Raw genomic sequence first — 111641 nt, 5'->3', positions numbered from 1 at the left:
ATGCGCGAGGTGCTCTGGAAGAAACTCGCCAGCAACGACGGCAGAGCGAAAATGTGGAGGACGTTGTTGCGGTAGTAAGTCATCAGGACCGCGTTCTGCTCGTCCAGATACAGAATCTTGCCCAGCGCATCGTTCTGCTCGGCGAGCAGATCCATGTCTTTCACATGCTCGATCAGCGCCCGGCCATCGCCTTCCGGCAAGGTGGTGTGCGGCGAATACGGGACTTTGCGCAGCAGCGCCAGATACAGGTCCAGCACCCGCGCCATGGCGCGATCATCCAGGGCCAGACGCGTGGTCGACAGCAGAGCCAACGCCACCAGATTCACCGGATTGATCGCCGCCGCTTCGTTCAGATGCCGGGCGACTTTCTCGCCGAGGCGGTTGGTGGTTTCGTTGAGCCACGCCGGTTTGAACTGCGGGCCGAGCTCCTGCCGGCGCCAGTCCGGTTGCTCGGCGTCGAGGAATTCCGCCAGTTTGATCGGCTCGCCGAAGTTCACCGCGACCTGGCCAAAGCGCTGCTTGAGCGCGCCGATCACTTTGAAAATGTCGAAGATCGATTCTTTTTTCTTGCTCGCCCCACGTAGTTCGCCGAGGTAGGTGCGGCCTTCGAGCACGCGCTCGTATCCGATGTACACCGGCACGAAGACGATCGGCATCCGCGACGAACGCAGGAAACTGCGCAGGGTGATCGCGAGCATGCCGGTTTTCGGTTGCAGCATGCGCCCGGTGCGCGAGCGACCGCCCTCGACGAAATACTCCACCGGAAAACCTTTGGTGAACAGGGTGTGCAGGTATTCGTTGAACACCGAGGTGTACAACGGATTGCCCTTGAAGGTGCGGCGCATGAAGAACGCACCGCCGCGACGCAGCAGGCTGCCGATCACCGGCATGTTCAGGTTGATCCCGGCGGCAATGTGCGGCGGGGTCAGGCCGTTGCGGAACAGCAGATACGAGAGCAGCAAGTAATCGATGTGGCTGCGGTGGCACGGCACGTAGATCACTTCGTGACCTTGCGCGACGTTCTGCACGCCCTCGATGTGGTTGACCTTGATGCCGTCGTAGATCTTGTTCCAGAACCAGCTCAGCACCACTTCGAGAAAGCGGATCGCGGTGTAGGTGTAGTCCGAGGCGATTTCGTTGCCATAGCGCAGGGCCTGGGCCTTGGCTTTCTCCGGGGAGATTTTCTCGCGCTCGGCTTCGTCGAGGATCGCCTGTTTGACCAGCGGCTGGTTGAGCAGGCCTTTGACCAGATTGCGCCGGTGGGAAATGTCCGGGCCGATCACCGCAGCTTTGAGATTGCGGAAGTGCACGCGCAGGATGCGCTGGGCCATGCGCACGGTGCGCTCGTGGCCCTTATTGTGATCGATCAGTTCGCGCAGGTGGATCGGCGCGGAAAACTGCACGCGGGTTTTACGCCCGAGGACGATGATGCTCAGCAGCCGGCGCAGGCGTCCGGTGACTGCCCAGCTGTCGGCGAACAACAGTTTCCACGGACTGTTTTCGCTGTCCGGGGACTGGCCCCAGAACACGCTGACCGGAATGATCTGCGCGTCTTCGGCAGCATTCTGAGTCAGCGCGCTGACCAGACGGGTGAGAGTCGGCGGCGCGCCGCGTTTGTCCTGGCGACCGAGCCAGTCCGGGTCCGGCGTCAAATAGAAAAACGCCGCTGGTTCGATGAGTGAACCCACCGACACCGCCAGCACCGGGCGTGGCAAACCGGCCTTGGTGCACTCTGTGTCAACCACCGCCAGATCGGTCAGCGAAGGGTTTTGCAGGACGTAGAACACCGGACGACTGCGGTCGAGGTTAAGAGTGAACGACGACTGATTGATGGTCTCGGAGCGAACCCAGAGATACAACAGGCGGCGCAGGGTGCCAAACACAAGACGGCGGAACGGGGAACGGGTCATACGGCTTCTGCGTGAGTGAATAAAACCGAGCAGGCGCTCGGGGCGGACAGTTTGCCGTATTAGGCGAAAATCGGCAAAAAAGCACCGAAGTAATCTCCTGTTGAGAGTTTTCGCACCTGTCATATACTCGGCGCTCTGTTGCCGGTGCCCTGTCATGGACGTCGGACGCAGGCTGACGTTCCTCGAAGGCTTTCCTGCGAAAAGCCCGTTCAATAATAAAAAAGGAGTATGAACAGATGGCAACACGCGAAACCGGCAACGTGAAGTGGTTCAACGACGCCAAAGGCTATGGCTTTATCCAGCGCGACGACGGCGTGGACGTGTTCGTGCACTACCGCGCGATTCGCGGTGAAGGGCACCGCTCGCTGACCGAAGGTCAACAGGTTGAGTACGCGGTGATCACCGGCGAGAAGGGATTGCAGGCTGAGGATGTTGTAGGTCTGTAACACAAACCTCCAGAACGCCAAAAACCACTGTGGGAGCGAGCCTGCTCGCGAATGCGGTGTATCAGTCACCATTCATATCGACTGACACTGCGCATTCGCGAGCAGGCTCGCTCCCACGTGGGCTCTACGTTGCCCTGGTTACGCGGTCTTCCAGGTGATTTCTTCTTCCCCGTCTTCGCTGATGCGAATCCAGCGATCAGCGGTTTCTTCACCTTCTTCTTCGACCCACGTTCCCGGTGCGCAGCGCACCTCGACGTTCAGTGCCGCGAAGGCTGCGCGGGCGCAGGCGATGTCGTCGTCCCATGGGGTCTGGTCGCTTTCCAGGAACAGGCTATTCCACTTGCCCACGGCTTTCGGCAGCCAGGTCACCGGCACGTTGCCGGCCTTGCACTTGTACGTCTGGCCCTTCTGTACCCAGTCGCTGCACGGGCCCAGCGCGGCGCCGAGCCAGGCGGCGATGGCCTTGTGGTCGACGTCGGCGTCTTTCAGGTAAATCTCGATGTCCGGTTGGCGCATGGATGTCCTCACTGCGGGTCTGAAAAATCCATTCGCGGATTTAGCCGGCCCCGGGCCTGTGCCCGAGACCAAAAGTTATTGAAGAACGAAATAATCGTAGCGCATCGACACGGTGGTCTCGAACGGCTCGGCCTGCTCGATCACCGCCGCGCGACGCTCGGCACTGGCGCGCCAGCCGTGGGGCGTCATTGCCAACAGGTTGGCGCGATCCTCGGGCTTGTCCAGCGTCAGCTTGAATTCCAGGGTTTCACTGTGCGCCAAGGCCATGCCTGCCGGCACCAGGGCCAGGTGCTTGTCGTCGGTGTACTCGCGCACTTCGTCGTACAGGCGTTCGCGCAATTCCATCAGATGGCCACGGGTCGGGCCGACTTTCATCAGCCCGCCGCCGGCGCTGAGCAGACGCTTGGCTTCCTCCCAATCCAACGGACTGAAGACGCTGGCGAGAAATTGGCAACTGCCTGAGGCCAATGGCACACGGGCCATGCTGGCGATCAACCAGGTAATCGCCGGGTTGCGCTTGCAGGCGCGTTTGACGGCTTCGCGGGAAATGTCCAGCGCGTAGCCGTCAGCATTGGGCAAAGCCTCTGCGATTTGCGCGGTGTAGTAACCCTCGCCACAACCGATGTCGACCCAGCGCTCTGGCGCATAACTCGCCGCCAACTCAGCCAGACGTTTGGCCACTGGCGCGTAATGCCCGGCGTTGAGGAAATCACGCCGCGCCTCGACCATCGCTTGATTGTCGCCGGGGTCGCGGCTGTTCTTGTGCTGCACCGGCAACAGGTTCAGATAACCCTGACGCGCACGGTCAAACCGATGCCCGGCGGGGCAGACCACGCCGTTCTCTACCGCATTGAGCGGTTCATTGCAGATCGGGCACGCGAGCATCAGGCGAGCAACTTGATCAGAGTCTGGTAATAGATTTCCGTCAGCACGTCGAGATCGGCTGCCAGCACGCGCTCGTTGACCTGGTGGATGGTCGCGTTGACCGGGCCCAGTTCAACCACTTGCGTGCCCATGGTCGCGATGAAACGGCCATCGGAGGTGCCGCCGCTGGTCGACGCCTTGGTCTCGCGACCGGTGATGTCCTTGATGCTCGACGATACCGCGTCGAGCAGCGCGCCCGGTTCGGTGAGGAACGGCAGGCCGGACAGTGCCCAGTCGATGTGCCAGTCCAGACCATGCTTGTCGAGGATGTCGGCAACGCGTTTCTGCAGGCCTTCGACGGTCGATTCGGTGGAGAAACGGAAGTTGAACACCGCCACCAGATCACCCGGGATCACGTTGGTCGCGCCGGTGCCGGAATTGAGGTTGGAAATCTGGAAACTGGTCGGCGGGAAGAAGTCGTTACCGTGGTCCCAGTGCTCGGCGGCCAGCTCTGCCAGCGCCGGAGCGGCGAGGTGGATCGGGTTCTTCGCCAAATGCGGGTAGGCCACGTGGCCCTGCACGCCTTTGACCGTGAGCTTGGCGCCGAGGGAGCCGCGACGGCCGTTTTTCACCACATCGCCGACCAGGGTGGTGCTCGACGGTTCGCCAACGATGCACCAGTCCAGGCGCTCGTTGCGCGCGACCAGACGTTCGACGACAGCCTTGGTGCCGTGATGCGCCGGGCCTTCTTCGTCGCTGGTGATGAGGAACGCGACCTTGCCTTTATGGTTCGGGTAATCGGCGACAAAGCGTTCAGCGGCGACTGTCATCGATGCCAGGCTGCCTTTCATGTCTGCCGCGCCACGGCCGCAGAGCATGCCATGTTCGTCGATCACGGCATTGAACGGATCGATCTGCCATGCGGTAACCGGACCGGTCGGCACCACGTCGGTGTGGCCTGCGAAGCACAGCACCGGGCCGTCGTTGTTGCCATGAGTGGCCCAGAAGTTATCCACATCTTCGATGCGCATCGGCTCCAGGGTGAAACCGGCATCGCCCAGGCGCTGCATCATCTGCTTCTGGCAGTCGGCATCGACCGGGGTTACGGAGGGACGGCGGATCAGGTCGATGGCCAGTTGAAGGGTCGGCGATAGGTCGGCGTGGGCCGTCATGGAAAACTCCGGATCATGAATTTGAGCGAGGCCAATGTGGGAGCGAGCTTGCTCGCGAAAGCGGTGTAACAGGCAACATAAGGGTTGAATGTTACAAAGCCTTCGCGAGCAAGCTCGCTCCCACAGGGATAGGAGCGCGCCCGCAAAATGGCGGTTATCTTAAAGCAAAACGGCGACCATTGGCCGCCGTTTAGTGCTGCGTTGCGGATTTAGACGACCGGTGCCGGCTCAGCCTTGGCCACAGGTTTGGGCAGCGACGACAGGAACGCCATGATCAGCGCCGCCAGATACGGCAGCGACTGCACCAGCAGCATGGTTACCCAGAAGCGCATGTCATTGCTCGGAATGCCCTGCACGAGGAAGATCCCCAGCGCCGCGCCCCACAGCAACAGCATGATGAACAGCTCCTCGCGAGCCTCGCTGATCGCCACCCAGAAACCGTGGTTGTCGGCGTTTTTCGGCGTGCGGAAAAACGGAATGCTGCTGGTGAAGAAACCGTACAGCACCGCTTTGGCGATGGTGTGCGACAACGCCAGCCCCGCCAGTGCCGCGCAGAACGCATCCTTCAGATTCACACCGACGGCGCGGCGATAAAGGAAGATGATCTTGCCGACCTTGAACACGAACAGCGCCAGCGGCGGGATCGCGAAAATCAGCAACGGCGGATCGACCCGCTGCGGCACGATGATCATCGCCGCCGACCACAGCAACGCGCCGACGGTGAAGAAGATGTTCATGCCATCGGCGACCCACGGCAGCCAGCCAGCGAGGAAGTGATAGCGCTGACCACGGGTCAGTTCGGTGTCCTTGCCGCGCAGCAGGCTGCGGGTGTGGCGCTTGATGATCTGGATCGCGCCATAGGCCCAGCGGAAACGCTGTTTCTTGAAGTCGATAAACGTATCCGGCATCAGACCCTTGCCATAGCTGTCGTGGTAATACGCCGCCGACAGGCCTTTCTCGAATACGCGCAGGCCGAGTTCGGCGTCTTCACAGATGCACCAGTCAGCCCAGCCCAATTCCTCCAGCACGGAACGGCGGGTCATGGTCATGGTGCCGTGCTGAATGATCGCGTCACGGTCGTTGCGGGTGACCATGCCGATGTGGAAGAAGCCCTTGTATTCGGCGTAGCACAGCTTCTTGAAGGTGCTTTCGTTCTGGTCGCGATAATCCTGCGGCGACTGCACCACGGCGATTTTCGGGTCGGCGAAGTGCGGCACCATGTGCTTGAGCCAGTTCGGGTGCACGCAGTAATCGGAGTCGATCACCGCAATGACCTCGGCATCCTTGGCGGTGTGCGGAATCAGGTAATTCAGCGCGCCGCCCTTGAAACCGGCCAGCGGCGAAACGTGGAAGAACTTGAAGCGCGGGCCGAGGGTTGCGCAGTAATCGCGCACCGGTTCCCACACCGCCGGGTCCTTGGTGTTGTTGTCGATGATCAGGACTTCGAAGTCCGGATAATCGAGTGCGGCCAGTGCGTCGAGGGTCTGTTTGACCATCTCTGGCGGCTCGTTGTAGCACGGCACATGGATCGACACTTTCGGCCGGTAATCAGAATCGCCCAGCACCGGCAGGAATTCCCGACGGCGCTTGTGAATCCACACCGCTTCGGCCAGTTCATGGGCCTCGGTGAGCAGGACGATGAATACCCCGAGCGCACCGAGCGCCAAGAGAAATCCGACCGTGAGGCTGAACCACGTGCTGTATTGCTGGCTGTAGTCGTAACCGATGTACACCAGCACCGAACCGCAGAGGAACGCGATAAACGTCAGGAACGTGCGACCGCGCTGGCGCAGGGCTGAGCCGTCGATCATCAGCAGGGTCAGCGACAGGAGCGCCAGCACCACCGAGCCGATGGCCAGCACGCGCCATTGCGGAATCGCCACCACCGGGCCTTCGAAATTGAATTTCTGCTGGCGCGCGGCGTTGAACACGCCCCAGTAGGCGCCGACCGAACCTTCATCGCTGGCCTTCCACGGCTGATCGAACGCTTCGATCACGAAGTAGTTGAAGCCTTGGCGATTGAGCTTGTTGACCAGTGTGCGCAGATAAATTGCCTGATCTGCCGGCGAGGCATCGGCGCCACCGCGCATGCGACCGTTGCTCGGCCAGCCGACCTCGGAGAGCAGCAGCGGTTTTTTCGGAAACAGTTTTTTCAGATCGCGGGCGCGGTCGAAGACGAACTGGCCGGCCTTGTCCACCGGAATGAATTCCCAGTAGGGCAGGACGTGGGCGGCGATCAGGTCAACGTGCTTGGCCAGTTGCGGGTATTTCTCCCAGATGTGCCATTGCTCGGAGGTGGTCACCGGTACTTTGACCGCAGCGCGCACCCGATCCAGCAGAACGATCAGCGCTTCCGGGGTGATTTCCTCGCGAAACAGCGCCTCGTTGCCGACCACCACGCGCACGACGCTGCGCGAGGTGTTGGCCAGTTCGATGGCTTTGGTGATTTCCCGTTCGTTGCGTTCCTGGTCCGGGCTGATCCAGATGCCGAGGGTGACGCGCAGGCCGAATTCTTCAGCCAGTTTCGGGATGTCTCCCAGCGAGCCGTCGACCGAATAGATACGAATGTTGTCGGTCAGCTTGCTCATGATTTCCAGGTCACGGCGCATTTCGTCGTCAGACGGATACTGATCCTTCTGTGGGAATTGCCCCTGCTGGAATGGCGAATACGAGAAGCCGGAGATTTGCTGCGGCCAGTTCGGCGCCGTGACCGGGCGATTGACCAGCGCCCAGAAACCGGTGAACAAGGCAGCGATGGCCAGCACCACCACCAGGTTGAGTCCAAATTTACGCGATGACATATCTGTTTCGGGTTCCAAAGGCTGTGGAACGAAGGATCGGTCGGATAGACGCCCGAGGGGCGCGCATCCTACACCGGCGGTTAACCAGCCGTACAACTGACGGGAAAATGCCTGACATTGGGCAGCCGCCTCTGACTTAAGTTCTTACACTTGTCGCTTGCAGCTTAAAACTTGTCGCTGCGTAGCCCTATAATGCGCGCCGGTTTTTGGGGTAATGGTCATGAGTACAGAAGATCCGCGGTTTGCAGGCATCGCCCGTTTGTATGGCATCGAAGGCCTGGAACGCTTGCGCGCCGCCCATGTGGCGATCGTCGGCGTCGGTGGCGTCGGTTCCTGGGCGGCGGAAGCCATGGCCCGGTGTGGGGTGGGCGAGATTTCGCTGTTTGACCTCGACGATGTCTGCGTCAGCAATGCCAACCGCCAGCTGCATGCGCTGGACAGCACCGTCGGCAAACCCAAGGTCGAGGTGATGGCCGAGCGGCTGCGCGGGATCAACCCCGATTGCACGGTGCACGCCGTGGCCGATTTCGTTACCCGTGACACCATGGCCGAATACATCACGCCGAACATCGACTGCGTGATCGACTGCATTGATGCGGTCAATGCCAAAGCAGCGCTGATCGCTTGGTGCAAACGCCGCAAGATCCAGATCATCACCACCGGCGGCGCGGGCGGGCAGATCGATCCGACGCTGATTCAGGTCTGCGATCTGAACCGCACCTTCAACGATCCGCTGGCTTCGAAAGTGCGCTCGACCTTGCGTCGTGACTACGGCTTCTCCCGCACCGTGACCCGCCACTACAGCGTGCCGTGCGTATTTTCCACCGAACAGCTGCGCTACCCGAAACCGGATGGCAGCATTTGTCTGCAGAAGAGTTTTGTCGGCGATGGCGTGAAGCTCGACTGCGCCGGCGGGTTTGGCGCGGTGATGATGGTTACCGCGACATTTGGCATGGTCGCGGCGACCAAGGCTGTGGACAAGATTGTCGCTGGTGTTCGGCGCCCGGCGGACCGGGTCAAGCCTCAAGCCTGAAGGTATTTGATCGTTCCCACGCTCCGCGTGGTAATGCAGCCCGGGACGCTCCGCGTCCCATCCAGAGCCGAACGCGGAGCGTCCGTTGAGGCATTCCCACGCAGAGCGTGGGAACGATCAGTCAGCGAGCCAACTCATTCATCCGCTGAAGCACGGCATTGAGGCCATTGCTGCGCGATGGCGATAGCTGGCGGGACAGGCCGAGCTGATTAAACCAATCCGGCAAATCGATTTGCTTTATATCAGCCGCCGACAAGCCGTTGACCCGCAACAGCAGCAACGCCACCAACCCGCGAATCATCCGCGCATCGCTGCTTGCCTTGAACTGCCAGTGTCCGTCGCGCAAATCCCCGACCAGCCACACCTGACTCTCACAGCCATGCACCCGGTTGGCCTCGCACTTTTGCGCGTCATCCAGCGCCGGCAAGCGATCGCCGAACTGCATCAGCAACCGCGCCCGCTGTTCCCAGCCAGCCGCATTCTGAAAGATCTGCAGCGCCTCAGCCGCTTCAACCGGCAGGCTCATCGCAACATCTCCAGCGCCTGATTCAGCGCCTCGAAAAAGCGCTCCAGATCTTCCGAGTCGTTATACAGCGCCAGCGACACGCGAATCGCGCCGGCCAGTTCGAAGCTTTTCATCAATGGCATGGCGCAGTGATGCCCCGCGCGCACGGCAATGCCTTGTTCGGTGAGCAGGTGCGCCAGATCAGCGTTGTGCACGCCTTCGACGACAAAACTGGCCAGCGCCAGTTGCGGCTTGCCGAGCAGGCGAATGCCGTTGCGTGCGGCGAGGCCGCGCAGCAGATAGTCGTGCAGTGCCGCTTCATGGGCAGATACGGCGTCCTGATCCAAACCGGCCAAGTAGTCGAGGGTCGCTCCGAGGCCGATGACACTGGCGATCGGCGGTGTGCCTGCCTCGAACCCCAACGGCGCCGGGCGGAAGCGCGAATCCTGGTAGTTGGCGTCGAGCACCATCTCGCCGCCGAACTGCCAATGCTGCAATTGCTCCAGCGCAGCGTTGCGCCCGAACAGCACGCCGAGGCCATCGGGGCCGTAGAGTTTGTGGCTGGAAAATACATAGAAGTCGCAACCCAGCGCCTGTACATCATGCCGACCGTGCACCACACCTTGCGCACCATCGACCACGGTCAGCGCGTTCTGCGCCTTGGCCATGCCCAGCAAAGCGGTCAGTGGCTGCCAGGCGCCGAGCACATTGGACAACTGGCTGACCGCCAACAAACGCGTGCGCGGGCCGATCAGGTGTACGGCAGCGCCGAGGTCGATCAGGCCGTCGGCATCCAGCGGCAGGATCACCAGTTTCAGGTTGCGACGTTGCGCCAGTTGCTGCCACGGCAGCAGGTTGGCGTGATGCTCCAGGGCGCTGATGACAATCTCATCGCCCGGCTGAAACAGAGGCTCCAGACCATAAGCCAGCAGATTCAGCGCGCTGGTGGCGCCGTGGGTGAAGATGATTTGCCCGCTGTCACCGGCATTCAGCCATTGGCCAACCTTGCGCCGACTGTCTTCGAACGCTTGCGTCGCGTGGGCACCGGGCAGGTGTTGCGCACGATGCACATTGGCCGCGCCGTTGGCGTAGTAATGCGTCAGTGCGTCGAGCAGGGCCTGGGGTTTTTGCGTGGTGGCGGCGCTGTCCAGATAGGTCTGGTCTTGCCGTTGCAGCGCGGCGATGGCCGGGAAATCGGCGCGCCAGGGGGAGGGGATCATCATGGGTTCAGCCCTGTGAAATTGGGCGGGGTGTACGCCAAACCTTGTGGGAGCGAACCTGCACGCGAAAGCGTCCTTGAGGACGCCAAAAGCTTCGCGAGCAGACTCGCTCCCACAGGCCTACAGCGCTTAGTTGTGAGCGTGCAGCGCTTCGTTCAGTTCGATCGCCGATTTGTGGGTCTTGCATTCCACAGCACCGGTTTCCGAATTGCGACGGAACAGCAGATCAGTCTGACCGGCCAGCTCACGTGCTTTCACAACCTTGACCAGATTGTTGTTTTCGTCGAGCAGCGCAACCTTGGTGCCAGCGGTCACGTACAGGCCCGATTCCACAGTGTTGCGGTCGCCCAACGGAATACCGATACCGGCGTTGGCGCCGATCAGGCAGCCTTCGCCGACCTTGATCACGATGTTGCCACCGCCCGACAGGGTGCCCATGGTCGAGCAACCGCCGCCCAGGTCCGAACCCTTGCCGACGAAGACGCCAGCGGAAACGCGGCCTTCGATCATGCCCGGGCCTTCGGTGCCAGCGTTGAAGTTGATGAAACCTTCGTGCATCACGGTGGTGCCTTCGCCGACATAGGCGCCCAGACGCAGACGTGCAGCATCAGCGATACGCACGCCGGCCGGTACCACGTAGTCGGTCATTTTCGGGAACTTGTCCACCGAGAACACTTCCAGCAGCTCGCCGCGCAGGCGTGCTTCGAGTTGCATTTCCGCCAGTTCGCTCAGGTCGATCGCGCCCTGGCTGGTCCACGCCACGTTCGGCAGCAGCGGGAAGATACCGGCCAGGCTCACGCCGTGCGGCTTGACCAGACGGTGCGAGAGCAGATGCAGCTTGAGGTAGGCCTCAGGCGTGGAGGTCAGTTGCGCGTCTTCGGCCAGCAGCGTGGCGACCAGCGGCTTGTGGCTTTCGGCCAGGCGGGTCAGCAGCTTGCCTTGCACGGCGTCGATGCCTTTGACGGCTTCAGCCAGTTGCGCAGCCTGGGCGGTGGTGAAGGTGATGGCCTGGTTGCCTTCGGTGTAACCGAGGATCGGCGCAACAGCCGCGACCAGTTCGGCCGAAGGGTTGAGCAGTGGCTGGGCGTAGAACACTTCCAGCCATGCGCCTTGACGGTTCTGGGTGCCGACACCAAAGGCGATGCTGAACAGGGAATTGGACATGTGAATACCTCTACAAAGAGTGACGGGCTGCTTACTTCAGAGCGGCCGCGTAGATATCTGGCTTGAAGCCAATCAGGGTTCGGTCACCGAGATCGAGCACCGGGCGCTTGATCATCGAGGGTTGTGCGAGCATCAGTTCGATGGCTTTCGCTTGGTCGAGATCGGCTTTGCGTTCGTCGTCGAGTTTGCGAAAGGTCGTGCCGGCGCGGTTCAACACGGTTTGCCAGCCGTGCTCGTCGCACCATTGGGTCAGGTGCTCACGGTCAATGCCGGCGGTCTTGTAATCGTGAAAGTCATAGCTGACAGCGTGTTCATCGAGCCAGGTGCGCGCCTTTTTCATGGTGTCGCAGGCTTTGATGCCGAAAAGGTGCAACGTTTTACTTGAAACGGCCAAGGAATCGCCCCCTTTACAGGTGCTGGAAAAAAATGGTGACGGATTATGCCATGACCGGACGGTTTCGTCGGCCACGGTTGTCGTAACGCTGTGAAACCTGTGGGAGCGAGCTTGCTCGCGAAGGGGGCCTGTCAGTCAATTTCTGTGCTGAATGACACACCGCATTCGCGAGCAGGCTCGCTCCCACAAGGGTGTCGCTTGCGGCCCTGCGACATAGGTGCAACGGTCAGCCACAGCCTAAGGCGCTAATATGGCAGTTCAACGCTGTCGATCGCCTGAGATTCTGGTTTTATGCAAACTGCTTACACCGTCCTCATCCTGCTGATGCTGGTCAGCGTCTCGCGACTGGTCGGGCGGGTCATCCCGCTGCCGTTGCCGCTGGTACAAATTGCTGCCGGTGCCTTGCTCGCCTGGCCGACGCTTGGCCTGCACGTCGCCCTCGATCCCGAATTGTTCCTGTTTCTGTTCCTGCCGCCGTTGTTGTTTTCCGATGGCTGGCGCATGCCCAAACGCGCCTTCTGGCAATTGCGTGGACCGATCCTGACCCTGGCGGTCGGCCTTGTTCTGTTCACCGTGGTCGGTGCCGGTTATTTCATTCATTGGCTGTTGCCAACGATTCCGCTGCCAGTGGCCTTTGCCCTGGCAGCGGTTTTATCGCCAACGGACGCCGTGGCGGTTTCAGCGATTTCGCAGAACCGTCTCCCCACGCCGCTGATGCACATCCTTCAGGGCGAGGCGCTGATGAATGACGCCTCAGGCCTGGTGACCTTCAAGTTCGCCCTCGCTGCAGCGGTCACGGGCGTGTTTTCGTTGACCAATGCCAGTCTGACCTTCGTCGCGGTGGCGCTCGGTGGCCTGGCTGTGGGTGTAGCGTTGAGCTGGCTGGTCGGGCGCCTGCGCGCGTGGATGATCGCCCGCGGCTGGGACGATCCGGCCACTCACGTGGTGTTCATGTTGCTGCTGCCGTTCGCCGCTTACGTACTGGCTGAACGTCTGGGCGCTTCGGGCATTCTTTCGGCGGTGGCGGCGGGGATGATGCAAAGCTGGCTCGACCTGCTGCCGCGCCAGACCAGCACGCGATTGCTTAATCGCAGCGTCTGGGCGCTGCTCGAATTTGCGTTCAATGGCTTGATCTTCCTGCTGCTTGGCCTGCAATTGCCAGACATCATCAAGGCGGTGGTCAGCCATGAGCCGACGCTGTGGCCAACGCTGTTCTATCGCTGCCTCGATGTGCTGGCGATTTTCGTCGCGCTGGTGCTGCTGCGGTTCATCTGGGTGCAGAGCATCTGGCGCTTGTCGGTGTTGCTGCGCCGACTGCGCGGCAAGGGCGAGCTGACCCAAGTGCCGACGGCGCGTTCATGCTGGTTGCTGACGGTGGGCGGTGTGCGCGGGGCAGTGACGCTGGCAGGCGTGATGTCGGTGCCGATGCTGATCGGCGCCGAGGCTTTTCCTGAGCGCGACTTGCTGATCTTCATTGCTGCCGGGGTGATTCTGCTGTCGCTGGTCTCGGCCTGTATCGCGCTGCCCTTGCTGCTGCGCGGCATCGACAAAAGTCCTGACGACAAGCGTCGTCAGGAAGTGCGCGACGCTTGGCGCAAGACAGCCGAAGCGGCGATTCACTCGCTGGAAAGCGAAGAAGTGGTCCCGCAGGATGCCGCTCAAGCGGCGCTGGCAGCGGAGCTCAAGGCGCGGATCATGTCCGAATATCGCCATCAACTTGATGTGTTCAATGATTCCGCCGAGGCTCAGGCGCTGGCATTCCAGATGGATCTGCTTGAACGGCGTTTGCGCTTGAAAGCGCTGCGCGCGCAGCGTCTGGAACTCTACAGCCTCAGTCGTCAGCACCAGATCGGTGATGACGTGTTGCGAGAAGTGCTCGGGGAACTGGATTTGAGCGAGGCCAATCTGGGCCAGGTCAAGTCGTAGCACGAGATGATTCCTGATGGCGATTCAAGGGGATTCGCAAGAGCCGCCGTCAGGAATTTCGATCGGATAAAAATGTGCGCAGATGCGTTTGTCCTGCCAACTTATTTCCGTGTTCATCGGTATCTCAAACTTCCCATCGGTTAGTTCCTTCTCGACAGGATAATGCATGATTGAAGTCGGATCGTATGGGGTGACGGTGATCGCCTCGTCTATCGGTGTAAAAATGTTCAGGTCCACGCTTTGCTTATCCATTCCCCATTTTTCCGCATATTCCTGATAGACCTTCGGTCTGTTCCAGGGAATGTTCGCATCAGGGTGCAGATGCTCATGATGAAAACCGAGCGCATGACCGAACTCGTGTATTACTACCGTGCGAAAATCCGCATCTCCCGGTCGCGCGTATATGAACATCGTGGGTTTTCCTGCCGCGACTGTTAGTGCGTCGGTGCCAATTTGCGAAGCGTTTTGAGTAGTGTCGGTTGTAATTCGGATTACGCCGTCTTTACTATCGATGAAGCTAAAGGTGAGGCTGACATAGTCCGCCCATTCCCATATATGGCTCTTTATCGCTTCTTTCAGCGAGGCGGGTGGGTTGTCCATAAACGAAATGGTCAGATGGCGGCTCGGGTGCCAACACTTTGCATTGAGTGCCATGGTCCGGGAGGTCAGGCCTGAGTTGTTGGTGTACGAAATATTTTTTGAGTTTTCATTGATGGCCGCTCGAAAGCTGGCAACTGGATCTTCTATTTCAAGATTCAGACAGGGTCTGGTTTTGTACATGGTCAATTCCTTTGAGGTTTTTATCCAGGGTTGAATGCAAGTTAGTGGTTAAAAACTTGTAGTTTGTAAGTTGGTTATTGCGGGGGGTAGGTTATTAGTTAGTGTATTGAGGAGTAAAGGAGGGGGTTGTAAGGTAGCGTTTCTTTTTTTAGTCCGCATCAGGTGGCCTGATGCGGACTCTTGAAAGTTACTGTTGGCGAGTTACGAATGCGCGTATTCTTTCGGCGGCCTCGACACATTCAGCCAACGGCGCAACCAGCGCCATGCGCACGCGGCCCGCCCCCGGATTGACGCCATCGACATCGCGAGACAGGTACGAGCCCGGCACCACGGTCACATGCTCCTGCTCGAACAGATCGCGGCAGAACGCCGCATCATCGCCCTGCACATTCGGCCACAGATAGAAGCTGCCATCCGGGCGCTGTACGTCCATGACCGGGCTGAGAATGTTCAGCACCGCATCGAACTTCTCGCGATACAGCGCGCGGTTGGCGCGCACATGCACTTCGTCATTCCACGCGGCAACGCTGGCCAGTTGAGTCTGTACCGGCATCGCGCAGCCGTGGTAAGTGCGATAGAGCAGGAAACCCTTGAGTATGTCGGCATCGCCGGCAACGAAGCCTGAACGCAGGCCCGGCAGGTTGGAGCGCTTGGACAGACTGTGGAAGACCACGCAGCGCTTGAAGTCATTGCGGCCCAGTTCGACGCAGGCGCTGAGCAGGCCCGGCGGTGGAGTTTGCTCGTCGAAGTACAGTTCGCTGTAGCACTCATCGGCGGCAATGACGAAGTCGTACTGATCAGCCAGGGCGATCAGTTTCTTCAGGGTCTCGACCGGAATCAGCGCGCCGGTCGGATTGCCCGGCGAGCACAGGAACAGAATCTGGCAGCGCTGCCAGATCTCCGGCGCTACTGCGTCGAAGTCCGGGTTGAAGCCGTTTTCATCCAGGCATGGCAGGTAATGCGGCTTGGCCCCGGCGAGGAACGCGGCGCCTTCGTAGATCTGATAGAACGGGTTCGGGCTGACCACCAGCGCATCGTCGCCCCGATTGACCACGGTCTGGGTAAAGGCGAACAGCGCTTCACGGGTGCCGTTGACCGGTAGCACATTGCGCGCCGGATCGATCCAGCCGTTCGGCACACCAAAACGACGCTCGCACCAGCCGGCGATGGCTTCGCGCAGGGCCGGGATGCCGAGGGTGGTCGGGTACACCGCCATCTGATCCAGACTGTTCGCCAGCGCTTCGGCGACAAAGCTCGGCGAACGGTGTTTCGGCTCGCCGATCGACAGGGCGATCGGGCGTTTGTCCGGGTTCGGCGTAACGCTGCCGAGCAGGGCGCGGAGCTTTTCGAACGGGTACGGCTGGAGCTGGTTCAAAGCGTTGTTCATGGGGGCCTCTTTTAAATGCTCAAGAGCTTTCTGTGGCGAGGGGATTTATCCCCGTTGGGCTGCGCAGCGGCCCCAAAAACCATTCACTGCGGTTCAACTTACTGTCCGCATACACAGGTTTTACGACTGCTTCGCAGCCGAACGGGGATAAATCCCCTCGCCACAGGGGATTGTATGTACCGGAGGAAAGCATGGGCTGCATTCACGGGAATAAACGGGTGATTCAGATACTGATCCGCGAAAGTTTGATATCCGGTTCCTGATTGACGCTCAACTGTTCGACGATCGCATCCTGCAGACGGCTGCACAGCAGCGGATCGGACAGCGGCTGGTTGTGCGCGTCGGTGATGAAGAACACGTCTTCCACGCGCTCGCCCAGGGTCGCAATCTTGGCGTTCTGCAGCGACAGGTCGAACTCGAGGAAAATCCCCCCGACCCGCGCCAGCAGGCCCGGCCGGTCGGGCGCGGTCAGCTCCAGCACGGTCACTGGACGCTGGGCGTCGTTGTGAATGGTGACCTGCGGAGCGAAGGCGAAGTGTTTGAGCTGACGCGGCACCCGGCGCTGGATGATCGTCGGGTAGTCGTCCGGGTTGCGCAGCGCTTCGGTCAGGCCTTCGCGGATCTGCTTGATCCGCGCCGGATTGTCGCCGATCGATTCGCCTTCGTTGTCGAGCACGATGTAGGTGTCGAGGGTGAACTGGCTGCTCGAGGTGATGACCCGGGCATCGTGAATGTTCAGGTTGAGCTGGTCCATCGCCGCCACGGTCACGGCGAAGAAGTCATGCTGGTCCGGTGCATAAATGAAGATCTGCGTGCCGCCCTCGAACTCGCGCTGGGTGGTTTCCTTGATCAGCACCAGCGGCCCGCCATCAACCGGTTGCTGCAGGATCGCGTCGCTGTGCCAGGCTACATCGCCGGCGGTGTGACGCAGGAAATAGTCATCGCCCAATTGCGCCCACAGCTGCTCGACGTCGTCCGGATCGGTGCCGCCGCGCACCAGAATGTCCAGCGCCGCGCTTTGCGTCTGGCGGATCTGTTCTTCGCGATCCACCGGGTTTTCCAGACCCCGGCGCAGGGCGCGCTTGGTCTCGGTATAAAGCTGGCGCAGCAGGCTGGCGCGCCATGAGTTCCACAGCGTCGGGTTGGTAGCGTTGATGTCGGCCACGGTCAGCACGTAGAGGTAGTCGAGGCGGGTTTCGTCGCCGACCGCCTGGGCGAAATCGTGGATCACCTGCGGGTCGGACAGATCCTTGCGCTGCGCAGTGGTGGACATCACCAAATGGTTCTGCACCAGCCAGACGATCAGGCGGCTGTCCCATACCGGCAACTGGTGACGCTGGCAGAACGCCTCGGCATCGACCGCGCCGATCTCCGAGTGATCGCCATGCCGGCCCTTGCCGATGTCGTGATACAGACCGGCCATGTAGATCAGCTCAGGCTTGGGCAGCTTGGCCATGAGCTTGGCCGCCAGCGGAAATTTCTCCGAGACCTGGGTGTACTGCAGTTTGCGCAGGTGCTTGATCAAATTCAGCGTGTGCGCATCGACGGTATAGATGTGGAACAGGTCGTGCTGCATCTGCCCGACGATAAAACCGAACTCCGGCAGATAACGGCCGAGAATGCCGTAACGGTTCATCCGCCGCAGATTGCGGTGGATGCCGATCTTGCACTTGAACAGCTCGATGAACAGGCTGGTGTTGCGGATATCGTTGCGGAAGTTGTCATCGATCAGGTGCCGATGTTCACGCAGCAGACGAATGGTGTCGGCGCGCACGCCTTTGATTTCCGGCTGCTGGGCCATCAGCACGAAAATCTCCAGCATGGCGAACGGCGTGCGGCGGAACACGTTGTCATTGCGCGCTTCGATGTAACCGTCATGCAACTGGAAGCGCGAATTGATCGGTTGCGGCGGCGCTTCGTCTTCCGGAGCGAGGATGACTTCCTCGAAGTGCTGGATGATCAGATCGCTCAGTTGGGCGATGCTCATCACCGTGCGGAAATACTGCTGCATGAAGTTTTCGACCGCCTGTTTGGCGTCGTCTCCTTCAAAGCCGAGCAGGCCGGCAATGGTGCGTTGATGATCGAACAGCAAGCGGTCTTCGGAGCGGCCGGCGAGCATGTGCAGCGCGTAGCGCACTTTCCAGAGGAATTCCTGGGAGGAGGCGAGCAGGGCGTTTTCGCTTTCGACCAGAAAGCCTTCGCCAGCGAGGGCGCGCAGGTTCAGGGTGCCGTACTGACGGCGGGCGACCCAAAGGATCGTCTGAATATCGCGCAGGCCACCGGGCGAGCCTTTAACGTTCGGTTCGAGGTTGTACTCGGTGTCGTTGTATTTGTGGTGGCGAGCCTTCTGCTCGGCACGCTTGGCCAGGAAGAACTCCTTGGCCGGCCACATGTGCGCGGTGCTGGTGACGTCGAGCATGCGCTGGCGCAGACGCTCGGGGCCGCAGATGGTGCGGCTTTCCATCAGATTGGTGACCACAGTCAGGTCGGCGCGGGCCTCTTCTGCGCATTCGTCGACCGAGCGCACGCTCTGGCCGACCTCCAGACCGATGTCCCAAAGCAGCGTCAGAAAACGCTCGATGGAATCGCGGAAAACTTCGTGGTCGGCACTGTCGAGCAGAATCAGCAGATCGATATCAGAGTAGGGGTGCAGTTCGCCGCGACCGTAGCCGCCCACCGCCACCAGAGCGATGTCGGCGTCTTCGCTCCAGTTGAACTGCTCCCAGGCCTTTTGCAGGATATTGTCGACAAACCAGGCGCGGTCCTCAATCAGCCGGCGGATGTCGCGGCCATTGCGAAAACGCGTGTCGAGGACCTCGCGGGCCTGGCGGATCGCCTTCTTGAACGCCGCGATAGGACTCGCTTTGAGGGCCAGTTCAGCCTGGAACTGGCCGCGGTCGAAGAGTTCGGGATCCACCTGCGGCATCGATTGGCTTTCCTTCTATAGGCTGGGAGCGTTCTGGGTGTCAGGCCGAGACACGCGGGATGGTGTCATCGCTGCGCAAGGTGAAGATCTCGTAGCCGGTGTCGGTGACCAGCAGGGTGTGTTCCCACTGTGCCGAGAGCTTGCGGTCTTTGGTGATCGCGGTCCAGCCGTCGCCCAGAACCTTGGTGTCGGCCTTGCCCTGGTTGATCATCGGCTCGATGGTGAAGGTCATGCCAGCCTTCAGTTCCATGCCGGTGCCGGCGCGACCGTAGTGCAGAATCTGCGGTTCTTCGTGGAAGACCTTGCCGATGCCGTGACCGCAGAACTCGCGCACCACCGAGAAACCGTTCTTTTCCGCGTGCTTCTGGATGACTTCGCCGATGTCGCCGAGGCGGCAGCCGGGTTTGACGATCTCGATCGCCTTGTACATGCATTCCTGGGTGACCTGCGACAGGCGCTCGGCCCAGACCGGCACTTCGCCGACGTGGAACATGCGGCTGGTGTCGCCGTGGTAGCCGTCCTTGATCACCGTGACGTCGATGTTCAGGGTGTCGCCGTTTTTCAGCGGCTTGTCGTTAGGGATGCCGTGGCAGACCACATGGTTGATCGAAGTGCAGATCGACTTCGGGTAGCCCTTGTAGTTGAGCGGGGCAGGGATGGCCTGCTGCACATTGACGATGTAGTCGTGGCAGATCTGGTTGAGCTGATCGGTGGTCACGCCCGGTTTGACATGTTCGGCAATCATTTCCAGCACATCGGCGGCCAGTTTGCCGGCGACACGCATGCCAGCGATGTCCTCGGGGGTTTTGAGGTTGACGGTCATACAGGCTCTCTCTGCGCTCGGCGGCGCTTACGGATACGAATTGGGTGGCAAGCGTACATTTTGCGACCCTGAAAAACGCGATTCTACCAGACGGGAGGCGCAAATCCGCGCCTGCATGTCCAGCTTCTGTCTATACAATGGTGCCCATCGAGCCGATTCCAAGGGGGCTGCGCCCGTGTCCCTGGTGCGAATACAGATTCCGGGTTCCGTTTCTGCGCACCCTGTGGTATAAAATGCGCCGCTTTCCGGGGATGCCCCGAAAAGCTTAAATCCACACACGTGTCGACACGATGACCTGGGTGCCTTGGGCTTTATGCCTCTGGTTGGTCATTGGGATACGTGGAGGCCAAACCCGACTTATCAAGGAACTATCATGTCCCAAGTCAACATGCGCGATATGCTGAAGGCCGGTGTGCACTTCGGTCACCAAACCCGTTACTGGAATCCGAAAATGGGCAAGTACATTTTCGGCGCGCGTAACAAGATTCACATCATCAACCTTGAAAAAACCCTGCCAATGTTCAACGAAGCTCTGACTTTCGTAGAGCGTCTGGCCCAGGGCAAAAACAAGATTCTGTTCGTCGGCACCAAGCGTTCCGCTGGCAAGATCGTTGCTGAAGAAGCAGCACGTTGCGGCTCGCCGTACGTCGATCACCGCTGGTTGGGCGGCATGCTGACCAACTTCAAGACCATTCGTGCTTCCATCAAGCGTCTGCGTGACCTTGAAGTTCAAGCCGAAGACGGTACTTTCGCCAAGCTGACCAAGAAAGAAGCGCTGATGCGCTCCCGTGATCTTGAGAAGCTGGATCGTTCGCTGGGCGGCATCAAGGACATGGGCGGTCTGCCAGACGCACTGTTCGTGATCGACGTTGACCACGAGCGCATCGCGATCACCGAAGCCAACAAGCTGGGCATCCCGGTCATCGGCGTTGTCGATACCAACAGCAGCCCGGAAGGCGTTGACTACATCATCCCAGGCAACGATGACGCCATCCGCGCTATCCAGCTGTACATGGGTTCGATGGCTGACGCAGTTATCCGCGGCCGCAACAACGTTGCTGGCGGTACTGTAGAATTCGCAGCTGAAGAAACTCAGGCTGCAGCTGAGTAATCGACGCCCCTGGCGTTGACTCAGTAAGCAAAAAGGGGGCTTGGCCCCCTTTTTGCCACCTCGAAAACCATTTGTCGGCGCCCACGTCTGTATTTGTCATGTGCGGCAGCCAACATGGGTGGTTCGGGAAGAATTGAACGCCCGTTCGATCGGGTGGAATGGTTGAAAACCTATCCAAGAGGAATTTGAAAATGGCAGCAATTACTGCAGCGTTGGTCAAAGAACTGCGCGAGCGTACCGGCGAAGGCATGATGGATTGCAAGAAAGCCCTGGAAAAGGCTGACGGCGACATCGAAAAAGCCATTGATGACATGCGTGCTTCGGGCGCGATCAAGGCTGCGAAAAAAGCTGGCAACGTTGCCGCTGAAGGCGCAATCGCCATCAAATCGAATGACAAGGCAGCCGTGCTGCTGGAAGTCAACTCGCAGACCGACTTCCTGGCCCTGCAAGACGACTTCAAGAACTTCGTTGCTGCCAGCGTAGAAAAAGCTTTCGACGAAAAACTGACCGACGCAGCTCCGCTGATCGCCGCTCAGGAATCGGCTCGTGAAGCTCTGGTTGCCAAAGTCGGCGAGAACGTCAACATCCGTCGTCTGGTACGCGTAGAAGGTGACGTTGTCGGCACTTACCTGCACGGTAACAAGATCGGTGTTGCTGTTGTCCTGAAAGGCGGTGACGTCGAACTGGCCAAAGACATCGCTATGCACGTTGCTGCAAGCAACCCTGAGTTCCTCCTGCCTTCGCAAGTCTCCGACGAAGCGATCGAGCGTGAGAAAGCTGTGTTCCTGCAGCTGAACGAAGAAAAGATCAAAGGCAAGCCAGAAAACATTGTTGAGAACATGGTCAAGGGCCGTATCAGCAAGTTCCTGGCAGAAGCGAGCCTGGTCGAGCAGGCGTTCGTCAAGAACCCTGAAGTCAAGGTTGGCGAACTGGCCAAGAAAGCCGGTGCTGAAATCGTTTCCTTCACCTACTTCAAAGTAGGCGAAGGCATCGAGAAGCCGGTCGACAACTTCGCTGAAGAAGTTGCTGCCCAGCTGGCTGCCGCCAAGCAATAAGACGGTTTTTCAACTGTCGCCCGAAAGAGGCTGCCCGCTAACGCGCGCAGCCTCTTTTCAGATGGGGTACCAATTTTTTATTGGTTTCCACCCGGAACTGACTTACAAAGCCATGTTCCGATGGCGCTGCAGCAGCGCCAAGCTAGAGTGAACGCCAGCTGTAAACAGCTCGCAAAGAATTTTAAATACGCCGCAGGAGAGATTCGCAATGGCTCAGCAGGGCAGTGGTTATCAGGCTCGCTATAAACGCATTCTACTCAAGCTTAGCGGCGAGGCCCTGATGGGCTCGGAAGAGTTCGGGATCGATCCGAAGGTGCTGGATCGCATGGCGCTGGAAGTCGGCCAACTGGTCGGCATCGGCGTGCAGGTCGGTCTGGTGATCGGCGGTGGCAACCTGTTCCGTGGCGAAGCCCTGAGCAAAGCCGGTATGGATCGGGTCACGGGCGACCACATGGGCATGCTGGCCACTGTGATGAACGCCTTGGCCATGCGCGATGCGCTGGAACGTGCCAATATCTCGGCCATCGTCATGTCGGCCATTTCCATGGTCGGTGTGACCGATCACTACGATCGTCGCAAAGCCATGCGCCACCTGAACTCCAAGGACGTCGTGATCTTCGCGGCCGGTACCGGCAATCCGTTCTTCACCACGGATTCGGCAGCCTGCCTGCGTGCAATCGAAATCGACGCCGACGTTGTGCTCAAGGCCACCAAGGTTGATGGCGTGTACACCGCAGACCCGTTCAAAGACCCGCATGCCGAGAAGTTCGATCATCTGACTTATGATGAAGTACTGGATCGCAAGCTGGGCGTAATGGATCTGACTGCTATCTGCCTGTGCCGCGATCACAAGATGCCGCTGCGCGTATTCAACATGAACAAGCCCGGCGCCCTGCTGAACATCGTGCACGGCGGCGCTGAAGGGACTTTGATCGAGGAAGGCCAACAATGATCAACGAAATCAAGAAAGACGCCCAAGCGCGTATGCAGAAATCCCTGGAATCTCTGAACCACGCGTTCGGCCAGATTCGTACCGGCAAGGCTCACCCGAGCATCCTTGGCAGCGTCATGGTGCCTTACTACGGCACTGACACTCCGCTGAGCGGCGTTGCCAACGTCACCGTGAAAGATTCGCGCACCCTGCAGGTCGTGGCCTTCGAGCGCAACATGCTCGCTGCCGTCGACAAGGCAATCCAGAGCGCCGGTCTGAACCTCAACCCGACCAACCTGGGCGAGTTGCTGTTGATCCCGATGCCTGCCCTTACCGAAGAAACGCGCAAAGGCTTCACCAAGCAGGCCCGCAGTGCAGCCGAAGACGCGCGCGTAGCCGTGCGCAACATCCGTCGCGATGCCTTGGGTGAGCTGAAAAAACTGGTCAAGGACAAGGAAATCAGCGAAGACGAAGAGCGTCGTGCCATCGCCGATATCGATAAGCTGACCAAAGAATCCGAGGCCCAGATCACCAAGGCCACGGACGAGAAAGAAAAAGACCTGATGGCCGTATAAGGGTCGAGCTTTAAATGGACAAGACCAAGCAGACTGCGCCGTCCGCGGTGCCGCGCCATGTCGCGATCATCATGGATGGCAATAATCGCTGGGCGAAAAAACGCTTTATGCCGGGTGTCGCCGGGCATAAAGCGGGCGTGGATGCTGTGCGGGCGGTGATCGAGGTGTGCGCTGAGGCCAAGGTCGAAGTCCTGACCCTGTTCGCCTTCTCCAGTGAAAACTGGCAGCGCCCGGCCGATGAAGTCAGCGCTTTGATGGATCTATTCTTCAAGGCGCTGCGTCGTGAGGCCAAGCGTCTCAACGACAACAACATCAGCCTGCGCATCATTGGCGATCGCTCGCGCTTCCACCCTGAGCTTCAGGCGGCGATGCGCGAGGCCGAGGCCATGACGGTCGGTGCCAACCGCTTTGTCCTGCAGATCGCCGCCAACTATGGCGGTCAGTGGGATATCGCTCAGGCTGCGCAACGTCTGGCGCGTGAGGTTCAGGCCGGGCATTTGCGTCCGGAGGACATCACCCCGGATCTGCTGCAAACGTGTCTGGCGACCGGCGATCTGCCGTTGCCTGACCTGTGCATTCGCACCGGTGGCGAGCATCGCATCAGCAACTTCCTGCTGTGGCAGCTGGCCTACGCCGAGCTGTACTTTTCCGACCTGTTCTGGCCGGACTTCAAACACGACGCCATGCGCACCGCGCTGGCCGATTTCGCTTCACGCCAGCGTCGCTTCGGTAAAACGAGCGAACAGGTCGAAGCTGGAGCCCGGGTTTAATGCTTAAACAACGAATCATCACTGCACTGATCCTGCTGCCGATTGCCTTGTGCGGGTTTTTCCTGCTCAAAGGTGCCGGCTTCGCGCTGTTCATTGGCCTGGTGGTGAGCCTCGGTGCCTGGGAATGGGCGCGTCTGGCCGGCTTCACCGCACAGTCGTTCCGCGTCGGCTTTGCCGCTGTGGTCGCCTTGATGCTGTTTGTCATGTACGTGTTGCCGGGCCTTGCGCCTTGGGTGCTCGGTGCATCGGTGATCTGGTGGGCGATTGCGACTTATCTGGTGCTGACGTATCCACGCTCCAGCGCGCACTGGTCCACTGCGGCAACCAAACTGCTGATCGGCCTGCTTATCCTGCTGCCTGCGTGGCAGGGTCTGGTGCAGATCAAGCAGTACCCGCTGGGTAACTGGTTGATCATGGCGGTGATGGTGCTGGTCTGGGGCGCGGACATCGGCGCTTATTTCTCCGGACGCAAGTTCGGCAAGCGCAAGCTGGCGCCGCAGGTCAGTCCGGGCAAGAGCTGGGAGGGTGTTTACGGTGGTCTGGCGCTGAGTCTGGTGATTACCGCGATCGTCGGGCTGGTGCGCGACTGGACCGTGGCCGAACTGCTCAAAGGCCTGATCGGCGCGGCAGTGATCGTCTTCATTTCCGTGGTCGGTGACCTTACCGAAAGCATGTTCAAGCGCCAGTCCGGCATCAAGGACAGCAGTAATCTGCTGCCCGGGCATGGTGGCGTGCTGGATCGCATCGACAGCCTGACCGCAGCCATTCCGGTATTCGCCGTACTGCTCTGGATGGCCGCACCGTGAGTCGTCCCCAGCAGATTACGGTGTTGGGTGCGACCGGTTCGATCGGTCTGAGCACCCTGGATGTGATTGCGCGTCATCCTGAGCGTTATCAGGTTTTTGCATTGAGTGGTTTCACCCGTCTTAGCGAATTGCTCGCGCTGTGCGTTCGTCATGTACCGCAATTTGCCGTGGTGCCTGAAGGTGCTGCGGCGCGTGGGTTGCAGGATGACTTGCGTGCAGCCGGTTTGCCGACTCGTGTGCTGGTAGGCGAGGAGGGCCTGTGTCAGGTTGCCTCCGCGCCTGAAGTCGACGCGGTCATGGCGGCCATTGTCGGTGCGGCGGGTTTGCGTCCGACACTGGCGGCGGTCGAGGCGGGCAAGAAGATTCTGCTCGCCAACAAGGAAGCGCTGGTGATGTCCGGCGCGCTGTTCATGCAGGCCGTGCGCAAAAGTGGCTCGGTGCTGCTGCCGATCGACAGTGAACACAACGCGATTTTTCAGTGCATGCCTGCGGATTTCGCGCGCGGCTTGAGCTCGGTGGGGGTGCGGCGGATCTTGCTGACCGCCTCTGGCGGGCCTTTCCGGCAGACGCCGATGTCCGAGCTGGCGCATGTTTCGCCGGAGCAAGCGTGTGCGCATCCGAACTGGTCCATGGGGCGCAAGATCTCCGTGGATTCGGCAAGCATGATGAACAAGGGTCTGGAATTGATCGAAGCCTGCTGGTTGTTCGATGCCAAACCGTCTCAGGTCGAAGTTGTGATTCATCCGCAAAGCGTGATCCATTCTCTGGTCGATTACGTCGATGGCTCGGTCCTGGCGCAATTGGGCAACCCCGACATGCGCACACCGATCGCTAACGCATTGGCCTGGCCGGAGCGTATCGATTCCGGCGTACCGCCACTGGATCTGTTCGCCATTGCACGACTGGATTTTGAGGCGCCCGATGAAAGCCGCTTCCCCTGTCTGCGTTTGGCCCGTCAGGCCGCCGAAGCTGGCAACAGCGCGCCGGCGATGCTCAACGCGGCCAATGAAGTGGCCGTGGCAGCGTTTCTCGACGGACGGGTTCGCTACCTGGAAATCGCGAGTATCATCGAGGAAGTCTTGAATCTGGAGCCGGTGGTGGCGCTGCACGACCTCGACGCCGTATTTGCGGCGGACGCGAAAGCGCGACTGCTGGCCGAGCAATGGTTGAGTCGGCACGGCCGATAGTTTTTTGTAACGCAACGGCGACACGCGACACTGAACAGGATTGCGGAGAAAGTAGATGAGCGCGCTCTATATGATTGCCGGCACCCTGATCGCCTTGGGTGTGCTGGTCACCTTCCACGAATTCGGCCACTTCTGGGTCGCGCGTCGCTGTGGCGTCAAAGTTCTGCGGTTTTCCGTGGGCTTTGGCATGCCGTTGCTGCGCTGGCATGACAAGCAAGGCACTGAATTCGTGGTCGCCGCGATTCCCTTGGGCGGCTATGTCAAGATGCTCGACGAGCGCGAAGGCGAAGTGCCGGTCGATCAACTCGATCAGTCGTTCAATCGCAAATCGGTACGTCAGCGTATCGCCATTGTTGCCGCTGGCCCGATTGCTAACTTCCTGCTGGCGTTAGTCTTCTTTTGGGTCTTGGCGATGCTCGGCAGCGAGCAAGTGCGTCCGGTCATTGGCGCGGTCGAGTCTGGCAGCATTGCCGCCAAGGCTGGTCTGAATGCCGGTCAGGAGATCGTTTCGATCGATGGCGAGCCAACGTCAGGTTGGGCTGCGGTCAATCTGCAACTGGTGCGCCGTCTCGGTGAAAGCGGTGCCATTCAATTGCTGGTGCGCGAGCAGGGCTCGACCGCTGAGTCGCCCCGTACGCTGGCACTGGATAACTGGCTGAAAGGTGCCGACGAGCCGGATCCGATCCGCTCGCTGGGCATTCGTCCTTGGCGTCCGGCCTTGCCGCCGGTGCTTGCCGAGCTGGACCCGAAAGGTCCGGCTCAGGCGGCGGGGCTGAAAACCGGCGATCGATTGCTGGCGCTTGATGGCCAGCCGCTCGATGACTGGCAGCAAGTGGTCGATACCGTTCGTACGCGTCCTGATACCAAAATCATGCTGCGCATCGAGCGCGACAATGCTCAAATCGACGTCCCTGTGACCCTGGCGGCGCGCGGTGAAAGCAAAGCGCCAAGCGGTTATCTGGGCGCGGGCGTCAAAGCCATCGACTGGCCGCCGGAAATGATCCGCGAGGTCAGTTATGGCCCGCTGGCCGCGATTGGCGAGGGTGCCCGTCGCACTTGGACCATGAGCATTCTGACGCTGGATTCACTGAAGAAAATGCTGTTCGGCGAGCTCTCGGTAAAAAACTTGAGTGGACCGATAACCATTGCTAAAGTGGCGGGCGCTTCTGCCCAGTCGGGCGTCGCTGATTTCCTGAATTTCCTTGCTTATCTGAGTATTAGCCTGGGCGTTCTGAATTTGCTGCCCATTCCTGTACTGGATGGGGGGCATTTGTTGTTTTATCTGATCGAGTGGGTGCGTGGTCGCCCCTTGTCGGATCGGGTGCAAGGTTGGGGGATACAGATCGGTATCAGTTTGGTGGTCGGGGTGATGTTGCTTGCTCTGGTCAACGATCTGGGTCGACTGTAACGCTTCGCTGAATTGCGAATCTGCCGCATTTTGCGGCAGTTTGTTTATTGCCAGTTGGAATAAGAAAGGACTTCATGAAACGTCTGCTGCTAACTGCGGTTCTCACCGTATTGATGATCGCCGAAGTTCACGCCGAGTCCTTCACTATCTCTGATATTCGCGTCAATGGCCTCCAGCGGGTCTCCGCGGGTAGCGTCTTTGGTGCCTTGCCGTTGAACGTCGGCGAGCAGGCGGATGATCGTCGCCTGGTGGAATCCACTCGTGCGTTGTTCAAAACCGGTTTCTTTCAAGATATCCAGCTGGGCCGCGAAGGCAACGTTCTGGTCATCACCGTCGTCGAGCGTCCTTCGGTCGCCAGTATCGAAATCGAAGGCAACAAGGCGATTTCCACTGAAGACCTGATGAAGGGCCTCAAGCAATCCGGTCTGGCCGAAGGCGAAATCTTCCAGCGCGCCACCCTCGAGGGTGTGCGTAACGAACTGCAGCGTCAGTACGTTGCCCAGGGTCGTTACTCCGCTACCGTCGACACCGAAGTGGTTTCGCAGCCGCGTAACCGCGTGGGTCTGAAGGTGAAGATCAACGAAGGTACCGTTGCCGCCATCCAGCACATCAACGTGGTAGGCAATACGGTTTTCCCTGAGGAAGACCTGACTGACCTGTTCGAACTGAAAACCACCAACTGGCTGTCGTTCTTCAAGAACGATGACAAATATGCCCGTGAAAAACTCTCCGGTGACCTGGAGCGTCTGCGTTCCTACTACCTGGACCGCGGCTATATCAACATGGACATCGCTTCGACCCAGGTATCGATTACCCCGGACAAGAAGCACGTGTACATCACCGTCAACGTCACCGAAGGCGAGAAGTACACCGTTCGTGACGTCAAGCTCAGTGGCGACCTGAAAGTCCCTGAAGAGCAGATCAAGTCGCTGTTGCTTGTGCAAAAGGGCCAGGTGTTCTCGCGCAAGCTGATGACCACCACCTCCGAGCTGATCACCCGTCGTCTGGGTAACGAGGGTTACACCTTCGCCAACGTCAACGGCGTGCCTCAGCCGCACGATGATGACCACACTGTAGACATCCTCTTCGCTGTCGATCCGGGCAAGCGTGCCTACGTCAACCGCATCAACTTCCGTGGCAACACCAAGTCCGAAGACGAAGTGCTGCGTCGTGAAATGCGTCAGATGGAAGGCGGCTGGGCTTCGACCTACCTGATCGACCAGTCCAAGACCCGTCTGGAGCGTCTGGGCTTCTTCAAGGAAGTCAACGTTGAAACCCCGGCCGTGCCAGGTGTCGACGACCAGGTTGATGTGAACTACGCCGTTGAAGAACAGGCTTCCGGTTCGATCACCGCCAGCGTCGGTTTCGCCCAGAGCGCCGGTCTGATCCTCGGTGGCTCGATCACCCAGAACAACTTCCTCGGTACCGGTAACCGCGTCAGCATCGGTCTGACCCGCAGCGAATACCAGAGCCGCTACAACTTCGGCTATGTGGACCCGTACTGGACCGCTGATGGCGTGAGCCTGGGTTACAACGCGTTCTATCGCACCACTGACTACGATGAGCTCGATGCCGATATTTCCAGCTATGCGGTAGACAGCCTCGGTGCGGGCGTGAACGTTGGCTACCCGATCAGTGAGACTTCGCGTCTGACGTTCGGTCTGTCTGCCCAGCAGGACAAGATCAATACCGGTCGCTATACCGTTGACGAGATTTTCGACTTCGTCGAGAAAGAAGGCGATAACTACCTGAACTTCAAGGCCTCGGCCGGTTGGTCCGAGTCGACCCTGAACAAAGGCGTGTTGCCGACCCGTGGTCGTTCCCAGAGCCTGACCCTGGAAACCACCATTCCTGGCAGCGACCTGTCGTTCTTCAAACTTGACTACCGTGGTCAGCTCTTCCAGCCGATCACCGAAAACTACACCCTGCGCCTGCACTCCGAACTCGGTTATGGCGACGGTTACGGTTCGACCGATGGTTTGCCGTTCTATGAAAACTACTATGCCGGTGGTTTCAACTCGGTTCGTGGCTTCAAGGACAGCACCCTGGGCCCGCGCAGTACGCCGAGCCGTGGTAACAACCCGGGCACTATTGCAGACCCGGACCAGGATCCACTGCCGTTCGGTGGTAACGTCCTGATCCAGGGTGGCGTGGAAGTCCTGTTCCCGTTGCCATTCGTCAAGGATCAGCGTTCCCTGCGGACTTCGGTTTTCTGGGATGTCGGTAACGTCTTTGACTCGCAGTGCAAGGACACTACGAACGCCAATGGTTCGTCGTCCAACACCAAGTGCAACGACATCAGCCTGAGCAACATGGCCAGTTCCGTCGGTGTCGGCGTGACCTGGGTCACCGCACTGGGGCCATTGAGCTTCGCCCTGGCGATGCCGATCAAGAAACCGGATGACGCTGAAACTCAAGTGTTCCAATTCTCCCTCGGCCAGACGTTCTAAGCGTCTGACCCAAGATAACGACAATGGATTTTGTAGGAGTGCATCGTGCGTAAGTTGACTCAATTGGTTCTCTTGGCCTCCGTACTGGTGGCAGGCCCGGCGTTCGCCGACATGAAAATTGCCGTGCTGAACTATCAGATGGCACTGCTGGAATCCGACGCGGCGAAGAAGTACGCCGTGGATGCCGAGAAGAAGTTCGGTCCGCAACTGACCAAGCTTAAAACCCTGGAAAGCAGCGCCAAAGGCATTCAGGACCGTCTGATGGCCGGTGGCGACAAAATGCAGCAGGGCGAGCGTGAGCGTCTGGAGCTGGAATTCAAGCAAAAGGCCCGCGACTTCCAGTTCCAGTCCAAGGAGCTGAACGAAGCCAAAGCCGTTGCCGACCGTGAAATGCTCAAGCAGCTGAAGCCGAAACTGGACAGCGCTGTGGAAGAAGTCATCAAGAAGGGTGGTTTTGACCTGGTGTTCGAGCGTGGCGCAGTCATTGATGTCAAACCTCAGTACGACATCACGCGCCAGGTTATCGAGCGCATGAATCAGCTGAAGTAACCCATGACCGTGACTATCAGGCTCGGCCAGTTGGCCGAGCACCTCGGCGCCACCCTGCGTGGCGACCCCGAGAGGCAAATTACTGGGCTAGCCACTTTGCAAGAGGCTGGCCCAGCTCAGTTGAGCTTTCTGGCAAATCCCCAATACCGCAAATACCTGGCCGGTTCTCAAGCAGCTGCACTGCTGCTCAAGGAAGCCGACGCTGAGGGTTTTGCCGGTAATGCCCTGGTGGTGCCTGATCCTTACCTGGCCTATGCACGTATTTCGCATCTGTTCGATCCGAAGCCAAAAGCGGCTGGCGGGATTCATCCGACAGCGGTGATCGCGGCGGACGCTGTGGTTGACCCGAGTGCCAGCATCGGTCCGTTCGTGGTGATCGAAGCCGGTGCACGCATCGCTGCACAGGTCACGCTGGGCGCGCATTGCGTAGTCGGCGCGCGCAGCGAAATCGGTGAAGGCGGCTGGCTCGCTCCGCGCGTTACGCTGTATCACGATGTGCGCATCGGCAAGCGTGTGGTTATTCAGTCCGGCGCAGTGATCGGCGGTGAGGGCTTCGGCTTCGCCAACGAAAAAGGCGTCTGGCAGAAAATCGCCCAGATCGGTGGCGTGACCATCGGCGACGATGTCGAGATCGGCGTGAACACCGCCATCGACCGCGGCGCTCTGGCCGATACTGTGATCGGCAACGGTGTGAAGCTCGACAACCAGATCCAGATCGCGCACAACGTCCAGGTCGGTGATCACACCGCCATGGCCGCGTGCGTCGGCATTTCCGGCAGCACCAAGATCGGCAAGCACTGCATGCTCGCCGGCGGTGTTGGTCTGGTCGGCCATATTGATATTTGCGACAACGTTTTCCTGACCGGGATGACCATGGTGACTCACTCGATTACCGAGCCGGGCGCCTATTCTTCCGGCACAGCCATGCAACCGGCGGCCGAATGGCGCAAAAGCGCGGCCCGCATCCGTCAGCTCGATGACATCGCGCGACGGTTGAAACAGCTGGAAAAGCGCGTTGGGGAAGTGACCCCTGACGGCAATGCTTCATCTGATGGCTGATACCATTTCCATATCAAGTGTGCACAGCCTCTGGACTGCCTCCTTGATTTGCTAGAGGAGTGCGCGTCAGTCGCGCTCCCAATCTTTACATAGGCTTTCCCCTGAAATGATGGACATCAACGAGATTCGCGAATACCTGCCTCACCGTTACCCGTTCCTGCTGGTGGACCGGGTGGTGGAACTGGACACTGAAGGCAAGCGAATTCGCGCCTACAAGAATGTCAGCATCAATGAACCGTTCTTCAATGGTCACTTCCCTGCGCATCCAATCATGCCGGGCGTGCTGATCATCGAAGCGATGGCTCAGGCTGCCGGGATCCTCGGTTTCAAGATGCTCGACGTCAAACCGGCCGACGGCACCCTGTATTACTTCGTCGGTTCCGACAAGCTGCGCTTCCGCCAGCCAGTCAAGCCGGGCGATCAGTTGATCCTTGAAGCGACATTCATCAGCTGCAAGCGCAAGATCTGGAAGTTCGAATGCCAGGCTTCGGTGGACGGCAAGCCGGTCTGCTCGGCAGAAATCATCTGCGCGGAACAGAAAGTATGAGTTTGATTGACCCTCGCGCAATCATCGATCCGTCCGCCGTTCTGGCTGACGGCGTCGAGGTCGGCCCGTGGTCGATCATCGGCGCAGGTGTGGAAATCGGCGAGGGTACCGTGATCGGGCCGCACGTGATCCTCAAGGGGCCGACCCGCATTGGTAAGCACAATCGCATCTACCAGTTTTCTTCGGTAGGCGAAGACACCCCGGATCTGAAGTACAAAGGCGAGGAAACCCGCCTGGTGATCGGCGACCACAACGTCATTCGTGAAGGCGTGACCATTCACCGTGGCACCGTGCAGGACCGTTCGGAAACCACCCTGGGTGATCACAACCTGATCATGGCCTATGCCCACATCGGCCATGACAGCGTCATCGGCAATCACTGCATTCTGGTCAACAACACTGCGTTGGCCGGGCATGTACACGTTGACGACTGGGCGATCCTCTCCGGTTTCACCTTGGTGCATCAGTACTGCCACATCGGCGCCCACAGCTTTTCCGGCATGGGCACGGCGATCGGCAAGGATGTTCCGGCGTTCGTCACCGTATTCGGCAACCCGGCCGAAGCGCGCAGCATGAACTTCGAAGGCATGCGCCGTCGCGGTTTCAGCGAAGACGCAATTCATGCGCTGCGCCGCGCCTACAAGACGGTCTATCGGCAGGGCCTGACGGTCGAGCAGGCGTTGGCCGAACTGGCCGAGTCGTCTGCGCAGTTCCCTGAAGTCGCCGTGTTCCGTGATTCGATCCAGGCATCGACTCGCGGCATCACCCGCTGATCATGGCCAATCTGCTTATTGCGCTGGTGGCGGGTGAGGCTTCCGGTGACATTCTCGGCGCCGGCCTCATGCGTGCGCTCAAGACTCAGCACCCGGCAGTCGAATTCATCGGTGTCGGCGGTCCGCTGATGCAGGCCGAAGGCCTGACCTCGTACTTCCCCATGGAGCGCCTGTCGGTCATGGGCCTGGTCGAAGTCCTCGGTCGGCTGCGTGAATTGCTCAAGCGCCGCAAAGAGCTGATTGCCACACTGATTGCCGCAAAGCCAGACGTGTTCATCGGCATCGATGCGCCGGATTTCAACCTCAATATCGAACTCAAGCTGCGTCAGGCCGGGATCAAGACCGTGCATTACGTCAGCCCGTCGGTGTGGGCATGGCGGCAGAAACGGGTGCTGAAGATCCGCGAAGGCTGCGATCTGATGCTGACCCTGTTGCCGTTCGAAGCGAAATTCTACGAAGAGAAAGGCGTGCCGGTGCGTTTCGTCGGTCACACCTTGGCCGATACCATTCCGCTGCAAGCCGATCGCGCCGCTGCCCGCGCCGAGCTGGGTTTGCCCGACGGTCCGCTGGTGGCGCTGATGCCGGGCAGCCGTGGCGGGGAAGTCAGTCGCCTCGGTGCGCTGTTCCTCGACACTGCCGAACGTCTGCGCGCCATGCGTCCAGGCGTGCGCTTTGTCATGCCTTGTGCAAACCCGGAACGCCGGGTGCAACTCGAGGCCTTGCTTGCTGGCCGGGATTTGCCGGTAACCTTGCTCGACGGTAAATCCCACTTGGCCCTCGCCGCGTGCAACGCCGTGTTGATCGCTTCCGGCACTGCTACCCTTGAAGCACTGCTGTACAAGCGACCGATGGTGGTGGCCTATCGGTTGGCGCCGCTGACGTTCTGGATTCTCAAACGCATGGTCAAGAGCCCGTACGTATCGCTGCCCAACTTGCTCGCTCAGCGCTTGCTGGTGCCGGAGTTGTTGCAGGATGATGCGACTGTCGAAGCCTTGGCGCAGACGCTGTCGCCCTTGATCGATGGCGGCGAGGAACAGACCCGCGGCTTCGACGAGATCCACCGCACGCTGCGGCGCGATGCTTCCAATCAGGCGGCGCAAGCCGTCCTTGACCTGATCGGCAAACCACAATGAGCAAGACAAGCATGCAAATGGGCCTGGATTTCACTCTGGTGGCCGAAGTCGAAGAACTGGTCGCCGGTGTTGATGAAGTCGGTCGTGGTCCGTTGTGCGGTGCGGTGGTGACAGCTGCGGTAATTCTCGATCCGAACCGGCCGATCCTCGGCCTCGATGACTCGAAAAAACTCACCGAAGCCAAGCGCGAAAAGCTCTACGACGAGATCTGCGAAAAGGCGCTGAGCTGGTGCATTGCTCGCGCCGAAGTCGAAGAAATCGACGATCTGAATATCCTCCACGCAACCATGCTGGCCATGCAGCGCGCGGTTGCCGGTCTGCACATTCAGCCGAAATTGGCGATGATCGACGGTAACCGCTGCCCGCATTTGCCGATGCGCGCCGAGGCGGTGATTCAGGGCGACGGCAAGGTGCCGGCGATCGCGGCGGCGTCGATTCTGGCCAAGGTCAGTCGTGATCGCGAAATGGCGGCGTTCGAATTGATCTACCCGGGCTACGGCATCGGCGGCCATAAAGGCTACCCGACGCCCGTTCATCTGGAAGCACTGGCGCGGCTCGGCCCGACGCCGATTCACCGCCGCTCGTTCGCCCCGGTACGCCTGGCTTACGAGGCGCGGGAAAGCCTGACGCAGGTTTAGGCCCAAGGCTGATGTTTTAACCAAGGCCCGGTACAATCCGGGCCTCGTTGTCTCTATGTAACTGGACAGGATCACTATGCCGGCTTCATTCGTTCATCTACGCCTGCACACTGAATACTCCCTGGTCGACGGGCTGGTGCGGATCAAGCCGCTGGTCAAAGCGCTGACCGCCATGAACATGCCGGCGGTCGCGGTCACAGACCAGAACAACATGTGTTCCCTGGTCAAGTTCTATAAAAACGCTATGGGCGCCGGCATCAAGCCGATCTGCGGCGCCGACCTGTGGCTGGCGAACAAGGACCCGGATGCACCGCTGAGCCGCCTCAGCCTGCTGGTGATGAACGCTCAGGGTTATCGCAATCTCACCGAACTGATCTCGCGTGGCTTCATCGAAGGCCAGCGCAACGGCATGGTCATCGTCGAGCGCGAGTGGGTGGCCGAGGCTAACGAAGGTTTGATCATGCTGTCCGCCGCCAAAGAAGGCGAGATCGGCATGGCCATGATCGGCGGCAACCCGGCGGAAGCCGAAGCGCTGGCACGCGAGTGGATGGCGGTGTTCCCGGATCGTTTCTATCTGGAAATCCAGCGCACCAACCGCCCCAACGATGAAGAGCAACTGCACGGCGCCGTGGCGCTGGCCGACAAGCTTGGCGCGCCGCTGGTGGCGACCAACGATGTGCGCTTCATCAAGCAGGAAGACTTCGCCGCCCACGAAACCCGTGTGTGCATCGGTGAAGGCCGCGCCCTCGATGACCCGCGTCGTTCGAAGAATTACAGCGATCAGCAATACCTGAAGAGCGCCGAGGAAATGCTCGAGCTGTTCAGCGATATTCCCGACGCCATCGAAAACACCGTCGAGATCGCCAAGCGCTGTAACATCGAAGTGAAGCTGGGCACGCACTTCCTCCCCAACTTCCCGATCCCCGATGGCATGACCATCGACGAATATTTCCGCAAGGTCTCCTTCGAAGGGCTCGAAGAACGCCTGGCGGTGCTGCTGCCCAAGGACACCACCGAAGACTACGAAGCCAAGCGCCAGGTCTACGTCGACCGCTTGAATTTCGAGCTGGATATCATCATCCAGATGGGCTTCCCCGGTTACTTCCTGATCGTGATGGACTTTATCCAGTGGGCCAAGAATAACGGCGTACCGGTAGGTCCGGGCCGTGGGTCAGGTGCCGGATCGCTGGTGGCTTACGTACAGAAGATCACCGACCTCGACCCGCTGGAATATGACCTGCTGTTCGAACGTTTCCTTAACCCGGAACGGGTTTCCATGCCCGACTTCGACGTCGATTTCTGCATGGACGGCCGTGACCGGGTGATCGATTACGTGGCCGAGAAATACGGCCGCAACGCGGTGAGCCAGATCATCACCTTCGGTTCCATGGCCGCCAAGGCTGTGGTCCGTGACGTGGCGCGGGTGCAGGGCAAGTCCTATGGCCTGGCGGATCGTCTGTCGAAGATGATTCCGTTCGAAGTCGGCATGACCCTGGAAAAAGCCTACGAGCAGGAAGAGATCCTGCGCGACTTCATCAAGGTCGATGAAGAAGCGGCGGAAATCTGGGAGATGGCGCGCAAGCTCGAGGGCGTGGTGCGTAACGTCGGCAAACACGCCGGTGGTGTGGTGATCGCGCCGACCAAATTGACCGACTTCTCGCCGATCTATTGCGACGAGGCCGGCGACGGTCTGGTAACCCAGTTCGACAAGGACGACGTTGAGGCCGCCGGTCTGGTGAAGTTCGACTTCCTCGGCCTGCGGACCCTGACGATCATCGACTGGGCGCTGAAAACCATCAACCGCGATCGCGCCAAGGTCAACGAGCCGCCGCTGGATATCGCTTTTATTCCGCTGGACGACAAGCCGACCTACCAGTTGCTGCAAAAAGCCGAAACCACGGCGGTGTTCCAGCTTGAATCCCGGGGCATGAAAGAGCTGATCAAAAAGCTCAAGCCCGACTGCCTGGAAGACTTGATCGCACTGGTGGCACTGTTTCGTCCGGGTCCGCTGCAATCGGGCATGGTGGATGACTTCATCAACCGTAAGCACGGTCGCGCCGAACTGGCGTATCCGCACTCGGACTACCAGTACGACGGTCTGAAGCCGGTACTGGCGCCGACTTACGGCATCATCCTGTATCAGGAACAGGTGATGCAGATTGCCCAGGTCATGGCCGGTTACACCCTCGGCGGTGCGGACATGCTGCGTCGAGCGATGGGTAAGAAAAAGCCTGAAGAAATGGCCAAGCAGCGCGGCGGTTTCATTGAGGGTTGCGCGACCAACGGGATCGACGCGGATCTTGCCGGTAACATTTTCGACCTGGTGGAGAAATTCGCCGGTTACGGCTTCAACAAATCCCACTCCGCCGCTTACGGCCTGGTGTCCTACCAGACCGCTTGGCTGAAAGCCCACTACCCGGCGCCGTTCATGGCCGCGGTACTCTCGGCGGATATGCACAACACCGACAAGGTCGTGACCTTGATCGAAGAAGTGCGGACGATGAAGCTGCGCCTCGACGCGCCGGACGTGAACACTTCGGAGTTCAAGTTCACGGTGAACGACGACGGCCGTATCGTTTATGGCCTCGGCGCGATCAAGGGTGTCGGTGAAGGTCCGGTGGAAGCGATCACCGAAGCGCGTCAGGCCGGTCCGTTCAAGGATCTGTTCGATTTCTGCGCGCGGGTCGACCTCAAGCGCATCAACAAACGAACTCTTGATGGCTTGATTCGCAGCGGCGCGCTGGATCGCCTCGGCCCGTACTTCCACGACGAACAAAAGGCCTATCAAGCCAACATCGACCGTAACCGCGCGGTACTGCTGGCGGCGATGGAAGAGGCGATCAAGGCGGCCGAGCAGACTGCGCGGACTCACGACTCTGGCCACGCCGACCTGTTTGGCGGCTTGTTCGTCGAGGAAGATGCCGACGTCTACGCGTCCCATCGCAAGGCCAAGGAACTGACCCTCAAGGAACGCCTCAAGGGTGAAAAAGACACTCTGGGTCTGTACCTGACCGGTCACCCGATCGACGAGTACGAAGGCGAGATCCGCCGTTTCGCCCGCCAGCGCATCATCGACCTGAAGCCGGCGCGTGACACGCAAACCGTAGCGGGGATGATCATTGCCCTGCGGGTGATGAAGAACAAGAAGGGCGACAAGATGGGCTTCATCACCCTCGACGACCGCTCCGGGCGGATCGAAGCGTCGCTGTTTGCCGATGCGTTCCATTCGGCGCAATCACTGTTGCAGACCGACGCGATGGTGGTGGTTGAAGGCGAGGTCAGCAATGACGACTTCTCCGGCGGCCTGCGCCTGCGGGTCAAGCGGGTGATGAGCATGGAGGATGCGCGGACCAATCTGGCCGAAAGCCTGCGCTTGAAGCTGCACACCCAGGATCTCAAAGGCGATCAGCTACGCTGGTTGGGCGAACTGCTCAAGCGTCATCGCGGCGCGTGCCCGGTGACCATGGAGTACACCAGCCCGGATGCGAAGACCTTGCTGCAGTTCGGCGAGACCTGGCGGATCGACCCGGCGGATACCTTGATTCAAGCCCTGCGTGACCAGTTCGGGCGAGACAACGTCTTCCTCCAATACCGTTGACCGGCAAGTGCCATCATGGCGCTTGCCCGCAACCTGAATTTTTAATCTCGACCTCAGCGCGCCTCTCCCTTAAGGTAGGGCGCGAATAGACAACCGGCCGGCCCAAGCTCACTTGGGACACGACCCAAGACGGACGCCTATGAACCCGAATTTTCTAGATTTCGAACAGCCGATCGCCGACCTGCAAGCCAAGATCGAAGAGTTGCGCTTGGTCGGTAATGACAATTCGCTGAATATCGGCGATGAGATCTCCCGCCTGCAGGACAAGAGCAAGACGCTGACCGAAGACATCTTCGGCAAGCTGACCAGCTGGCAGATCGCACGCCTGGCGCGTCACCCGAAACGCCCTTACACCCTCGATTACATCGAGCACATCTTCACCGAGTTCGACGAACTGCACGGCGACCGTCACTTCTCCGACGACGCTGCCATCGTTGGCGGTATCGCCCGTCTGGAAGACCAGCCAGTGATGATCATTGGCCACCAGAAGGGCCGTGAAGTGCGTGAGAAAGTTCGCCGCAACTTCGGCATGCCGCGTCCGGAAGGCTACCGCAAGGCCTGCCGTCTGATGGAGATGGCCGAGCGCTTCAAGATGCCGATCCTGACCTTCATCGACACCCCGGGTGCTTACCCTGGCATCGACGCTGAAGAGCGCAACCAGAGCGAAGCGATTGCCTGGAACTTGCGTGTGATGGCGCGTTTGAAGACTCCGATCATCGCCACTGTAATTGGTGAAGGTGGTTCCGGCGGCGCACTGGCCATCGGCGTCTGCGACCAATTGAACATGCTGCAATATTCGACCTACGCGGTGATCTCGCCGGAAGGTTGCGCATCGATCCTGTGGAAGACCGCCGAGAAAGCACCGGATGCCGCTGAGGCAATGGGCATAACCGCTGAGCGTTTGAAAGGCCTGGGTATCGTCGACAAAGTGATCAGCGAGCCACTGGGCGGCGCCCATCGTGACCCGGCTGCTGCCGCCGCTTCGATCCGCGCCGAACTGAGCTCGCAACTGGCGATGCTCAAGCAGTTCGATAACGAAGCGCTGCTCAAGCGCCGTTACGATCGCCTGATGAGCTACGGTCTCTAAGTCGAAGCGCGATACCCATGTGGGAGCGAGCCTGCTCGCGAAAGCGGTATAGCACTCGACGAATGTGTTGAATGTTAAACCGCCTTCGCGAGCAGGCTCGCTCCCACATTTGTTTGGGGCAAAGAGAAAGTTATGGGCCAGTCCCCGATTGATTTGCCATCCCGTCTTCTGCTGAACCTTGAGCCCTGGCGCCACGTCGCTCACTGGCGCATCGCCTTCTCCGGTGGCCTCGATTCCACCGTCCTCCTGCATCTGCTCGCCACCCTGGCGAACACTGAATCCCTCCCTGCGCTCAGCGCCATTCATATCCACCACGGCCTTCAGGCTGCGGCCGATGCGTGGCCGCAACATTGCCAAGACGTTTGCGATGCGCTGGGCGTGCCGTTGCAAGTGAAGCGGGTCACCGTGAAGGGCGGGGCGAGCCTGGAGCGGGCGGCGCGGGATGCGCGTTACGCCGTGTTCAATTCGCTGACGCAAGCCGATGATGCACTGCTGACCGGTCAACACCGCGACGACCAAGCGGAAACGCTGCTGTTTCGGCTGTTGCGCGGTGCCGGTGTCCGCGGGCTCGGCGCGATGCCGCAGCAGCGTCCAGTGGGGCAGGGCACGCTGGTTCGACCGTTGCTGGATGTCAGTCGTGCTGAGCTGGAAGGTTATGCACAGGCGCATCAGTTGCGCTGGATCGAAGACCCGTCGAATCAGGATCACCAGTTTTCGCGCAATTACCTGCGCCATCAAGTCATGCCGCTGCTGGCCGAGCGCTGGCCGCAAGCGCAGGCCAGCATGGCGCGAACGGCTGCGCATCTGCGTGAGGCGCAGGGCTTGCTCGATGAGCTGGCGCAGATTGATCTCGCACAAGCCGAAACGCCCCATGAATTCGCTTGGCTGGGTGTGCCATCGCTGGAGCTGACACCATTGACGGCGTTGTCTGACGCGCGCCAGCGAAATGCCCTCAGCCACTGGCTCGAACCGTTGACCCGGCTGCCGGATGCTGACCATTGGTCGGGTTGGACAACGCTGTGCAATGCCGGCGCCGACGCTTCTCCGATCTGGCGTCTGGCCGACGGCGAGCTGCACCGCAGCGCCGGGCGCGTCTGGTGGCTGAGCGGCAATTGGTTGCGCACGCCAGTGATCGGCGCCGACTGGCAGACCCCGACTTCAGCGCTACGCTTGCCGGATAACGGACGCGTCATGCTCCACGGGCATGCTCCAGCCGGGCCTTTGCGTATTGCCTATCGGCAGGGCGGTGAGGTCATGCAACTGGCCGAGCGCGGTAGCCGGGATCTCAAGCGTCTGCTCAACGAGCGCGCGGTGCCGGCCTTCGTGCGTGGCAGATTGCCGCTGCTGTTTCGTGACGAAGAATTGCTCGCCGTGGCGAACCAGCCGGGTCTTGATGGTCAGATGGACGAAGGCTGGACATTGCACTGGCAGCCAACAGACGAAGATCAAGGTTTGAGCTGAAAGGAGCATTCCGGTAGACTACGCTCCCTTCTTGATACAACTTCTGTGGATTCGCCTGAATTGCAGGAGTTGCCGATTACCAAGCAGTCTTTGCTGGGCGATTCCAAAAAATGTGTAGCGAGCAACGTACCGGTGTTTCATCTGCCGGTCTGTCACAACGCGGCGGTTTTTTCGAAAGGTGCACTGTGATTAATGCAGGTGATCGGGGGCTTCGGCCTTCCTTCGCTTTCCCCGGCGGCTCGTTCCGCTTTAACGCAGACTTCTAGGGTTTTTCATGACGCGCTACATATTCGTCACGGGCGGTGTTGTTTCTTCATTGGGGAAAGGCATTGCCTCGGCTTCATTGGCGGCTATCCTGGAGGCGCGGGGGCTTAAGGTCACCATGCTGAAGCTGGATCCGTACATCAACGTCGATCCAGGCACCATGAGTCCGTTCCAGCACGGTGAAGTGTTCGTCACCCACGACGGCGCCGAGACCGATCTGGATCTGGGGCACTACGAGCGGTTCATCCGCACGACCATGACCCAGAACAACAACTTCACCACCGGCCGTGTCTACGAGCACGTGCTGCGCAAAGAGCGCCGTGGCGACTACCTGGGTGCAACCATCCAGGTGATCCCGCACATCACCGACGAAATCAAGCGCCGCATCATCAAGGGTGCCGGTGACGCTGACGTGGCGATGGTCGAAATCGGTGGCACCGTCGGTGACATCGAGTCGCAACCGTTCCTCGAAGCCATCCGCCAGTTGCGTTTCGAAGTCGGCGCCAAGCGCGCGATGCTGATGCACCTGACGCTGGTGCCGTACATCGCCACCGCTGGCGAAACCAAGACCAAACCGACCCAGCACTCCGTCAAGGAACTGCGCTCGATCGGTCTGCAGCCAGACGTGCTGGTGTGCCGTTCCGATCACCCGATCGATGTGTCCTCGCGTCGCAAGATCGCCCAGTTCACCAACGTTGAAGAGCGTGCGGTAATCGCGCTGGAAGACGCCGATACCATCTACAAGATCCCGGGCATCCTGCATTCGCAGGGTCTGGACGATTTCGTCGTTGAGCGTTTCGGCTTGCAGTGCGGCAGCGCCGATCTGTCCGAGTGGGACGCAGTGGTCGATGCCAAGCTGAACCCGGAACACGAAGTGACCATCGCCATGGTCGGCAAGTACATGGAACTGCTCGACGCGTACAAGTCGCTGATCGAAGCGATGAGCCATGCCGGTATCAGCAACCGCACCAAGGTCAACCTGCGCTACATCGATTCCGAAGACATCGAGAACCAGGGCACTGCGCTGCTCGAAGGTGTTGACGCGATTCTGGTCCCGGGCGGCTTCGGTCTGCGTGGCGTGGAAGGCAAGATCACTGCGGTTCAGTACGCTCGCGAAAACAAGGTTCCGTACCTCGGCATCTGCCTGGGCATGCAAGTGGCGGTCATCGAGTTCGCCCGTAACGTACTGGGCTGGAAAGACGCCAACTCCACCGAGTTCGATCGTGCCAGCGGCCATCCGGTGGTCGGTCTGATTACCGAATGGGAAGACGCCACCGGTGCTGTCGAAGTGCGTACCGAAGCGTCCGATCTGGGCGGCACCATGCGTCTCGGCGCACAGGATTGCCTGCTTGAACCGGGCTCCAAAGTCCACGATTGCTACGGCAAGGACGTGATTGTCGAGCGTCACCGTCACCGTTACGAAGTGAACAACAACCTGCTGCCGCAGATCATCGAAGCCGGCCTGAAAATCTCCGGTCGTTCCGCCGATGCTGCGCTGGTCGAAGTGGTTGAAGCGCCGGATCACCCATGGTTCGTCGCCTGCCAGTTCCACCCTGAGTTCACCTCGACCCCACGCGACGGTCATCCGCTGTTCAGCGGTTTTGTCAAAGCCGCGTTGGCTCAACACCAGAAGAAGGCGTAACCCGATGGCACAGAAGATCATCCGCGTCGGCGACATCGAGATTGCCAACGACAAACCCATGGTGCTGTTCGGCGGCATGAACGTGCTGGAAAGCCGTGACATGGCCATGCAGGTTTGCGAAGAGTACGTGAAGGTCACCGAGAAACTCGGTATCCCTTACGTGTTCAAGGCCAGCTTCGACAAGGCCAACCGTTCTTCTGTGACTTCGTATCGCGGTCCTGGCCTGGAAGAGGGCATGCGCATCTTCCAGGACATCAAGCAAGCGTTCGGCGTGCCGATCATCACCGACGTCCACGAGCCGGATCAGGCTGCGGTCGTCGCTGAAGTCTGCGACATCATTCAGCTGCCGGCCTTCCTGTCGCGCCAGACCGATCTGGTTGTCGCGATGGCCAAGACCAATGCCGTGATCAACATCAAAAAAGCCCAGTTCCTCGCGCCTCAGGAAATGAAACACATCCTGAACAAGTGCGTGGAAGCGGGTAACGATCAGTTGATCCTTTGCGAGCGCGGTTCGAGCTTCGGCTACAACAACCTCGTGGTCGACATGCTCGGCTTCGGCATCATGAAGCAGTTCGAATACCCGGTGTTCTTCGACGTGACCCACTCGCTGCAAATGCCTGGCGGTCGTTCCGACTCCGCCGGCGGTCGCCGCGCGCAGGTCACCGACCTGGCCAAGGCCGGCATGAGCCAGTCGCTGGCGGGTCTGTTCCTCGAAGCGCATCCGGATCCGGACAACGCCAAATGCGACGGCCCTTGCGCCTTGCGTCTGGACAAACTGGAGCCATTTCTGGCCCAGCTCAAGGCTCTGGACGAACTGGTGAAGAGTTTTCCGACGGTAGAAACCGCGTAACGCTCGATTCTCCGGTAAAGTACCGCACGATTTGTCGCTCATGCCCTCGGGCGTGAGCGTTGTCGTCTGCAAGTCTGCCCGCTGTACTTCGCTTGCCGACGATAAAGATTTCCTCTAGCTGCGTCGTTTTCGTCAACTTTGGAGTGTTTACAACAATGGCAAAAATCGTCGACATCAAAGGTCGTGAAGTTCTCGACTCCCGTGGCAATCCCACCGTGGAAGCGGACGTGCTTCTCGACAACGGCATCATCGGTAGCGCCTGCGCGCCGTCCGGTGCATCCACTGGCTCGCGTGAAGCGCTCGAGCTGCGTGATGGCGACAAGAGCCGTTACCTGGGCAAGGGCGTGCTCAAGGCGGTAGCCAACATCAACGGTCCGATCCGCGATCTGCTGCTGGGCACCGACCCGAGCGACCAGAAAGCCCTCGACCAAGCGATGATCAAGCTCGACGGTACCGAAAACAAGGCGACCCTGGGCGCCAACGCCATCCTCGCCGTGTCGCTGGCTGCGGCCAAGGCAGCTGCGCAGGATCAGGATCTGCCGCTGTACGCACACATCGCCAACCTCAACGGCACCCCGGGTGTGTACTCGATGCCGGTACCGATGATGAACATCATCAACGGTGGCGAGCACGCTGATAACAACGTCGACATCCAGGAGTTCATGGTCCAGCCAGTCGGCGCCAAGTCTTTCTCGGAAGGTCTGCGCATGGGCACCGAGATTTTCCATCACCTGAAAGCTGTGCTGAAGGCCCGTGGCCTGAGCACCGCCGTTGGTGACGAAGGCGGTTTCGCGCCGAACCTGGCGTCCAACGAAGACGCGCTGAAAGTGATCTCCGAAGCCGTGGCCAACGCCGGTTACAAGCTGGGCACCGACGTGACCCTGGCGCTGGACTGCGCCGCGAGCGAGTTCTACGAAGACGGCAAGTACAACCTGTCCGGTGAAGGCCAGGTGTTCACTGCTGAAGGTTTCGCCGACTACCTCAAAGGTCTGACCGAGCGTTACCCGATCATCTCCATCGAAGACGGTCTGGACGAAGCCGACTGGGCTGGCTGGAAAATCCTCACCGACAAGATCGGCGAGAAGACTCAGCTGGTGGGCGACGACCTGTTCGTGACCAATACCAAGATCCTCAAAGAAGGCATCGATAAAAAGATCGCCAACTCGATCCTGATCAAGTTCAACCAGATCGGCACCCTGACCGAAACCCTGGAAGCCATCCAGATGGCCAAGGCTGCCGGTTACACCGCAGTGATCTCGCACCGCTCCGGCGAAACCGAAGATTCGACCATTGCCGACCTGGCTGTGGGCACCTCGGCTGGCCAGATCAAGACCGGTTCGCTGTGCCGCTCCGACCGCGTTTCCAAGTACAACCAACTGCTGCGTATCGAGGAGCAGTTGAACGGCAAGGCCAAGTACAACGGCCGTGCCGAGTTCCGCGGTTAAGCGCAACCTGATCAAAGGACACCGGATTGTGTCGGAAAAGTCGTGACAGCGATGGATTTGCCACTAATCTGATGCCTTAAGCACAAGCCTGGATCTTTCCAGGCTTCGTGCTATCAGATGCTGCAACATTATGCGTGGCTGTCTTTTTTCACTGGATACCTGATATTCGATGCGCAGTCCTTACTGGTTGTTTCTTGTTTTGCTCTTGCTGCTGGCCGGTCTGCAGTACCGCCTGTGGGTGGGCAATGGCAGTCTGGCGCAGGTCGCCGAGCTGAAACAGCAGATCGCCGAGCAACATGCCGAAAACGAAGGCCTGCTGGAGCGCAACCGGGTGATGGACGCTGAAGTCAGCGAGCTGAAGAAAGGCATGGAGACCGTTGAAGAGCGGGCTCGTCACGAACTGGGCATGGTCAAGGATGGCGAAACCCTTTACCAGTTGGCCCAATGATCGATTCCCTGCCGGCCTTCTGGGCCGTGATTCCTGCCGCGGGCGTCGGTGCCCGAATGGCCGCGGACCGTCCCAAGCAATATCTGCAACTGGGCGGGCGCACAATTCTCGAACACAGCCTCGGCTGTTTCCTCGATCACCCGAGCCTCAAGGGCCTGGTGGTCAGTCTTGCTGTAGACGATCCTTACTGGCCGAATCTGGCATGCGTCAACGATCCGCGCATTCAGCGGGTTGATGGCGGGGCGGAGCGTTCCGCGTCGGTGCTCAATGCCTTGCTGCATCTGCATGCGCAAGGTGCCGACGATGACGATTGGGTGCTGGTGCATGATGCGGCCCGGCCGAATCTGAGTCGCGATGATCTGGACAAGTTGCTTGCCGAACTCGCGGATGACCCGGTCGGCGGTCTATTGGCAGTGCCCGCTCGCGACACGCTTAAACGCGTCGATTACAACGGGCGTGTGGTTGAAACCGTGGATCGCAGCGTGATCTGGCAGGCGTATACGCCACAGATGTTTCGCCTCGGGGCGTTGCATCGGGCGTTGGCCGACAGCCTGGTTGCTGATGCGGTGATCACCGATGAGTCTTCGGCGATGGAATGGGCCGGTCTGGCACCGCGTCTGATCGAAGGGCGGGCGGATAATCTCAAGGTGACCCGACCGGAAGATCTGGAGTGGTTGCGCCAGCGGTGGGCTAACCGCCGCTGATTGCTGTGGCGTCCATTGCGCCGCCTTCGCGAGCAAGCTCGCTCCCACATTTGATTTGCGCCTGACACCAGATTTGCAGTTACTGCACGTCTACTGTGGGAGCGAGCTTGCTCGCGAAGGCGGCCGCACGAACAACCCCTCACTCAGCTTCGATACTCCGGGCGCTCCGCCAGTCCCACCTTCAAATAATCCACCAACTTGCGCACCTTCGGCGACAGATGCCGCTGCTGCGGATACAGCGCCCACACCGCCGTATTCGGCGGCTGATGCGCCTCGAGCAAGGAAATCAGCGCGCCGCTGTGCAGGTGCTCGAGCACGTAATAGTCCGGCAACTGACACAACCCGACACCCTGAAGCGCCGCATCCAGCACCGCCTGCCCACTGTTGCAACGCCAGTTGCCCTGCACCCGCTGGGAAAATTCCCGCCCGTTCTGTTCCAGTTGCCAGATATCCGAACTGCCGATCAGGCAATTGTGTCGACTCAATTCCGACAAACTGTGTGGGCGCCCATACCGTTCCAGGTAGGAAGGCGACGCGCACAGGTACATTCTCCGTGGCGCCAGGCGTGTCGCGACCAAGCGAGAATCCTGTAACCGTCCCAGACGAATTGCCAGATCCAGCCCTTCATGCACCAGATCCAGCTGGCGATTGCTCAGCTCGATATCGATACGCAGCTGCGGGTACAGCCCCATGAAGCGAGTCACCAGCGGCACGATAAAGCGTTCGCCATAGGCCACCGCGCAGGTCATGCGCAGCATGCCTTTCGGTTCGCTGGTCAGATCGCCTACCGCGCGCAAGGCTTCTTCGCGACCGTCCTGCAGGCGCTGACAATGTTGCAGGAAAGTCTGCCCGGCTTCGGTCAACGTAACTCGCCGGGTGCTGCGGTAGAGCAGGCGCGTCTGCAAACGCTCTTCGAGCCGTACGATTTGTCGACTGATGTGCGAGGAAGAAACCCCAAGACGCTCGGCAGCGGCGGTGAATTGATTGCATTCGGCGACGGCAACGAACTCGTCGATGCCTTCCCAGCGGTTTTCCGACACTTGGATTATCCCTGTATGGCAATAATGTTTTGCTTTCGTCCGGATTATTCCTCAGGGCGCGCTGAACTACACTGTCTGTCTGCTTTTTTTTTTACTGGATTCATTGGAGAGTCAGCATGATCAAGTCGCGCGCCGCCGTTGCCTTCGAGGCCAAGAAGCCGCTGGAAATCGTAGAAGTCGATGTCGCCATGCCGAAGGCTGGTGAAGTGTTGCTGCGCGTTGTCGCTTCCGGGGTGTGCCACACCGATGCCTACACCTTGTCCGGCGCAGACCCGGAAGGCATCTTCCCGTCGATCCTCGGCCACGAAGGTGGCGCCATCGTTGAAGCGATCGGTGAGGGCGTGACCTCGGTTGCCGTCGGCGATCACGTCATTCCGCTCTACACCCCGGAATGCGGCCAATGCAAATTCTGCAAGTCGGGCAAGACCAACCTTTGTCAGGCGATTCGCGCCACCCAAGGCAAGGGCCTGATGCCGGACGGCACTTCGCGCTTTTCCTACAAGGGCGAAACGATTTTCCACTACATGGGCACATCGACGTTTTCGGAGTACACCGTACTGCCGGAAATTTCCGTAGCGAAGATCTCCAAAGACGCGCCGCTGGAAAAGGTTTGCCTGCTCGGTTGCGGCGTAACCACCGGTATCGGCGCCGTGCTCAACACCGCCAAGGTCAAACCGGGTGACACCGTGGCCATCTTCGGTCTCGGTGGTATTGGCTTGTCGGCCGTGATCGGCGCGGTGAAAGCCAAGGCTGCGCGCATCATCGCCATCGACATCAATCCGGCCAAGTTCGAAATCGCCAAACAACTCGGTGCCACCGACTGCGTGAACCCGAAAGATTACGATCGTCCGATCCAGGAAGTGATCGTCGACATGACCGATGGCGGCGTCGACTTCTCCTTCGAGTGCATCGGCAATGTGCAACTGATGCGCGCCGCGCTTGAGTGCTGCCACAAAGGCTGGGGCGAGTCGGTCATCATCGGTGTCGCCGGTGCCGGCCAGGAAATCGCTACCCGGCCGTTCCAGTTGGTCACCGGTCGCGTCTGGCGCGGTTCGGCGTTCGGCGGCGTGCGTGGCCGTACTGAATTGCCGAGCTACGTCGACATGGCCCAGAGCGGCGAGATCCCGCTGGATACCTTCATCACCCACACCATGGGCCTGGAAGATATCAACAAGGCGTTCGACCTGATGCACGAAGGCAAGAGCATCCGCACCGTCATTCATTTCTAAGGAGCAGCGGCAAGCTACAAGCCACAAGCTGCAAGCAGGCGCAACGCCCTCTTGCAGCTTGAAGCTCGCAGCTTGCGGCTGAAGTGCTATGAATCTGGAAAACATTTCCTGTCAGAAGAGTTTCGGTGGCTGGCACAAGCGCTATCGCCATCGCTCCGAAGTGCTTGATTGCGACATGGTCTTTGCCGTGTACCTGCCGCCGCAAGCGGAGCAGGGCGGCAAGCTGCCGGTGCTGTACTGGTTGTCCGGGCTGACCTGCACCGATGAGAATTTCATGCAGAAGGCCGGCGCGATGCGCATGGCTGCCGAACTTGGTTTGATTATCGTCGCCCCGGATACCAGCCCACGTGGCCCGGATGTCCCGGACGATGCCGAAAAAGCTTGGGATTTCGGTCTCGGCGCCGGGTTTTATCTGAACGCCACGCAGGAGCCATGGGCGCATCATTATCAGATGCATGACTATGTCGTGCAGGAATTGCCTGCACTGGTTGAAGCGCATTTCCCCGCTTCCGACAAGCGCAGCATCAGCGGCCACTCGATGGGCGGCCACGGTGCTTTGGTCTGTGCCTTGCGCAATCCTGGGCGGTATACATCGGTTTCGGCCTTTTCGCCGATCACCCATCCGATCGATTGCCCGTGGGGCCAGAAGGCCTTTTCCAACTATTTGGGCGAAGACCGTTCGAAGTGGAAAGAGTGGGACGCCTGTGTGCTGATCGCCGAGGCGACGGAGAAGTTGCCGTTGTTGGTCGATCAAGGTGATCGTGACGATTTCCTCGCCACGCAATTGAAACCCGAGGCCTTGCAACACGCAGCAAAACAAGCGGGGCATCCGCTGGAGCTGCGCCTGCAACCGGGCTACGACCACAGCTATTTCTTCATCTCAAGCTTCATTGACGACCACTTGCAGCATCACGCACGCGCTCTGCGCGGTTAATGCAGGTAGAATCACGCCCTGACAAAAATCGGGGCGTTTTTTTATGCGTATTGGCCACGGCTACGATGTGCACCGTTTCGCTGAAGGCGATTTCATTACTCTGGGCGGCGTGCGGATTGCACACGGCTTCGGGCTGCTCGCTCATTCCGACGGTGACGTCCTGCTGCACGCCTTGAGCGATGCCTTGCTCGGCGCGGCGGCGCTGGGTGATATCGGCAAACACTTCCCGGACACCGATCCGCAATTCAAGGGCGCCGACAGCCGTGTGCTGTTGCGTCATGTGGTCAGTCTGATCCACGCCAAGGGCTGGAAAGTCGGCAACGTCGACAACACCATCGTTGCCCAGGCGCCAAAAATGGCGCCACATATCGAATCGATGCGTGCGCTGATCGCGGCGGATCTTCAAGTTGAGTTGGATCAAGTGAACGTCAAAGCTACCACCACCGAAAAGCTTGGCTTTGTCGGTCGCGAAGAAGGCATCGCCGTGCACTCCGTTGCCTTGTTGCTGCGCGCATGAATGAACTGCAATTGCTCGGCCCGCGGGCCTATGGCGAACCCCTCGGCACAGCGGTACTGAAAGCCATCGCTGAGGATTTCCAGGTCGATGAAGTGCTGGATATTCCGTTCAGCGGTGACGGCGAACACCTGTGGATCTGGGTGGAAAAGCGCGGCCTCAATACCGAAGAAGCGGCACGGCGGATCGCCAAGGCAGCCGGCGTGCCGTTGCGCACCGTCAGCTATGCCGGCCTCAAAGATCGTCAGGCCCTGACTCGACAGTGGTTCAGCGTGCAATTGCCGGGCAAGGCCGATCCGGATCTGTCGGCGGCGGAAAACGACACGCTGAAGATCCTCAAGACCACCCGCCACAAGCGCAAGCTGCAACGCGGTGCGCATTCGGCCAACGGTTTCACGTTGCGCCTGACGCAATTCGATGGCGACAAAGACGCGCTTGAACAGCGTCTGCAACTGATCGCCAAACAAGGCATTCCCAATTATTTCGGCGCCCAGCGCTTTGGCCATGACGGCGGTAACGTTGTCGATGCGCGGGCGTGGGCGGCGCGCAAGGCTTTGCCGGAACAGCGAAATGTGCGTTCGCGGTTGCTGTCGACGGCGCGCAGCTTTCTGTTCAACCAGGTGCTGGCGGCGCGCGTCGCCGATGGCACCTGGAACACCGCGCTGGTTGGCGATCTGCTGGCCTTCACCGACAGCCGCAGTTTTTTCCCGGCCGGTGAAGCCGAATGCAGCGACCCGCGTCTGGCAATTCTCGACCTGCACCCGACCGGTCCGCAGTGGGGCGAAGGTGACTCGCCCGCGGCTGGCGCAGTCCATGAACTGGAGCAGGCGATCGCCGCCCGCGAAGCGGATCTGCGCGACTGGTTGATCCACGCCGGCATGAGCCATGAACGTCGCATCCTGCGGCTGCCCATTGGCGGGTTGACGTGGCATTATCCCCAACCTGACATTCTGCAACTGGAATTCGTCCTCCCGGCCGGATGCTTTGCCACCGTATTGGTGCGCGAGCTCGTTGATCTGGTGCCGGTGGGGCAGACGGACAGCCCATGCGTATTCTGATTTCTAACGACGATGGGGTAACCGCGCCCGGTCTCGCCGCGCTTTATGCTGCGCTGGCGGATTACACCGAATGCGTGGTTATCGCCCCGGAGCAGGACAAAAGCGGCGCCAGCAGTTCGCTGACGCTCGACCGTCCGCTGCACCCGCAATACCTGGCCAACGGCTTCATCAGCCTCAACGGCACACCGACCGATTGCATTCACCTGGGCCTCAACGGCTTGCTTGAGCGCGAGGCGGACATGGTGGTTTCCGGCATCAACCTGGGCGCCAACCTCGGTGACGATGTGCTGTATTCCGGGACAGTGGCAGCGGCGCTTGAAGGACGATTTCTTGAGCGTCCGTCGTTCGCGTTCTCACTGGTTTCGCGCCAGGTGGACAACCTGCCGACCGCGGCGTACTTCGCGCGCAAGCTGGTCGAGGCCCACGCTGGGCTCGATCTGCCACCGCGCACGGTACTTAATGTGAACATCCCCAATCTGCCTATCGATCACATCCGTGGCATTCAGTTGACCCGTCTCGGCCATCGCGCCCGCGCGGCGGCGCCGATGAAAGTGGTCGATCCGCGCGGCAAGGCCGGTTACTGGATTGCTGCTGCCGGCGACGCCGAAGATGGCGGCCCGGGCACCGATTTTCATGCCGTGATGCAGGGTTATGTGTCCATCACACCGTTGCAGCTCGATCGCACCTTCAATGATGCCTTCAGAAGTCTTGATGGCTGGCTGGGGGGGCTGAGCTGATGCGTGAACATGACGACCGCCTGCGCAGCGGCATTGGCATGACGTCCCAGCGTACGCGCGAGCGACTGATCCAGCGGCTGTATGAAGAAGGCGTGTCGAACGCCAAAGTCCTGGAAGTGATCCGCCGCACACCGCGTCATCTGTTTGTCGACGAAGCGCTGGCGCATCGCGCTTATGAAGACACCGCGCTGCCGATCGGCAACAACCAGACCATCTCCCAGCCTTACATGGTGGCGCGCATGAGCGAGCTGCTGCTGGAGGCCGGCCCGCTGGATAAAGTGTTGGAGATCGGCACCGGTTCCGGCTACCAGACGGCGGTGTTGTCGCAACTGGTCGAACGGGTGTTTTCGGTCGAACGCATCAAGGTGCTGCAGGACCGCGCCAAGGAGCGTCTGGTCGAGTTGAACCTGCGCAACGTGGTGTTTCGCTGGGGCGATGGCTGGGAAGGCTGGCCGGCGCTGGCGCCATACAACGGCATCATCGTCACCGCCGTCGCCACCGATGTACCGCAAGCTTTGCTGGATCAACTGGCCCCCGGTGGGCGCATGGTGATTCCGGTCGGCTCCGGTGAAGTGCAACAACTGATGCTGATCGTGCGCGAAGAACATGGCTTTTCCCGACACGTTTTGGGCGCTGTGCGTTTCGTGCCTTTGCTCAATGGGCCACTGGCCTGAGCATTTGCGAGCAGGCGCTGAATTCCTTTCAACGGCGCCGGTCTTACACCGGCAGCCAGAGTTTAAACGCAGCGTACTTGCCCCTGGCAAACGTGTGCGTCCGGTGATTTCGCTTCATTAAAGGTAAAGCCGTTTCGGCCCGTTATACTTGCGACACTTCATGCCGCAGTGCGGCATTCAGAATTTTCAGCCACCACAAAGGGAGCGGCGGGTGAGTCTCACAGTCATTGCGCAGCGTATGGGTAACACGAGCTTTCAGCGCCTGGTGACTGGCCTTGTCTTGAGCACCTTGCTGGTCGGTTGCTCCAGCACCAAATCGAGCAACGTACGGGTTGTCGATCGCAATAATTCGGTCGCACAACGTCCGACCGTTACTACCGGGCAATATGTAGTCCGCCCCGGCGATACCTTGTTTTCGATCGCCTTTCGTTACGGCTGGGACTACAAAACCCTCGCCGCCCGCAACAATATTCCTACGCCGTATACGATCCATCCGGGTCAGACAATTCGCTTCGACGGGCGCAGCGGTTCAACGCCGACAGCGGTGGTGAGCAACTCCAGTTCTTCAGCTTCTTCGTCGAGTAAGACCACGGTAATCCGGCGCCAGGCGAATGGCACCACAACCACTACAACCACCGGTTCCAAAGGGGTTGTACCGTCCGTCGCGAGCAAACCTGCACCCGCTCCACTGCCTCCGGCAGGCCCGGCCCCGACCGGCTGGGGATGGCCATCTAATGGCGTTCTGATTGGAAAATTCTCTTCAAACGGTAGTTTGAATAAAGGAATTGATATCGCCGGAGATTTGGGACAGCCTGTTTTAGCTGCGTCTGATGGGACGGTCGTATACGCCGGGAGTGGCTTAAGGGGCTACGGCGAATTGGTCATCATCAAACACAGCGAAACCTACGTCAGTGCTTACGGACATAACCGCAGGCTGTTGGTTCGGGAGGGGCAGCAGGTCAAGGTCGGACAGACAATTGCCGAAATGGGGTCAACGGGTACAGACCGGGTGAAACTGCATTTTGAGATTCGCCGCCAAGGTAAACCTGTGGATCCGCTGCAGTTCCTGCCAAGACGTTGATTTGTAGGCCAGCCTGTTCCGTCGCGTAGAGGGGACAGGCTCCAGCGTTGCCAAGGATAAAGGCGTCGCTTGAGCTTGGGGTCGAACTCACCAAAGGACTATAACAATGGCTCTCAGTAAAGAAGTGCCGGAGTTTGACATCGACGATGAGGTTCTCCTTATGGAGACCGGCATCGATTCGGATTCGATGTTGAATGATGAAGGGGCTGCTCCACCTTCCGTTCGTTCCAAATCCAGACACTCCGCCACACTCAAACAACATAAATACATCGACTACACTCGGGCACTTGATGCCACGCAGCTGTATCTCAACGAAATCGGCTTTTCCCCTCTGCTCTCCCCGGAAGAAGAAGTTCATTTTGCGCGCTTGTCGCAAAGTGGCGATCCGGCCGGGCGCAAGCGCATGATCGAAAGTAACCTGCGGCTGGTCGTCAAGATCGCCCGGCGTTACGTCAATCGGGGGCTGTCGCTGCTGGATCTGATCGAAGAGGGCAACCTCGGCCTGATCCGCGCGGTGGAAAAGTTCGATCCCGAGCGCGGCTTCCGCTTCTCGACCTACGCCACGTGGTGGATCCGTCAGACCATCGAACGCGCGATCATGAATCAGACCCGGACCATCCGGTTGCCGATTCACGTGGTCAAGGAGCTCAACGTGTACCTGCGGGCCGCACGGGAGCTGACGCAAAAACTCGACCACGAACCTTCACCCGAAGAAATCGCCAACCTGCTGGAGAAACCGGTGGGCGAGGTCAAGCGCATGCTGGGCCTCAACGAACGGGTTTCTTCGGTCGACGTCTCGCTGGGTCCGGATTCGGATAAAACCCTGCTGGACACCCTCACTGACGATCGTCCCACCGATCCGTGCGAACTGCTGCAGGACGATGACCTGTCGCAGAGCATCGATCAATGGCTGTCGGAACTGACCGACAAGCAGCGCGAGGTGGTGATTCGCCGCTTCGGCCTGCGCGGTCACGAAAGCAGCACGCTGGAAGATGTCGGCCTGGAGATCGGCCTGACCCGCGAGCGGGTACGGCAGATCCAGGTGGAAGGCCTCAAGCGCCTTCGCGAGATCCTGGAGAAGAATGGCCTGTCGAGCGAGTCGCTGTTCCAATAAGCGCCTGATCGACCGCGCGCAAAAAAAGCCCCGGCTGATTCAATCAGTCGGGGCTTGTTGTTTATGCCTGTCTCGTGCATCGCGTTTGTCGGGCGAGGTGCCAGACGAGCGGTCAGCATTTTCTGAGTTTGTAGTCTCGCGCTGTAAGCCTTTGCTTACTGTGTCGTAAGTGTTCGTTATTTTTACACTTCGGCAGAAGGCGATTGCGATCAATGCTAAGCGGTAACTTGCTGATTTAAATAAATATTTTTCAATTATTATGTCTTTATGTCAGCGTAGACCTGCGCCTGAGCCTGATTGCTCCGCTGCGGAAACTCTCTAATATCAGGGCTGTGTCGACGGACAGACACGCCCTTTACGGAAGAGGGGAACGGACATCGCAGGAGGCGATTCATCAGGACGATGAAAAGGACTACAGGGAATAGGGAAAAAATGTGGGCGGGTCATACCGCCCCTTTTTTCGTCTGCAGAAAAGTAAAACCTGCAAAAGCAAAAAGGCCCACAAGGGGCCTTTCAGTCGAGCGCGGGGTAGATCAGCGTTCGAGTTGTTCGATCTTGTTCGGCTTGCCATCCCAATCAGCAGAATCCGGAAGCGGATCCTTGCGCTCGGTGATGTTCGGCCAGATATCCGCCAGCTCGGCATTGAGCTCGATGAAGTTTTCCATGCCGCTTGGGATCTCGTCTTCCGAGAAGATCGCCACAGCCGGGCATTCTGGTTCACACAGCGCACAGTCGATGCACTCGTCCGGGTGAATCACCAGGAAGTTCGGGCCTTCGTAAAAGCAGTCCACCGGACAGACTTCTACGCAGTCGGTGTACTTGCACTTGATGCAGTTGTCGGTGACGACGAAGGTCATTTCTAATTTTCTCCTCAGGCGGCGGCAGCGTTGCCCCTTCACGGTTGGGGTCGCCAGGTTCGGGAGCGATACCTGCTGACCAGGCTATGAGCCAGCAGCATCCCGAACCGCGCGAGATTCTAACAGCTTGAAGCGATTTGCGTTATATCCGCTTCTTCAGTGCTTATATCCGGTTCTTCAGTGCATAGAGCATTTCCAGCGCACGCCGTGGTGTCATGTCGTCGAGATCCACCTTCGCCAATTCATCCAGCACCGGATGCGGCAGCGAGGCGAACATGTCGCTTTGCTGCGGTGTCGACGGCTTGCCCTTGGCTGCCGGTTTCGGCGCCTCGTGGGGCAGGGCTGTGTCTTCCAGACGACTCAGATGCTCACGCGCGCGCAGGATCACTTCACTCGGCACACCAGCCAGTTGCGCGACTGCCAAGCCGTAGCTCTGGCTGGCCGGCCCAGGCAGAACATGGTGCAGGAACACGATGCGTTCGTTGTGCTCGGTCGCGTTGAGGTGGACATTGGCCACCAACGGCTCGGCTTCCGGCAACACGGTCAGTTCGAAGTAGTGCGTAGCGAACAGCGTATAGGCACGCAGATGAGCCAAGCGCTCGGCCGCCGCCCACGCCAGCGACAGACCGTCAAAGGTGCTGGTACCGCGCCCGACTTCGTCCATCAGCACCAGACTGCGCTCGGTGGCGTTATGCAGGATGTTGGCGGTTTCGCTCATCTCGACCATGAAGGTCGAGCGACCGCCGGCCAGATCATCGCTCGAACCGATACGGGTGAAGATGCGGTCGACCAGCGACAACTCGCAACTGGCGGCCGGCACGAAACTGCCGATATGCGCGAGCAACACGATCAACGCGGTTTGCCGCATGTAAGTGGATTTACCACCCATGTTCGGGCCGGTGATGACCAGCATGCGCGTATTGTCGTCCAGGCTCAGGTCGTTGGCCACGAACGGCGTGGTCAGCACCTGCTCAACCACCGGGTGACGACCCTGGGTGATGCGCATGCACGGCTCGCTGACGAAACGCGGGCAGTTAAGGTCAAGGTTCAAGGCACGCTCGGCAAGGTTGCTCAGCACATCCAGCTCGGCCAATGCGCCGGCGGTGTCCTGCAACGGCGGCAACTGGCTGATCAAGTCTTCGAGCAGCGCCTCATAAAGCATTTTTTCCCGAGCCAGCGCGCGACTCTTGGCCGACAGCGCCTTGTCTTCGAATTCTTTCAGTTCGGGCGTGATGAAACGCTCGGCGCCTTTGAGGGTCTGTCGGCGGATGTAGTCGGCCGGCGCCGATTCAGCCTGCTTGCTCGGCAATTCGATGAAGTAGCCGTGGATGCGGTTGTAGCCAACTTTCAGATTGGCCAGACCAGTACGAGCCTTCTCCCGAGCTTCGAGATCGATGAGGAACTGGCCGGCGTTTTCGCTCAGCGATTGCAGTTCATCGAGTTCGCTGTCGTAACCGGTTTTCAGCACTCCCCCGTCACGGATCACCGCAGGCGGATTGTCGATAATGGCTTTGGCCAGCAGCGTCGCCAGTTCTGGATAGGTGCTGGTGGTGACCGCCAGATGCTGCAGGTGCGGCGCTTCCAGATCGGCCATCGCCACTTGCAGTTCGGGCAGTGCGCCGAGAGCGTCACGCAGACGCGCAAGGTCACGTGGTCGCGCATTGCGCAGACCGATTCGCGCCAGGATTCGCTCGATGTCACCGATTTCCTTGAGCTGCGGTTGCAGCTTTTCAAAACGGTAGCCGTCGAGCAGGCAGCGAATCGACGTCTGGCGTGCCAGCAACACGGTGAGGTCGCGCAACGGCCGGTTCAGCCAACGAGTCAGCAAACGGCTGCCCATGGCGGTCCGGCAACGATCGACCACCGATTGCAGCGTGTTGTCGCGGCCACCGGCCAGATTGGTGTCGAGTTCCAGATTGCGCCGGCTGGCGCCGTCGAGCACCACGGTGTCATCGAGACGTTCGTGACGCAGGCTGCGCAAGTGGGGCAGGGCGGTGCGCTGGGTCTCTTTGGCGTAGGCCAGCAGGCAGCCGGCAGCGCCGATGGCCAGGGTCAGGTTTTCGCAGCCGAAGCCTTTCAGGTCTTGGGTGGAAAACTGCTGGCAGAGACTTTTCAACGCCGAGTCACGCTCAAAGTCCCACGGCGCACGACGACGTACGCCACGGCGTTTCTCCGCCGGCAGGTCTTTTGGCCAGTCATCTGGAATCAACAGTTCCACCGGGTTGACCCGCTCCAGTTCCGCCAGCAGGTTTTCCCAGCCTTTGATCTCAAGCACGGTGAAGTTGCCGCTGGTGATATCCAGTACTGCCAGACCGAACAGACGCTCGTCACCCAATACCGCTGCGATCAGGTTATCGCGGCGTTCATCGAGTAACGCTTCGTCGCTGACCGTTCCCGGCGTGATGATCCGTACGACTTGACGCTCCACCGGGCCTTTGCTGGTGGCCGGGTCGCCGACCTGCTCGCAGATCACCACCGACTCGCCGAGCTTGACCAGTTTCGCCAGGTACCCTTCCGCCGCGTGGTAAGGAATCCCACACATCGGAATCGCCTGTCCCGCCGACTGCCCGCGCGCGGTCAGGGTGATGTCCAGCAACTTGGCGGCTTTCTTCGCATCTTCGTAGAAGATTTCGTAGAAATCGCCCATGCGATAGAACATCAGCTGGTCCGGATGCTGATTCTTCAGGCGCCAGTATTGCTGCATCATCGGAGTGTGGGAGGACAGGTCGGAGACGGCTTTATTCATCGGATGTCGGGCAACTCGTTAAAAGATGTAGGGCAAAGCGCGGGCAGTGGCCGGGCTTTTCCGCGATGGGCGCAAGGTTACCATGGGCAGTCAGCCCGACGCAGGCACTGCGGTCGGGTGAGCGTGGACTTGTAGAGAAAAGTTGATCTATGCACGATTTATGCAAATCAGCATTTGTCTTCGGGAAAAACTTCAAGCACTATGCGCGTTATGCAAAAACGCAACGTTTCCTCCGTCTTAAGAGCACTGCTCGACCAGCACGGGATCTCCCCCACGGAGCTCCACCGTCGCACCGGCGTGCCTCAATCAACGCTCTCGCGGATTCTCAGCGGGAAGATTGTCGATCCTTCGGATAAACACATCTCGAAGATCGCTGAATATTTCAACGTCAGCACCGATCAGTTGCGCGGGCGCGCGGACGTCGCGCCAACGACCGGCGGCACTCGCGCTGACGTGCATGCGGAACTCAAGGACATAAGCCTGTGGGACGACGACACGCCCGTCGATGACGACGAGGTGTCGGTGCCCTTTCTACGCGAGGTTGAATTGGCTGCTGGATCAGGAAGATTCGTCATCGAAGAGAGCGAGCGCTCTAGCCTGCGCTTCGGCAAGCGCAGCCTGCGCCACAACGGCGTGCAATTCGACCAGGCCAAATGCGTGACGGTGCGCGGCAACAGCATGTTGCCGGTTCTGCGTGATGGCGCCACCGTCGGCGTCAACGCCGGCAAGTGCGGCATCGGCGACATCATCGATGGCGATCTGTATGCGATCAATCACAACGGCCAGCTGCGCGTGAAACAACTCTATCGCCTGCCCACCGGCATCCGTCTGCGCAGCTTCAATCGCGACGAGCATCCGGACGAGGACTATAGCTTCCAGGAAATCCAGGAAGAGCAGATCGTCATCCTCGGTCACGTCTTCTGGTGGGGCATGTACGCCCGTTAACCCATTTCGATTTAACTGAAACCTGCCCCTCGGCAGGTTTTTTTTCGCCTGCAGAAATCTCCCCACCCCTTGGCCCGCTTGGTTTTCATGCATACGCGCAAATTTAATGCATAAATAAATGCATTTACGCATTGACTGTATATGCATTCATGCATATTCTTGCCACCAAGCCGCTCGACAAAGCGGCTGGCAAGACAAGCTCTTTAGTTCCACAAGAACAGGCAGCGATGAACCGGCCTCAACGGTTCAGAGGGTTGGCAACTGACCCGGGTGTGCAGCGTAAAACACCAGAAGCAGTTATCCGGCGGGCAGGGACCGCGGTCGGAAAAACAATTTGAATGGACTCGTACCGCGCCAGTAGCGCCGAAAAGTCAGCTCCCTTCATGACTACAGGATTTGAAGGGAGGCGAAGGAGCGCATTACTGAAAAGCCCGGTGTACAAGCGCCGGGCTTTTTGGAATGCCTACCGGGCAGGAACTGAAACGCCGGGATGCCGGCACTCAATAAGGATGATGAACATGAAGAAATACGCACGTGTCGTCGCTGGCAAAGTCGACAACATTTTTGAAACCGCAAACCCGATCACCGATGAGTTTCCGGCGGACCAAGTCTGGGTGGATGTCAGCGCATTGCCCAAGATCGATTATTCCTGGAACGCGGTGAACACCGACGGCGTCTGGACATTTACTGATAGCGATATGTGGGGGCAACCGTCCATGTTGGCTATGCAAATGCGTAACGAAAGAGTGACTCGTTTCGATAAAGTCAACTTCACCCTGACATCGTCCGCGCTGGTACAAAAAGTCGAGCTGGGGCTGGCTACACCTGCTGAAGAGGCCGCACTGCTGGCCTACAAGCAGTTCTTCATCGCGATGAGCCAAGTCAACAAACAGCCGGGCTATCCACTGAGCGTCATTTGGCCTGAAGTGCCATAAGCGACATTTGACGCATCCGCAATATTGAAATGCGCAGTGCATTACTGAAGAGCCTGGCCTTGTTGCCGGGCTTTTAAATACCTGCCAGTTGCACGGCGACATTCCTGCCAAAGAGTAAATGAGGAAGACCCAATGAGTCTTTATGCACTGGTTGAATACAACCGAGTTGTCCAGTTGGAAGAAAGTGAAGTGATTCTTGAACCACCTGCTTCGCCAACCTCGGTTTGGGTTGATGTAACCGGCAGTACGGATATTCGGGTGGGTTGGAGCGCAACCTTCAATGGGGTCTGGACCTTCTCTGCACCGACGAAGAAGAACTGCGAAACAAAGCCGAACAGCAGAAGTGGCAATTGCTGAATGGGGCCGCCAACTGGTTACTGATGAACTCGCTGCAGTTCAAAGCCGACGTCGGCGTCGCCACCAGCGACGACCAGGCTCGGCTGTTGGCCCACGAGCAATACTGCATCGCCCTCAGCGACATCGATCAGCAGTCGGGTTATCCGGCGAACATCGCGTGGCCAGTCGCACCTTACTGATTCCAACTCGAGTAATCGATCGGCGGGACCGCATTGCTGAAAAGCCTGGCGCAAGGCCGGACTTTTTGGAATGCCTGCCTGAAGAGACATTATTTGAACTCAATTCCCATCTATCACCCACTGCCCACGGAGGCGTGACATGACAAACGAGCAACAAGCGTTGGCGGACATGCCGATCTGGCTGGTCATCCTCCTCGCTGTCGTCGGCGGGGTGTCCGGCGAAATGTGGCGCGCCGACAAGGAGGGCGCTCGCGGCTGGTCACTGGTACGCCGACTGGCCCTACGCTCTGGTGCCTGCATGATCTGCGGCGTGTCGGCGATCATGCTGCTGTATGCCGCCGGCATGTCGATCTGGGCCGCTGGCGCTTTTGGCTGCCTGACGGCGATGGCCGGCGCTGATGTCGCCATAGGCCTTTACGAACGCTGGGCGGCCAAGCGTATCGGCGTCTGCGAAGTGCCGCCGCGCGACCAGCCATAACCCTGAATATTTTTCCATGCCGCCATGTTGGCGGCAGGGCTGCGCGTGGATGATTGAAAAGGAGGTGATGTATGCCCATACCGATCCAGCAGCCGTCGCAACTGTTTACATCCATCGCGACGGCACTGCGCAACACCGCCGGCCTCAACCTCACCGTCGGCAACCATGATGATTTCACTGCACCGGGCGATCAGGCCTGGGTGCTGATCGACTTCGACCGCAATGGACCTGGAGTGCGCGCCGCTGACGGGCGAATTGCTCATGTCATGACGGTCTCTCTGCAAGTCATCCCGGCCCTTGCCGCCAGTGCATTTGCAGCGTGCGATCTGATCGCCGTGCTGAAAAACCTGATCACCGACAACCGCTGGGGATTGCCCGGCGATCAATGCGATCTGCCCCTGAATATCGATGGCTTGCCGTCGTTGCTTATCAGTGCTGATCAACAATACAAAGCCTGGACCCTGACCTTCGAGCAGACGCTCTACCTCGGTCCGATCCTGCTCGACGATCCACTGGGCATGCCGAAATTCGCTCGCACCTGGGAAGTCAGCAACATCGACGATCCAGACCAGTACACCGCGCTGGAGGGCTGACCGATGTTCGATGCATTACTGCGTATGCAGCTTGGCCCGATCATTGAGCGTCTGGCGGAAATGGAAGCGGAAATCGAAGACTTGCACCGCCGCGCCGAGAGTTTCTGTCGCATTGGCATCTGTCAGTCAATTGATGCGGCGAGTAACACTTGCCAGGTCAGCCATGGTGGATTGCTCACCCCGGCGATCAAGTTCTTCAACCCTAGCGCCGGTGCGCAAAGCGAATCGCGCATCCCGACAGTGGGCGAGCAATGCCTGCTGTTCAACTATGGCAGCGGTGAAAGCGGTGCGCAGAGTGTCGCGTTGTTCGGCTTGAACAGTGACCGCTTTCCTCCCGCCTCGACTGTGCCGACGCTGACCCGTCGGGTGCATCAGGACGGCAGCGAAAGCGGTTACGACGACGCTAGCCACGCCTTGCACTGGCTCAACGGACCCGCGCAATTCAACGGGTCTCGCGAGTCGCTCGAACTGAGCATCGGCCCTGCACGTCTGGCCATGACGCCACAACTGATCACCCTGCAACTGGGCGCCGTCGGCCTGAGTATCGACGCCTCGGGCGTGCACTTCAGCGGCCCCTTGGTCGATCACCAGGGCCGCGTCATCAGCCCCTGATTCAAGAGCCTCCCATGATCGGAATCGATAGAGACAGCGGGGCCACGGTCGACGACTGGCTGCAATTCGTGCAGCGCGCGACCCGAGCCCTGACCACACCGCTGGGCACCCGGCAGAAACGACCTTTGTACGGTTCGCTGATTCCCACTCTCCTCGGGCAGAACCTCGGTGACGACATTCTGCTTCTGGCACAAAGCCACGCCGCGCAAGCGTTCTACAACTCGCAAAACGGCATCGACGATTTTCAGCCGCAAGTGATTGTCGCCAGCCGTCACGGCGACGGCCTGCTGCTGCGCTTTGCCGGTACCTGGAAAAACCGTCAACAAACCTTCGAGGTGGTGACATGAGCATGCTGATCCCTGGCCAGAACCAGCTGGCCGAACCCGCGCTGATCAAGGTCGAAGCGTTCGAAGACTTGCTCGCCGAGTTCAAGGCTTTCGTCATCGAGTACGTGGGGGCTCGCTCGCCGGCCAGCGCCGTGAAACTCAAGGCGAGTCTGGAAAGCGAAAGCGAATTGCTGACCCTGGCGCTGGAAGCGTTCTGCGTGCGTCTGCAAACCCATGAGCGTAAATACAATGCACGCATCAAGCAGATGCTGGCGTGGTGGGCGACCGGCAGCAATCTCGATGCGCGGCTGGCGGACATGGGTTTGGAGCGGCAATTGCTCGATCCCGGCGACCCGGCGGCATTCCCGCCGGTACCGGCGATTTATGAAAGTGATGACGACGCTCGGCTGCGTTATTACCTCGCGCCCCATGCACCGGCGGCGGGTTCGCGGATGCAGTATCGCCGCGAGGTGTTCACCCTCGGCGAGCGGCCCACGGTGCAGGTTGAGTCCACTGATTCCGGCGTGGTAAACGTCACCTACACCTTCGATCCCGACGGCCTCGCCGCGCAGGTCAAGGATGGCAATGGACGGCGCACTGCGCCGGGCGAAGTGCAGGTCACCGTGCTTTCGCGAGAAGGCGATGGCACACCTTCCGAGACATTGCTCGACGGCGTTCGTCAGCACTTTGCCCGCCCTGATGTGCGCCCGGAAACCGACCTCGTCACCGTCAAGGCTGCCGAGATCCAGCGCTACAAAATCCGCGTCATTGCCAAGATCAATTCCGGCCCTGATTCGGGCCTGACCAGGGTCGCCGCGCAAGCACAATTGCAGGCGTATGCCGACAGTTGTCATCGCCTCGAAGGTCGGGTCGATCCGAGCTGGATCGACTACACATTGCACAGCGCCGGCGCCGTGCAACTGCAGATTCTCGAACCGCTGACGCCGATCGTGACCACCGCGTTTCAGGCGCCGTATTGCACAGCGGTCGAAGTCGAGGTGCTGACGCTATGAGTGAAAAAACTCAGCGCCCGACCTTGCTGCCCGCCAACAGCTCGGCCCTCGAACGCGGACTGGATCTGGGCTTCGGCACCTTGCTTGATCGCATCGCACCGCCGTTCCCGGAACTGATGAACCCTAGCGAAACGCCGGTGGCCTTCCTGCCTTATCTGGCTGCCGATCGTGGCGTCGCCGAATGGAGCACTGATGCGCCGGTGGCGGAGAAGCGCCTCACCGTCGAACTGGCCTGGCCCACCGCGCGCCAGGCCGGCACTCGCAAGGCACTGGAAAACGCCGCCAAGGGTTTGCAATTAAGACCCGAGATCCGCGCCTGGTACGAGCAAACACCGTCCGGCGCGCCGTACAGCTTTTCCGTGCGTGCCTTCAGCGAACAACCCTATAGCGAAGAAATCGATGCACGTCTCGACCGACGTCTGGCCGATGCCAAAAGCGAGCGGGACATTCTTTCGGTGTCGGTGGGCTTGAGCGCGTTCGGCAATCACGTCATCGGCGCCGCTACGTTCTGCGGCGAACTGACCACCGTTTATCCGGTGTTCATCGAAGGGCTTGAAACCTCGGGAGAGGCGTTCATGGCTGCCGGCATGTACACCGTCGAAACATCCACTATCTATCCTCAGGGGGCCTGAATGGCTGACTATTACACCCTGCTCACCAACGCAGGGATTGCCTACGAAACGGCGTGCAAGGCCGCGGGTACGCCGATCAAGCTGACGCAGATTTCCGTCGGCGACGGCAACGGCGCGGTCTACAACCCGGCCGCCACCGCGACCGCACTGAAACGCGAAGTCTGGCGCGGGCCACTCAATGCACTGTTCCAGGATGAGAAAAACCCGAGCTGGCTGCTTGCGGAAGTGACCATTCCGCCGGATGTTGGCGGTTGGTATGTGCGGGAAGCAGGGCTGTGGACTGACACCGGGATTCTTTACGCCATCGTCAAATATCCGGAGTCGTTCAAACCGGTTCTCGCCACCTCGGGTTCGGGTAAAGAGTTCTACATTCGTTCGATTTTCGAGACGAGTAATGCGTCGCTGGTGACGTTGTTGATTGATGACACGGTGGTCAAGGCCACACGTGCCTGGGTCACGGATTATGTGGCGGCTGAGTTGGCGAAGCTTGATGCCAAGCAGTCGGTACGAGCGGCGACCACGGCAAATATTGTCTTATCGGGCGCTCAGACTATTGATGGTCGAGCATTAGTGGCCGGTGACCGATGCCTTGTTAAAAATCAGACACTTTCGACGGCGAATGGTCTATATGTTGTCGATAACGGGGCGTGGTCAAGAGCAGCGGATGCCAATAGCGATACCAAAGTAACGCCAAATATTGTGGTCGTTGTTGAAGAGGGACTATTGCAGGCTGACACAATGTGGCAGCTAATTACGGATGGACCTATTACATTGGGTGCAACCGCGCTGACCTTTCAGAATATAACGAATGGATTCGCGCGTTTACTCTCTCCGGGTTTCGCTGGGAATCCTACTGCGCCGACAGCCGTACAGTTTGATAGTTCCACCCGGTTAGCAACGACCGAATTTGTAAAGAATTCATTAGGTAATTACAGTAACGTCAGTATTTTTACATCTTCTACAAGTTTGACAGCAATACACTTCGGCAGAGTGTTACTTCTGAATGCTGCAGCCCCGGTGAGAATTACGCTTCCGCCCTCCCTAAGCGGAGTAACTGGTTCCACTATTATTTTACGAAATGTCGGGAGCGCTCCTGCAACGATAGTTACTTCTGGCAGCGATCAGATAGCGACCATCGCTACCAATCCTTTGCCAGCAATTGTTATCCAGCCAGGTTCATCTCTTGACTTGGTTCTCCAAGGGATAAGCTATTACGCTTCAGGTACTGCAGCATTGAAGTTTAGCTCTGAGCTCGCTTTCAATACGGCTGAAACTGGTTTCGCCAAGCAACCCTCAGGAATGATCGAACAGTGGGGGACGGGGGTAACGGATGCCGACGGTTACGTCTATATTACATTTCCAGTAGCTTTTCCAACCGCAATGCGAAATATATCGATATTGCATGTTGGCTCTCTCTCGGTTATGACCTGTTTAGTGGTTGGAACTTCAAAGACAACGGGCTGTACTGTTCGTCTACAGTTAGACGCTAGGGCTACTTCCGCATCGTGGATGATCCAGTGGCGGGCATTAGGAGTGTAATATGATCGAAGCTATTCTGTTTAGTCCAAGTACCTGTGGTGCATATTGGCCGAATGTTAATAGTCAGGATATTCCTTGTGACGTAATACCGTATCCATTGCGAGATTGGGAGTCGTTGCTTAAAACCCTCGCGCAAAGCCCTAAGAGACTAGTGGCAGGTATAGATGGTTTGCCAGTCTTGATTGATCCTCCTCAGCGTAATAACGAACAATTGATGGCTGCTGAGAGAGTCTGGCGAGATCACGAACTTTCTTCGACAGATGCAATGGTTGCAAGGCATCGGGATGAACTTGAAAGTGGGTTAAGTACGACGCTCACAGTAGATCAATACCTGGAACTGCAACTCTATCGCCGCCACTTGCGCGACTGGCCTCAGGGAGATGAGTTTCCCTTGATAGAACACCGTCCTGAGACGCCGGGCTGGCTTCTATTAGAGGTTCAATAAACACCCCGCACTTCTCGGGGCGTTTTCTTATCCGCTCAAAACACTCAACACCCGCCAAGCCCCTCCCTCAGAGGGGCTTTCCCGTTTATGGAGAAACGAAAAATGGCAACCCGCCAAACCTACACCGTGCTCGTCCCATTCCCCACCGGAGGTGGGCATTGGTCGAGCGTTGGTCAAGAACTTGATCTGCTCGACGTCGAGGCCAGTGCCTTGCACTTTGCCGGTCGACTTGAGCCGAAAACCCCTATCACCCAGGCCAAAAAGGCCGCTGCCAAGAAGGCTGACTGAACATGGCTGAGGTTCTGAACTTCGAGCACAACGGCATTACCGTCAATGCCACTGAATCCCCCGAGGCCATGGGTGGCCTGGGCGACAACGTCATCGGTCTGGTCGGCACCGCGCCGAAAGCCGATCCGCTGATTCCGCGAAACGCGCCGTTTCGCATCAACAGCTTCACCACCCATGCGCTGCTCGATCCGACTGGGTCGGAAGAGGGCACGCTGTATCACGCGGTTTACCAGATCCTCAAAGTGGTCAAGGTGCCGGTATACGTGGTCATCGTCGAGGCCGGCGCAACTCCGGCCGACACGGTCAACAATGTGATCGGCGGTGTCGAGCCGTCGACTGGTCGCAAGCTGGGTCTGGCGGCGCTGGGCAGTGTCCCGGAAGACCTGACCATCATCGGCGCGCCGGGCTTCACCGGCACTAAAGCGGTGGCCGGTGAGTTCGCCGCGTTCGGCAAGCGCATCAAGGCCCGTGTGGTGCTGGACGGCAAGGATGTGTCGGTGGCCGATCAGGTGTTGTACAGCCAGGAACTCGGCGGCGCCGAACTCGGTTTCGACCGTTGCCTGGTGGTGCACAACATGCCCGCCGTGTACTCGAAAGCAGCGAAGAAAAACGTCTTCCTGTCGCCGTCCAGTCTGGCGATTGCCGCGCTGGCCAAGGTCAAGCAATGGGAGAGCCCGGGCAACCAGGTGACCTTCGCCGAAGACGTTTCGCGGGTCGTCGAGTACAACATTCTCGACACGTCCACCGAAGGCGATCTGCTCAACCGTTACGGCGTCAGCTACTACGCTCGCACCGTGCTTGGCGGCTTCTCGCTACTGGGTAACCGCTCGATCACCGGCAAGTTCATCAGCTACGTCGGCCTCGAAGATGCGATCAGCCGCAAGCTGGTCAAGGCCGGCCAGAAAGCCATGGCCAAGAACCTCACCAAATCCTTCATGGATCAAGAGGTCAAGCGCATCAACGACTGGCTGCAGACCCTGGTCGCCGACGAAACCATTCCCGGCGGCAGCGTGTATCTGCACCCGGAACTCAACAGCGTCGAGAAGTACAAGAACGGCACTTGGTACGTGGTCATCGACTACGGCCGCTACGCGCCGAACGAACACATGGTTTATCAACTCAACGCCCGCGATGAAATCATCGAGCAGTTCCTGGAGGACGTTCTCTAATGTTTACCAACCGCGTAAGACAGGCCATCGCGGCCACCCTGCAAGGCCTGCCGTTGTCGGCGACCGTTGAGGAATTCACCCCGCCGAAAATCGAATTCGACATGGAAGAGATGCGCGGCGGACGCTTCATCGTCGAAGAAATGGCCAAGGGCGGCAAAGCGCTCAGCGCCAAGCTGACCCTGCAAGGCCTCGGCGCCGAGGTGCTGCTGGCGCTGGGCGTGAAGCTCGGCGACGACATCCTGCTCAACGTGCGTGAAGCCGGTCAGGATCAGGACGGCAATACCTGGTTCACCTACCACACCGTCGGCGGCCAGTTGAAATCCCTTGAGGAAACCGCAGTGAAAATGGGCGAGAAGCCCAAGACCAACCTGGAACTGTCCTGCCGCACCTACAACCGCCTGGAAAACGGCGTGCCGGTGATCGACATCGACGTGCGCACGCAGAAGTTCGTCCTCAACGGCGTCGACATCCTTGGTGATGCACGGCGCGCGGTGTTGATGCCGTAAACCCCGCTTTACCGGCAAATCACAAAACCCTGTGGGAGCGAGCCTGCTCGCGAAAGCGGTCGTTCAGGTACATCAATGTCGAATGTGCCAAAGCCTTCGCGAGCAGGCTCGCTCCCACAGTGGATCTAAACGAATCACCAAGGAATTCATACATGCCGTGGATGCCACCCCAACACGAATTGCTGTCGCCAATCACCGGCGACGACGGTTCGCAGATCGAAACGATCCAGCTCAAACCGCTGCTCTACGCCGCACAGAAAGAAGCGCTGGAACGCGCCGGCGATGACGAAGACGATCAGTTCTTCGAGCTGGCGCTGCTCGCCACCGGCCTGTCGGTCAAGGAACTCGATCAGCTCAAGCGCCCGGACTACGTGAGCATCGCTCAGTACGTCCATGAGATGTCGACCCGGCCGAGTTCGTACTTTCTCGACCAGATCGAGGACGCGGAGAAATCCAACGATCCCGACCAGGTGCAATTGCTGCAGCCGCTCGCCGTAACCGGCCGCACCGTCGACTCGCTGAGCCTGGAAATGCCCGTGCTGCGCGCAACCAAAGTGATGAAGAAACTGAAAACGGCCAAGGAACGCGCCGAATTCATCACTGCCCACTGCACGGGCCTGATGATCCCCGATCTGGCCCAGCTGACCGTCCCCGACTGGACGCAATTGCAGGTGCGCATCGACGATTTTTTAAACCAGCCGGCGGCCTACTTTCGGAACGCGACATCGAAGTAATCCTCGATATCGTCCCGCTCATTTACCCGGTAAGTGAAGCGGAGATTCTGGAATGGGACGCCGAAAAGGCGTTGCGCCGCTACGACATAGCGATCACTCGCCTTGGCGTGAAACAGGAGTAGAGCGGCATGGCAGAGAGCAAATATGCGCTCACGTACGCCGGTGAGAGCGGCAATGCAACGGACGGATTTTCGTTGCCCGACAACCTCGGCAAACCGCTGCAGGATTTGAATGTGACGCTCGCGTTGGCAAGCGTGGATATTCGTTTGCTGACCCAGGAACAGATCAGGCTTCGCGAGTTGTTGGCAAGCCAGCAATCGCTATTCAAGGCCGGCGCTGCACCGGTCGCGAAGAGCGAACCAAAGTCAAAACTCAACGCCGGGATCGAGCAGCGTCCGCCGCCGAAGCTGATGCAGCCGGCGATGGCCAACGAGACTGCGCTGGTTGAACTCAATCAGTTGCTCAAGATGAGCAACGACCAGCTGCAAACGCATTCACAAAGCACTCTGGAACTCGCCAGCGAGAAACAGGTGGCGGCCAGTGGTGCCACCAACGCTGACCTGTTGCAAGTTCAAGTCGCCGCAGCACGATCCGGTATTGCCGATGGCGCCAAGGGTGAGCAACGGGCGAACGAGCTGAAGTGGTTCTCCCGTGATGCCGCGATCAACGCAGCGGCGTTCAGGATGGACGTCAAAACGGCTGGCGAGATGTTGGCGGCCTGGCGTTCATCGCTGAAGCTGGATCGCTATCAGAGCCAGGATCTGGCCGACGCAACGAGCTATCTCGGCAACAGTGGCCTGGATGCCAAGGCCGCCGACATCGGTTCGGTCGTGCAACGTTCCGGCGAGGCTGCAATTACTGCCGGTATGACTCCGGAACAAGCGGCCGCGTTTGCGGCGGCACTGCTCAACAGTGGCGCAGACAAGGAGGGCGCCAGCGCCGCGTTGAAGGGTGTTACTTCGCTGCTGGCGAAGGGCGCAGATGTATCGACCGAGCAACGTACGGCTCTGAGCCAGTTAGGGTTGAATCCCGAATCGTTGGCAGGAGAGATGCGCAAGGACGCTCCCGCTGCCATCAACTCGGTGCTTGCTGCACTCAATAAACAACCGCTGCAAGAACGGGCAACACTGACGAAGACGCTGTTTGGCGAAAACGACGTCAGAGTTCTTGAACTGCTGAAGAAACCAGAGGATGTAAAAAACGCATTCTCCCAAGTGGCCGACAAGCGCCAATACGCGACATCGGAACTGGGCGCCGATTCGGGGGCAGCCGCGAAATCCGCCGAAGTATTTGGCAATACGTCGCAAGGGCGCTGGAATGCGCTCGATGCGAGTCTGACCCGGATGACCACCGCATTCGGCACGGCATTGGCGCCGTTGGCCGATGGTGCCGCAGTGGTGCTCACCGCGCTGGCCAATGGCGTGAGTACTGCGGCGCAGGCTTTCCCGGCCCTTACTGCAGGATTGGTTCTGCTTGGTGCCGCTGCTCTTCCTTTTGTTGGAGGGGCGCTGAAAACCGGCGTTGCGTCAGTCATCGACACCGTTTCCGCGAAGCTGTTGCGTCTGGCGACGACGCGATTGCCCCCCGATATTGCTGATGCCATCGTCGGTGACGATGTCTCTGATGGCGGGCGGAAAAACAAACGAGCGGGTCGTCGACCGGGTCGACGCACGCCGGCCAGAACATCGACGCGCACGACAGTTCCACGCGCCAGTGGGAGCAGTCGTTTGGGGGGGCTCACGGCCAAGGTCGCGCCTCTGTTTGATGACATCAAAATGGGCTTCAAACTGTTCACCGATGGCTTGGGCAACAGCGAGATGGTATCGCGACTCAAAGGCGCCGTTGCCAAGCTTATGCCCTTGGTCGAAAGCGTTGGCGCCAAGGTCATGCCAAAAATCGCCCAAGCGCTGCCGGCGGTAAAACTGGGAGCGCCGCTGGCCATTGCGCACGCGGCCTATACCGGACTGAAAGGTTGGCGCGAAGGCGATGACCAAGCGGTCAAAGGTGCCGCCGGCGAGCTGGCCGGCACTGCCATTGGCGCCACGATCGGTACTTTCATTGCGCCCGGTATTGGGACATTCCTCGGTGGGACTCTGGGCGGAATACTCGGTTCTTACGTCGGTGAACAATGGGGCAAGCCTGCCGAGGACAAACTCGCGCCTCCCGCGCAAGTGGCCAAGGACCTGAGCAACGCTCAGACGCAAAACCAGCAGATCACCTATGCGCCGTCGATTCAGATCAGCGGCAGCGAAATCGCCAGCTCGGAAAAAGTCGGCGCGGTGATCTCTCAAGTGATGCAAAACCATTTCAGTACTCAGTTCATGTCGACAATGAGTACCAACCCCCTCGCCACCCGCCGCGACGCAGCCCTGACCGATGGAGTCGCCTGATGAAACAACAAATGGCACTGGGCAATTTCATCTTCGGCCTGTCGCGCAACTTTGCGTACCACCAGTTGCTGCGCAAGTCTGACGGCGGCTGGACCGAGATACAGATCCTCACCAGCAAACCCAAGTCCAGCCAGACCGGACAGAAACCGGAAACCCTGACCATTACCGGCAAGTCGATGTACGCCGTGGCCATGGATCGACTCGATGAGTTGCGTGCGCTACAGGCGCTGCGTACCCCGCTGCCGTTGATTGATGGCGTCGGTCGCAACTGGGGGTTGTGGCGGATCAATTCGGTTCAGGAAACACAGGGGCAGATCATCGATGACGGCACGGCGATGGTAGTCGATTGGGTCATCGAACTGGCGGAGTTCAACAATGCGTAAAGCACGAAGCGTGGCCGGTGATTCGGTGAATCTGCTGCTCTACCGCGAAACCGGGCGCAGTGATGACGCTGCCGAAGAAGCGCTGTGGAAGCTCAACCCGACCCTGGCCGAACACGGGCCGATTCTGCCCGCTGGCGTGTGGATCGTGCTGCCGGAACTGGATGTGAAACCCGCCGTGGTCAAAGCAGTAACGGCCTGGGATTAAGGAGGTGACATGGCACTGGGATTTACGCCCGCGGTAAATATCTACGGGGCCAACGCGGCCTTGCTCAATCAACGCCTGATCAGTTGGGAGCACATCGATGCCGCTGGATTCGAGTCCGATCAACTGACGCTGACCATCGATCTCGAGGGCCTTGAAGGGCTGCCGAGTCTGGGTGGAAAAATTGGCCTGCAAGTCGGTTATCGAGAAAACGCAATGGTCGATAAAGGCCAGTTCAAAGTGACGCGTCTGACGCCGACGCTGTTTCCGTTTCGCCTCACCCTGGTGGCCACTGCGGCGCCATTCAGCAAGGATGATGAAACCGGCTTCAAGCAGCGCCGCACCGCCAGTCATGGGCCAACGACGCTGGGTGGATTATTTCGCAAGCTGGTGGAGTCGCACGGTTTTTCGCCACGGGTTGCGCCGGAGATTTCGTTGATCCGCATCGAGCACATCGACCAGTCCAACGAAACTGATATGGGTTTCGTCACGCGGCTGGCGAAAAAATACAACGTCGTCGCCAAGCCGTATGGCGATGTCTATGTGCTGGCGCGGCCCGGGCAGACCAAGTCTTTGTCGGGGCAGATTCTGCCGGACGTGACGCTGTCGGTTACCCACAACAATCGCCCCGGTGATCACGCATTCATCAGCGCCACGCTGGAAGAATCGGCCCGCGAGCAGGCCAAGGGCTGCAAGACCTGTTTCTGGGATGCGGCGGCCGGGGTGTTGCGTTGGGTCGAGACGGGCGTAGCGCCGTTCAAGACGCTGCGCCAGAAGCAGCCCAGCGAAGCGGATGCCATCGCAGTAGGCGAGGGCGAAGTACGAAAGATGTTGCGCCACAAGTACAAAGTGAAAATCACCTGCCCGGGCGATCCACGCCTGGCGGCCGAAGGTCTGCTGTTGCTCGATGAGAGCTGGCCGGACTTCATGCGCGGACGCTGGTCGATCGACAAGGTCACCGCCAGCGGCAGTCGCGAGAACAGCTATCGCTGCCTGATTGATGCGTCGTGCCTGGATCCGAAGGCGGAACAGTAATCCTGAACCGAGTGCTTATTCCTGTGGGAGCGAGCCTGCTCGCGAAAGGGGCGTCAGCTTCAGCATCGATGTGACTGATCGACCGCTTTCGCGAGCAGGCTCGCTCCCACAGGGACTGCGGCGTTCACTGTAATTTCTCTTACTTCGGAACACCCCCATGAAGATCACCCCGATCCTCACGCAATTGCGTGGGCAATGCCCTGGGCTTGCCAATCATATTTCGGTGGGTGTCGATCTGGCGTTGCTGCAAAGCAACACCGATCTGCCAACACCTTCGGCCCACGTGCTGCCAATCGCCGATCTGGCCAGCAACAGCACCACCCAAAACCTCACCACCCAACCAATCCGCGACCGCTTTGAAATCGTCCTGGCCCTTGACGCTACCGACGCGACAAAAGCGCTGGATGGGTTGCACGACCTGCGCGCTGAACTGTGGCGCGCGCTGGTGGGGTTCAAGCCCGATGCCGACTACAGCGCCATCGCCTACGACGGCGGCGAGATGGTCTCGATCAACAGCAGCCGTGCCTTCTATCGGCTGCGTTTTTATGCCGAGTTCCAGCTCGGCCGCAATCTGCCAAGTCAGCCTGCGGAGAGTTGGCACGAGCGCGAACTGGACGCTTTGTCGTCCTTTACCGGGATGACGGTGCGGGTCGATGCGATCGATCCGGCTGACCCCAACCTGCACCGCCCGGGTCCGGATGGCCGGGTGGAAATGACTTTCTCTGGAGACGTAAACCCATGAGCAACCGCATCACCGTAGTGCCGGCCGCTGGCCGTGTCGTACCTGACCCGGAGGCGGGCGACCTGTTGCCGGCTGCAGGCCGTGAAGTGCTGGACAGCGCCTGGTGGCGCCGGCGTCTGGCCGACGGCGATATCACACTCAAAACCGCAAAAGCGGCTAAACCACAGGGAGCCAAATAATGGCGATCGGATTCAGCAACATCCCGGCGGACATTCGTGTGCCGCTGTTCTATGCCGAAATGGACAACTCGGCCGCCAACAGCGCGACCTCGGCCATGCGCCGTTTGATCGTCGCCCAGGTCAACGACAATATTGCCCCGAGTGAAGTCGGCAAACTGGTGCTGGTTTCCAGCGTGGCGCTGGCGAAAAGCATCGGCGGCCAAGGCTCGATGCTCGCCTCGATGTACGAGACCTTCCGCAAGGCCGACCCGATCGGCGAGATCTGGTGCCTGCCGCTGCACAACACTGAAGGCGCAATCGCCAAGGGTGCGCTGACCCTGACCGGCACTGCGACTCAGGCGGGCATGCTCAACCTGTATGTCGGCGGCGTGCGCGTGCAGGCCACCGTGGTCAATGGCGCCACCGCCGCGCAAGCGGCCACCGCACTGGCGCAGAAAATCAACGCCACTGCCGACCTGCCAGTCAGCGCTGCCGCTGCGGAAGGTGTGGTCACCCTGAACGCCAAATGGACCGGCGACAGCGGCAACGACATCAGCCTGCAATTCAATCGCCTGGGCAAGAGCAACGGCGAAGAAACCCCGGCTGGCCTGACCAGCGCAATCACCGCCATCACCGGCGGCGCCGGTGTGCCGGATCAGATCGCCGCCGTCGCGGCTCTAGGCGATGAGCCATTCGAATTCATCGCCTTGCCGTGGTCCGATCTGGCGACCCTCAATACCTGGCAAGCGGTCATGGATGACAGCACCGGTCGCTGGTCGTGGGCCAAGCAACTGTTCGGTCACGTCTACAGCGCCAAGCGCGGCACCGTTGGCACTCTGGTCGCCGCAGGCCAGGCCCGCAACGATCAGCACATGACCATTCAGGCGCTGGAGCCGGGCGTACCGCAACCGTTCTGGGTGCAGGCCGCCGCGCTGGCTGCGCGCACGGCGGTGTTCATCTCCGCCGACGCCAGTCGTCCGACGCAAAGCGGCAGTCTGCCGGGCGTTGACCCGGCGCCGGCAAGCGAGCGCTTCACCCTGACCGAGCGTCAGTCGCTGCTCAACTACGGCATCGCCACCGCCTACTACGAGGGCGGTTACGTGCGCATCCAGCGCTCGATCACCACCTACCAGAAGAACGCCTACGGCCAGGCCGACAACTCCTATCTGGACAGCGAAACCATGCACCAGTCGGCGTTCATCGTGCGTCGTCTGCAAAGCGTGATCACCAGCAAATACGGCCGCCACAAACTGGCCTCCGACGGCACCCGTTTCGGCGCCGGCCAACCGATCGTCACGCCAGCGACCATTCGCGGCGAACTGATCGCGCAGTACGCCAAGCTCGAACTCGAAGGCCATGTGGAGAACGCCGAGCTGTTCGCCGAGCACCTGATCGTCGAGCGCGACGTGCAGGACCCGAGCCGCGTGAACGTGCTGTTCCCGCCGGATTACATCAACGGCCTGCGCGTGTTCGCACTGCTCAACCAGTTCCGTCTGCAGTACGACGACGCGGCCTGATCCGCGCAGTCGGCGTTAAGCATGCAGCCCACCTCGCGTGGGCTTTTTATTTGAAGGGAGAAACACCATGGGTCAACTGATTGCAGGCACCTGCTACGTCAAGGTCGACGGCGCACAACTGACCATCAATGGCGGCTGCGAAGCGCCGCTGATGGCCGTCAAACGTGAAACCGTCGTGCCCGGTTTCTACAAGGAAACCGACATCGCGCCGTCGTTCAAAGTGACCGCGCTGCACACCGCCGACTTCCCGCTGAAGAAGCTGATCGAAGGCACCGATATCACGGTCACCTGCGAGTTCAGCAACGGCAAAGTCTACGTGCTGGCCGGCGCCTATCTGGTCGAGGAGCCAGTCTCCAAGGGCGACGACGCCACCATCGAACTGAAATTCGAAGGCATCAAGGGGACCTGGCAATGAGCGCCGCCGTGAAGCTTCAAGTAGCAATCGAAGCCCACGGCGAGCCTCTGACCGAACTCGTTCTGCGCCGTCCGACGGTGCAGGAAGTGCGAGCGATCAAGGCGCTGCCGTACAAGATCGACAAGAGCGAAGAAGTCAGCCTCGACATGGACGTGGCGGCCAAATACATCGCCGTATGCGCCGGCATCCCGCCGTCGTCGGTCAACCAGCTCGATCTGGCTGACCTCAATGCGCTGAGCTGGGCCGTCGCGAGTTTTTTCATGAGTGCGGCGTCGGCGCCATCACCGACCTGATCGCCGTCGCCTATGACCTGGCCTGGTTCTGGAAGGTTGACCCCGAACAGATGATGGCCAGGCCACTGGATGTGCTCCGCGAATCGCTGGAGCACGCGCAACGGATCAATGCGATGCAGCAGGTGCAGTGATGGCAGACGAAGAGAAGAAAACCCCGAAACCGGTGCTGATCACCGGCATCGATGAACTCTCGCCCAAACTGGGCGCCCTGCGCATGAAGGTTGAGAGTTTTAAAAACAATCTCGAGCAGACCGGCCTCGGCAAACTGGACATCAGTGGTCTGTTCAACGGCGGCAGCGTGATCACGCCGTTTGTAGACGGCATCAAATCGGCCGCAGCGTTCCAGGGAAAATTGAGCGAAGTCAGCGACACGGCGAAAACCGTCGACCTGCCCGCCGCGCCGACGGCAGCAACGCAGAACATGAACGTGTTCAGTGCGTCGATGCAGAAGGTTTCGGCGGCGGTGGACGCTGCGCTGGTGCCGGCGGTGGGGGCGTTGGTGGTCGGACTGGAGCCGATGCTGACGCAGGTCGGCAGCCTGCTCGCCGACAATCCGAAACTGGTCGAGGGCCTGGCGGCGGGGGCGATTGCCTTCTCCGCCATGCAAACCGCGGTCACCGGTATGACCCAGGTGATGGACGTCATGAGCATGGTGCTCAAGACCAACCCGATCATGCTGATCGCCATGGGCATTGCCGTGGCGGCCGGTTTGATCGTGGCCAACTGGACACCGATCAGCGCGTTTTTCACAGGGATGTGGGAAGGCGTGAAAAACATCGGTGCGAGTGCGATGGCGACGTTGCGCTCGGTACTAGACTGGCGACCGCTGGCGGCACTGGCTGCGCTGTGGGAACCGGTCACGGGATTTTTCTCGGCTATCTGGGACAAGGTCACGGTCGTGACGGCGCCAGTGATCGACTTCTTCAAGTCGGTTTTCGCGTGGTCGCCTGCGGGGATGATCATCGAAAACTGGGGGCCGCTGACCGGTTTGTTCTCGGCGATCTGGGAATTGCTCGAGGCCTTGAGTGTGCCGGTGATGGCGTTTCTCAGAAACCTGTTCGATTTCTCGCCGATGCAGATGATTACCGATGCGTGGGGTGGTGTCGTGACGTTCTTCGAACCGATGTTCACCACGCTGCAATCGGCCGTACAAAGCACCCGGGATATCCTGCGCACGCTGTTCGATTTTTTCCCGATGGAAATGCTCACCAGCGCCTGGGGTGGAGTTGTCGGGTTCTTCGAACCGATCTGGATGGCGCTGCAAACGTCTGTGCAGCGAGTCAGGGGCTTTTTCACCAGCCTGTTCGAGTGGTCACCGCTGGAGCAGATTGCCCAGTATTGGCAGCCGATCGGTGAGGTCTTTTCGGCGCTCTGGGGCGTTGTGTTGGCGCTGTCCGCGCCGGTCGTGGACTTTCTGCACAGTCTGTTCGAATGGAAACCGCTGGATCAGATCATCGAGAGTTGGGGGCCGATCACCGAGTGGTTCGGCGAGTTGTGGCAAAAGCTGCAAACCGTTATTGCGCCGATCAAAGAGCTGTTCGACGGCGGCTTTGCCGGACTGATCGCCAAGGTCACCGGCAAGGTTGAAACTTTCACTGAAGCACAACGCCAGACCAATGCCGAAGGCAAAGGCGAACTGGCGCCGGCGTTCTTCGCTGCCAGTCCGGCGCCTGCTGGCAACGGCACACTGCAAAGCGGTTCGTTGCCACAAACCTCCAGCGCGCTGATCCAGCAAAGCGCCGCCAACAACCGCACGCAGCTCGAAGGCGGGCTGACGGTGCGCTTCGAAAATGCGCCGGCCGGCCTGCGCACCGAACAACCGCAAACCAATCAACCTGGCCTGGCCGTGTCTTCACGCATCGGCTATCGCTCACTGTCGATGGGAGATTCCCAATGAACTGGCGTGATCGTTTATTGCCGGCATCCTTTCGCGGTGTCGGTTTCTGGATCGACCAGGCGAAAACCCCGGTCGGGCGCAAAGGGCAGTTGCATGAATACCCGCAACGCGACCTGCCGTTTTTCGAGGACCTCGGCCAGCAGGCCAAGACCCACGATCTGACCGCGTTCATCATCGGCCCCGATTGCCTCGAGCAGCGCGACAAGTTGCTCAAGGCGCTGGAGCAGGGCCGTGGCGAACTGGTGCATCCGTGGCTCGGACGCCTGCAAGTCAAGGTCGGCGAATGCGACATGACCCACACCCGCCAGGACGGTGGGTTGGTGACGTTCGCCTTGAAGTTCTATCCCGACCAACCCCTGCCGTTTCCGACAGCCACGGTCAGCACGCAGAAAGTGCTGCTGGCCAAAGCCGACGGTCTGCTGGGTTCAGCGGTGGCGCGTTTCGAACAGGCGATGACTTTGATCAAGGCTGCGCGGATCGGCATCACCAACCTGCGCAACAGCCTCACCGGGGTTTACGAGGTGATCAAGGAGCAACTGAAACCTTTGATCGAGCAGTACCGCCAGATCACTGAGCTGGTCAAGGCCGTGAAGGAGCTGCCCAAGGAAGTGGCGGCGGAATTCAAGGGTTTGCTCGGCGATATCAAGGAGCTGAAAGCGTTCGCCAAGGAAGGCTACCGTGGCGTGATAGCCGACGTGTCGCAGCAGCTCGAAGCGATTCGCAAGGCTGATGCGCCGAAGATCACCACGGGCAAGGACACCAATGCCGCCGCGCAGGCGATGGCCGATCTGGTGCAGGACACGATGCTGGTCAAAGTGGCGCAGTGGGTGGCGTCGATGCCGGTGGCGACCACGCCGGTGAAGCTGGCGTCGACACCGTCGGTGGCTCAACAGTCGACGTCGCCGGTCAGCCGTCAGGAAGTCCCTGTCAGCGATGACATGCAAGCCTTGCGCGCTGCGGTAACTGCCGCCATTGATCCAATGCTGGCGAAAGCCGGACCTGCGCACTTCCAGGCCATCAACGATGTAAAGGAAGCGCTCGTGGCTCATCTCAAAGCGGTGGCGTCCTCCGGCGTGCGTCAAGTCAGCAAATCGTTTCAGGAAAGCTTTCCGGCAGTGGTCGTGGCCTACAAACAGTTTGGCGACGCCACGCGGGTCGAAGAAGTGACTCAGCGTAACGCGATTACCCATCCCGGTTTCTCGCCCAACGATGTGAAAGTCTCGCGGGAGTGATGCCATGAACGAGATGGACAATCACGTCACGCTGACGGTCAACAATATGGAATACGGCGGCTGGAAAAGCGTCGAAATCACTGCTGATCTGGAGCGTCAGTTCCGCACTTTCAAACTCGACATCACCTGGCAATGGCCAGGGCAGGCCGTAGACCAAAGGATCAAACCCGGCGACCCCTGCGAGGTAAAAATCGGCAAGGACCTGGTGCTCACCGGTTACGTGTTCAAAGCACCGATCCGCTATGACGGGCGGCAGATCAGCCTGACCATCGAAGGCAGTTCCAAGACCCAGGATCTGGTCGATTGCGCCGCTCGCAACCTGCCCAGCCAATGGCAGCAACAACCCTTGCTGACTATCGTCCGCGATCTGGCGAGCGAATATGGGCTGTCAGTGGTCAACGAGATCAGCGAAACCACACGCCTGACCAAACACACCATCGTGCCGGGTGAAACGGCATTCCAGTCGATCGACCGATTGCTCTCGCTGCTGCGGGTGTTTTCCACCGACAACGAGCTGGGCCAGTTGGTGCTGGCCAAACCCGGCAGCGGCGGCCGCGCCAGCGATGCGCTGGAGCTGGGCAAGAACATCCTGTCGGCCAGTGCGCCAATGGATTTCAGCCAGGTGTTCTCCGAGTACCGGGTGATCGGCCAGCAAAAAGGCTCGGATGCGAAGAGCGGCGCGGCGGTCAGCGAAGTCGAGTCGACCGCGGCTGACCTGAGTTTCAAACGTCGACGCACCACGGTGATCAATGAAGGCACGCAACTGACCTTTGAGTTGGCGCAGCAGCGTGCTCTATGGGAAAGCGCGACCCGCATGGGCCGCGCACAGACCACCACCTATCAGGTGCAGGGCTGGCGGCAGAGCAATGGCGATTTGTGGCGCCATAACACGCTGGTCAAGGTCAAGGATCCGGTGCTCGATTTCGATGGCGACATGCTGATCTCCAAGGTCACTTATTCGCTGTCGGCGCAGGGTTCGGTGACCACGTTGCAAGTTGCCCCGCCGCATACCTTTGATCCGGATCCGACTCCCCCGAAGCAAACCCAGGCCTGACGCAGGATCCTGCTGGCGACAATGGCCCCTGTGGGAGCGGGCTTGCCCGCGATAGCGGTCGTGACAACAAATACATTTTTTCCCTGACACACCGCCATCGCGGGCAAGCCCGCTCCCACAGGGTTTGTGTCGACAAAGTCTAAGGAAACCCATGAGCCTACTGATACGCCTGCTGGCGCGCGGCACTGTCGTGCTCGCCAATTCGGCAACCAAGCTGCAATCGCTGCAAATGCGCCTCACCGCCGGTGAAATCAACGACGACCTCGAACACTTCGAACCCTATGGTTTCACCAGCCATCCGCTCGCCGGTGCTGAAGGGGTCGTCACCTTCATCGGCGGCGACCGTTCCCATGCCATCGCCCTGGTCATCGCCGACCGCCGCTATCGCCTGCAAGCACTCGCTGCCGGTGAAGTGGCGATCTACACCGACGAGGGCGACAGGATTCACTTCAAGCGCGGGCGGATCATCGACATCGAAACCGCCACGCTGAACATCCGCGCCAGCAGCGCGGTGAACTTCGACACACCGGTGATCAACCAGACCGGCAAGATCGTCTCCACCGGTGATCAACTGGCCGGCGGCATCAGCCAGATCAAACACGTGCATGTTGGCGTCCAGGCCGGTAACGGTCAGACCGGCGCGCCGGCAGGAGGTCAGTGATGTTCATCAGCCAGAACCTCCATGCCGCACTGACCCGCGCGGTGCTGATCAGCCTGTTCACCTGGCGTCGCGCCGCCGATGACGACGCCCTCGATGACGAGGAGCGCTTCGGCTGGTGGGGCGACAGTTTTCCCACGGTTGCCGACGATCGCATCGGCTCGCGGCTGTGGCTGCTGCGCCGGGTCAAGCTGACCCGACAAACGCAGATGGACGCCGAGTTCTATGCCCGCGAAGCCCTGCAATGGCTGCTCGACGACGGCCACTGCAGCGCCATCGACATCCTCAGCGAACGCCTCGACGCCCAGCGCCTGAACCTGCGCACGGTCCTGACCCTGGCCGACGGTGAACGTCTGGACATCAACCCCGATAACAGTTGGCAGGTGATCTATGCCGTTTGAAACCCCTTCGCTGCCGGTGCTGATCAAGCGCACCCAAAGCGACCTGGCCGGCGATTCGCTGCGCCAGTCCGATGCGCAAGTGCTCGCCCGCACCCTCGGCGGCGCCGCTTATGGTCTGTACGGTTATCTCGACTGGATTGCCGAGCAGATCCTGCCCGACAAAGCCGATGAGTCAACCCTGGAACGCATCGCCGCGCTGCGCCTGAATCAGCCGCGCAAAGCTGCGCAAGTGGCCACCGGCAGCGTCAGTTTTACCGCCGCTCCCGGCGCGGTGCTCGACGTTGACACGCTGCTGCAAGCGAACGATGGCCGCACCTACAAAGTCACCGCCGCGCGCACCACGGTCAATGGCAGCAACAACACCACAATTGCCGCGTTGGAGGCCGGCAGCCTCGGCAACGCTGACGCCGGTCTGACGCTGACCCCGGTGCAGCCGATTGCCGGGATTGTCGGCAACAGCTTCGTGGTGCTGGCGCCGGGCCTCAGCGGCGGTGTGGCGCGGGAAAGCCTCGAATCGCTGCGCTCGCGGGTCATCCGTTCCTACCGCGTGATTCCCCACGGTGGCGCGGCCAGCGACTACGAAACCTGGGCACTGGAAGTGCCGGGTGTGACGCGGGCGTGGTGCCGTGGTGGCTTGCTCGGCCCAGGCACCGTAACCGTGTTCATCATGCGCGACGACGAGCCGCAACCGGTGCCGAACGATGAGCAGTTGGCGGAGGTTCAGGAGTACATCGAACCGCTGCGTCCGGTGACCGCGGAAGTGCACGTGCAGCGACCGGTTCAGGTGCCGGTGGTGTATCGCTTCAAGAGCGTCAATCCGGACACCACTGCGGTGCGCGCCGCCGTCGAAGCGCAGTTGCGCGATCTGCACAACCGCGAGGCTGACCTCGGCGTGCCGCTGCTGATCAGCCATATCCGCGAAGCCATCAGCAGCGCCGGCGGCGAATACGATCACACGCTCACTGCTCCAGCCGCTGACGTGCCGGCCGGGCAGAGCGAACTGCTGACCTTCGGAGGCTGCGTATGGGGGGCATAAGAACCGCCGCGCAATACCAGGCGCAGTTGCGCGCCTTGCTGCCCAGTGGCCCGGCATGGGATCCGGAACGGGTGCCGGAACTCGAAGAAGTGTTGCAAGGCGTCGCCGTCGAACTGGCCCGTCTGGATGCGCGCGCCGCCGACCTGCTCAACGAAATGGACCCGGCCGGCGTCAGCGAACTGGTGCCGGACTGGGAGCGGGTGATGAACCTGCCCGACCCGTGCCTGGGCACCACGCCCCTGTTCGACGACCGCCGCCTCGCCGTACGCCGCCGCCTGCTCGCGGTCGGCAGCCAGGCTGTCGGCTATTACCTCGACATCGCCAAAAGCCAGGGTTACCCCAACGCCAGCATCACCGAACACGAAGCCCCACGCATGGGCCGCGCCCGGTTTGGTTCGGCGCACTGGGGCACCTGGGAAGCGCAATTCATGTGGACGCTCAACACCGGCGGCCGCCTGCTGCTCGGCCGGCGTTACGGCGCGAGCTACTGGGGCGAGCGCTTCGGCGTCAACCCCGGCTCGGCGCTGGAATGCCTGATCCACCGCAGCGCGCCGGCGCATACCAAGGTGCACATCAATTATGACTAGGAAGGAATGAGGGATGGATTATCCGAAGAGTGTGCCGAGCGTAGGCCTGGTCGATGGACGGTTTGTTGATGAAAACCCGGTTGCGGGGACGCCGGGCTCGTTGATTCCGGCCGTGTGGGGTAACAGCGTGACTCAGGAAATCCTGAGTGTGATTACCGGCGGGGGGCTGGAGGCTTCCGAAGCGGACAACGGTCAGTTGTTCAAGGCGATTCAGGCGATTGTCGGCGGCGCCAGTCCGATGCGTTCGGTGATTACCCGGCTGGCGGCCACGAAAACGCTCAGCGAACAAGAACTCGGGCTCGTGCTGATCGACGGCAGTCCCGGTTCCGTCACGTTGACGCTGCCGCCCGCCAATGCCGCGCTAGGTGTGCGCGATGTGATCGTTCGCCGGGTGGACAATAGTGGCAGTCGCATGGTGATCCAGGCGGCCGGTACTGACCGGATCCGTTTTCATACCCACCTCTCGCCGAATGGTTATGCGTTTTTCGTATTGATGGGGAGTGGCGATTGGTGGCATTTGCGCAGTGATGGGGCAGGGAATTGGTGGCCAGTGGGGCGTTACGACAACACCCCTGTTGGCAGGCCATTTTTCGACACGACCATCGCGCTTAGTCCGGGCGGATACGGTGCGTTGAATGGCGCCGTCATGAAGCGCGCTGAATGGCCGTGGCTGTGGGACCACGCTCAGCAATCAGGAATGCTTGGATCGGAAGCTTTGCGCGCGGGCACTGAAGGGAAATGGACCACGGGTGACGGTGCCACTACATTTCGCGGCCCTGAGGGCCGGGGCGAATTCCTGCGGGTGCTGGACGAAGGGCGTGGTGTTGACTCGGGGCGTGTGATGGGGACTTTTCAGCCCGGCTCGACTCACTCCTTTGCCTTGGGCGCGAACGGCGGCGGGGCAGTGGGCTCGCGCTGGTCGGACAGCCTGATCGGCTTCGGCGCCGACACCCGTGAAGAAGCTCAACACGTTTCCGGGCTCGTCAATGGCGGCCCCACCTTCCCGGCCGGAACCAACTATCAAATGGATCCCGGCGCCACGCTGCTTTACACGTTCAAATCCCGCCCCCGCAACATCGCCTATCCCGGCCGCATCAAACTCATCTGAGGCGCATATGTTCAATTATCTATTTGATGGCTCGGGTGCCCTGTCCGGGCCGGTCGAGTTTCCCCTCACGCCTGGAATAGGCATTCAGCTTCCCGCCAACGCGGTCGAGCTGACGTACGAATTGCCGGAACCGGAAGCCGGTCGCAGCTGGGCGTTGATCAATGGCATCCCGCGCGAAGTGGTTGACCGCCGTGGTTTGGTCTACCGCAAGGATGGTGGTGCTCAGCAGGTCTGGACCGAGCTGGGCGAGCTACCTGACGCTCTGACGGCAGAGCCGTGGCCCGGAGATTTTCATGTTTGGCGCGACAACGCCTGGCAGCCTGATGAGCAGATCCGCCTGGCGGATGCAAGGGAGCGGATCCTGGCAACACGCGACGGGTTGCTGCGCGACGCTGTTCTGCGCATCGCGCCCCTGCAATACGCCGAAGACATCGGCGACGCCAGCCACGACGAACAATTGCTGCTGATCGAGTGGAAACTCTACAGCGTCGAGCTGAACCGCATCGAAAAGCAGAGCGGTTTTCCCCACGTGGTCACCTGGCCGGTGGTGCCTGGTGCCACGGTAGCCGTGATTGCATAACCAGGAGCCGGACAAATGGATTATCCGAAAAGTATCCCCGGGGTGGGACTGGTCAACGGTGGCTTTGTTGATGAAAACCCCGTCGCTGGAACGCCGGGTTCGTTGATTCCCGCTGCGTGGGGCAACAGCGTTACACAAGAGATTCTCAACGTGATCAAGGCGGCCGGGTTGACACCCGATGAGGCCAAAACGGATCAACTCGCCAGTGCGATCGGTGCACTGGTCGATTTCACCAAACTGAAAAATACCCCGACCACATTGGCCGGTTACGGCATCACCGATGCGGTGGGGCGGCTGCTGGCGGTCAGGCAGTTCGAGAAGGTCGGGATTACGCTTTACAAGCCAAACCCCAAAGCCAAGAGGATCCATGTGCGGCTGGTCGGCGCGGGGGGGAGCGGTGGTGGGTGTTCGCCCGTTGCCGCCGGTTATCAGGGTATTGGTGGCGGCGGAGGCTCTGGGGCCTTTGCTCAAAGCCTGTATGACGTGACCCCGGAAATACTTGCAGGCGTGCCCGTTACGCTGGGTGGCGGTGGCGCTGCGAGTAATGTGATGGGGCTGGCCGGCGGAGGTGCTTCGTTCGGCACCTACATGAGCGCTGCGGGCGGTGGAGGCGGGCAGGTCCTTACCGTCGCCGTAACAGCCACAACAGTTGGTTTCGTTCAGGGCGGTGCAGGAGGGCAAGCCGTCACAGGCGGCAATCTTGCCAATGCTAGGGGCGCACCAGGCGAATACGCAATGTACAACGCCAATTGGGGCGTCCTCTCGGGTGCGGGCGGTGCCAGCCCGTATGACGGCGGTGGTACCCGAGTGGGGGTCAACGGGATTGGCATCACCGGCGGACGCGGTTCCGGCGGCAGCGGCTCCTGTTCGACCAACGCTTCGGCTGCCGTACTCAGTGGCGCCGGCGGCAACGCCTTCTGTGAAATCTGGGAGTACGAATAATGGCCATTTATGCACGGGTCGAGAACGGCGTGGTCGTCGAACGGATCGACGCCGGTGAGTACGCCATCTGCGAGCTGTTTGCTCCATCCTTCGTCGAGACAATGGTTCGCGTGCCGGAGGGTCAAGAGGTCGAGATCGGTGCGCCGATCAGCGGCCTTCCGACAGTCGCCGAAGAGCTGCCTGCACAGCAGAGCCGTGTGGTAGCTCAGGCTCCCATTGTTGCGGAAGAGGAACCTGCGGCCGCACTTGTCTGGCGCCAAGCCTCTCTGGCCACGACCGAATGGTTAGTCACGCGGCATCGCGATGAACAGGATCTGGGACGCGGCACATCGCTCAAGCCCACGCAGTATCTGGAACTGCTTGAGTACCGACAGGCATTGCGCGACTGGCCTGACTCAGCGCTTTTCCCGGCGTTGAATGCCCGCCCTCTGGCACCCGCATGGCTCGCTATCAAAACAGGAGAACAGTAATGGATTACCCAAAAAGCGTCCCCAGCGCAGGGTTGGTGGATGGTAGCTTTGTTGATGAAGACCCGCTGAACGGCAGACCGGGATCGCTGATTCCGGCGAGTTGGGGCAATGGTGTCACCCAGGAAATCCTGAATGTCGTTCAAGCCGGCGGGCTGACGCCGAGTGAAGCGTCCAACACGCAAATGCTGGGCGCACTGCGCAGCGCCCAGCTTTTTAGGACCGCCGCACCTTTCGATATCAGCCGTTCGGCGGCGACTTGCGAGTATGTTCAGCGGGCTCTTGGCAACTACGCGGGGGCGCGTGACATCCTTGCCACTACGCAACTAACTCTCGCTGACCTGGGCTGGTCGTTAGGTCTGGGTGGTAACTCGCCTTACACCGTGACCCTGCCGGACATCGACAAGGTTCCAATGGGCGCCGCCATTGCATTTCACTGCCGCAGCAATGCACCGGTCACGATTGCTCACCCGGGCGCCGCCAAGATAAGCCCGCAGGGCGTCTTGTTGAATTCGATAGTGATCAACAGTGGCGAGAGCGCCACCATCGTCAGGGAAAGTGGAGCCTGGGCGGTACACGGGACGGCGAGTCTGAAATATGCCTCGCTTTTTTCCGGATTGACGAGTGCCCAGGGATATCAAAAACACGCCAGCGGCAATATCGATCAATGGGGCTCAGGTCTGTCGAATGCTGCGGGACTGGTCTACGTGACATTTCCAATCTCGTTTCCGAGGGCCTATTTCTCGCTCGTGGCCACACATGCGGGAGGCGATACCGCAATGATCGTGCTGAATGCCGCCAACCAGCAGGGCTGCACCTTGAAAATTCGCGATGCGAATGCGCAGTTGGCTGCCAATTGCACCGTCAACTATTTTGTAAAGGGCTATTGAATGAACACCTTCAACGTTTTATTCAGCGCCACCACCCGAGGTGTTTACGTACCCGGCATCAACTCGACGGACATCCCCGACGACGTCATCGAAATTCCTCACGGCTACTGGATCTCGCTGCTGCAGCAACTGGCGGTCAGCGCGAAAATGATCGGGGTGCGTGCGGACAACGGCTACCCGATTCTGGTTGATCCACCGCCAGCCTCGGCAAAAGAAGTCGAGGACATGGAGCGTCTATGGCGTGATGCGCAATTGGCAGCCACCGATGGCATGGTTGCACGCGATCGCGATGAACTGGAGGATGGCGGTGGCACGACGCTGACTACTGAACAATATGCTGAACTGCAAGGCTATCGACGTGAATTACGCGATTGGCCGCAAGGGTCCTCTTTTCCCTTCAGCGAGCATCGCCCGGTGGCGCCGCGTTGGTTGGTAGCGGCGCTCTGACCCAGCGTCACTTCACGAATACTTTCGCGGAAAACTCCGGAAAACAATGGCTGGCAAGCATCAGCCGCCAACCATGATTCAATCGGGACAACATCCAGGGAGGATCAAGCATCATGCAATTAACTGAAAAACACCTTGTCGACATCATGCCCACCGCCCGCTCCCAAGCGGGCGTTTTCGTTTCGGCCCTCAACACCGCGATGGCCAGACATCGCATCGATACGCCGAAACGTATAGCGGCGTTCCTCGCACAGGTCGGCCACGAGTCGGGACAGTTGCGCTACGTGCGCGAACTGGGCAACAACCAGTACCTGAGCAAATACGACACCGGCACGCTGGCGCTGCGTCTGGGCAATACTCCGGAAGCCGACGGCGACGGGCAAAAGTATCGCGGGCGTGGACTGATTCAGATCACCGGCCGGGCAAATTATCGTCAGTGCAGTCTCGGCTTGTTTGGTGATGAGCGTCTGTTGTCGTTGCCCGAACTGCTCGAACAACCGCAGTGGGCGGCCGAATCGGCGGCGTGGTTCTGGGCGCAGAAGGGCTTGAACGAACTGGCCGACGCGGACCAGTTCAACACCATCACCCGGCGGATCAACGGCGGGTTGAACGGCTTGCAGGATCGACTCGAGATCTGGGCACGGGCGAGGGCGGTGCTATGTCCGGCTCCTGGCGGGTGATTGGCCTGTTGTTGCTGGTGGCGGGGGCTTTCGCCGCGGCGTGGCAGTTTCAGGACTGGCGTTACGGGCGGCAATTGGCCGAGCAGGCTCGGTTAAACGCCGAATCCCTCAATCAACTGACGCAGACCGCCGCGACCGCACAACAGGCCGAGCAGGACAAACGCCTGGCGCTGGAGCAGCTGCTCGCGGCCAGTGAACAAACCCATTATCGAGCGCTGAGCGATGCCCAACGTGATCAGGATCGCCTGCGCGATCGCCTTGCTACTGCCGATGTGCGGCTGTCAGTCCTTCTCGACGCCGACGACGTTGCCCACGGCTGTGCGCTGCCAGCCACCGCCGGCACCGGCGGCGTGGATTCTGCAACCGTACGCGCCCGACTTGACCCGGCGCATGCTCAACGAATTATCGCCATCACCGACACCGGCGACCGTGGATTGATTGCGTTGCAGGCCTGTCAGGCCTATGTCAGAGCGTTGGCGCCCGAACATCTTGAATGATCTTGTGTATTGAAAGCATGGTCGGCTCGTGTACGGTGAAGGCATTCCACACGATCTGGAGCTCGCCGTGAAAGAGACCACCCAACTGGCCGCAGAACTGGGCCGACGTCTGCAAGTGCTCAATGCCCATGTCACCACCGCCGAGTCTTGCACCGGCGGCGGGATCTCCGAAGCGATCACGCGGATTCCAGGCAGTTCGGCCTGGTTTGAAGCGGGGTACGTGACGTATTCCAATCGGCAGAAAACCCGGCAGCTGGATGTGCCGGGCGATTTGTTCGAGACGGTAGGGGCGGTCAGTCGCGAAGTGGTCGAGGCCATGGTGCGCGGTGCGCAGCAGCACAGCCTGGCGCATTTTGCCGTGGCGGTCAGCGGTGTCGCCGGCCCCGACGGTGGCACACCGAACAAGCCAGTGGGCACGGTATGGCTGGCCTGGGGTGTTGGCGACGAGGTTTACAGTGAGGTTCAGCACTTCCCCGGCAACCGTGATGAAGTCCGCCGACAAACGGTGAAGGCCGCGCTAGAGGGGCTTGTGCGACTAGCGGCACGAGAAATCGAAAATCAGGGGTAGGCGATCTTCGAACGCTGTGGAATAATACTGGCTACTTATACAGGTGTTGGCCGTCAGGCCTTATTGATTACGTGAGGACTTTAATGGACGACAACAAGAAGAAAGCCTTGGCTGCGGCCCTGGGTCAGATCGAACGTCAATTCGGCAAGGGTGCCGTAATGCGTATGGGCGATCAGGACCGTCAGGCGATCCCGGCCATTTCTACTGGCTCTCTGGGTCTGGACATCGCACTCGGCATCGGCGGTCTGCCAAAAGGCCGTATTGTTGAAATCTACGGTCCTGAATCCTCCGGTAAAACCACGTTGACCTTGTCCGTGATCGCCCAGGCGCAAAAAGCCGGCGCGACCTGCGCATTCGTCGACGCCGAACACGCGCTCGATCCAGAGTACGCCGGCAAGCTGGGCGTCAACGTCGATGATCTGCTGGTTTCCCAGCCGGACACCGGCGAACAGGCCCTGGAAATCACCGACATGCTGGTTCGCTCCAACGCCGTTGACGTGATCATCGTCGACTCCGTGGCGGCACTGGTACCGAAAGCTGAAATCGAAGGTGAAATGGGCGACATGCACGTCGGCCTGCAAGCGCGTCTTATGTCTCAGGCGCTGCGTAAAATCACCGGTAACATCAAGAACGCCAACTGCCTGGTCATCTTCATCAACCAGATCCGTATGAAGATCGGTGTGATGTTCGGCAGCCCGGAAACCACCACTGGTGGTAACGCGCTGAAGTTCTACGCCTCGGTTCGTCTCGACATCCGCCGTACCGGCGCGGTGAAGGAAGGCGACGAAGTGGTCGGCAGCGAAACCCGCGTCAAGGTTGTGAAGAACAAGGTGGCTTCGCCGTTCCGTCAGGCCGAGTTCCAGATTCTTTACGGCAAAGGCATCTACCTCAACGGCGAGATGATCGACCTGGGTGTGCTGCACGGTTTTGTCGAGAAGTCCGGCGCCTGGTACGCCTACGAAGGCACCAAGATCGGTCAGGGCAAGGCCAACTCGGCCAAGTTCCTGGCGGACAACCCGGAAATTGCCGCGAAGCTCGAGAAGCAGCTGCGTGACAAGCTGCTGTCGCCAGCGGTGATCGCGGACTCCAAGGCCTCGGCGGTCAAAGAGACCGAAGACGACCTGGCCGACGCTGACCTCTGATACCAGCGATGACCACCGCCGTACTGGATACCCTCGTCGCGGTGCGGCGAACCGCCATGGACCTGCTCGCACGTCGCGAGCATGGTCGAGTCGAGTTGACGCGTAAGCTGCGTCAGCGCGGCGCCGAGGCGGAGCTGATCGAAACAGCCCTCGACCGTTTGACGGAAGAGGGGCTGCTTTCCGAAACCCGTTACCTTGAAAGTTTTGTCTCCTACCGTGCCCGTTCCGGCTATGGCCCCCTGCGAATTCGCGAGGAGCTCAGCCAGCGGGGTTTGCAACGTACCGATATCGAAATCGCCCTGCGCGAAAGCGGTATCAACTGGCAGGCGCAGCTTCAGGATACTTGGCAACGCAAGTTCTCCGGACATTTACCGATTGATGCGAAAGAACGGGCCAGGCAAGGCCGGTTTCTGGCGTATCGGGGGTTCTCGATGGAGATGATCAACCGCTTGTTCAGCGGTCGAGGGATGGACGATTAGACCGATTCAACAAAAAAGGCCCGCTATTTTTTAGAAAATAGCGGGCCTTTTTTTTGCCTTCAAATTACGTTGAAAGGCTCGCGTGAGCGTTGTGCAGTGGGCGGTTTTGAATCGGCCCAGTTTTCCGGCAGGTTGATGAAGTCCACCAACTCCCTCAGACGACCATGGGTACGGCCATTGAAGGCAAACGCCAGCCGTGCCAGATGGCTGAACTGTGCATCGTCGTGTTCTTCACCGCTGTAGGCGTGTTGATGAAACTCGTCGCTCAGGCACAGATCAGCGAATTCCTCCTGCATCTGAGCCAGCGCCTGGTCGCTGAGCTTGTGGTTCATGCGAATCACAAACTGCCGCTTGAGCCAGCGACTGGAGTGGAAGTTGCTATAGAACTGATTGATCTCGTTCACCGCGTCTTCAACGCTGTAAACCAGTCGCATCAACTTCATATCGGTCGGCAGGATATAGCGGTTTTCTTCCAGCTGATTGCGGATGAAGTCCAGCGCTCCCTGCCAGAAGTTACCGCCCGGAACATCCAGCAACACCACCGGCACCAATGGGCTTTTGCCGGTCTGAATCAGCGTCAGCACTTCCAGCGCTTCATCAAGGGTGCCGAAACCGCCCGGGCACAGTACCAGCGCGTCTGCCTCTTTGACGAAGAACAGTTTTCGGGTGAAGAAAAAGTGGAAGGGCAACAGATTGTCGGTGCCGTTGACGGTGGGGTTGGCATGTTGTTCGAAGGGCAGGGTGATGTTGAAACCCAAGCTGTGATCTCGACCGGCTCCTTCGTGGGCGGCGGCCATGATGCCGCCGCCGGCGCCGGTGATGACCATCATGTCCGCACGCGTCAGCGCTGCGCCGAGTTCGCGGGCCATCGCGTATAGCGGATGTTCCACTGGCGTACGTGCCGAGCCGAACACGGTGACCTTGCGCCGGCCCTTGAACTGTTCGAGCACACGGAACGCCTGCTCCAGTTCACGCAGGGCTTGCAGGGTGATCTTGGCGTTCCAGCGGTTGTGGTCTTCCTGAGCCATCCGCAGCACGGTCAGGATCATGTCGCGGTAGATGGGGATGTTCGGGCTGTCGGTGGAAACACGGTTGAGTTGGGCTTCGACCTGGCTGATGAGGTCGCCGCTTTCCTGAAAATGACGGCTCAAGAGGTCATTCGGTTGATAAGGCATTCAACGTCTCCTTCTGTACAGAGCGGTTAGCCCTGACAACCAGCGTCCGGGTCGCACTGCAAAAACACACAGGGCCGGCAGTTCCATTTCTGCCGTTAACGAATGATCGGGAATCCTCTCAATCTAGACCCTCGCACGCATTCGCGCTGACTTGAACAGTGCGCTGTAACGTTTTGCCTGGCAACCGCTTACTGATTTGCGCCAAAGCCCCGCCGCTCGTCTGAACGTATCGCAAAGGGCCATCACTCTGATTTACTCAAATACAGACGTCGCAAGACAACCTTGCGTTTGCGCAAGGCAAAGCAATTTATGGATTCGTGGGTGGCAAGGAGGCGGGATGCATGGTCAGAGTGGTTCTGGAGATCGATACTCAGCTGTATCGAATGTTGCAGGAGTCGGCCGAGACGCATCAATTGAGTCTCGAAGAAGAGTGCTGCCGACGATTGGCCGGCGGCGAACGTCGCTCGCGCTATCTGCAGGCGCTAGTGGCGGAACTGCGCGCCGAGGATGAACAGCGGCGCGCCAAGGCTTCGCGCTGATTACTTCTTCTTCGCTGGCGCGGCTTTCGGGCAATCGGATTCCTGATAGCTGGCCGAACCGATCGCTTTGTTGGTTTTCACTTCGGTGAAGTCGTAACGCATGATCGCGCCCTTGGCCATCAGCTTGCGATACGACGGGTTGTTGCAGACCGACGCGCCCAACTGGAAATACACAGCCTTGGGATCGGCGCGCATCTTGTCGGCGTGGCTCTTTTGCACGCTCAGATGGTTGATCAGCTGTGTGCCTTCGACGGTGTAGCCTTGATCAAGAATGTCTTCATTGATCGCCCGTGGCGTGCCGACGCTGCTTTGGGCGGCGACGTTGCGCAGCTCTCGGTTCAGATTCTGCTCACTCAGGGACGCAGCCTGAGCGGTAAAGGACGACGCCAGCAGAATGGCAGCGGTGGGAACGATAAGGCGCAGCATGAAACTCTCCTGATTCGGTGACTGGTGCTTCGACCCGTCACGGGGCGGTGCGTTCAGTGGCGGCGAATTATAGGGGAGCCGGTCTGGACGGTACAGGCTTGTGGCCGTCGCTCTGGTAAACTGCCGGCCTTTATAGCCCTGCCGAGTGTCGTTCGTGTCGAGTTTTCCTGTCTGCTGGTGTTGCCTGCGATGATCCATGCCCCCAACGCCGTGGCCCGCCTGCGCGATCAGCGCGAGGACGAAGGTATCAAGCCGATTCAGGCGCGCGGCTTTCGCTCCGAGCGTTGCCGCGATTGCCGGGTCATTATCAGTCATTGCCTGTGCGCGTGGCGGCCAAGCGTCGACACCCGTTCCGGCGTGTGCCTGATCATGACTGGCAAGGAAGTGTTCAAGCCAAGCAACACCGGTTGGCTGATTGCCGACGTGGTGCGCGACAACCACGCGTTCATCTGGTCACGCACCGAGCCCGACCCACAGATGCTTGCACTGCTCAACGATCCGCAGTGGCAGCCGTATCTGGTGTTTCCGGGTGAGTATGTCGAACCGTCGCGGGTGACCAACACGGTGACAGTCGATAGCAGCAAGCGCCCGCTGTTCATACTGCTGGATGCAACCTGGACCGAGGCGCGCAAGATCTTTCGCAAGAGTCCGTATTTCGACCGCTTGCCGATCCTCAGCCTGCTGCCCGACAAACTCTCGCGCTATCGCCTGCGCCGTTCGACCCGCAGCGAGCATCTGTGCACCGCCGAAGTCGCGGCGTTGTGCCTGGAATTGGCCGGTGACAGCGATGCCGCTTCGGCGCTGGATGCTTATTTCGATGTGTTCAGCCAGCATTACCTCGGTGCCAAGCAGCAACTGGACATGAATGAATCAACGCCCGCTCACGCCGAGCTGCTGCCCTATATACGAAAGCCGCAGCCGGAGTTGGCCCGATAGTGGCCCATACTGTCGACAGCGCTGGCCATCTTGCTTGACCACCCCGGCTGCGCTGGGCATGCTTGGCGCCGATTAGGGTGCGGCCAAGGTTTGAGACGCCGTGTTTGCTGTTGATTGGCGTCGAACGTGCCCCTGTGGATATCGCTTCCAAGCGCTGTCTCGAGTTGCTTTGGCCAGACCGGAATCTACCGCGTCTGCCATCAAAAACAGGATCATTTGAAAAATGGCCACATACGACATCCTGATTGCCGATGATCACCCCCTGTTTCGCAGCGCCTTGCACCAAGCGGTGACGCTGGGCCTTGGCTCGGACGTGCGACTGGTGGAAGTGGCGAGCATCGCCGAACTGGAAGCGCGCCTGACCGAAAAGGCTGACTGGGATCTGGTCCTGCTGGATCTGAACATGCCCGGCGCCTATGGTTTTTCCGGGCTGGTGCTGCTGCGCGGGCAGTATCCGCAGATTCCGGTGGTTATGGTCTCGGCCCAGGAAGAAGCTTCGGTGATGGTCAAGTCCCGCGAGTTCGGCGCCAGTGGCTTCATTCCCAAATCCAGCGATCTGAGCGTGATTCAGCAAGCGGTGCGCAAGGTGCTCGATGGCGACGTGTTCTGGCCGCCGCAAGCGTTCGAAGCGGTGAGCGTGTCGGATGAGGCGAAAGCTGCCAGCGATGGCCTCGCGAGCCTGACGCCGCAACAGTTCCGGGTGCTGACCATGGTCTGCGAAGGTTTGCTGAACAAGCAGATCGCTTATGAGCTGAGCGTGTCGGAAGCGACCATCAAGGCCCACGTCACCGCGATCTTTCGCAAATTGAACGTGCGCACTCGCACGCAAGCGGCTTTACTGCTGCAACAACTTGAGTCAATTCCCAGCCAGTGATGGCTGGCGGTTTCACGCTTTTTTGACTTTCGTTGATCTAGCTTCCCCACTCCTTTTTGGCTGGTTTTTCCTTATGTCACCTTTCAAGGGCCAGACCGGCCTGAAACGCATCCTCAACGCGTCCGGCTATTCGCTCGACGGCCTGCGCGCCGCCTTCACCGGCGAAGCGGCGTTCCGTCAATTGGTGCTGCTCAACGTGGTGCTGATTCCGCTGACATTCTTCCTCAATGTCAGCCGGGTCGAGCAGGCGGTGTTGATCGCGGTTTGCTTGCTGGCGCTGATTGTCGAGCTGCTCAACTCAGCGGTGGAAGCGGCCATTGATCGCATCTCGCTGGAATTGCATCCGCTGTCGAAGAACGCCAAGGACATGGGCAGCGCCGCGCAGTTCGTGGCGCTGAGCATGATCGGACTGGTGTGGGCGGTGATTCTGCTTTAAGCGATGGTCGGCAAGACGATCTCGTCGCTGCGCTGCACCCCGGCGGTGAAAGCGCGACACAGCTCGAGAAACTCGCGCATGGCCGAGGTCTGGTATTTCTGTTTGTGCCAGATGAAATAGAACTGCCGGGCCAGGTCCAGATCCGGCGTCTCCACCGGCACCAGACTGCCGCGCCGGAAGGCATCGCGCAGCGCCAGCCGCGAAATGCAGCCAATCCCCAGCCCTGATTCCACTGCGCGCTTGATCGCTTCGGTGTGTTCCAGCTCGAGACGAATGTTCAGCGCGCTGCGATGGTGGCGCATGGCCTGGTCGAAGGTCAGCCGCGTGCCGGAACCCTGTTCCCGCAGAATCCATGCCTCATGGGTCAGTTCTTCCATCGTCGCACTGCCGCGCTTGGCCAACGGATGCTGCGGCGCACAAAACACCACCAGCTCATCCTCGACCCAACTCTGCACTTCGATGTCCGGGTGGCTGCAATCGCCTTCGATTAGACCCAGATCAATTTCGTAGTGGGCGACCTGCTGCACGATATTGGCAGTGTTCTGCACGTGCAGCTTGACCTGACTTTCCGGGTGGCGCTGCATGAAGCTGCCGATCAGCAGGGTGGCCAGATAGTTGCCTATGGTCAGCGTCGCCCCCACTGATAGAGAGCCGAAACCGGATTTGCCATTGAGCAGGTCTTCGATTTCCTTGGCCTGGTCGAGCAGGGCGACCGCTTGCGGCAACAGTTGTTTGCCCAGGGCGTTGAGGCTCAGGCGTTTGCCGGCGCGGTCGAACAGCTGGCAGCTGGACTGGCGCTCGAGCTCGGTGATCGAAGTGCTGGCCGCCGATTGCGAGAGGTTGAGCAGACCCGCAGCACGGGATACGCTTTCCTGCTGGGCGACGGCGACGAAAACTTGCAGTTGACGGAGAGTAAATCGCATATCGATATAACCGATAACCCTTATCTTAATAATCCAGTTAACAGATATTGTCGTCGCTATTAGAATGCGATGCAATTGCGCACGTTGAGCCTCATTGAGCCGCGCAGACCAATCTCCAGGAGTCAAACGTACATGAGCAACATGAACCACGAGCGTGTCCTCAGTGTTCATCACTGGAACGACACTCTGTTCAGCTTCAAGTGCACCCGCGATCCGGGCCTGCGCTTCGAGAACGGTCAGTTCGTGATGATCGGCCTGCAACAGCCCAACGGCCGCCCGCTTATGCGCGCTTACTCGATCGCCAGCCCGAACTGGGAAGAGCATCTCGAATTCTTCAGCATCAAAGTGCAGGACGGTCCGCTGACCTCCCAGCTGCAGCACTTGAAGGAAGGCGACGAGATCATCATCTCGAAGAAGCCTACCGGCACGCTGGTTCTCGATGACCTGAACCCGGGCAAGCACCTGTACCTGCTCAGCACCGGCACCGGTCTGGCGCCGTTCATGAGCGTCATTCAGGACCCGGAAACCTACGAGCGCTTCGAAAAAGTGATCCTGGTTCACGGTGTGCGTTACGTCAACGAAGTCGCCTACCGCGAATTCATCACCGAGCACCTGCCGCAGAACGAGTTCTTCGGCGAAGCGCTGCGTGACAAGTTGATCTACTACCCGACCGTGACCCGCGAGCCGTTCGAGAATCAGGGCCGCCTGACTGACCTGATGCGCAGCGGCAAGCTGTTCAGCGACATCGGCCTGCCACCGATCAACCCGCAGGACGACCGCGCGATGATTTGCGGCAGCCCGAGCATGCTCGACGAGACCAGCGAAGTGCTCGACAGCTTCGGCCTGAAGATCTCGGCGCGGATGCGCGAGCCGGGTGATTACCTGATCGAGCGTGCGTTCGTCGAAAAATAACCTGCGATACCTGTGGGAGCGAGCCCGCTCGCGAATGCGGTCTGTCATCAACGTTGATGTTGCATGACACGACGCCTTCGCGAGCAGGCTCGCTCCCACAGTTGGTTTTTCGGTGTGAGAGTAAAAGCCCGCGTTGCCTGAGAAGGCAGCGCGGGCTTTTTCGTTTGCGGGCTTTATGCCTCGGCCGGGATGACTTCCAGCACGCGGATCTGTTCGGGCGTCGGGTAATGCCAGCGCACGTCCAGATCCCAGAACTGCGCGCCATATTCACGTTCTGGTGCCGGTGTCTGATACGCCGGGCGCGGATCCTGCGCCAGGCACTGCTCGATCAGCTCAACCAGCGGCTCGTCGAGGCGCTGAGCGTGGGCGTGTGCCTGTTTCAAAGCCGAATCCGCCCACTGCACGTCGATCAAGTGCGGCGCGGCGCTGGCGATGTCATTGGTCGCCCCAGGGATGATGTCGGCATATGGCACATAGGGTTTGATATCCAGCACTGGCGTGCCGTCGAGCAGATCGATGCCGGAAATAAACAGGCGATTGCCTTCGATTTTGTCCAGCTTCACCACCGATTGGCCGATGCCGTTTGGCCGGTGCGTGGCGCGGGTGGCAAACACGCCCATCGACTTGTTACCGCCCAGGCGAGGCGGGCGCACTTTCAGGCGCGGTTTGTCTTCGAGGGCTTGGTGGAACAGAAACAACAGCCACACATGGCTGACCTGCTCCAGCCCCTGCACGGCGTCACCCTGGTCGAACGGCGCGACCAGTTCCAGCACGCCACGGGCGGCCGGGGCCAGTTGCGGTTGGCGGGGGATGGCGAACTTCTCCTTGAAGCAGGAGCGCACGAAGCCGATGGGGGAGACGCTGTAAGTCATGGTCTGGGATCGAAGCGGGTAGGGCGGGCATGATAACCCGGCTCGCTTCAAGTCTGGTGGTGACAGGGCTGGCCTCTTCGCGAGCAGGCTCGCTCCCACAATGTAGCTGCGTCGTGTATGAAATCCCTGTGGGAGCGAGCCTGCTCGCGAATGCCGCACCGCCGACCTACAGACTGAACCCTCCATCCAGCGGAATGATGTTCCCGGTCATATAAGCCCCCGCCGTACTCGCCAGGCTGATCGCCAGCGCCGCCATCTCTTCCTCACGCCCCCAGCGCTTCATCGGAATCAGCGCCGTATCCTCAGCCAACGCCTGTTCATCATTACCAATATGCTGGGTCATCTTGCTCGGAAAGCGACCCGGCGCAATCACGTTGACGTTGATGTGCTGGCTCACCAGTTCTCGCGCCAGAATGCGCGACAACTGATGCAGGGCGGCCTTGCTCGGCCCATAGGCATACGCCTGCTCGCCAAATGAAGAAATCCCCGCCACAGAACCGATATTGATGATCCGCGCCGGATTTGCCGCCGAACCAGCCTTGCGCAGCAACGGCAGAAACTGCTGAATGCAACTGAACACCGAGGTCACGTTGAGCTGCATGACTTTCTCCCAGCCCTTGACCGGATAACTCTCCAGCGGCGCGCCCCACGTGGTGCCCGCATTGTTCACCAGAATGTCCAGATGAGTGATCTGCTCACCCAGACGCGCGGCCAATTCCCGCACGCCTTCTTCGGTCGCCAGATTCGCCGCCACGCCGTGGCAACTGCCCAGCGCGCCAAGTTCTTCGGCGGTTTGCTGGCAGGCTTCAACGTCGCGCGAGCACACGTAGACATGGGCGCCGGCCTCGACGAACGCCTTGGCGATCATCTTGCCGATACCACGGGTGCCGCCGGTCACCAGAGCGGTGCGGCCTTGCAGGGAAAAGTAGGGATGCATGACGAGTCCTGAAGATTAGGGATCAGTACACCCTAGTCGTCAGCCGCGAAAAGCGGAGCCATTATTTTTGCAGGGAATGAGGGGCCATGCGGCCAGCTTCGAGTTGCAAGCCACAAGCGGCAAGTTAAAGCAGGGGCTAACTTGCCGCTTGCAGCTTGTAGCTGCTTTACGCTCTCACGCGCAGCGTGAGCCCTTTGAGAAAGTTACGCAGCAACTGGTCGCCACACGGGCGATAGTTGGTGTGGCCGACCTTGCGGAACAGCGCGCTCAGTTCAGGCTTGGATACCGGAAACTCGGCTGCTTTAAGAATCGCGTGCATGTCGTCTTCTTTCAGTTCGAAGGCCACGCGCAGTTTTTTCAGGATGATGTTGTTGGTCACCGGCACTTCGATCGGTTGCGGCGGACGGCTTTCGTCCTTGCCGCGCTTGAAGATCACCAGACCGTCGAGGAAGTGCGCGATGACTTCGTCCGGGCAACGTACGAAGCCTTCTTCGTCTTCTTCTTTCTTGTCGAGCCAGGTGATGACATCGGCGAGTGTGACGTCCATGCCGCCCAGTTTGATGATCTCGACAACTTTCTTGTCGCTGATGTCGAGCATGTAGCGCACGCTGCGCAGTACGTCGTTATGAACCATGTCGGTATTCCTGATGCGTTGTGGGCAGCGCTCGTAAGCACTGCCGAAATGTATGGCGGCAGTGGAAGTTCTAGAACTTCTCTTTGCCGGACAGGTAGCGCCATTGGCCAACCGGGACCTTGCCGATCGACACGCCGCCGATGCGGATGCGACGGATGCCGATGACCTTCAGGCCAACCGCTTCGCAGAACTGCGCAATGATTCCCGGCTGCGGGTTTTTCATGGCGAAGCGCAGACGGTTTTCGTTCTGCCAGCTGGCCTTGACCGGCGGCAGCTCCTTGCCCTTGTGCGTCAGGCCGTGTTGCAGGCGGTTGAGGCCGTGGGCAGCCATCTCACCTTCGACTTCGACGATGTATTCCTGCTCGATCTTCGCAGCGTCGGCGGTGAGCTTGCGCAGGATTTTCCAGTCCTGGGTGAACACCAGCAGGCCGCTGGCCTTGGGCTGCAGGTCGGCGTTGGCGGTCAGGCGCAGGAAATGCCCGCGCAACGGGCGCTTGCCGTAGCGATGCTCTTCGCTGAGGGTTTCGGCGCTGAGCGATTGCATGGCGCTGTCGACATCCATGCCGGCGGGCGCGTTGAGCAGGATGGTCACCGGCTCCGGCGCAGTGGCCTTGGCGTCCTTGTCGAGCTCGACCTTTTGCTCGCCGACCTTGAATTGCGGCTCATCGATGACTTCGCCGTCCACGGTGACCCAGCCGCCCTCGATGAACAGCTCGGCCTCCCGGCGGGAGCAACCGACCAGTTCGATGAGGCGTTTGGAGAGGCGAATCGGGTCAGTCATGACGGGGCCGTAACAAAAAAGGGGTGGGCATTGTACCTGTGTGGAAGCGGTTAAGCCCGGTTCCATTTGCAGGCGCTGTATTCAATGTGGGAGCGAGCCTGCTCGCGAAGGCGTCCTGCCAGTCTATGTGTGCAGTGACTGGTACACCGCATTCGCGAGCAGGCTCGCTCCCACAGGGGTTCCATGGTGTGTCAGCCGTTGCCTGAGCGCTGTTGAGACTGCCGCAAGCGCATATGCAGCAGCGGATACGGCTGGCCCATGCCATCGACCTCGGAGCGGCCGATCACTTCAAATCCCTGCTTTTCATAAAAGCCCAAGGCTTGCGGGTTCTGCTCATTGACGTCGAGTTCATCGGCATTGAGCCGTTCGATCGCATAGCGCAGCAATTGCTTGCCCAGTCCCTGACCACGATGATCAGGATCGATGAACAGCATTTCAATCTTGCCCGCCGCCACACCGGCAAACCCGGTAATGCGCTGCTGGCGATCCTTGGTGCAGATCAACATCACCGCATCCAGATAGCGGGTGAGCACCAGATTGCGCAGCAGCTCGATATAGCTGTCCGGCAGGAACTGGTGAGTCGCACGGACCGAGGCCTCCCAGACCCGGGTCAGTTCTTCGTAATCGCTGATTTTCGGTGTGTGAATGACCGAATGCTGACGCATGTGCGTGTGCCTCTTGTGCGGTTCAAGGGAGTCCGTCCCCCGCTAAACGATAGCCGCAAAAAAGCCCCGTATCTCGGAAAAGAGCGGGGCTTCTGGATACAGCGCTATCCCCCTGTGGGAGCGAGCCTGCTCGCGAAGGCATTGTGTCAGGCAATATTTACAGCGACTGACCCAGCGCATTCGCGAGCAGGCTCGCTCCCACAGGTATTTTGCGGTGCTTAGATCTGCTCAGCCCACAAATCATATTCGTCGGCATCAGTCACCTTGCACCAGACCTTGTCGCCCGGCTTCAGGTTGCTGCCATTGTCGATAAACACGTTGCCATCGATTTCCGGGGCGTCGAAGAAGCAGCGGCCAACCGCGCCTTGTTCGTCAACTTCATCCACCAGCACTTCGATCTCACGACCGATGCGCATTTGCAGGCGTGCCGAGCTGATCGCCTGCTGGTGCGCCATGAAGCGCTCCCAACGATCCTGCTTGACGTCGTCCGGTACCACTTCCAGATCCAGATCATTCGCTGGTGCGCCGTCCACCGGCGAGTACTGGAAGCAGCCGACGCGGTCGAGCTGGGCTTCGGTCAGCCAGTTAAGCAGGTACTGGAAGTCTTCTTCGGTTTCGCCCGGGAAGCCGACGATGAAGGTCGAACGGATGATCAGGTCCGGGCAGATTTCGCGCCAGTTCTTGATGCGCGCCAGGGTCTTGTCTTCGAACGCCGGGCGTTTCATCGATTTCAGGACTTTCGGGCTGGCGTGCTGGAACGGGATATCCAGGTACGGCAGGATCTTGCCGGCGGCCATCAGTGGAATCAGCTCGTCGACGTGCGGGTACGGATAAACGTAGTGCAGGCGGACCCAGACGCCCAGCGTGCTCAGCGCCTCGCAAAGCTCGGTCATGCGGGTTTTCACCGGCGCGCCGTTCCAGAAGCCGGTGCGATATTTCACATCAACGCCGTAAGCGCTGGTGTCTTGCGAGATCACCAGCAGCTCTTTGACGCCGGATTTCACCAGGCGCTGAGCTTCGTCGAGCACATCACCGACCGGACGGCTGACCAGTTTGCCGCGCATCGACGGGATGATGCAGAACGAGCAGCTGTGGTTGCAGCCTTCGGAAATCTTCAGGTAGGCGTAGTGGCGTGGGGTCAGTTTGATGCCTTGCGGCGGCACCAGGTCGATCAGCGGGTTGTGATCCTGACGCGGCGGCACCACTTCGTGCACGGCGTTGACCACTTGCTCGTACTGCTGCGGACCGGTCACGGCGAGCACGCTCGGGTGTACGTCGCGGATGTTGCCTTCTTCCACGCCCATGCAACCGGTGACGATGACCTTGCCGTTTTCCTTGATCGCTTCACCGATCACTTCCAAAGATTCAGCCTTGGCCGAATCGATGAAGCCGCAGGTGTTGACGACTACAACGTCGGCGTCCTGATAGGTGGACACCACGTCATAACCTTCCATGCGCAGCTGGGTCAGGATGCGCTCGGAGTCGACCAGTGCTTTCGGGCAACCCAGAGATACAAAGCCAACCTTTGGATTGGCCGGCGCAGGAGTGGTGGACATGTCTAACCTCGGTGTTTTGTGACGTCGCTTGCTTGATGCGCAAGCCGACGGATGGGCGCTTGAGATGCGCCTCTGATCAAAAAGTGCGCAATTCTAGCGGCGGGCAACGCACTTGACCAGCTTTATACGGGGAAATACGACGAGTGCTGCGCTATGCTTCGCGCCGTTGAGCTTTACCGATTTCGTGCAGTCAATCATTGGTCTGTAACAACAGGTAAAACAGCGCATGCTGCAACTCAAAGCATAGTGCTTCCTTCAAAGAAGCCGGTATCGAGATCAGGAGTGTTGGATGGGTCAGGCAAGTAGTCATGCGGCGGGCGCCGAGGGTTCGGCAAGCAGACCGCTGAGCATGCTGGTCGCGGCGGTCGGGGTGGTTTATGGCGACATTGGCACGAGCCCGTTGTACACCCTCAAGGAAGTGTTTTCCGGCGGTTATGGTGTGCCGGTCAATCACGACGGTGTGCTCGGCATTCTGTCGTTGATCTTCTGGTCGCTGATCTGGGTGGTCTCGATCAAATACATGATGTTCGTCCTGCGCGCCGACAACCAGGGCGAGGGCGGCATCATGGCCCTGACGGCACTGGCACGGCGGGCAGCGGCGGGGCGCAAGCGCCTGCGCACGTTGTTGGTGGTGTGCGGGCTGATCGGCGCGGCGCTGTTCTATGGCGACAGCATGATCACCCCGGCCATTTCGGTGCTGTCGGCGATTGAAGGCCTCGGCCTGGCGTTTGAAGGCATCGATCACTGGGTGGTGCCGCTGTCGCTGGTCGTGCTGGTCGCGCTGTTTCTGATCCAGCGCCACGGTACCGCGCGGATCGGCATTCTGTTCGGGCCGATCATGGTCACCTGGTTCCTCGTCCTCGGCGCCCTCGGTGTGTACGGCATCAGCCACACCCCGGAAGTGCTGCACGCGCTGAACCCGATGTGGGCGGTGAATTTTTTCGTCGTGCACCCGGGCATGGGCGTAGCGATCCTCGGCGCGGTAGTGCTGGCGCTGACCGGCGCCGAAGCGCTGTACGCCGACATGGGCCACTTCGGCCGCAAGCCGATCGCTCGCGCCTGGTTCCTGCTGGTGCTGCCGGCGCTGGTGCTCAACTACTTCGGCCAGGGCGCATTGCTGCTGGAAAACCCTGACGCAGCGCGTAACCCGTTCTACCTGCTGGCACCGAGCTGGGCGCTGATTCCGCTGGTCGGCCTGTCGACCCTGGCCACGGTGATCGCCTCGCAAGCGGTGATTTCCGGCGCGTTCTCCCTGACCCGTCAGGCGATCCAGCTCGGTTACATCCCGCGCATGTACATCCAGCACACCTCCAGCGACGAGCAGGGCCAGATCTACATCGGTGCGGTGAACTGGGCGCTGATGGTCGGCGTGGTCTTGCTGGTGCTGGGCTTCGAATCCTCCGGTGCACTGGCCTCGGCCTACGGCGTGGCAGTGACTGGCACGATGCTGATGACCACCATTCTGGTGTCCGCCGTGATGCTGCTGCTGTGGAAATGGCCACCGATCCTCGCGGTGCCGGTGTTGCTTGGCTTCCTGCTGGTGGATGGCCTGTACTTCGCTGCCAACGTGCCGAAGATCGTTCAGGGTGGCGCGTTCCCGGTGATCGCCGGTATCGCCCTGTTCGTGCTGATGACCACCTGGAAGCGCGGCAAACAACTGCTGGTCGAACGCCTCGACGAAGGCGCGCTGCCGTTGCCGATCTTCATCAGCAGCATCCGCGTGCAACCGCCGCATCGCGTGCAGGGCACCGCCGTGTTCCTCACCGCCCGCTCCGACGCCGTGCCCCACGCGCTGCTGCACAACCTGCTGCACAACCAGGTGCTGCATGAGCAAGTGGTGTTGCTGACGGTGGTCTACGAAGACATCCCGCGTGTGCCGCCATCGCGGCGCTTCGAGGTCGAAGCGCACGGAGAGGGTTTCTTCCGGGTGATCCTGCACTTTGGTTTCACCGACGAGCCGGACGTGCCGCAAGCGCTGAAGCTGTGTCATCTGGATGATCTGGACTTCAGCCCGATGCGCACAACCTACTTCCTCAGCCGCGAAACGGTGATTGCCTCGAAACTGGAAGGCATGGCGCGTTGGCGTGAGGCGCTGTTTGCGTTCATGTTGAAGAATGCCAATGGCAATTTGCGGTTCTTCAATCTGCCGTTGAACCGAGTGATCGAGTTGGGGACGCAGGTGGAAATGTAAGCCTCGCTTCAACTGAAAAGCCCCCGTCAGCTTCAAGGCTGGCGGGGGCTTTTTTGTGCCCGCACATAAACCTCGAACCCACGCAAATCCCCTGTGGGAGCGAGCTTGCTCGCGAAGGCGTAGTGTCAGTCGACAATCTGTTAACTGACCCTCCGCATTCGCGAGCAAGCTCGCTCCCACAAGGGTTCTGTGGTGTTAGTGGCTTTCAGGCAATTCTTCTTCAGATTCGGTCTTTGTGCGAGCAGGTCGCGGCATCAGCGCTTGAATCACATCATCAATCAAGGCTTTGCCCATCACCGTCAGATAATGCGCCGCCCAGGCATGGCGGTCGGTGTCTCTTATGAAGGCAGCGTCCTCGGCGAAGGATTTGGCGAGGGACAGCAGGTCGGAGGATTGGGACAAGGCATCGATGATCGGGATGCCGGCGCGGACGTTGAAGAACGCTCGATCCGAGTTGTAGAGGAAAGGGGTGAAGCCGATGGTTTTAGCGTTTGCAAGTCCGTGCAGATCAGTTTCGGTCATCGTGTTACTCCTTGGTTCGAAGTGCCGCGACTTTCGTTACCACGCGAAAGGGAGGCAACTGTACGCAGGGTGGTAAACCGGGAACCAAGGAAACCGGCACGCCCGAAAGCGTCCCACGCACAGCCGCCATAACTTGAGGAGCGCGCTGTTGCGATGGTTTCTCCGGGTTACCACACCCGATCGCTGAATGGGTCAGCGACGTCCGGAGAGTATCCCGTCGAAAAACAGCGCAATAGAGCGGCAAAGCGCCCGAACACGAGTTTCGGAGTTTGCCTACAAGGTCTGTGGGCGTCATCTGATATTGCGAAACTGGAAGTAAACGATACTAAACGTCTGACACGAACACAGCCATGACGATATGCGGGCAAGGTATGCAGCGATTAGTGATTTACCCAAGGGCTTGACGACCCGGCCTCGGTAGTGAGACAAGTGTCCACGTTTTATGGAATGTGGACACTTGAGGTTTTGATCTAAATGAAGAGTCAAGACATTTTACTATTGTTCAAAATGGCCAGTCTCCACGCTCAGGAAGAGAACCTCATGGGGGAGATGGAGGCCGAATCGAATTCGGACAGGGTCGAAGAGCTGCTCAGGCCTTATGTCGTCAGCCGAATGACCGCAGGGCAAAGTGTGGGGAAGCCATTGGTCACCTATTCCACTGATGGGGAAGACACTCTCTTCCTGCGCCGCGAATTCGACTCGCCTTTCGCTGATGGGCCAGGTTGGGAGGGATGGGCGGAACCGGCATCTGATCCACCGCTGACAAGTTGGAGTGATCGGTACTCCTTACGTGCGCTGTCTGCCTCTCTCGGACTGAGCAAAAGCGAAGTCTCAAATGCTCTCGCCCGGTGCCGGGAATCTGGATTGCTCATTCATGATTACGACACCGGGCTTGCCAAAGTGCACCGCCGGGAACTGCTGAAAATTACCGAGCACGCGCTGAAGTACTTCTTCCCGGTCAAGCCTGGCGCGATGGTTCGTGGCATACCCACAGGTTTTGCAGCGCCTGCGCTGTCCAAAAGCATCAAGAGTGCGGGTGGTTTGATTCCGGTCTGGCCGGATGCGCAGGGAACCGAGCGAGGCCAAGCGATCGAGCCGCTTTACAAAACAGTGCCGGAAGCGGTGAAAAAAGACCGGATTCTTTACCACTATCTGGCGCTCGCTGATGCAATCCGTCTGGGTGGTCCGCGTGAGTGTGGTGTGGCAATCAGTATTCTGAAGGCAGGGATGGGGCTGAAATAACATGTCGTCAAACGCGGATCACAACTACGAACTCATTGAGTTCGTGGCTGGAGGCTTGGGCGAGGCGTTTCTCGCCGAAGTTGCTTTTGTTGGCGGTTGCACAACCGCCATGCTGGTTACAGATACAGCCGTGCTGGACGACATTCGTTTCACTGATGACGTTGATCTAGTGATCGAGTTGGCCGGTATCAGCGCCTGGAACCAACTCACCGAACGGCTGGCGGCCAAGGGATTCAAGATCACGGGTGAGGACGAGGTGAATTGTCGTTTTCGCTTCAATGACGTTGTCGTGGATGTCATGCCTTCCGACCCTGCAGTGCTCGGCTATGCCAACCGCTGGTTCGTCGAGGGGCTGGCGAGGGCGGATAAATTCACCCTGCCCAGCGGCACTGCCATCCAGATATTCCAGCCCGCGTATTTTCTCGCGACGAAACTGGAAGCTTTCGCCGGTCGGGGAAATGGCGATCCTTATCACAAGGATGTCGAGGATATGATCATCTTGATCGATGGTCGGCCTGAGCTGTTGGAGGAGGTGGTCCAGGCTGACAAGGACCTCAAGGCATTCATTACAGAGGGAGTCCAGAAGCTGATGGCGCTCGATGGGGTTGGCTACGTGATCGAAAGTTCAGGCTCGGTGCAGGCGAATCCAGGCAGAGGGCAGATTATTCACAGGCGTATGAAAGCGCTGGCCAGCGCATGAGATACCTCTCCCGATCAATCACTGGGCAAGCCAGCAGAGCAAATAATGACTATGCCGGAGCTACCTGTGAGGGTGACCGTGGTTTTTTTGTTGTCGCGGATGGCACTTCAAGGCGCGGCAGTGGACAGCTGGCTGAATGCTTCGTAAGCGGCATGTTGGCGGCTCATTCTACACAGTTGGAGCAGGGGGGCTATCCTGCAGAACCCGGAGCTATCGAGCGTCTATTGGGTTCAATACTGTCGGATTTTCATGCGTCGTTGCCTGCTGATCAGACGGGAGCCATCTGTTACCTGATTGGCTTGGTCGCTCATGGCCGACTCACCGTTGCATACGAAGGTGACTGTTCATGCGGGATTGTGACGCTGTTGGGAGCCATCGAGTGGATTACGCCTCCTCACTGCAAGGCCAATTGGCGGCGCGACCGTTCGCACTGTGAGTTGGCGCAAGATCCAGCTCGAAATTCAGTAACGCGATGCTTGAAGATCAACCGGGTTCCGAACCCTGACTTTGTTTGGTGTGAACTGGAGGCTGTTGAGCGCTTGGTATTTGTCACTGATGGCTTTTGGGCGGACTTGACGCAAGTCCAGCAAAGCAGTTTGTTGGCGGCGCCGGATAGCGACTTTAGCGTTGGCGACGATGATGTCACGTGGATAGATGTTCAGCTTGGCCGGCGGGACTGACGAGTTGTCTGAGTCCGGCACAATACCCTGTGGGAGCGCGAAGACGTAGTGTCAGTCGACGAATCTGTAAACTGACCCACCGCTTCGCGAGCAAGCTCGCTCCCACAGGGATTTTGGTGGCGGCTGGAATGTAAAAAGCCCCCGTAACTGCGAAGTTGTGGGGGCCTTTTGTGGATGCGGCTCAGATCACTCTTCGGCGACCGAGTCCTTGCTCTGGCGCTTCTCGATCAAGTCCACCAGACGCTTGGCCAGCGCCGGGTAGTTCTCGTCGAAGTGGTGGCCACCAGGCAGTTTCACCGCTTCACCAACAGCAGTCTTGTCCGTGCAGCCACTCTCATCCGTCTCTTCTTCACCATAGATGCACACAACCTTGGCCGCCGGCAGTTTGGCCATTTCCGGGCCGGTGGCGGCTTCTTTGCCGGCGTTACCCAACCAGCCTTCGACTTCGATTTCAAAGCTGCCGGTGCGGGCGAAGGCGAGCAGGATGATCGCGTCGACGCGTTGCTGTTCGTTTTCTGGCAGGCGGTTGTAGATCGCCGGGAGGACGTCAGCGCCGAACGAGTAGCCGGTGAGGATGAAACGCTTGGTGCCCCATTTCTGCCGGTAGTGCTGCATCAGTTCGGTGAGGTCGAGCGCGCTTTGCTCGGGGCTTTTGTGCTGCCAGTAGTAGCGCAAGGTATCGATGCCGACCACCGGGTAGCCGATCTTGGCCATTTCCCCGGCCACGTCGCGGTCGAGGTCGCGCCAGCCGCCGTCGCCGGAGAGGAACAGGGTCACGGTGTCGTTGGCCTGACCGGCCGGCACTTCCACGACCGGGATCGCCAGACCGCCGTTGGCCTTGTCGCCGCCGACGAGGATTTTGCGCAGTTCGTTGTTCAGCACTTGCGGCAGATTGATGTCGTAGTCGCTGATGCTGGTTTCGGCGTTTGGTTGATCGCGTACGAAACCTGCGCTGGCGTCGTCCGGGTTATCGTTCCACGCCACCAGCCAGTGGCCGTGGGCGGCGGATTTCGGCAGCAGGTGGGTGCAGCCGGGTTTTTCCAGGGCCAGATCGACGGAGATGGCCTGGGCCTTGTCGTCTTTCTGTTCCGCCAGCCAGCGCCACGCCAGTACGGCGCCAGGGCCGATGCCGCTGACCAGGGTGGCCGGGCCATTCAATTCGCGCAGGCCCGATTGCAGGGCACGGCTTTGCAGCAGGCAGTCCTTGGGCAGGATCACCTGAACGATCTGCGCCGAGGCGCTGCGGCTGAGGGTGGTCAGTTGTTTCTCGGAGAGCTTCTGTTCGTCGGTGACGGCAACCAGCACCTGAGCCTTCGGCTTGCTGCCGGGGATCACGCGGGTCATGGCTGTGCCATCGGCGGGTTTCAGTTGTTCGACGGTCGGTTCCGGTGCCGGACGTTTGAGGTACCAGTAACCGCCGCCGGCAATCACGGCCAGCACGAGCAGGGCGGCCAGGATGTACTTCAGGGAGCGTTGAATCATCAGCGTTTCACCAATCCAGTCAAGCCGCCCGCGATCAGGGCAGCAGTGTCGGCCAGCGCCACGAGCGGATCGAGTCCGGCGGGCACGGCCATATAACGGGGTTCCCAGTCAGGCTGGAACTTGTCTTTGAAACGGCGCAAACCTTGGAAGTTGTACAGCTGCTCACCACGGCGGAAAACCATCGAGCCCAGGCGCTGGGTCAGCGGTGCGCCGCGCCGGGGTTGCAGCCCCGACAACGGCACCATGCCCAGGCTGAAGCGCGCGTATCCGTGACTCTTATAGTGTTGAATCAGGCCGACCATCATGAATTCCATGGTCAGCTTCGGCGCTTCCGGGTGCGCGCGCATCAGATCGAGACTGGCCAGATCGTGGCTGTAGGTCTCGAGCAGATTGGCGAACGCCACCGGGCGGCCTTCGAAGCGAATCACCGCAATGCGGAAATGCTTCAGGTAATCGTCGCTGAAACGGCCGAGGGAGAAGCCTTTCTCACGCACGTTCTTGCCGGTCAGCCAGGCATCGGAAATCACCTTCAGCTCGTCCATCGGCGCCTGGCCCGGCTCATGGATTTCCAGCGACAGACCATCGCGGGTGCCACGGTTCCAGGTGTAGCGCAGGTCCTTCATCTCCTTGCCCTTGGCTTCCAGATCGAAGCGCAGCAGATCGACCCGGGCTTCTTCGCCGAGCTTGATCGCCGTCAGGCCGATGTCCATGTAGTACGGCAGGTTCTCCGCACGTACCTGATAGAAAACCGGGCGCGTATGGTGGATGTCGCAAAGGTCGCGGAACTGCCAGATCATTTCCGCACGTTGCTGGCTCGGCCCGATCGGGTCGTACAGCGCCACCAGACTGCGGCCACGACGGGCGTACATCAGGAACGCCTCATCGTTGGGATGAAACAGCAACGCCTTGTCACCGGTCAGCGCGAGGCCGCCGTCGGGTTGTGACGAGGCCATGAGGATTTTTGCCGCGCGATCCAGTTCGTCCGGCGTCGGCAAATGAATCACCGGGCGCGCGGTGCGCAGCAACCAGGTCAGGGAGATGATCACCAGCAACACCGCCGCGCCGAGCAGCGAGCGCAGGCCACGCGGCGCGTCAGCATCGAGGGTGAACTGCCACCACAATTGATGGCTGTAGGGCACGTCCTGATAGGCGAACAGCAGCAACCAGGCCGAAGCGCCCAGCACGCAGAGACTGGCGACCAGATACAGCGGAGAAAACGGCAGTTCGGTCAAACGGCTCGGGCGATAGAAGGAGCGGCGGAACACGCCGAGCAGCGCGGCCGTAAACGTCATCAGCGTGGCTTCTTCCCAGTCGAAGCCTTTGAGTAGCGAGAGCAGGGCGCCGACCAGCAGCAGAATGACGGTCAGCATCCACGCCGCCGACAGGCGTCGGCGCAGACCTTGGGCGAGCAACAGACACAAAACGCCAATCAGGCTGGCGCCGAAGTGCGACGCGTCGACCAGGCGATGCGGGATCAGAAAACCGATGTGTTCCAGACGCGTGTCGATTTCCGGTGTGGCGCCGGAAAACAGCAGCACCACGCCAGACAGAAACACCAGCACCGCCAGAACCGGCGCGGCCAGACCGGACGCGGCGCGCATGGTCTGGGATTGGAACAGGCGCTGGCCTTCGTTGATCAGCAGCAATACGCAAGCGACCAGCAGCGGCAGCACCACGTAGATCAGGCGATACAGCAGTAGGGCAGCGGCCAGCGGTGCGGCGCCAAGCTTGTCGGCAAACGCGGCGAGCAGAATCGCCTCGAACACACCGACGCCGCCAGGTACATGACTGAGGACACCGGCGGCGAGGGCCAGCAGGTACACCAGCAGGAACGGCGCAAACGGCGGCGCTTCCGGCAGCAACAAATACAGAACGGTGGCGGCAGCCGCGACGTCGAGGGCGGTGATTACGAGTTGAAGAAAGGTCAGGCGCCGACCCGGCAGACGCAGGGTGCGCCGCCCGGCACGGACCAGCAGATTGTCGGGGTAGGGTTGTTCCGGCAGACGACGGCGATAGATGCCGATCGCCAGCACTGCACCGAGGATCAGTACGGCAGCGGCGACCGAGCCGAGCAAGACTTCGGACAGTCCCAGCGCTTGCGAGGCGGCGGGCAGGTTGCTCAGGGTGGCCAGCGCTGCCAGTGGCGGCAAGGCGCAGCCCAGCGAGAGGCTGGCAAATAGCGTCATGTGCGCAACTTCCGACGCACCGACGCCCAGTCGCGCATATAAACGATAACGAACCGAGCCGCCGGACAGCAGCGACAGA

At 59.8% G+C, this 111641-nt stretch carries 113 protein-coding genes and 1 pseudogene (2 of these 114 running past the window's edge); 86 read left to right on the top strand and 28 right to left on the bottom strand.

The annotated features are described in order from the left end of the window. Window positions 1–1910: the 5' portion of a glycerol-3-phosphate 1-O-acyltransferase PlsB gene (gene plsB, locus D8U82_RS08845; protein WP_130887774.1), read on the bottom strand. The gene continues 592 nt to the left of window position 1, outside the view; the window shows 1910 of its 2502 coding nt (coding positions 1–1910); it begins with the start codon at window positions 1908–1910; its stop codon lies beyond the left edge, outside the window. A gap of 236 nt (window positions 1911–2146) precedes the next feature. Between plsB and D8U82_RS08840 the strand changes: the two genes are divergently transcribed. Beyond that, window positions 2147–2356 carry a cold-shock protein gene (locus D8U82_RS08840; protein ID WP_016771489.1) on the top strand — a complete coding sequence of 70 codons (210 nt, stop codon included), beginning with the start codon at window positions 2147–2149 and terminating at the stop codon, window positions 2354–2356. A 138-nt stretch (window positions 2357–2494) separates the two neighbouring features. Here D8U82_RS08840 and D8U82_RS08835 read toward each other — a convergent pair whose 3' ends face one another. The 4 genes from D8U82_RS08835 to D8U82_RS08820 form a co-directional block, all read right to left on the bottom strand. Next, a complete protein-coding gene (locus tag D8U82_RS08835) occupies window positions 2495–2872 on the bottom strand; it encodes a hypothetical protein (protein WP_122610710.1) in 378 nt (125 codons plus the stop codon). A 75-nt stretch (window positions 2873–2947) separates the two neighbouring features. Beyond that, on the bottom strand, window positions 2948–3757 hold the full coding sequence (locus D8U82_RS08830) for a putative RNA methyltransferase (RefSeq protein ID WP_130902042.1): 810 nt from the start codon (window positions 3755–3757) through the stop codon (window positions 2948–2950). Further along, window positions 3757–4908, bottom strand: a complete 1152-nt coding sequence (gene dapE / locus D8U82_RS08825) for a succinyl-diaminopimelate desuccinylase (protein ID WP_016771486.1) — start codon at window positions 4906–4908, stop codon at window positions 3757–3759. Before dapE ends, D8U82_RS08830 begins: the two co-directional genes overlap by 1 nt. Before the next feature lie 209 nt (window positions 4909–5117). Then, complete coding sequence (locus D8U82_RS08820; protein WP_056783195.1) at window positions 5118–7709, bottom strand: glycosyltransferase; 2592 nt, start codon at window positions 7707–7709, stop codon at window positions 5118–5120. A 214-nt stretch (window positions 7710–7923) separates the two neighbouring features. On the opposite strand from D8U82_RS08820, the gene tcdA reads away from it, so the two are divergent. Then, entirely contained in the window at window positions 7924–8742 is an 819-nt protein-coding gene (tcdA, locus tag D8U82_RS08815; RefSeq protein ID WP_039762445.1) for a tRNA cyclic N6-threonylcarbamoyladenosine(37) synthase TcdA, read from the top strand. A gap of 121 nt (window positions 8743–8863) precedes the next feature. Here the strand turns inward: tcdA and D8U82_RS08810 are convergent, their stop codons facing one another. The 4 genes from D8U82_RS08810 to D8U82_RS08795 form a co-directional block, all read right to left on the bottom strand. Continuing rightward, complete coding sequence (locus D8U82_RS08810; protein WP_016771483.1) at window positions 8864–9268, bottom strand: SufE family protein; 405 nt, start codon at window positions 9266–9268, stop codon at window positions 8864–8866. Next, window positions 9265–10470 carry a cysteine desulfurase gene (locus tag D8U82_RS08805; RefSeq protein WP_130902041.1) on the bottom strand — a complete coding sequence of 402 codons (1206 nt, stop codon included), beginning with the start codon at window positions 10468–10470 and terminating at the stop codon, window positions 9265–9267. Before D8U82_RS08805 ends, D8U82_RS08810 begins: the two co-directional genes overlap by 4 nt. A gap of 126 nt (window positions 10471–10596) precedes the next feature. Further along, the gene (gene dapD / locus D8U82_RS08800) at window positions 10597–11631 is read right to left on the bottom strand and encodes a 2,3,4,5-tetrahydropyridine-2,6-dicarboxylate N-succinyltransferase (protein WP_041478134.1); all 1035 of its coding nucleotides are present in this window, start codon (window positions 11629–11631) and stop codon (window positions 10597–10599) included. A 31-nt stretch (window positions 11632–11662) separates the two neighbouring features. Then, entirely contained in the window at window positions 11663–12025 is a 363-nt protein-coding gene (locus D8U82_RS08795) for an ArsC family reductase (protein WP_038860603.1), read from the bottom strand. Window positions 12026–12115: 90 nt separating this feature from the next. Between D8U82_RS08795 and D8U82_RS28415 the strand changes: the two are divergent. Both D8U82_RS28415 and D8U82_RS08785 read left to right on the top strand, forming a co-directional pair. Beyond that, a pseudogene (locus tag D8U82_RS28415) lies at window positions 12116–12214 on the top strand (metal ABC transporter ATP-binding protein); the annotation flags it as partial. A gap of 102 nt (window positions 12215–12316) precedes the next feature. Beyond that, the gene (locus tag D8U82_RS08785; RefSeq protein ID WP_125925187.1) at window positions 12317–13951 is read left to right on the top strand and encodes a Na+/H+ antiporter; all 1635 of its coding nucleotides are present in this window, start codon (window positions 12317–12319) and stop codon (window positions 13949–13951) included. A gap of 24 nt (window positions 13952–13975) precedes the next feature. Here the strand turns inward: D8U82_RS08785 and D8U82_RS08780 are convergent, their stop codons facing one another. The 4 genes from D8U82_RS08780 to map all read right to left on the bottom strand — a co-directional run bounded on the left by D8U82_RS08780 (window position 13976) and on the right by map (window position 19867). Then, entirely contained in the window at window positions 13976–14731 is a 756-nt protein-coding gene (locus D8U82_RS08780) for a M12 family metallopeptidase (protein ID WP_125917998.1), read from the bottom strand. Window positions 14732–14918: 187 nt separating this feature from the next. Further along, window positions 14919–16118, bottom strand: coding sequence for a succinyldiaminopimelate transaminase (gene dapC / locus D8U82_RS08775; RefSeq protein WP_125925188.1), 1200 nt, complete (start codon window positions 16116–16118; stop codon window positions 14919–14921). A 223-nt stretch (window positions 16119–16341) separates the two neighbouring features. Beyond that, window positions 16342–19044 carry a [protein-PII] uridylyltransferase gene (locus tag D8U82_RS08770; RefSeq protein ID WP_016771478.1) on the bottom strand — a complete coding sequence of 901 codons (2703 nt, stop codon included), beginning with the start codon at window positions 19042–19044 and terminating at the stop codon, window positions 16342–16344. Window positions 19045–19084: 40 nt separating this feature from the next. Continuing rightward, complete coding sequence (gene map / locus D8U82_RS08765; RefSeq protein ID WP_016771477.1) at window positions 19085–19867, bottom strand: type I methionyl aminopeptidase; 783 nt, start codon at window positions 19865–19867, stop codon at window positions 19085–19087. Window positions 19868–20240: 373 nt separating this feature from the next. Between map and rpsB the strand changes: the two genes are divergently transcribed. The 23 genes from rpsB to ispD all read left to right on the top strand — a co-directional run bounded on the left by rpsB (window position 20241) and on the right by ispD (window position 46358). Continuing rightward, window positions 20241–20978 carry a 30S ribosomal protein S2 gene (rpsB, locus tag D8U82_RS08760; RefSeq protein ID WP_003222119.1) on the top strand — a complete coding sequence of 246 codons (738 nt, stop codon included), beginning with the start codon at window positions 20241–20243 and terminating at the stop codon, window positions 20976–20978. 191 nt (window positions 20979–21169) lie between these two features. Further along, complete coding sequence (gene tsf, locus D8U82_RS08755; protein WP_016771476.1) at window positions 21170–22033, top strand: translation elongation factor Ts; 864 nt, start codon at window positions 21170–21172, stop codon at window positions 22031–22033. A 208-nt stretch (window positions 22034–22241) separates the two neighbouring features. Beyond that, window positions 22242–22985 carry a UMP kinase gene (pyrH, locus tag D8U82_RS08750; RefSeq protein WP_003222124.1) on the top strand — a complete coding sequence of 248 codons (744 nt, stop codon included), beginning with the start codon at window positions 22242–22244 and terminating at the stop codon, window positions 22983–22985. After that, window positions 22982–23539: a ribosome recycling factor gene (frr, locus tag D8U82_RS08745; protein ID WP_007954771.1), complete on the top strand. Its 558-nt coding sequence runs from the start codon at window positions 22982–22984 to the stop codon at window positions 23537–23539. Before pyrH ends, frr begins: the two co-directional genes overlap by 4 nt. A gap of 14 nt (window positions 23540–23553) precedes the next feature. Then, window positions 23554–24309 carry a polyprenyl diphosphate synthase gene (uppS, locus tag D8U82_RS08740; protein WP_016771475.1) on the top strand — a complete coding sequence of 252 codons (756 nt, stop codon included), beginning with the start codon at window positions 23554–23556 and terminating at the stop codon, window positions 24307–24309. Beyond that, entirely contained in the window at window positions 24309–25115 is an 807-nt protein-coding gene (locus D8U82_RS08735; RefSeq protein ID WP_016771474.1) for a phosphatidate cytidylyltransferase, read from the top strand. The genes uppS and D8U82_RS08735 overlap by 1 nt, the downstream gene beginning before the upstream one ends. Further along, window positions 25112–26302 carry a 1-deoxy-D-xylulose-5-phosphate reductoisomerase gene (ispC, locus tag D8U82_RS08730; RefSeq protein WP_130902040.1) on the top strand — a complete coding sequence of 397 codons (1191 nt, stop codon included), beginning with the start codon at window positions 25112–25114 and terminating at the stop codon, window positions 26300–26302. The genes D8U82_RS08735 and ispC overlap by 4 nt, the downstream gene beginning before the upstream one ends. Before the next feature lie 55 nt (window positions 26303–26357). Further along, a complete protein-coding gene (gene rseP / locus D8U82_RS08725) occupies window positions 26358–27710 on the top strand; it encodes a sigma E protease regulator RseP (RefSeq protein WP_110600137.1) in 1353 nt (450 codons plus the stop codon). Between the two features lie 74 nt (window positions 27711–27784). After that, window positions 27785–30160, top strand: a complete 2376-nt coding sequence (gene bamA / locus D8U82_RS08720; RefSeq protein ID WP_125925190.1) for an outer membrane protein assembly factor BamA — start codon at window positions 27785–27787, stop codon at window positions 30158–30160. A 45-nt stretch (window positions 30161–30205) separates the two neighbouring features. Continuing rightward, window positions 30206–30709 (top strand): OmpH family outer membrane protein, encoded by a 504-nt coding sequence (locus D8U82_RS08715; protein ID WP_003222140.1) that lies wholly within the window; start codon window positions 30206–30208, stop codon window positions 30707–30709. A 3-nt stretch (window positions 30710–30712) separates the two neighbouring features. Next, a complete protein-coding gene (lpxD, locus tag D8U82_RS08710) occupies window positions 30713–31768 on the top strand; it encodes a UDP-3-O-(3-hydroxymyristoyl)glucosamine N-acyltransferase (protein ID WP_016771470.1) in 1056 nt (351 codons plus the stop codon). Between the two features lie 106 nt (window positions 31769–31874). Next, window positions 31875–32315 carry a 3-hydroxyacyl-ACP dehydratase FabZ gene (gene fabZ / locus D8U82_RS08705; protein ID WP_016771469.1) on the top strand — a complete coding sequence of 147 codons (441 nt, stop codon included), beginning with the start codon at window positions 31875–31877 and terminating at the stop codon, window positions 32313–32315. Further along, window positions 32312–33088: an acyl-ACP--UDP-N-acetylglucosamine O-acyltransferase gene (gene lpxA / locus D8U82_RS08700; protein WP_073476048.1), complete on the top strand. Its 777-nt coding sequence runs from the start codon at window positions 32312–32314 to the stop codon at window positions 33086–33088. The genes fabZ and lpxA overlap by 4 nt, the downstream gene beginning before the upstream one ends. Before the next feature lie 2 nt (window positions 33089–33090). Next, the gene (lpxB, locus tag D8U82_RS08695) at window positions 33091–34221 is read left to right on the top strand and encodes a lipid-A-disaccharide synthase (protein WP_130902039.1); all 1131 of its coding nucleotides are present in this window, start codon (window positions 33091–33093) and stop codon (window positions 34219–34221) included. An 11-nt stretch (window positions 34222–34232) separates the two neighbouring features. Further along, window positions 34233–34859 carry a ribonuclease HII gene (gene rnhB, locus D8U82_RS08690; RefSeq protein WP_016771466.1) on the top strand — a complete coding sequence of 209 codons (627 nt, stop codon included), beginning with the start codon at window positions 34233–34235 and terminating at the stop codon, window positions 34857–34859. 76 nt (window positions 34860–34935) lie between these two features. Further along, entirely contained in the window at window positions 34936–38457 is a 3522-nt protein-coding gene (gene dnaE, locus D8U82_RS08685) for a DNA polymerase III subunit alpha (RefSeq protein ID WP_122747625.1), read from the top strand. Window positions 38458–38596: 139 nt separating this feature from the next. Further along, window positions 38597–39544, top strand: a complete 948-nt coding sequence (locus D8U82_RS08680; protein WP_016771465.1) for an acetyl-CoA carboxylase carboxyltransferase subunit alpha — start codon at window positions 38597–38599, stop codon at window positions 39542–39544. A 132-nt stretch (window positions 39545–39676) separates the two neighbouring features. Further along, window positions 39677–41005: a tRNA lysidine(34) synthetase TilS gene (gene tilS / locus D8U82_RS08675; RefSeq protein ID WP_130902038.1), complete on the top strand. Its 1329-nt coding sequence runs from the start codon at window positions 39677–39679 to the stop codon at window positions 41003–41005. Between the two features lie 274 nt (window positions 41006–41279). Next, on the top strand, window positions 41280–42911 hold the full coding sequence (locus D8U82_RS08670) for a CTP synthase (RefSeq protein ID WP_016771462.1): 1632 nt from the start codon (window positions 41280–41282) through the stop codon (window positions 42909–42911). A 4-nt stretch (window positions 42912–42915) separates the two neighbouring features. Then, window positions 42916–43761 (top strand): 3-deoxy-8-phosphooctulonate synthase, encoded by an 846-nt coding sequence (kdsA, locus tag D8U82_RS08665; protein WP_007954807.1) that lies wholly within the window; start codon window positions 42916–42918, stop codon window positions 43759–43761. Window positions 43762–43916: 155 nt separating this feature from the next. Further along, window positions 43917–45206: a phosphopyruvate hydratase gene (eno, locus tag D8U82_RS08660; RefSeq protein WP_130902037.1), complete on the top strand. Its 1290-nt coding sequence runs from the start codon at window positions 43917–43919 to the stop codon at window positions 45204–45206. Between the two features lie 169 nt (window positions 45207–45375). Then, on the top strand, window positions 45376–45654 hold the full coding sequence (gene ftsB, locus D8U82_RS08655) for a cell division protein FtsB (protein ID WP_016771460.1): 279 nt from the start codon (window positions 45376–45378) through the stop codon (window positions 45652–45654). Beyond that, complete coding sequence (gene ispD / locus D8U82_RS08650) at window positions 45651–46358, top strand: 2-C-methyl-D-erythritol 4-phosphate cytidylyltransferase (protein ID WP_130902036.1); 708 nt, start codon at window positions 45651–45653, stop codon at window positions 46356–46358. Before ftsB ends, ispD begins: the two co-directional genes overlap by 4 nt. Window positions 46359–46501: 143 nt before the next feature. On the opposite strand, the gene D8U82_RS08645 is transcribed toward ispD, so the two are convergent. Next, on the bottom strand, window positions 46502–47398 hold the full coding sequence (locus D8U82_RS08645; protein ID WP_130902035.1) for a LysR substrate-binding domain-containing protein: 897 nt from the start codon (window positions 47396–47398) through the stop codon (window positions 46502–46504). Between the two features lie 116 nt (window positions 47399–47514). On the opposite strand from D8U82_RS08645, the gene D8U82_RS08640 reads away from it, so the two are divergent. The 8 genes from D8U82_RS08640 (at window position 47515) to rpoS (ending at window position 54739) form a co-directional block, all read left to right on the top strand. Continuing rightward, window positions 47515–48627 carry an S-(hydroxymethyl)glutathione dehydrogenase/class III alcohol dehydrogenase gene (locus D8U82_RS08640; protein ID WP_110600129.1) on the top strand — a complete coding sequence of 371 codons (1113 nt, stop codon included), beginning with the start codon at window positions 47515–47517 and terminating at the stop codon, window positions 48625–48627. A gap of 88 nt (window positions 48628–48715) precedes the next feature. Next, complete coding sequence (gene fghA / locus D8U82_RS08635; RefSeq protein ID WP_130902034.1) at window positions 48716–49561, top strand: S-formylglutathione hydrolase; 846 nt, start codon at window positions 48716–48718, stop codon at window positions 49559–49561. A 43-nt stretch (window positions 49562–49604) separates the two neighbouring features. Next, window positions 49605–50078 (top strand): 2-C-methyl-D-erythritol 2,4-cyclodiphosphate synthase, encoded by a 474-nt coding sequence (ispF, locus tag D8U82_RS08630; protein ID WP_007954821.1) that lies wholly within the window; start codon window positions 49605–49607, stop codon window positions 50076–50078. Next, window positions 50075–51133, top strand: coding sequence for a tRNA pseudouridine(13) synthase TruD (truD, locus tag D8U82_RS08625; protein WP_125925198.1), 1059 nt, complete (start codon window positions 50075–50077; stop codon window positions 51131–51133). Before ispF ends, truD begins: the two co-directional genes overlap by 4 nt. Continuing rightward, window positions 51121–51870: a 5'/3'-nucleotidase SurE gene (gene surE, locus D8U82_RS08620; RefSeq protein WP_024011837.1), complete on the top strand. Its 750-nt coding sequence runs from the start codon at window positions 51121–51123 to the stop codon at window positions 51868–51870. The genes truD and surE overlap by 13 nt, the downstream gene beginning before the upstream one ends. Window positions 51871–51908: 38 nt before the next feature. Further along, the gene (locus D8U82_RS08615) at window positions 51909–52544 is read left to right on the top strand and encodes a protein-L-isoaspartate(D-aspartate) O-methyltransferase (RefSeq protein WP_160768345.1); all 636 of its coding nucleotides are present in this window, start codon (window positions 51909–51911) and stop codon (window positions 52542–52544) included. Window positions 52545–52755: 211 nt separating this feature from the next. Continuing rightward, on the top strand, window positions 52756–53625 hold the full coding sequence (locus D8U82_RS08610) for a peptidoglycan DD-metalloendopeptidase family protein (protein ID WP_073476023.1): 870 nt from the start codon (window positions 52756–52758) through the stop codon (window positions 53623–53625). A gap of 106 nt (window positions 53626–53731) precedes the next feature. Continuing rightward, a complete protein-coding gene (rpoS, locus tag D8U82_RS08605; protein ID WP_016771451.1) occupies window positions 53732–54739 on the top strand; it encodes an RNA polymerase sigma factor RpoS in 1008 nt (335 codons plus the stop codon). 533 nt (window positions 54740–55272) lie between these two features. Here the strand turns inward: rpoS and fdxA are convergent. Then, window positions 55273–55596: a ferredoxin FdxA gene (fdxA, locus tag D8U82_RS08600; RefSeq protein WP_016771449.1), complete on the bottom strand. Its 324-nt coding sequence runs from the start codon at window positions 55594–55596 to the stop codon at window positions 55273–55275. Between the two features lie 163 nt (window positions 55597–55759). Further along, a complete protein-coding gene (mutS, locus tag D8U82_RS08595; protein ID WP_130902033.1) occupies window positions 55760–58342 on the bottom strand; it encodes a DNA mismatch repair protein MutS in 2583 nt (860 codons plus the stop codon). A 201-nt stretch (window positions 58343–58543) separates the two neighbouring features. On the opposite strand from mutS, the gene D8U82_RS08590 reads away from it, so the two are divergent. From D8U82_RS08590 to recX, 42 genes are all read left to right on the top strand, one after another. Continuing rightward, entirely contained in the window at window positions 58544–59287 is a 744-nt protein-coding gene (locus D8U82_RS08590) for an XRE family transcriptional regulator (protein ID WP_110600122.1), read from the top strand. A 518-nt stretch (window positions 59288–59805) separates the two neighbouring features. Next, a complete protein-coding gene (locus D8U82_RS08585) occupies window positions 59806–60222 on the top strand; it encodes a tail fiber assembly protein (protein WP_024011843.1) in 417 nt (138 codons plus the stop codon). 263 nt (window positions 60223–60485) lie between these two features. Then, entirely contained in the window at window positions 60486–60758 is a 273-nt protein-coding gene (locus tag D8U82_RS08580; RefSeq protein WP_241663618.1) for a tail fiber assembly protein, read from the top strand. A 139-nt stretch (window positions 60759–60897) separates the two neighbouring features. Then, window positions 60898–61236: a phage holin family protein gene (locus tag D8U82_RS08575; RefSeq protein WP_024011844.1), complete on the top strand. Its 339-nt coding sequence runs from the start codon at window positions 60898–60900 to the stop codon at window positions 61234–61236. A 71-nt stretch (window positions 61237–61307) separates the two neighbouring features. Continuing rightward, complete coding sequence (locus D8U82_RS08570; protein WP_130902032.1) at window positions 61308–61829, top strand: hypothetical protein; 522 nt, start codon at window positions 61308–61310, stop codon at window positions 61827–61829. 3 nt (window positions 61830–61832) lie between these two features. Beyond that, a complete protein-coding gene (locus tag D8U82_RS08565) occupies window positions 61833–62441 on the top strand; it encodes a phage baseplate assembly protein V (protein ID WP_125925199.1) in 609 nt (202 codons plus the stop codon). 14 nt (window positions 62442–62455) lie between these two features. Next, a complete protein-coding gene (locus tag D8U82_RS08560; protein ID WP_130887793.1) occupies window positions 62456–62788 on the top strand; it encodes a phage baseplate protein in 333 nt (110 codons plus the stop codon). Beyond that, window positions 62785–63780, top strand: coding sequence for a baseplate J/gp47 family protein (locus tag D8U82_RS08555; RefSeq protein WP_130887794.1), 996 nt, complete (start codon window positions 62785–62787; stop codon window positions 63778–63780). Before D8U82_RS08560 ends, D8U82_RS08555 begins: the two co-directional genes overlap by 4 nt. After that, window positions 63777–64412, top strand: a complete 636-nt coding sequence (locus tag D8U82_RS08550) for a phage tail protein I (RefSeq protein WP_130887795.1) — start codon at window positions 63777–63779, stop codon at window positions 64410–64412. The genes D8U82_RS08555 and D8U82_RS08550 overlap by 4 nt, the downstream gene beginning before the upstream one ends. Beyond that, window positions 64413–65951, top strand: coding sequence for a phage tail protein (locus tag D8U82_RS08545; RefSeq protein ID WP_130902031.1), 1539 nt, complete (start codon window positions 64413–64415; stop codon window positions 65949–65951). It abuts the gene before it with no gap. 1 nt (window position 65952) lies between these two features. Beyond that, window positions 65953–66396 (top strand): phage tail assembly chaperone, encoded by a 444-nt coding sequence (locus tag D8U82_RS08540; protein WP_130902030.1) that lies wholly within the window; start codon window positions 65953–65955, stop codon window positions 66394–66396. Window positions 66397–66498: 102 nt separating this feature from the next. Next, the gene (locus D8U82_RS08535) at window positions 66499–66684 is read left to right on the top strand and encodes a hypothetical protein (RefSeq protein WP_039762525.1); all 186 of its coding nucleotides are present in this window, start codon (window positions 66499–66501) and stop codon (window positions 66682–66684) included. 2 nt (window positions 66685–66686) lie between these two features. Then, the gene (locus D8U82_RS08530) at window positions 66687–67853 is read left to right on the top strand and encodes a phage tail protein (protein WP_110600111.1); all 1167 of its coding nucleotides are present in this window, start codon (window positions 66687–66689) and stop codon (window positions 67851–67853) included. After that, window positions 67853–68359: a phage major tail tube protein gene (locus D8U82_RS08525; RefSeq protein WP_016771436.1), complete on the top strand. Its 507-nt coding sequence runs from the start codon at window positions 67853–67855 to the stop codon at window positions 68357–68359. The genes D8U82_RS08530 and D8U82_RS08525 overlap by 1 nt, the downstream gene beginning before the upstream one ends. A 152-nt stretch (window positions 68360–68511) precedes the next feature. Then, window positions 68512–69093: a phage tail assembly protein gene (locus tag D8U82_RS08520; RefSeq protein WP_130887798.1), complete on the top strand. Its 582-nt coding sequence runs from the start codon at window positions 68512–68514 to the stop codon at window positions 69091–69093. A 128-nt stretch (window positions 69094–69221) separates the two neighbouring features. Beyond that, window positions 69222–71483, top strand: a complete 2262-nt coding sequence (locus tag D8U82_RS08515) for a phage tail tape measure protein (RefSeq protein ID WP_130887799.1) — start codon at window positions 69222–69224, stop codon at window positions 71481–71483. Next, the gene (locus D8U82_RS08510; protein WP_130887800.1) at window positions 71483–71866 is read left to right on the top strand and encodes a phage tail protein; all 384 of its coding nucleotides are present in this window, start codon (window positions 71483–71485) and stop codon (window positions 71864–71866) included. The genes D8U82_RS08515 and D8U82_RS08510 overlap by 1 nt, the downstream gene beginning before the upstream one ends. Continuing rightward, window positions 71859–72071, top strand: coding sequence for a tail protein X (locus D8U82_RS08505; RefSeq protein WP_016771432.1), 213 nt, complete (start codon window positions 71859–71861; stop codon window positions 72069–72071). The genes D8U82_RS08510 and D8U82_RS08505 overlap by 8 nt, the downstream gene beginning before the upstream one ends. Window positions 72072–72080: 9 nt before the next feature. Continuing rightward, window positions 72081–73103 carry a phage late control D family protein gene (locus D8U82_RS08500; protein ID WP_130887801.1) on the top strand — a complete coding sequence of 341 codons (1023 nt, stop codon included), beginning with the start codon at window positions 72081–72083 and terminating at the stop codon, window positions 73101–73103. A gap of 157 nt (window positions 73104–73260) precedes the next feature. Continuing rightward, on the top strand, window positions 73261–73845 hold the full coding sequence (locus D8U82_RS08495) for a hypothetical protein (protein WP_130887802.1): 585 nt from the start codon (window positions 73261–73263) through the stop codon (window positions 73843–73845). Then, window positions 73842–74024, top strand: coding sequence for a DUF2635 domain-containing protein (locus tag D8U82_RS08490; protein ID WP_024011856.1), 183 nt, complete (start codon window positions 73842–73844; stop codon window positions 74022–74024). The genes D8U82_RS08495 and D8U82_RS08490 overlap by 4 nt, the downstream gene beginning before the upstream one ends. After that, window positions 74024–75520, top strand: coding sequence for a phage tail sheath subtilisin-like domain-containing protein (locus D8U82_RS08485; RefSeq protein WP_130902029.1), 1497 nt, complete (start codon window positions 74024–74026; stop codon window positions 75518–75520). The genes D8U82_RS08490 and D8U82_RS08485 overlap by 1 nt, the downstream gene beginning before the upstream one ends. Window positions 75521–75587: 67 nt before the next feature. Further along, window positions 75588–75935 carry a phage tail tube protein gene (locus D8U82_RS08480; protein ID WP_007908779.1) on the top strand — a complete coding sequence of 116 codons (348 nt, stop codon included), beginning with the start codon at window positions 75588–75590 and terminating at the stop codon, window positions 75933–75935. Further along, a complete protein-coding gene (locus D8U82_RS08475; protein WP_024011858.1) occupies window positions 75932–76228 on the top strand; it encodes a phage tail assembly protein in 297 nt (98 codons plus the stop codon). Before D8U82_RS08480 ends, D8U82_RS08475 begins: the two co-directional genes overlap by 4 nt. Before the next feature lie 130 nt (window positions 76229–76358). After that, window positions 76359–78125 carry a phage tail protein gene (locus D8U82_RS08470; RefSeq protein ID WP_130902028.1) on the top strand — a complete coding sequence of 589 codons (1767 nt, stop codon included), beginning with the start codon at window positions 76359–76361 and terminating at the stop codon, window positions 78123–78125. Continuing rightward, entirely contained in the window at window positions 78122–79357 is a 1236-nt protein-coding gene (locus D8U82_RS08465; protein ID WP_130902027.1) for a DNA circularization N-terminal domain-containing protein, read from the top strand. The genes D8U82_RS08470 and D8U82_RS08465 overlap by 4 nt, the downstream gene beginning before the upstream one ends. A 4-nt stretch (window positions 79358–79361) precedes the next feature. Then, window positions 79362–80411, top strand: coding sequence for a phage baseplate assembly protein (locus D8U82_RS08460; protein WP_130902026.1), 1050 nt, complete (start codon window positions 79362–79364; stop codon window positions 80409–80411). A gap of 151 nt (window positions 80412–80562) precedes the next feature. Then, window positions 80563–81072, top strand: coding sequence for a phage baseplate assembly protein (locus D8U82_RS08455; protein WP_130887807.1), 510 nt, complete (start codon window positions 80563–80565; stop codon window positions 81070–81072). Then, window positions 81072–81470 carry a phage GP46 family protein gene (locus tag D8U82_RS08450; protein WP_071174563.1) on the top strand — a complete coding sequence of 133 codons (399 nt, stop codon included), beginning with the start codon at window positions 81072–81074 and terminating at the stop codon, window positions 81468–81470. The genes D8U82_RS08455 and D8U82_RS08450 overlap by 1 nt, the downstream gene beginning before the upstream one ends. Continuing rightward, entirely contained in the window at window positions 81460–82506 is a 1047-nt protein-coding gene (locus tag D8U82_RS08445) for a baseplate J/gp47 family protein (protein ID WP_130902025.1), read from the top strand. The genes D8U82_RS08450 and D8U82_RS08445 overlap by 11 nt, the downstream gene beginning before the upstream one ends. Next, complete coding sequence (locus tag D8U82_RS08440) at window positions 82494–83093, top strand: putative phage tail protein (protein ID WP_024011865.1); 600 nt, start codon at window positions 82494–82496, stop codon at window positions 83091–83093. The genes D8U82_RS08445 and D8U82_RS08440 overlap by 13 nt, the downstream gene beginning before the upstream one ends. A 13-nt stretch (window positions 83094–83106) precedes the next feature. Beyond that, window positions 83107–84201, top strand: coding sequence for a phage tail protein (locus D8U82_RS08435; protein ID WP_130902024.1), 1095 nt, complete (start codon window positions 83107–83109; stop codon window positions 84199–84201). A gap of 7 nt (window positions 84202–84208) precedes the next feature. Continuing rightward, a complete protein-coding gene (locus tag D8U82_RS08430; protein ID WP_130902023.1) occupies window positions 84209–84781 on the top strand; it encodes a tail fiber assembly protein in 573 nt (190 codons plus the stop codon). Between the two features lie 15 nt (window positions 84782–84796). Then, a complete protein-coding gene (locus D8U82_RS08425) occupies window positions 84797–85723 on the top strand; it encodes a hypothetical protein (protein WP_071174567.1) in 927 nt (308 codons plus the stop codon). Then, window positions 85723–86193 carry a phage tail assembly chaperone gene (locus tag D8U82_RS08420; RefSeq protein WP_125925215.1) on the top strand — a complete coding sequence of 157 codons (471 nt, stop codon included), beginning with the start codon at window positions 85723–85725 and terminating at the stop codon, window positions 86191–86193. Before D8U82_RS08425 ends, D8U82_RS08420 begins: the two co-directional genes overlap by 1 nt. Continuing rightward, window positions 86193–87080 carry a phage tail protein gene (locus D8U82_RS08415; RefSeq protein WP_125925216.1) on the top strand — a complete coding sequence of 296 codons (888 nt, stop codon included), beginning with the start codon at window positions 86193–86195 and terminating at the stop codon, window positions 87078–87080. The genes D8U82_RS08420 and D8U82_RS08415 overlap by 1 nt, the downstream gene beginning before the upstream one ends. Next, on the top strand, window positions 87081–87527 hold the full coding sequence (locus D8U82_RS08410) for a phage tail assembly chaperone (protein WP_125925217.1): 447 nt from the start codon (window positions 87081–87083) through the stop codon (window positions 87525–87527). It begins immediately after the preceding gene. A gap of 113 nt (window positions 87528–87640) precedes the next feature. After that, window positions 87641–88207, top strand: a complete 567-nt coding sequence (locus D8U82_RS08405) for a glycoside hydrolase family 19 protein (protein ID WP_125925218.1) — start codon at window positions 87641–87643, stop codon at window positions 88205–88207. Continuing rightward, the gene (locus D8U82_RS08400) at window positions 88186–88704 is read left to right on the top strand and encodes a lysis system i-spanin subunit Rz (RefSeq protein ID WP_130887811.1); all 519 of its coding nucleotides are present in this window, start codon (window positions 88186–88188) and stop codon (window positions 88702–88704) included. The genes D8U82_RS08405 and D8U82_RS08400 overlap by 22 nt, the downstream gene beginning before the upstream one ends. Window positions 88705–88771: 67 nt before the next feature. Beyond that, window positions 88772–89272 (top strand): CinA family protein, encoded by a 501-nt coding sequence (locus tag D8U82_RS08395; RefSeq protein ID WP_130887812.1) that lies wholly within the window; start codon window positions 88772–88774, stop codon window positions 89270–89272. An 83-nt stretch (window positions 89273–89355) separates the two neighbouring features. Continuing rightward, window positions 89356–90414, top strand: a complete 1059-nt coding sequence (recA, locus tag D8U82_RS08390; protein WP_024011876.1) for a recombinase RecA — start codon at window positions 89356–89358, stop codon at window positions 90412–90414. A gap of 8 nt (window positions 90415–90422) precedes the next feature. Beyond that, a complete protein-coding gene (gene recX, locus D8U82_RS08385) occupies window positions 90423–90893 on the top strand; it encodes a recombination regulator RecX (protein WP_130902022.1) in 471 nt (156 codons plus the stop codon). Between the two features lie 59 nt (window positions 90894–90952). Here the strand turns inward: recX and D8U82_RS08380 are convergent, their stop codons facing one another. After that, window positions 90953–92068, bottom strand: coding sequence for a TIGR00730 family Rossman fold protein (locus D8U82_RS08380; protein WP_130902021.1), 1116 nt, complete (start codon window positions 92066–92068; stop codon window positions 90953–90955). A 341-nt stretch (window positions 92069–92409) separates the two neighbouring features. Between D8U82_RS08380 and D8U82_RS08375 the strand changes: the two genes are divergently transcribed. Continuing rightward, window positions 92410–92607, top strand: coding sequence for a hypothetical protein (locus D8U82_RS08375; RefSeq protein ID WP_016770569.1), 198 nt, complete (start codon window positions 92410–92412; stop codon window positions 92605–92607). On the opposite strand, the gene D8U82_RS08370 is transcribed toward D8U82_RS08375, so the two are convergent. Continuing rightward, window positions 92608–93033, bottom strand: coding sequence for a PA3611 family quorum-sensing-regulated virulence factor (locus D8U82_RS08370; RefSeq protein WP_007908738.1), 426 nt, complete (start codon window positions 93031–93033; stop codon window positions 92608–92610). Between the two features lie 189 nt (window positions 93034–93222). Here D8U82_RS08370 and D8U82_RS08365 point away from each other — a divergent pair, with 189 nt between their 5' ends. The 3 genes from D8U82_RS08365 (at window position 93223) to D8U82_RS08355 (ending at window position 95279) form a co-directional block, all read left to right on the top strand. Beyond that, window positions 93223–93969, top strand: coding sequence for a tRNA-uridine aminocarboxypropyltransferase (locus D8U82_RS08365; RefSeq protein WP_122882023.1), 747 nt, complete (start codon window positions 93223–93225; stop codon window positions 93967–93969). 223 nt (window positions 93970–94192) lie between these two features. Continuing rightward, window positions 94193–94843 carry a response regulator transcription factor ErdR gene (gene erdR, locus D8U82_RS08360; protein WP_130902020.1) on the top strand — a complete coding sequence of 217 codons (651 nt, stop codon included), beginning with the start codon at window positions 94193–94195 and terminating at the stop codon, window positions 94841–94843. Window positions 94844–94916: 73 nt separating this feature from the next. Next, window positions 94917–95279 carry a diacylglycerol kinase gene (locus D8U82_RS08355; RefSeq protein ID WP_016771411.1) on the top strand — a complete coding sequence of 121 codons (363 nt, stop codon included), beginning with the start codon at window positions 94917–94919 and terminating at the stop codon, window positions 95277–95279. Here D8U82_RS08355 and D8U82_RS08350 read toward each other — a convergent pair. Next, complete coding sequence (locus D8U82_RS08350; protein WP_024011881.1) at window positions 95276–96202, bottom strand: LysR family transcriptional regulator; 927 nt, start codon at window positions 96200–96202, stop codon at window positions 95276–95278. The genes D8U82_RS08355 and D8U82_RS08350 overlap by 4 nt on opposite strands. Before the next feature lie 132 nt (window positions 96203–96334). On the opposite strand from D8U82_RS08350, the gene fpr reads away from it, so the two are divergent. After that, window positions 96335–97114 carry a ferredoxin-NADP reductase gene (fpr, locus tag D8U82_RS08345; protein ID WP_007908723.1) on the top strand — a complete coding sequence of 260 codons (780 nt, stop codon included), beginning with the start codon at window positions 96335–96337 and terminating at the stop codon, window positions 97112–97114. Between the two features lie 173 nt (window positions 97115–97287). Here the strand turns inward: fpr and tsaA are convergent, their stop codons facing one another. The 6 genes from tsaA to rimO all read right to left on the bottom strand — a co-directional run bounded on the left by tsaA (window position 97288) and on the right by rimO (window position 102559). Further along, window positions 97288–97986 carry a tRNA (N6-threonylcarbamoyladenosine(37)-N6)-methyltransferase TrmO gene (gene tsaA, locus D8U82_RS08340; RefSeq protein WP_130902019.1) on the bottom strand — a complete coding sequence of 233 codons (699 nt, stop codon included), beginning with the start codon at window positions 97984–97986 and terminating at the stop codon, window positions 97288–97290. A 166-nt stretch (window positions 97987–98152) separates the two neighbouring features. After that, on the bottom strand, window positions 98153–98923 hold the full coding sequence (locus D8U82_RS08335) for an SDR family oxidoreductase (protein WP_122698383.1): 771 nt from the start codon (window positions 98921–98923) through the stop codon (window positions 98153–98155). A 166-nt stretch (window positions 98924–99089) separates the two neighbouring features. After that, window positions 99090–99557 (bottom strand): DUF1456 family protein, encoded by a 468-nt coding sequence (locus D8U82_RS08330; RefSeq protein ID WP_016771408.1) that lies wholly within the window; start codon window positions 99555–99557, stop codon window positions 99090–99092. A 70-nt stretch (window positions 99558–99627) separates the two neighbouring features. Further along, window positions 99628–100338, bottom strand: coding sequence for an rRNA pseudouridine synthase (locus D8U82_RS08325; protein ID WP_130902018.1), 711 nt, complete (start codon window positions 100336–100338; stop codon window positions 99628–99630). A 191-nt stretch (window positions 100339–100529) separates the two neighbouring features. Next, window positions 100530–101003 carry a GNAT family N-acetyltransferase gene (locus D8U82_RS08315; protein ID WP_110645929.1) on the bottom strand — a complete coding sequence of 158 codons (474 nt, stop codon included), beginning with the start codon at window positions 101001–101003 and terminating at the stop codon, window positions 100530–100532. A 218-nt stretch (window positions 101004–101221) separates the two neighbouring features. Next, a complete protein-coding gene (rimO, locus tag D8U82_RS08305; RefSeq protein WP_024011887.1) occupies window positions 101222–102559 on the bottom strand; it encodes a 30S ribosomal protein S12 methylthiotransferase RimO in 1338 nt (445 codons plus the stop codon). Window positions 102560–102848: 289 nt separating this feature from the next. Between rimO and D8U82_RS08300 the strand changes: the two genes are divergently transcribed. Beyond that, complete coding sequence (locus tag D8U82_RS08300; RefSeq protein WP_024011888.1) at window positions 102849–104750, top strand: potassium transporter Kup; 1902 nt, start codon at window positions 102849–102851, stop codon at window positions 104748–104750. A 195-nt stretch (window positions 104751–104945) separates the two neighbouring features. Here D8U82_RS08300 and D8U82_RS08295 read toward each other — a convergent pair whose 3' ends face one another. Further along, complete coding sequence (locus tag D8U82_RS08295) at window positions 104946–105272, bottom strand: DUF3077 domain-containing protein (protein WP_024011889.1); 327 nt, start codon at window positions 105270–105272, stop codon at window positions 104946–104948. Between the two features lie 474 nt (window positions 105273–105746). On the opposite strand from D8U82_RS08295, the gene D8U82_RS08290 reads away from it, so the two are divergent. Genes D8U82_RS08290 through D8U82_RS08280 form a run of 3 tightly spaced genes read left to right on the top strand, consistent with a single transcriptional unit; the run spans window position 105747 to window position 107894 of the window. Continuing rightward, window positions 105747–106514 (top strand): MarR family transcriptional regulator, encoded by a 768-nt coding sequence (locus D8U82_RS08290; RefSeq protein WP_123442999.1) that lies wholly within the window; start codon window positions 105747–105749, stop codon window positions 106512–106514. A gap of 1 nt (window position 106515) precedes the next feature. Next, window positions 106516–107214, top strand: a complete 699-nt coding sequence (locus D8U82_RS08285) for a hypothetical protein (protein ID WP_123442998.1) — start codon at window positions 106516–106518, stop codon at window positions 107212–107214. Then, window positions 107211–107894, top strand: coding sequence for a serine/threonine protein phosphatase (locus tag D8U82_RS08280; RefSeq protein ID WP_125925226.1), 684 nt, complete (start codon window positions 107211–107213; stop codon window positions 107892–107894). Before D8U82_RS08285 ends, D8U82_RS08280 begins: the two co-directional genes overlap by 4 nt. 186 nt (window positions 107895–108080) lie before the next feature. Here the strand turns inward: D8U82_RS08280 and D8U82_RS08275 are convergent, their stop codons facing one another. Beyond that, the gene (locus D8U82_RS08275; protein ID WP_130902016.1) at window positions 108081–109376 is read right to left on the bottom strand and encodes an AcvB/VirJ family lysyl-phosphatidylglycerol hydrolase; all 1296 of its coding nucleotides are present in this window, start codon (window positions 109374–109376) and stop codon (window positions 108081–108083) included. Beyond that, window positions 109376–111641, bottom strand: the 3' portion of a protein-coding gene (mprF, locus tag D8U82_RS08270) for a bifunctional lysylphosphatidylglycerol flippase/synthetase MprF (RefSeq protein WP_125918034.1). Its footprint extends 374 nt past the window's final position; only the last 2266 of its 2640 coding nucleotides appear in the window; its start codon lies off the right edge, out of view; its stop codon occupies window positions 109376–109378. The genes D8U82_RS08275 and mprF overlap by 1 nt, the downstream gene beginning before the upstream one ends.

It is taken from the genome of Pseudomonas sp. Sample_23 (assembly GCF_004307595.1).
GTDB lineage: Bacteria > Pseudomonadota > Gammaproteobacteria > Pseudomonadales > Pseudomonadaceae > Aquipseudomonas > Aquipseudomonas atacamensis.
The sequence above is the reverse complement of the archived record's forward strand: the minus strand, read 5'-3'. Positions and strand labels throughout refer to the sequence as shown.

What these genes read in the sequence shown, in the direction of transcription:
- D8U82_RS08545 (WP_130902031.1), top strand. Translation starts at nt 64,413, where the DNA reads ATGGCTGACTATTACACCCTGCTCACCAACGCAGGGATTGCCTACGAA.
- D8U82_RS08465 (WP_130902027.1), top strand. Translation starts at nt 78,122, where the DNA reads ATGAACTGGCGTGATCGTTTATTGCCGGCATCCTTTCGCGGTGTCGGT.
- D8U82_RS08370 (WP_007908738.1), bottom strand. Translation starts at nt 93,033, where the DNA reads ATGCTGCGCCTTATCGTTCCCACCGCTGCCATTCTGCTGGCGTCGTCC.
- lpxD (WP_016771470.1), top strand. Translation starts at nt 30,713, where the DNA reads ATGACCGTGACTATCAGGCTCGGCCAGTTGGCCGAGCACCTCGGCGCC.
- lpxA (WP_073476048.1), top strand. Translation starts at nt 32,312, where the DNA reads ATGAGTTTGATTGACCCTCGCGCAATCATCGATCCGTCCGCCGTTCTG.
- tsf (WP_016771476.1), top strand. Translation starts at nt 21,170, where the DNA reads ATGGCAGCAATTACTGCAGCGTTGGTCAAAGAACTGCGCGAGCGTACC.
- rseP (WP_110600137.1), top strand. Translation starts at nt 26,358, where the DNA reads ATGAGCGCGCTCTATATGATTGCCGGCACCCTGATCGCCTTGGGTGTG.
- D8U82_RS08425 (WP_071174567.1), top strand. Translation starts at nt 84,797, where the DNA reads ATGGATTATCCGAAAAGTATCCCCGGGGTGGGACTGGTCAACGGTGGC.
- D8U82_RS08480 (WP_007908779.1), top strand. Translation starts at nt 75,588, where the DNA reads ATGGGTCAACTGATTGCAGGCACCTGCTACGTCAAGGTCGACGGCGCA.
- fdxA (WP_016771449.1), bottom strand. Translation starts at nt 55,596, where the DNA reads ATGACCTTCGTCGTCACCGACAACTGCATCAAGTGCAAGTACACCGAC.
- D8U82_RS08520 (WP_130887798.1), top strand. Translation starts at nt 68,512, where the DNA reads ATGCCGTGGATGCCACCCCAACACGAATTGCTGTCGCCAATCACCGGC.
- D8U82_RS08615 (WP_160768345.1), top strand. Translation starts at nt 51,909, where the DNA reads ATGACGTCCCAGCGTACGCGCGAGCGACTGATCCAGCGGCTGTATGAA.
- D8U82_RS08670 (WP_016771462.1), top strand. Translation starts at nt 41,280, where the DNA reads ATGACGCGCTACATATTCGTCACGGGCGGTGTTGTTTCTTCATTGGGG.
- D8U82_RS08295 (WP_024011889.1), bottom strand. Translation starts at nt 105,272, where the DNA reads ATGACCGAAACTGATCTGCACGGACTTGCAAACGCTAAAACCATCGGC.
- D8U82_RS08300 (WP_024011888.1), top strand. Translation starts at nt 102,849, where the DNA reads ATGGGTCAGGCAAGTAGTCATGCGGCGGGCGCCGAGGGTTCGGCAAGC.
- rimO (WP_024011887.1), bottom strand. Translation starts at nt 102,559, where the DNA reads ATGTCCACCACTCCTGCGCCGGCCAATCCAAAGGTTGGCTTTGTATCT.
- D8U82_RS08830 (WP_130902042.1), bottom strand. Translation starts at nt 3,757, where the DNA reads ATGCTCGCGTGCCCGATCTGCAATGAACCGCTCAATGCGGTAGAGAAC.
- pyrH (WP_003222124.1), top strand. Translation starts at nt 22,242, where the DNA reads ATGGCTCAGCAGGGCAGTGGTTATCAGGCTCGCTATAAACGCATTCTA.
- D8U82_RS08785 (WP_125925187.1), top strand. Translation starts at nt 12,317, where the DNA reads ATGCAAACTGCTTACACCGTCCTCATCCTGCTGATGCTGGTCAGCGTC.
- D8U82_RS08335 (WP_122698383.1), bottom strand. Translation starts at nt 98,923, where the DNA reads ATGCATCCCTACTTTTCCCTGCAAGGCCGCACCGCTCTGGTGACCGGC.
- D8U82_RS08470 (WP_130902028.1), top strand. Translation starts at nt 76,359, where the DNA reads ATGGCAGACGAAGAGAAGAAAACCCCGAAACCGGTGCTGATCACCGGC.
- D8U82_RS08515 (WP_130887799.1), top strand. Translation starts at nt 69,222, where the DNA reads ATGGCAGAGAGCAAATATGCGCTCACGTACGCCGGTGAGAGCGGCAAT.
- D8U82_RS08430 (WP_130902023.1), top strand. Translation starts at nt 84,209, where the DNA reads ATGTTCAATTATCTATTTGATGGCTCGGGTGCCCTGTCCGGGCCGGTC.
- surE (WP_024011837.1), top strand. Translation starts at nt 51,121, where the DNA reads ATGCGTATTCTGATTTCTAACGACGATGGGGTAACCGCGCCCGGTCTC.
- D8U82_RS08315 (WP_110645929.1), bottom strand. Translation starts at nt 101,003, where the DNA reads ATGCGTCAGCATTCGGTCATTCACACACCGAAAATCAGCGATTACGAA.
- D8U82_RS08285 (WP_123442998.1), top strand. Translation starts at nt 106,516, where the DNA reads ATGTCGTCAAACGCGGATCACAACTACGAACTCATTGAGTTCGTGGCT.
- kdsA (WP_007954807.1), top strand. Translation starts at nt 42,916, where the DNA reads ATGGCACAGAAGATCATCCGCGTCGGCGACATCGAGATTGCCAACGAC.
- D8U82_RS08460 (WP_130902026.1), top strand. Translation starts at nt 79,362, where the DNA reads ATGAACGAGATGGACAATCACGTCACGCTGACGGTCAACAATATGGAA.
- D8U82_RS08475 (WP_024011858.1), top strand. Translation starts at nt 75,932, where the DNA reads ATGAGCGCCGCCGTGAAGCTTCAAGTAGCAATCGAAGCCCACGGCGAG.
- D8U82_RS08820 (WP_056783195.1), bottom strand. Translation starts at nt 7,709, where the DNA reads ATGTCATCGCGTAAATTTGGACTCAACCTGGTGGTGGTGCTGGCCATC.
- D8U82_RS08355 (WP_016771411.1), top strand. Translation starts at nt 94,917, where the DNA reads ATGTCACCTTTCAAGGGCCAGACCGGCCTGAAACGCATCCTCAACGCG.
- D8U82_RS08500 (WP_130887801.1), top strand. Translation starts at nt 72,081, where the DNA reads ATGGCACTGGGATTTACGCCCGCGGTAAATATCTACGGGGCCAACGCG.
- dapC (WP_125925188.1), bottom strand. Translation starts at nt 16,118, where the DNA reads ATGAACAACGCTTTGAACCAGCTCCAGCCGTACCCGTTCGAAAAGCTC.
- truD (WP_125925198.1), top strand. Translation starts at nt 50,075, where the DNA reads ATGAATGAACTGCAATTGCTCGGCCCGCGGGCCTATGGCGAACCCCTC.
- D8U82_RS08805 (WP_130902041.1), bottom strand. Translation starts at nt 10,470, where the DNA reads ATGATGATCCCCTCCCCCTGGCGCGCCGATTTCCCGGCCATCGCCGCG.
- D8U82_RS08420 (WP_125925215.1), top strand. Translation starts at nt 85,723, where the DNA reads ATGGCCATTTATGCACGGGTCGAGAACGGCGTGGTCGTCGAACGGATC.
- D8U82_RS08410 (WP_125925217.1), top strand. Translation starts at nt 87,081, where the DNA reads ATGAACACCTTCAACGTTTTATTCAGCGCCACCACCCGAGGTGTTTAC.
- D8U82_RS08780 (WP_125917998.1), bottom strand. Translation starts at nt 14,731, where the DNA reads ATGTACAAAACCAGACCCTGTCTGAATCTTGAAATAGAAGATCCAGTT.
- rpsB (WP_003222119.1), top strand. Translation starts at nt 20,241, where the DNA reads ATGTCCCAAGTCAACATGCGCGATATGCTGAAGGCCGGTGTGCACTTC.
- bamA (WP_125925190.1), top strand. Translation starts at nt 27,785, where the DNA reads ATGAAACGTCTGCTGCTAACTGCGGTTCTCACCGTATTGATGATCGCC.
- D8U82_RS08445 (WP_130902025.1), top strand. Translation starts at nt 81,460, where the DNA reads ATGCCGTTTGAAACCCCTTCGCTGCCGGTGCTGATCAAGCGCACCCAA.
- D8U82_RS08450 (WP_071174563.1), top strand. Translation starts at nt 81,072, where the DNA reads ATGTTCATCAGCCAGAACCTCCATGCCGCACTGACCCGCGCGGTGCTG.
- fghA (WP_130902034.1), top strand. Translation starts at nt 48,716, where the DNA reads ATGAATCTGGAAAACATTTCCTGTCAGAAGAGTTTCGGTGGCTGGCAC.
- D8U82_RS08770 (WP_016771478.1), bottom strand. Translation starts at nt 19,044, where the DNA reads ATGCCGCAGGTGGATCCCGAACTCTTCGACCGCGGCCAGTTCCAGGCT.
- D8U82_RS08275 (WP_130902016.1), bottom strand. Translation starts at nt 109,376, where the DNA reads ATGATTCAACGCTCCCTGAAGTACATCCTGGCCGCCCTGCTCGTGCTG.
- D8U82_RS08555 (WP_130887794.1), top strand. Translation starts at nt 62,785, where the DNA reads ATGAGCATGCTGATCCCTGGCCAGAACCAGCTGGCCGAACCCGCGCTG.
- D8U82_RS08550 (WP_130887795.1), top strand. Translation starts at nt 63,777, where the DNA reads ATGAGTGAAAAAACTCAGCGCCCGACCTTGCTGCCCGCCAACAGCTCG.
- D8U82_RS08585 (WP_024011843.1), top strand. Translation starts at nt 59,806, where the DNA reads ATGAAGAAATACGCACGTGTCGTCGCTGGCAAAGTCGACAACATTTTT.
- D8U82_RS08325 (WP_130902018.1), bottom strand. Translation starts at nt 100,338, where the DNA reads ATGACTGACCCGATTCGCCTCTCCAAACGCCTCATCGAACTGGTCGGT.
- ispF (WP_007954821.1), top strand. Translation starts at nt 49,605, where the DNA reads ATGCGTATTGGCCACGGCTACGATGTGCACCGTTTCGCTGAAGGCGAT.
- D8U82_RS08840 (WP_016771489.1), top strand. Translation starts at nt 2,147, where the DNA reads ATGGCAACACGCGAAACCGGCAACGTGAAGTGGTTCAACGACGCCAAA.
- D8U82_RS08560 (WP_130887793.1), top strand. Translation starts at nt 62,456, where the DNA reads ATGATCGGAATCGATAGAGACAGCGGGGCCACGGTCGACGACTGGCTG.
- D8U82_RS08640 (WP_110600129.1), top strand. Translation starts at nt 47,515, where the DNA reads ATGATCAAGTCGCGCGCCGCCGTTGCCTTCGAGGCCAAGAAGCCGCTG.
- D8U82_RS08290 (WP_123442999.1), top strand. Translation starts at nt 105,747, where the DNA reads ATGAAGAGTCAAGACATTTTACTATTGTTCAAAATGGCCAGTCTCCAC.
- D8U82_RS08375 (WP_016770569.1), top strand. Translation starts at nt 92,410, where the DNA reads ATGGTCAGAGTGGTTCTGGAGATCGATACTCAGCTGTATCGAATGTTG.
- D8U82_RS08570 (WP_130902032.1), top strand. Translation starts at nt 61,308, where the DNA reads ATGCCCATACCGATCCAGCAGCCGTCGCAACTGTTTACATCCATCGCG.
- D8U82_RS08735 (WP_016771474.1), top strand. Translation starts at nt 24,309, where the DNA reads ATGCTTAAACAACGAATCATCACTGCACTGATCCTGCTGCCGATTGCC.
- D8U82_RS08510 (WP_130887800.1), top strand. Translation starts at nt 71,483, where the DNA reads ATGAAACAACAAATGGCACTGGGCAATTTCATCTTCGGCCTGTCGCGC.
- tilS (WP_130902038.1), top strand. Translation starts at nt 39,677, where the DNA reads ATGGGCCAGTCCCCGATTGATTTGCCATCCCGTCTTCTGCTGAACCTT.
- erdR (WP_130902020.1), top strand. Translation starts at nt 94,193, where the DNA reads ATGGCCACATACGACATCCTGATTGCCGATGATCACCCCCTGTTTCGC.
- D8U82_RS08590 (WP_110600122.1), top strand. Translation starts at nt 58,544, where the DNA reads ATGCGCGTTATGCAAAAACGCAACGTTTCCTCCGTCTTAAGAGCACTG.
- D8U82_RS08400 (WP_130887811.1), top strand. Translation starts at nt 88,186, where the DNA reads ATGTCCGGCTCCTGGCGGGTGATTGGCCTGTTGTTGCTGGTGGCGGGG.
- D8U82_RS08810 (WP_016771483.1), bottom strand. Translation starts at nt 9,268, where the DNA reads ATGAGCCTGCCGGTTGAAGCGGCTGAGGCGCTGCAGATCTTTCAGAAT.
- D8U82_RS08280 (WP_125925226.1), top strand. Translation starts at nt 107,211, where the DNA reads ATGAGATACCTCTCCCGATCAATCACTGGGCAAGCCAGCAGAGCAAAT.
- dapE (WP_016771486.1), bottom strand. Translation starts at nt 4,908, where the DNA reads ATGACGGCCCACGCCGACCTATCGCCGACCCTTCAACTGGCCATCGAC.
- D8U82_RS08495 (WP_130887802.1), top strand. Translation starts at nt 73,261, where the DNA reads ATGAAGATCACCCCGATCCTCACGCAATTGCGTGGGCAATGCCCTGGG.
- D8U82_RS08330 (WP_016771408.1), bottom strand. Translation starts at nt 99,557, where the DNA reads ATGGTTCATAACGACGTACTGCGCAGCGTGCGCTACATGCTCGACATC.
- tsaA (WP_130902019.1), bottom strand. Translation starts at nt 97,986, where the DNA reads ATGACTTACAGCGTCTCCCCCATCGGCTTCGTGCGCTCCTGCTTCAAG.
- D8U82_RS08415 (WP_125925216.1), top strand. Translation starts at nt 86,193, where the DNA reads ATGGATTACCCAAAAAGCGTCCCCAGCGCAGGGTTGGTGGATGGTAGC.
- ispD (WP_130902036.1), top strand. Translation starts at nt 45,651, where the DNA reads ATGATCGATTCCCTGCCGGCCTTCTGGGCCGTGATTCCTGCCGCGGGC.
- D8U82_RS08565 (WP_125925199.1), top strand. Translation starts at nt 61,833, where the DNA reads ATGTTCGATGCATTACTGCGTATGCAGCTTGGCCCGATCATTGAGCGT.
- D8U82_RS08835 (WP_122610710.1), bottom strand. Translation starts at nt 2,872, where the DNA reads ATGCGCCAACCGGACATCGAGATTTACCTGAAAGACGCCGACGTCGAC.
- D8U82_RS08405 (WP_125925218.1), top strand. Translation starts at nt 87,641, where the DNA reads ATGCAATTAACTGAAAAACACCTTGTCGACATCATGCCCACCGCCCGC.
- fpr (WP_007908723.1), top strand. Translation starts at nt 96,335, where the DNA reads ATGAGCAACATGAACCACGAGCGTGTCCTCAGTGTTCATCACTGGAAC.
- eno (WP_130902037.1), top strand. Translation starts at nt 43,917, where the DNA reads ATGGCAAAAATCGTCGACATCAAAGGTCGTGAAGTTCTCGACTCCCGT.
- D8U82_RS08455 (WP_130887807.1), top strand. Translation starts at nt 80,563, where the DNA reads ATGAGCCTACTGATACGCCTGCTGGCGCGCGGCACTGTCGTGCTCGCC.
- D8U82_RS08525 (WP_016771436.1), top strand. Translation starts at nt 67,853, where the DNA reads ATGTTTACCAACCGCGTAAGACAGGCCATCGCGGCCACCCTGCAAGGC.
- lpxB (WP_130902039.1), top strand. Translation starts at nt 33,091, where the DNA reads ATGGCCAATCTGCTTATTGCGCTGGTGGCGGGTGAGGCTTCCGGTGAC.
- recA (WP_024011876.1), top strand. Translation starts at nt 89,356, where the DNA reads ATGGACGACAACAAGAAGAAAGCCTTGGCTGCGGCCCTGGGTCAGATC.
- tcdA (WP_039762445.1), top strand. Translation starts at nt 7,924, where the DNA reads ATGGTCATGAGTACAGAAGATCCGCGGTTTGCAGGCATCGCCCGTTTG.
- D8U82_RS08540 (WP_130902030.1), top strand. Translation starts at nt 65,953, where the DNA reads ATGATCGAAGCTATTCTGTTTAGTCCAAGTACCTGTGGTGCATATTGG.
- rnhB (WP_016771466.1), top strand. Translation starts at nt 34,233, where the DNA reads ATGCAAATGGGCCTGGATTTCACTCTGGTGGCCGAAGTCGAAGAACTG.
- D8U82_RS08435 (WP_130902024.1), top strand. Translation starts at nt 83,107, where the DNA reads ATGGATTATCCGAAGAGTGTGCCGAGCGTAGGCCTGGTCGATGGACGG.
- D8U82_RS08535 (WP_039762525.1), top strand. Translation starts at nt 66,499, where the DNA reads ATGGCAACCCGCCAAACCTACACCGTGCTCGTCCCATTCCCCACCGGA.
- D8U82_RS08485 (WP_130902029.1), top strand. Translation starts at nt 74,024, where the DNA reads ATGGCGATCGGATTCAGCAACATCCCGGCGGACATTCGTGTGCCGCTG.
- D8U82_RS08530 (WP_110600111.1), top strand. Translation starts at nt 66,687, where the DNA reads ATGGCTGAGGTTCTGAACTTCGAGCACAACGGCATTACCGTCAATGCC.
- recX (WP_130902022.1), top strand. Translation starts at nt 90,423, where the DNA reads ATGACCACCGCCGTACTGGATACCCTCGTCGCGGTGCGGCGAACCGCC.
- frr (WP_007954771.1), top strand. Translation starts at nt 22,982, where the DNA reads ATGATCAACGAAATCAAGAAAGACGCCCAAGCGCGTATGCAGAAATCC.
- dnaE (WP_122747625.1), top strand. Translation starts at nt 34,936, where the DNA reads ATGCCGGCTTCATTCGTTCATCTACGCCTGCACACTGAATACTCCCTG.
- uppS (WP_016771475.1), top strand. Translation starts at nt 23,554, where the DNA reads ATGGACAAGACCAAGCAGACTGCGCCGTCCGCGGTGCCGCGCCATGTC.
- D8U82_RS08365 (WP_122882023.1), top strand. Translation starts at nt 93,223, where the DNA reads ATGATCCATGCCCCCAACGCCGTGGCCCGCCTGCGCGATCAGCGCGAG.
- D8U82_RS08490 (WP_024011856.1), top strand. Translation starts at nt 73,842, where the DNA reads ATGAGCAACCGCATCACCGTAGTGCCGGCCGCTGGCCGTGTCGTACCT.
- D8U82_RS08350 (WP_024011881.1), bottom strand. Translation starts at nt 96,202, where the DNA reads ATGCGATTTACTCTCCGTCAACTGCAAGTTTTCGTCGCCGTCGCCCAG.
- D8U82_RS08505 (WP_016771432.1), top strand. Translation starts at nt 71,859, where the DNA reads ATGCGTAAAGCACGAAGCGTGGCCGGTGATTCGGTGAATCTGCTGCTC.
- dapD (WP_041478134.1), bottom strand. Translation starts at nt 11,631, where the DNA reads ATGTCCAATTCCCTGTTCAGCATCGCCTTTGGTGTCGGCACCCAGAAC.
- mutS (WP_130902033.1), bottom strand. Translation starts at nt 58,342, where the DNA reads ATGAATAAAGCCGTCTCCGACCTGTCCTCCCACACTCCGATGATGCAG.
- map (WP_016771477.1), bottom strand. Translation starts at nt 19,867, where the DNA reads ATGACCGTCAACCTCAAAACCCCCGAGGACATCGCTGGCATGCGTGTC.
- D8U82_RS08680 (WP_016771465.1), top strand. Translation starts at nt 38,597, where the DNA reads ATGAACCCGAATTTTCTAGATTTCGAACAGCCGATCGCCGACCTGCAA.
- ftsB (WP_016771460.1), top strand. Translation starts at nt 45,376, where the DNA reads ATGCGCAGTCCTTACTGGTTGTTTCTTGTTTTGCTCTTGCTGCTGGCC.
- D8U82_RS08440 (WP_024011865.1), top strand. Translation starts at nt 82,494, where the DNA reads ATGGGGGGCATAAGAACCGCCGCGCAATACCAGGCGCAGTTGCGCGCC.
- D8U82_RS08380 (WP_130902021.1), bottom strand. Translation starts at nt 92,068, where the DNA reads ATGCCTTATCAACCGAATGACCTCTTGAGCCGTCATTTTCAGGAAAGC.
- D8U82_RS08575 (WP_024011844.1), top strand. Translation starts at nt 60,898, where the DNA reads ATGACAAACGAGCAACAAGCGTTGGCGGACATGCCGATCTGGCTGGTC.
- fabZ (WP_016771469.1), top strand. Translation starts at nt 31,875, where the DNA reads ATGATGGACATCAACGAGATTCGCGAATACCTGCCTCACCGTTACCCG.
- rpoS (WP_016771451.1), top strand. Translation starts at nt 53,732, where the DNA reads ATGGCTCTCAGTAAAGAAGTGCCGGAGTTTGACATCGACGATGAGGTT.